We start from the raw sequence: 99,251 nt of genomic DNA, 5'->3' as shown, positions 1-99,251 counted from the left end.
GCACCCGTGACCGGGTGCCGGGCCGCCGTGCTGGGGCGCGTGCCGGGTCAGCGCACGAACACCCCCGCCTGGCTCGCCAGGTCCAGGAAGTACTGCGGCGCCACACCCAGCACCAGCGTGACCGCCACGCCGACGCCGATCGCCGTCGTCGTCAGCGGGGACGGCACGGCGACCGTCGGGCCCTCGGGCCGCGGATCGCTGAAGAACATCAGCACGATCACCCGGATGTAGAAGAACGCCGCGACCGCGGACGAGATCACACCGACCACGACCAGCGGGGCCGCCCCGCCGTCCGCCGCCGCCTTGAACACGGCGAACTTCCCGGCGAAGCCGGAGGTCAGCGGGATACCCGCGAAGGCCAGCAGGAACACCGCGAACACGGCCGCCACCAGCGGCGAGCGACGGCCGAGGCCGGCCCACTTCGACAGGTGCGTCGCCTCGCCGCCCGCGTCGCGCACCAGCGTCACCACGGCGAAGGCGCCGATGGTCACGAAGGAGTACGCGGCGAGGTAGAAGAGGACGGAGGAGACGCCGTCCGGCGTGGTCGCGATGACACCCGCGAGGATGAATCCGGCGTGCGCGATCGACGAGTACGCCAGCAGCCGCTTGATGTCGGTCTGCGTGATCGCGACGATCGCACCGCCCAGCATGGTGACGATCGCGACGCCCCACATGACCGGCCGCCAGTCCCAGCGCATGCCGGGCAGCACCACGTACAGGATGCGCAGCAGCGCGCCGAAGGCCGCCACCTTCGTCGCCGCCGCCATGAAGCCGGTCACCGGGGTCGGGGCGCCCTGGTAGACGTCCGGCGTCCACATGTGGAACGGGACGGCGCCCACCTTGAACAGCAGGCCCATGACGATCATGGCGGCGCCGACGAGCAGCAGCGCGTCGTTGCCCATGGTGCCGGCGAGCGCCGGGTCGACGCCCGTGGCCGTGCCGTCGACGACCTGCGCGATCCTGGCGTACGACACCGAGCCGGCGTAGCCGTACAGCAGGGCGATGCCGAACAGCGTGAACGCCGAGGCGAACGCGCCGAGCAGGAAGTACTTGACCGCGGCCTCCTGCGACATGAGCCGCTTGCGGCGGGCCAGGGCGCACATCAGGTACAGCGGCAGCGAGAGGACTTCCAGGGCGACGAACAGCGTCAGCAGGTCGTTGGCCGACGGGAAGACCAGCATGCCGGCGACCGCGAACAGCAGCAGCGGGAAGACCTCGGTGGTGGTGAACCCGGCCTTCACCGCCGCCTTCTCGCTGTCGCTGCCCGGCACGGACGCGGCCTGCGCGGCGAAGGAGTCGACCCGGTTGCCGTGCGCCGCCGGGTCGAGCCGGCGCTCGGCGAAGGTGAACAGGCCGACCAGGCCGGCCAGCAGGATCGTGCCCTGCAGGAACAGGGACGGTCCGTCGACGGCGATCGCGCCCATCGCCGCGATGTGCGCCTTGGTGGTGCCGTACCCGTCCGCCGCGAGCGCGACGACCGCGGCGAAGGCCGCGCACAGGGCGACGGCGGAGACGAACACCTGGGCGTAGTAGCGGGACTTGCGCGGGACGAACGCCTCGACGAGCACCCCGACGATCGCCGCGCCCAGGACGATCAGGGTAGGCGAGAGCTGCCCGTACTCGATCTTGGGTGCGTCGATCTTCGAGATCGGATCGGCCGCGGCGGCCGCGGTTGTCCACAGGCTGTGGACGGCTGATGCGCTCACTTGGCCGCCTCCACCTCAGGCTGGGGGTCCTTCTTGTGTACGTCCGACAGGGTCGACTTGACCGCCGGGTTCACGATGTCCGTGACGGGCTTCGGGTAGACGCCCAGGAAGATCAACAGCACCACCAGCGGGGCGATCACCAGGATCTCCCTCACCCGCAGGTCGGGCATCGCGGAGACCTCCGGCTTCACCGGGCCCGTCATCGTCCGCTGGTAGAGGACGAGGGTGTAGAGCGCGGCGAGGACGATGCCGAAGGTGGCGATGATGCCGATCGCCGGGTAGCGCGTGAAGGTGCCGACCAGGACCAGGAACTCGCTCACGAACGGCGCCAGTCCGGGCAGCGACAGGGTGGCGAGGGAGCCGATCAGGAACGTGCCGGCGAGCACCGGGGCGACCTTCTGCACACCGCCGTAGTCGGCGATGAGCCGCGAGCCGCGCCGCGAGATCAGGAAGCCCGCCACCAGCATCAGGGCGGCGGTCGAGATCCCGTGGTTGACCATGTAGAGGGTCGCGCCGGACTGGCCCTGGCTGGTCATCGCGAAGATGCCCATGATGATGAAGCCGAAGTGCGAGATCGACGCGTACGCCACCAGGCGCTTGATGTCGCGCTGGCCGACGGCGAGCAGCGCCCCGTAGATGACGCTGACGAGCGCCAGCACCAGGATGGCCGGCGTCGCCCACTTCGAGGCCTCCGGGAACAGCTGGAGGCAGAAGCGGAGCATCGCGAAGGTGCCGACCTTGTCGACGACCGCCGTGATGAGCACGGCGACCGGCGCGGTGGACTCCTGCATGGCGTTGGGCAGCCAGGTGTGCAGCGGCCACAGCGGCGCCTTCACCGCGAAGGCGAAGAAGAAGCCGAGGAACAGCCAGCGTTCGGTGTTCGTCGCCATGTGCAGCGAGCCGTCGGCGCGGGCCTGGGCGATCTCCTGGAGGCTGAAGTTCCCGGCGACCACGTACAGGCCGATGACCGCGGCCAGCATGATCAGACCGCCGACCAGGTTGTAGAGGAGGAACTTCACGGCCGCGTACGACCGCTGTGTGGACGCCGCCTTCTCGCCGTGCTCGTGGGCGTGGTCCCCGAAGCCGCCGATGAGGAAGTACATCGGGATGAGCATGGCTTCGAAGAAGATGTAGAAGAGGAAGACGTCGGTGGCCTCGAAGGAGAGGATCACCATCGCCTCGACGGCCAGGATCAGGGCGAAGAAGCCCTGCGTCGGCCGCCAGCGGCGGCTTCCGGTCTCCAGCGGGTCGGCGTCGTGCCAGCCCGCGAGGATGATGAACGGCATCAGCAGCGCGGTCAGCGCGATCAGCGCCACCGCGATGCCGTCCACGCCCAGTTCGTAGCGGACGCCGAACTCCGCGATCCACGCGTGGGACTCGGTGAGCTGGTAGCGCCCGCCGCCGGGGTCGAAGCGGACCAGGACGGCGATCGCGAGGGCGAGCGTGGCGAGCGAGACGAGCAGCGCCAGCCACTTGGCGGCGGTGCGCCGCGCGGCCGGTACGGCGGCCGTGGCCACCGCGCCGATCGCCGGGAGCGCCGCCGTCGCTGTCAGCAGGGGAAAGGACATCGGTATCAGACCGCCCTCATCAGCAGGGTCGCGGCGACGAGGACCGCCGCGCCGCCGAACATCGAGACCGCGTAGGAGCGCGCGAAGCCGTTCTGCAGCCTGCGCAGCCGTCCGGAGAGGCCGCCGACCGAGGCCGCCGTGCCGTTGACGACGCCGTCGACCAGGGTGTGGTCCACGTACACCAGGGAGCGCGTGAGGTGCTCGCCGCCGCGGACCAGGACGACGTGGTTGAAGTCGTCCTGCAGCAGGTCACGCCGGGCGGCCCGGGTGAGCAGCGACCCGCGCGGGGCGACGGCCGGGACCGGGCGCCGCCCGTACATGGCGTACGCGAGGCCCGCGCCGACGACCAGGCAGACCAGGGTCGCGCCGGTGACGGTCAGGGCGCTGACCGGGGAGTCGCCCTCGCTGTGCCCGGTGACCGGCTCCAGCCAGTTCAGGAAGCGGTCGCCGAGGTGGAAGAAGAAGCCGCCCGCGACCGACCCGACGGCCAGCACGATCATCGGGATCGTCATGACGTTGGGCGACTCGTGCGGGTGCGGCTCGGTGTGGTCGCCGTGGGTCTCCGCGGCCGGTTCCACGCCCGGTTCGGCCGGGGACGGGGTCGGGGCGTGACGCCAGCGCTCCTCGCCGAAGAACGTCATCAGCATCACGCGCGTCATGTAGAACGCGGTGATGGCCGCGCCCAGCAGGGCCACGCCACCGAGGATCCAGCCCTCGGTGCCGCCCTTGGCGAAGGCGGCCTCGATGATGGCGTCCTTGGAGTAGAAGCCGGACAGGAACGGGAAGCCGATGATCGCCAGGTAGCCGAGGCCGAAGGTGACGAAGGTGATCGGCATGTACTTGCGCAGGCCGCCGTACCGGCGCATGTCCACCTCGTCGTTCATGCCGTGCATGACCGAGCCGGCCCCGAGGAACAGCCCGGCCTTGAAGAAGCCGTGCGTCACCAGGTGCATGATCGCGAAGACGTAGCCGATGGGGCCGAGGCCCGCGGCGAGGACCATGTAGCCGATCTGCGACATGGTCGAGCCGGCCAGCGCCTTCTTGATGTCGTCCTTCGCGCAACCGACGATGGCACCGAACAGGAGCGTGACCGCGCCGACGACGACGACCGCCGTCTGCGCGTCCGGCGCGGCGTTGAAGATCGCGCCGGAGCGGACGATCAGGTAGACGCCCGCGGTCACCATGGTCGCGGCGTGGATGAGGGCCGAGACCGGGGTCGGGCCCTCCATCGCGTCCCCGAGCCAGGACTGCAGCGGCACCTGGGCGGACTTGCCGCAGGCGGCGAGCAGCAGCATCAGGCCGATGGCGGTGAGCTTGCCCTCGGAGGTGTCGCCGACGTGGCTCAGCACCGGCTGGAAGGCGAAGGTGCCGAACGTCGTGAACATCAGCATGATCGCGATCGACAGGCCCATGTCGCCGACGCGGTTGACCAGGAAGGCCTTCTTCGCCGCGGTCGCCGCGCTGGGCTTGTGCTGCCAGAAGCCGATCAGCAGGTAGGAGGCGAGACCGACGCCCTCCCAGCCGACGTACAGCAGCAGGTAGTTGTCGGCGAGGACGAGCACCAGCATCGCCGCGAGGAACAGGTTCAGGTAGCCGAAGAAGCGGCGGCGCCGCTCGTCGTGCTCCATGTAACCGACCGAGTAGAGGTGGATCAGCGAGCCGACGCCCGTGATGAGCAGGACGAACGTCATCGACAGCTGGTCGAGGCGGAAGGTGACGTCCGCCTGGAAGCCCGCGACCGGGATCCAGCTGAACAGGTGCTGCATCAGGGTCCGGTTCTCGGCCTCCTTGCCGAGCAGGTCGGCGAAGAGGACGAGACCGATGACGAAGGAGCAGGCCGCGAGGGCGGTGCCGATCCAGTGGCCGACGGCGTCCAGACGCCGGCCGCCGCACAGCAGTACGGCCGCTCCGAGCAGAGGCGCCGCCACCAGCAGCGCAATCAGGTTCTCCACGATTCAGCGACCCCTCAGAGCTTCATCAGGCTGGCGTCGTCGACCGAGGCCGAGTGGCGGGAACGGAACAGCGACACGATGATCGCGAGCCCGACCACGACCTCCGCGGCGGCGACGACCATCGTGAAGAAGGCGATGATCTGGCCGTCGAGATTGCCGTGCATCCGGGAGAAGGTGACGAACGCGAGGTTGCAGGCGTTCAGCATCAGCTCGATGCACATGAACACGACGATCGCGTTGCGCCTGATCAGCACGCCGGTGGCGCCGATCGTGAACAACAGGGCGGAAAGGTAGAGGTAGTTGACCGGGTTCACTTCGACGCCTCCTCCCGCTTGAAGGTGGCCGGTTCGATCGCGGTCCGCTCCAGGCGCTCCTCGGCGCGCTGTTCCAGCGCCCGCAGGTCGTTGAGCGCGTCCGCCGACACGTCGCGGATCTGGCCGCGCTCGCGCAGCGTCTTGCTGACCGTGAGGTCGGACGGGGTGCCGTCGGGCAGCAGGCCCGCGATGTCGACGGCGTTGTGCCGGGCGTACACGCCGGGCGCCGGCAGCGGCGGGATGTACTTGCCCTCCCGGACGCGCTGTTCGGACAGCTCGCGCTGCGTCTTGGCGCGCTCGGTGCGCTCCCGGTGGGTGAGCACCATGGCGCCGACGGTCGCCGTGATCAGCAGGGCGCCGGTGATCTCGAAGGCGAAGACGTACTTGGTGAAGATGAGGGCGGCCAGGCCCTGCACGTTGCCGTTGCCGTTCGCCTCGGCGAGGCCGTCGAACTCCTTCAGGGAGGCGTTGCCGATCCCGGCGAACAGCAGGATGCCGAAGCCGAGTCCGCACAGCAGGGCCAGCCAGCGCTGGCCCTTGATGGTCTCCTTCAGGGAGTCCGCCGCGGTGACGCCGACGAGCATCACCACGAACAGGAACAGCATCATGATCGCGCCGGTGTAGACGACGATCTGCACGACGCCCAGGAAGTAGGCGCCGTTGGCGAGGTAGAACACCGCCAGGACGATCATGGTGCCGGCCAGCGACAGGGCGCTGTGCACGGCCCGCTTCATGAAGACGGTGCCCAGGGCGCCGAGCACGGCGACCGTGCCGAGCACCCAGAACTGGAAGGCCTCTCCGGTGGAGGTGGAGTAGGCGGCGAGCTGTGCGGTCATCGGCCGATCACCTTCTCCGACGCCGGTTCGCTCTCGCCGGAGGCCGAGTCGGCCTCCGGCACGACCTCGCCCTTGGAGCGGGCGACCTGGCGTTCCGTGCCGGGTGCGGCCTCGGTCACCAGGCCGCGGTAGTAGTCCTGCTCGTCCATCCCCGGGTAGATCGCGTGCGGGGTGTCGACCATGCCCTCTTCCAGGCCGGCGAGCAGCTGTTCCTTGGTGTAGATGAGGTTGGCGCGGCTGGAGTCGGCCAGCTCGAACTGGTTGGTCATGGTCAGCGCGCGGGTGGGGCACGCCTCGATGCACAGGCCGCACAGGATGCAGCGGGCGTAGTTGATCTGGTACACGCGGCCGTACCGCTCGCCCGGCGAGTAGCGCTCCTCGTCGGTGTTGTCGGCGCCCTCCACGTAGATGGCGTCGGCGGGGCAGGCCCAGGCGCACAGCTCGCAGCCGACGCACTTCTCCAGGCCGTCCGGATGGCGGTTGAGCTGGTGCCGTCCGTGGAACCGCGGAGCCGTGGTCTTCTGCTGCTCCGGGTACTGCTCGGTCAGCCGCTTCTTGAACATGGCCTTGAAGGTCACGCCGAAGCCGGCCACGGGGTTCATGAAACCGGGCTTGGTCTCCTTGGGCTCCTCAGCCATCGGACGCCTCCTTTCCATCCGAAGATCCGTCACTGGGAGTATCCGGTCCGCCACTGACAATGAGCTCCCGCTCGCGGTACGGGCGGCGCCTGGGCACCGGCGGCAGCTCCTGACCCGGCAGCGGCGGTACGGGGAACCCGCCGGCCATCGGGTCGAAGGCGGCCGGTTCCTCGGCGGGCTGCTCGGCCGCCTTCGCCTTCTCGCGGAACATGTCGGCGACGAAGGACAGCAGGAGCAGGGCGAGGACGCCGCCGCCGATGTAGAGGGCGATGTCGGCGAAGTCGTAGTTCTCGTTCCGCAGCGCCCGCACGGTCGCGACCAGCATCAGCCAGACCACGGAGACGGGGATGAGGACCTTCCAGCCGAGCTTCATCAGCTGGTCGTAGCGGACCCGCGGGAGCGTGCCGCGCAGCCAGATGAAGAAGAACAGCAGCAGCTGGACCTTGATGGTGAACCACAGCATCGGCCACCAGCCGTGGTTCGCGCCCTCCCAGAAGGTGCTGATGGGCCAGGGGGCCCGCCAGCCGCCGAGGAACAGCGTGGTGGACACGGCGGAGACCGTCACCATGTTGACGTACTCGGCGAGCATGAACATCGCGAACTTGATCGACGAGTACTCGGTGTTGAAGCCGCCGACCAGGTCGCCCTCGGACTCCGGCATGTCGAAGGGGGCGCGGTTGGTCTCGCCCACCATCGTGACGACGTAGAGGATGAAGGAGACCGGCAGCAGGACGATGTACCAGCGGTCCTGCTGCTGCTCGACGATCGTCGACGTCGACATCGAGCCGGAGTAGAGGAACACGGAGGCGAAGGCGGCGCCCATGGCGATCTCGTAGGAGATCATCTGCGCGCACGAGCGCAGGCCGCCCAGCAGCGGGTAGGTGGAGCCGGAGCTCCAGCCCGCGAGGACGATGCCGTAGATGCCGACCGAGGCGACCGCGAGGATGTAGAGCATCGCGATCGGCAGGTCGGTCAGCTGCATCGTGGTGCGGTGGCCGAAGATCGAGATCTCGTTGTCGGCCGGGCCGAAGGGGATCACCGCGATCGCCATGAAGGCCGGGACGGCCGCGACGATCGGCGCGAGGAGGTAGACCACCCGGTCCGCGCGCTTGACGATGATGTCTTCCTTCAGCATCAGCTTCACGCCGTCGGCGAGCGACTGGAGCATGCCCCAGGGGCCGTGCCGGTTGGGGCCGATGCGCAGCTGCATCCAGGCGACGACCTTGCGTTCCCAGACGATGGAGAACAGCACGGTCAGCATGACGAAGGCGAAGCAGAACACCGCCTTGACGACGACCAGCCACCACGGGTCGCGGCCGAACATCGAGAGGTCTTCAGCGGCGAGGTACGGGCTCATGCCTCCACCTCCTTGGGGGCTTCGGCGGTCAGCGTCGCCGGGCCGATGCGGACGAGGGCGCCGGGCAGCGCCCCGGTGTCGGAGGCGACGCCCCCGCCCGCGGAGTTCAGCGGGAGCCAGACCACGCGGTCGGGCATCTCCGTGACCTCCAGCGGGAGTTCGACGGCTCCGGAGGGGCCGGTCACGGCGAGCAGGTCGCCGTCCTTGACGCCCGCCTCGGCGGCCGTCGCGGCCGACACGCGCGCGTGGGCGGCGTGCCGGGTCCCGGCGAGCGCCTCGTCGCCCTGCTGCAGGACGCCTCGGTCGAGCAGGAGACGGTGGCCGGCGAGCACGGCCTCCCCGGCGGCGGGCCGCGGCAGCACCGCCGCGCTGTGCTGCGGGTCGGTGGCCCGCGGCCCGTCCCAGGCGCCGAGCCGGTCCAGTTCGGCGCGCACGGTGCGCAGGTCGGGCAGGCCCAGGTGGACGTCCATGGCGTCGGCGAGCATCTGCAGCACCCGCGCGTCGGTGGGCGCGAGGCGGCGGGTCATCTGGTCGGGCTTGAGCGCGGCCTCGAAGGAGCGCGCCCGTCCCTCCCAGTTGAGGAAGGTGCCGGCCTTCTCGGCGACGGCGGCGACCGGGAGCACGACGTCCGCGTGCTCGGTGACCTCGCCGGGCCGCAGTTCCAGCGACACCACGAACCCGGCCTCCGCGAGCGCCGCACGCGCGCGTGCCGGGTCGGGCAGGTCGGCGACCTCGACGCCCGCGACCAGCAGCGCCTGCAGCTCGCCGGCGGCGGCGGCCTCGACGATCTCGCCGGTGTCGCGGCCGTAGCGGTGCGGGAGTGCGGCGACGCCCCAGAGGGCGGCGACCTCCTCACGCGCGCGCGGGTCGGTGGCCGGGCGTCCGCCCGGCAGCAGCGACGGCAGCGCGCCGGCCTCGACGGCGCCGCGCTCACCGGCCCGGCGCGGGATCCACGTCAGCCGGGCGCCGGTCGCCGAGGCGGCCCGCACCGCGGCGGTCAGGCCGCCCGCCACGGCGGCCAGCCGCTCGCCGACGACGATCACCGCGCCCTCGGCGCGCAGCGCCTCGGCCGCCGCGGCCCCGGGGCCCTCCACGCCGATCCCGCTGGCGAGGGCGTCCAGCCACTCGGTCTCGGTGCCGGGAGCCGCCGGCAGCAGCGTGCCGCCGGCCTTCTCCAGGCCGCGGGTGGCGTGCGTGGCCAGCGCGAACACCTTCTGCCCGTGCTTGCGCCAGGCCTTGCGCAGCCGCAGGAAGACGCCGGGCGCCTCCTCCTCGGACTCGAACCCGACCAGCAGGACGGCGGGCGCCTTCTCCAGCGCGGTGTACGTGACGCCCGTGCCGTCGATATCACGCCCGTGTCCGGCGATGCGGGACGCCAGGAAGTCGGCCTCCTCGGCGCTGTGCACGCGCGCGCGGAAGTCGATGTCGTTGGTGTCGAGCGCCACGCGCGCGAACTTGCTGTACGCGTAGGCGTCCTCGATGGTCAGCCGGCCGCCGGTGAGGACGCCGGTCCGGCCCCGGGAGGCGAGCAGTCCCTGCGCCGCGATCTGCAGCGCCTCCGGCCAGGATGCCGGTTCCAGCTCGCCCTCCGCGTTGCGCACCAGGGGCGTGGTGAGCCGGTCCGGCTGCTGCGCGTAGCGGAACGCGAAGCGGCCCTTGTCGCAGATCCACTCCTCGTTGACCTCGGGGTCGTTGGCGGCGAGCCGCCGCATGACCTTGCCGCGCCGGTGGTCGGTGCGGGTGGCGCAGCCGCCGGAGCAGTGCTCGCACACCGACGGCGAGGAGATCAGGTCGAAGGGGCGGGCGCGGAAGCGGTACGCCGCCGAGGTCAGCGCGCCGACCGGGCAGATCTGGATGGTGTTGCCGGAGAAGTACGACTCGAAGGGGTCGCCCTCGCCGGTGCCGACCTGCTGCAGCGCGCCCCGCTCCAGCAGCTCGATCATCGGGTCGCCCGCGATCTGGGTGGAGAAGCGGGTGCACCGGGCGCACAGCACGCACCGCTCGCGGTCGAGCAGCACCTGCGTGGAGATCGGCACCGGCTTCTCGTAGGTGCGCTTCTTCCCGTCGAAGCGGGACTCGGCGTTGCCGTGCGACATGGCCTGGTTCTGCAGCGGGCACTCGCCGCCCTTGTCGCAGACCGGGCAGTCCAGCGGGTGGTTGATCAGGAGGAACTCCATCACCCCGTGCTGGGACTTCTCGGCGACCGGCGAGGTGAGCTGGGTCTTGACCACCATGCCGTCGGTGCACGTGGTGGTGCAGGACGCCATCGGCTTGCGCTGGCCCTCGACCTCGACGATGCACTGGCGGCAGGCGCCGACCGGGTCCAGGAGGGGGTGGTCGCAGAAGCGGGGGACCTCGATGCCGAGCTGCTCGGCGGCGCGGATGACCAGGGTGCCCTTGGGCACGCTGATCTCGATGCCGTCGATCGTCACCGTGACGAGATCGGCCGGCGGGACCGCCGCTTCTCCCCCGCCCGCGGGAGTGCTGCTGGTCACGGTCATGCGTTCACCTCCGTGCGGTCGGCCCAGGCCGTCGACTTGGCCGGGTCGAAGGGGCAGCCGCGGCCCGTGATGTGCTGCTCGTACTCCTCGCGGAAGTGCTTGAGCGAGGAGAAGATCGGCGAGGCGGCACCGTCGCCGAGGGCGCAGAAGGCCTTGCCGTTGATGTTGTCGGCGATGTCGTTGAGCTTGTCGAGGTCGGACATCCGGCCCTTGCCGGCCTCGATGTCGCGCATCAGCTGCACGAGCCAGTAGGTGCCTTCGCGGCAGGGCGTGCACTTGCCGCAGGACTCGTGGGCGTAGAACTCGGTCCAGCGGGTGACGGCGCGCACGACGCAGGTCGTCTCGTCGAAGCACTGCAGGGCCTTGGTGCCGAGCATGGAGCCGGCGGCGCCCACTCCCTCGTAGTCGAGGGGGACGTCGAGGTGCTCGTCGGTGAGCAGCGGCGTCGAGGAGCCGCCCGGCGTCCAGAACTTCAGGCGGTGGCCCGGCCGCATGCCGCCGCTCAGGTCGAGCAGCTGGCGGAGCGTGACGCCGAGCGGCGCCTCGTACTGGCCGGGGTTGGCCACGTGGCCGCTGAGCGAGTAGAGCGTGAAGCCCGGGGACTTCTCGCTGCCCATCGACCTGAACCATTCCTTGCCGTTGTTCATGATGGCGGGAACCGAAGCGATCGACTCGACGTTGTTCACCACAGTCGGGCACGCGTACAGGCCCGCGACGGCGGGGAAGGGAGGACGGAGCCGCGGTTGACCCCGGCGGCCTTCGAGCGAGTCGAGCAGCGCGGTCTCCTCACCGCAGATGTACGCGCCCGCGCCCGCGTGCACGGTGACGTCGAGATCGATGCCGCTGCCGAGGATGTTCTCGCCCAGGTAGCCCGCCGCGTAGGCCTCACGCACGGCCTCGTGCAGCCGCCGCAGCACGGGGACGACTTCACCACGCAGGTAGATGAAGGCGTGCGACGACCTGATGGCGTAGCACGCGATGACGATGCCCTCGATGAGGCTGTGCGGGTTCGCGAAGAGGAGCGGGATGTCCTTGCACGTCCCGGGCTCCGATTCGTCGGCGTTGACAACGAGATAGTGCGGCTTTCCGTCCCCCTGGGGGATGAACTGCCACTTCATTCCGGTCGGGAATCCCGCGCCGCCGCGGCCGCGCAGCCCGGATTCCTTGACGTACGCGATCACGTCGTCCGGGGACATGGCCAGCGCCTTGCGCAGCCCCTCGTACCCTTCGTGCCTGCGGTAGACGTCCAGCGTCCAGGACCTGTCCTCGTCCCAGAAGGCCGACAGCACGGGTGCGAGCAGCTTCTCGGGGCTGGTGTCTGTGAGTTCGGCTGCCAAGGTCATCACTCCCCCTCCTCGGCGACTGGCCCTGCCGAATGGGAAGGGTCGGAGGCCGACGTGTTGTGCGGCGCGTCGTGCGAGCTGAGGTGCTCGGTCGGGGACGGCTCGTGCACGGCCGTGTCGTGCGGGCCGCCGTCGCGCGGATGGACCACGCGGGCGGGCGGTGTCTCCCCCTTGGCCAGGCGGAGGCCGGCCAGCGACGCCGGTCCGGCGCTGCCGCTCTCGTCGACGGCCCCGGGCCGCTCGTCGGGGAAGCCGGCCAGGATCCGGGCGGTCTCCTTGAAGGTGCACAGGCGCGCCCCGCGCGTGGGGTCGACCGGCCTGCCCGCGCGCAGGTCGTCGACGAGCCGCTTGGCGCTGTCCACGGTCTGGTTGTCGAAGAACTCCCAGTTGACCATCACGACCGGCGCGTAGTCGCAGGCCGCGTTGCACTCGATGTGCTCCAGGGTGACCTTGCCGTCGCCGGTGGTCTCGCCGTTGCCGACGCCGAGGTGCTCCTGGAGCTCCTCGAAGATCGCGTCGCCGCCCATCACCGCGCACAGCGTGTTGGTGCAGACGCCGACCTGGTAGTCGCCGCTCGGCTTGCGCCGGTACATGGTGTAGAAGGTGGCGACCGCGGTGACCTCGGCCGTGGTCAGTCCCAGCACGTCCGCGCAGAACTGCATCCCGGTGCGTGTGACGTGGCCCTCCTCCGACTGCACCAGGTGCAGCAGCGGCAGCAGCGCGGACCGGGAGTCCGGGTAGCGGGCGATGACGGCGCGGGCGTCCCGCTCCAGCCGCTCGCGTACGTCGTCCGGGTAGGCGGGCGCGGGCAGTTGCGGCATGCCCAGGCTGACGCCCTGCTCCGAAGAACTGGTGCTCACCGGTCGACGCCTCCCATCACGGGGTCGATGGACGCGACGGCGACGATGACGTCGGCGACCTGGCCGCCCTCGCACATCGCCGCCATGGCCTGCAGGTTGGTGAAGGACGGGTCGCGGAAGTGGACCCGGTAGGGGCGGGTGCCGCCGTCGGAGACGACGTGCGCGCCGAGTTCGCCCTTGGCCGACTCGACCGCCACGTACGCCTGCCCGGGCGGCACCCGGAAGCCCTCGGTGACCAGCTTGAAGTGGTGGATCAGGGCCTCCATGGAGGTGCCCATGATCTGCTTGATGTGGTCGAGGGAGTTGCCCAGTCCGTCCGGTCCCAGGGCGAGCTGGGCCGGCCAGGCGATCTTCTTGTCGGCGACCATGACCGGGCCGGGCTCCAGCCGGTCCAGGCACTGCTCGACGATCCGCAGCGACTGCCGCATCTCCTCCAGGCGGATGAGGAAGCGGCCGTAGGCGTCGCAGGTGTCGGCGGTCGGGACGTCGAAGTCGTAGGTCTCGTAACCGCTGTACGGCTGGGACTTGCGCAGGTCGTGCGGCAGGCCGGTGGAGCGCAGGATGGGGCCGGTCACCCCCAGGGCCATGCAGCCGGCCAGGTCGAGGTAGCCGATGTCCTGCATGCGGGCCTTGAAGATGGGGTTCCCGGTGGCGAGCTTGTCGTACTCCGGGAGGTTCTTCTTCATCTTCTTCACGAACTCGCGGATCTGGTCCACCGCGCCGGGCGGCAGGTCCTGGGCGAGTCCGCCGGGCCGGATGTACGCGTGGTTCATCCTCAGGCCGGTGATGAGCTCGTAGAGGTCGAGAATCATTTCACGATCACGGAATCCGTAGATCATGATCGTGGTGGCGCCGAGTTCCATGCCGCCGGTGGCGATGCACACCAGGTGCGAGGACATCCGGTTCAGCTCCATCAGGAGCACCCGGATGATCTTCGCCCGCTCGCTGATCTGGTCCTCGATGCCGAGGAGCTTCTCGACGGCCAGGCAGTACGCGGTCTCGTTGAAGAAGGACGTCAGGTAGTCCATGCGCGTCACGAACGTGGTGCCCTGCGTCCAGGTCCGGTACTCGAGGTTCTTCTCGATGCCGGTGTGGAGGTAGCCGATGCCGCAGCGGGCCTCAGTGACCGTCTCGCCCTCGATCTCCAGGATCAGGCGGAGGACTCCGTGGGTGGACGGGTGCTGGGGCCCCATGTTGACGACGATGCGCTCGTCGTCGGCGCGGGCCGCGGACTGGACGACCTCGTCCCAGTCGCCACCGGTGACCGTGTAGACGGTGCCTTCGGTGGTCTCGCGTGCGGATGCTGACTGAGTACTCACGAGTACGACCTCCGCTGGTCCGGAGCCGGGATCTGGGCGCCCTTGTACTCGACGGGGATGCCGCCGAGGGGGTAGTCCTTGCGCTGCGGGTGGCCCTGCCAGTCGTCCGGCATCATGATCCGCGTCAGGGCCGGGTGACCGTCGAAGACGATCCCGAAGAAGTCGTAGGTCTCGCGCTCGTGCCAGTCGTTCGTGGGGTACACGGGGACCAGCGACGGGATGTGCGGGTCGCTGTCGGGGACGCTGACCTCCAGGCGGATCAGCCTGTTGTGGGTGATCGAGCGCAGGTGGTAGACGGCGTGCAGCTCGCGGCCCTTGTCGTGCGGGTAGTGCACGCCGCTGACTCCGGTGCACAGCTCGAAGCGCAGGGCCGGGTCGTCGCGCAGGGTGCGGGCGACGCGGACCAGGTGCTCGCGCTCGATGTGGAAGGTCAGCTCGCCGCGGTCGACGACCGTCTTCTCGATCGCGTTGGCGGGCAGCAGGTCCTGCTCCTCCAGCGCGCCCTCGAGTTCGTCGGCGACCTCGTCGAACCAGCCTCCGTAGGGACGGCTCGCCGGTCCCGGGAGTCGGACCGAGCGGACCAGGCCGCCGTAGCCGGAGGTGTCGCCGCCGTTGTTGGCGCCGAACATGCCGCGCTGGACGCGGATCTCCTCGCCGCCCTGGCCGCGCCGGCCGGGCAGGTTCGAGGCGCTGAGGTCCTTTTCGGGGTTGACCCCGTTGCCGTTCGCGTCGCTCACCGCAGCAGCCCCTTCATCTCGATCGTGGGCAGGGCCTTGAGCGCCGCCTCCTCCGCCTCACGGGCGGCCTCCTCGGCGTTCACGCCGAGCTTGGAGGTCTGGATCTTGTGGTGGAGCTTGAGGATGGCGTCCACCAGCATCTCGGGCCGCGGCGGGCAGCCGGGCAGATAGATGTCGACCGGGACGATGTGGTCGACGCCCTGCACGATCGCGTAGTTGTTGAACATGCCGCCCGACGAGGCGCACACGCCCATGGAGATGACCCACTTGGGGTTCGGCATCTGGTCGTAGACCTGCCTGAGCACCGGCGCCATCTTCTGGCTCACCCGGCCGGCGACGATCATCAGGTCGGCCTGGCGCGGTGATCCGCGGAAGACCTCCATGCCGAAGCGCGCCAGGTCGTAGCGGCCGGCGCCGGTGGTCATCATCTCGATGGCGCAGCAGGCGAGGCCGAAGGTGGCGGGGAAGACGGACGCCTTGCGCACCCAGCCCGCGGCCTGTTCGACGGTGGTCAGCAGGAAGCCGCTCGGCAGCTTTTCTTCGAGTCCCATGTCTGTAAAGGCCCCTCAGTCCCATTCCAGGCCGCCGCGCCGCCACACGTACGCGTAGGCGACGAAGACGGTGAGCACGAAGAGCAGCATCTCCACGAGCCCGAAAATCCCCAGGGCGTCGAAGGTGACGGCCCAGGGGTAGAGGAAGACGATCTCGATGTCGAAGACGATGAAGAGCATCGCCGTCAGGTAGTACTTGATGGGGAAGCGCCCGCCGCCGGCCGGCGTGGGGGTCGGCTCGATACCGCACTCGTAGGCCTCGAGCTTGGCCCGGTTGTACCGCTTCGGACCGATCAGCGTGGCCATGACCACGGAGAAGATCGCAAAGCCTGCCCCGAGGGCTCCCAGTACGAGGATGGGCGCATACGCGTTCACCGCTCCTCGCTCCTCTCAGTCGGCACTGACTGCTGGCGATGCCGGGCCCGCGGCCGCCCCGCCTGTCCCACGAACCCCGTCCGTCCCGACGAAGATCGCGAACATGTGAAGCAGGTCACAAGCCCAACTGCCTCGCATCTTATGCCCGCCCGTCTGTGATCTGCGACACGGGGTATTACACAAGCTTTGTGATCTCCACCACCTGACGAAGGATCATGAACTTGGATCAGGCGTGATCTTCGCACGAGATGCGTCAGAGTGATCACGAGAGGTGACATTTTCGCTCGTCGGCCCAGCTCACAGGGGTCGGCCCCATATCAAGAGCATTCCCTTGCATGCAAATTGGCGTTGGACGCGAGGCACTGCTAGAGGCGACGTTCACACCCCGGAGGGAGACGGCGGGTGCGATGTGGACGCGTGCACGCGTTCACGAGCGGACCCGGGTCGTGACCCGGCCGCGATCAAGCCGTGACCCGGGCGCGGGACGCACCCGCCACCGTGATCGTTGCGTGACCTCCGCCACATCCGTGCGGGCCGCCCGAAAAGCGGGCTTGGCCATCTGCCCCAACCGATGGTAGGCGCGGGGCAATTCGGGCTTATTGGCGAAAGGCCGTGATCACGGGCCTGAAGGGTCGCGTCCGCAATGTCCGTTACGACGTCAATAAAGAGTGACGGACGGGGGATTTGGGGCGTCCGTTGAACAACTGTGGCGCAGCACACGTTCCTTGAAGGTATGGAGGAGCCCCTGATACCGGTTGTACCCATGTCCCACACCGCTCACATACGCAGCCACCGGAAACCCCGCCGCAACGCGACGACGAGTATCGCGGTGCGCGCCGGAGTCGCCGGTGGCGTCCTCAGCATGGCGGCGGCGGGCGCTTCGGCCTCGGCGAGCGCAGCCGAGACGACGCAGACCATGCAACTGCCCACCCTGACGGCCGACCTGGCCGCTCAGGTCGCCCAGTCCGCGGACGCGACGCAGCAGGCGGCCGCGAACTACCAGCTGCAGGCCGAGCGTGACGCGGCAGCCGCAAAGGCCGCGAAGCAGGCCAAGGCGGACCTCGCGGAGGCGAAGCAGAAGGCCGCGGCCAAGAAGAAGGCCGCCCAGGAGGCCGCCCGCAAGGCCGCGGCCGAGCGCGCCTCGCGCACCGCCGAGCGGCCCACGCTCACCGCCGCCACGACGAGCGCGACCAGCACGTCGACGTCCACGGCCACCGGTTCCGCCGCCGCCATCGTCAACTTCGTCAAGGCTCAGGTCGGCAAGGCCTACGTCTCCGGCGCCACCGGCCCGTCCGCCTACGACTGCTCCGGCCTGGTGCAGACGGCCTTCAAGCAGGTCGGCATCAGCCTGCCGCGGGTGTCGCAGGACCAGTCGACGGTCGGCACGCAGGTCTCGCTCGGCAACCTGCAGCCCGGGGACATCCTGTACTGGGGCAGCGCGGGCAGCGCGTACCACGTGGCGGTGTACGTCGGCGGCGGCATGTTCGTCGGCGCGCAGAACCCGTCGTCGGGCGTCGTCGAGCGGCCGCTGTCCTACGACCCGCCGACCGGTGCGGTGCGGGTGCTGTGACGGCACACCACTGACGCGAGCGCCGACGCCGGCGCTCACGCGAGCGTTGACGCAAGCGCTGACGCGACCGCGCGGCAGGACCGCGCGCGACCGCGTAGCGCGACCGACGCGCGGAAGGGCCGCGCCCGACCGCGTAGCGCGACCGACGCGCGGAAGGGCCGCAGCCGCTCGGGGGCAGCGGCCCTTCCGGCGCGCCCCGGAACACCCCGGTCGCCCCAGCGCGCCCTGGAACAGCCCGGAACGACCCTGAGCACCCCGGCGTGCCCCGGGACGGCCCTGGCGTGCCCCGGGACGGCCCTGGCGCGCCCCGAACAGCGCGGACCCGCCCCCGAGCACCCCGGATGCCCCCGCATCGCCCCCGGATGGCCCCCGCGTCGCCCTCGCATCGCCCCCGCATCGCCCCCGGCCGGTGTTCTCCTGCGCGAGCCGCGCGTCCTCTGCTGTCATGAGGTGCGGTGCACGGGAGGGGCTCCGACAGGCCGGGACCCCGTCGTCCCTCCACCGCGTTCTCGCGACAAGGAGAGACAGCGATGCCCAGTGTCTTCGTGCAGGGAAAGCCCGTCGACTCGTACCCGCCGCTCGCGCCCGAGGCGCGGCGCGGGCGGGTGCGGCGGATCACCGAGGTGGGTGAGGAGGTCCTGCACAAGCCGTGCCGGGACGTCACCGAGTTCGGGCCCGACCTCGCCGCGCTCATCGACGACATGTTCCTGACCATGTACGTCGCCGAAGGGGCCGGCCTGGCGGCGAACCAGGTCGGCGTCGGCCTGCGCCTGTTCGTGTACGACTGCCCGGACGACGACGGGGCCCGGCACGTCGGGCACCTCGTCAACCCGGTGCTGGAACCGCTCGACCCCGCCGCGCGCAGGCTGATCGACGACCACGAGGGCTGCCTCTCCGTCCCGGGCGCCGTGATGAACGTGCCGCGGCCCGACCGGGCCGTCGTGCACGGGCTGGACAAGCACGGCGAACCGGTCACCGTCGAGGGCACCGGGTACTTCGCCCGCTGCCTCGCGCACGAGACCGATCACCTCGACGGTCAGGTCTACCTGGACCGGCTGTCCCGGCGGGACCGCGCCGACGCCCTGCGGCAGGCGGCGGACCGGCGGGAGGAGGTGTTCGCCCGCCGGGCCGCCAACGTCGAGGCGCTGAGCGGCTGACTCCCGAGCGGCTGAGTCACGCCTTGGGCGCCACCTTGCTCAGGCCGTTGATGATGCGGTCCATCGCGTCGCCGCCCGTGGGGTCGGTGAGGTTCGCCAGGAGCTTGAGGGTGAACTTCATCAGCAGCGGGTGGGTCAGGCCGCGCTGGGTGGCGATCTGCATGACCTTCGGGTTGCCGATGAGCTTCACGAAGGCGCGGCCGAGCGTGTAGTAGCCGCCGTAGGTGTCCTTGAGGACGCGCGGGTAGCGCTGGAGGGCCAGTTCGCGCCCTGCCGGCGTGGCCCGCGCGTGCGCCTGGACGACGACGTCGGCGGCGAGCTGGCCGGACTCCATGGCGTAGGCGATGCCCTCGCCGTTGAAGGGGTTGACCAGGCCGCCGGCGTCGCCGACCAGCAGCAGGCCCTTGGTGTAGTGCGGCTGACGGTTGAAGGCCATCGGCAGGGCCGCGCCGCGGATCGGGCCGGTCATGTTCTCCGGCGTGTAGCCCCAGTCCTCCGGCATGGACGCGCACCACGCCTTCAGCACCTCGCGCCAGTCCAGCTCCTTGAAGGAGTCGGAGGTGTTCAGTACGCCCAGACCGACGTTGGACGTGCCGTCGCCCATGCCGAAGATCCAGCCGTAGCCGGGCAGCAGACGGTCCTGGGGGCCGCGGCGGTCCCACAGCTCCAGCCAGGACTCCAGGTAGTCGTCGTCGTGGCGCGGGGAGGTGAAGTAGGTGCGGACCGCCACGCCCATCGGGCGGTCCTCGCGGCGGTGCAGGCCCATCGCCAGGGACAGGCGGCTGGAGTTGCCGTCGGCGGCGACCACCAGCGGGGCGTGGAAGGTGACCGGGCGCTTCTCCTCACCCAGCTTGGCGTGCACGCCGGTGATGCGGCCGGTGCGGTCGTCGACGATCGGGGCGCCGACGTTGCAGCGCTCGTAGAGGCGCGCGCCCGCCTTCTGGGCGTTGCGGGCGAGCTGCTCGTCGAAGTCGTCGCGCTTGCGCACCAGGCCGTAGTCGGGGAAGGAGGCGAGGTCGGGCCAGTCCAGCTGGAGCCGGACCCCGCCGCCGATGATCCGCAGGCCCTTGTTGCGCAGCCAGCCGGCCTCCTCGGAGATGTCGATGCCCATCGCCACCAGCTGTTTGACCGCGCGCGGGGTGAGTCCGTCGCCGCACACCTTCTCGCGCGGGAACTCGGTCTTCTCCAGCAGCAGGACGTCGAGTCCGGCCTTCGCCAGGTGGTACGCCGTCGTGGAACCGGCCGGGCCCGCGCCCACGACGATCACATCGGCGGTGTTGTCGGAAAAGGGCTCGGAAACGGGCTCGGAGTGGGGCTCGGTCACGGCGGTCACGGCGGGATCTCCCCAAGTTCGAAAATCTGTGTGCCGAGGGGCACGGGACATGGGCAGTCTATTCAGCGGTATCGATCACCCGGCTGAAGGGCTGCCCCGTGAACCGTGCTCTGCCCGTCGTCAGACTGCGCGTCCCCACCGACGAGGACGCCGTCGCCTGGCACCGGATCTTCGACGATCCGGACGTCATGGAGTTCCACGGCGGCAAGCCCGCCGAGTTGTCGGTCTACGAGGAGCTGACCGCCCGCCAGCGCCGGCACGACGCCGAGCTGGGCTTCTGTCTGTGGACCATGCTCGACGCGTCCGGGCGGGTCATCGGCTTCACCGGCGCACAGCCGTGGCCGCAGGATTGGGGCCCCACGGGCGAGATCGAGATCGGGTGGCGGCTCGGACGGGAGCACTGGGGCAAGGGATACGCGACCGCGGCCGCGCAGATGACGCTGGAGCGGCTGCGCGCGACGGGCGTGCCCAGCGTGGTGGCGATGGTGCTGTCCGACAACAAGCGCTCGGTCGCGGTGATCGAACGGCTGGGCATGCGCCTCGCCGAGGTCTTCACGACGCCGGCCTCGCAGCGGGAGGGACGCTGCTACCGGCTGGATCTGTGACCGCGACCTGTCACCCTGGGTGACCGACTGTCACAGACAAACACGCAGCGCTTCCGGGTGGCACCGGGACGGAGTTACCCTGCCAGTACCGCTGGGGGTGACATCTGTGCACATGACGCCCGTAACACCCGAAGTGCGCGTACCGCGGCTTGTCGGACTGATGGCCATGGACGCCCGCGAGACCGCAGCAGCGTGCGGCCTGTTCCTGAACGCCCCGGACCGGCCCGACTTCCGCCGGACCCCCGTCGACTACGTCGTCCGGCAGTACCCGCCGCCGGGCGGCGAGGTCCCGCGGGACTCCGTGGTCTACGTGTGGTTCGACTTCGGGCCGGGAGAGGGCGGCGGAGGCGCCGGGGTGCACGAGCCGCGCGTGCCGCGGCCGCCCGGGGGCGGACTGCGACGCGAACTCGACGAGCCCGGCGATCCGTCCACCGTCGCCAGCCCTGTCTGATCAGCCCTGATCAGCCCGTGATCAGGGCTTGATCAGCCCGTGATCAGCCCTGTTTGAATCCCCGGTGCAGGGTGACCACCCCGCCCGTGAGGTTGCGCCAGGCCACCTTCGACCAGCCGGCCTTCTGCAGGTGCCCGGCCAGCGCGGCCTGGTCGGGCCAGGCGCGGATGGACTCGGCGAGGTAGACGTAGGCGTCCGGGGCCGAGGAGACCGCGCGCGCCACCGGCGGCAGGGCGCGCATCAGGTACTCGGTGTAGACGGTGCGGAAGGGCGCCCAGGTCGGATGTGAGAACTCGCAGATGACGACGCGCCCGCCGGGCCGGGTCACCCGGTGCATCTCGCGCAGGGCCGCGTCGAAGTCCCGTACGTTGCGCAGCCCGAAGGAGATCGTCACCGCGTCGAAGGTGTCGTCCCGGAACGGCAGTCTCGTGGCGTCGCCCGCCGTGAACGGCAGCCACGAGTGGTTCTTCTTGCCGACGCGGAGCATGCCCAGGGAGAAGTCGCACGGGACGACGTAGGCGCCGGTCCGCGCGAAGGGCAGCGAGGACGTCCCGGTGCCGGCCGCCAGGTCCAGGACCTTCTGAGCGGGGCGCGCGTCGACCGCCTTGGCGACCTCCTTGCGCCACCGCCGGTCCTGGCCGAGCGACAGGACGTCGTTCGTCAGGTCGTACCGTTCGGCCACGTTGTCGAACATCGAGGCAACTTCGTGCGGCTGCTTGTCCAGGGATGCGCGGGTCACGCGCCCATTGTTGCAGTACGCCGTCACGGCAGGAGCCGGGGCTTCCCGCGCGGCCGCCACGTCCTCCGCCCGGCCGCACAGCGGCGGGCACAGCGGCAGGCACAGCGGTACGGCAGCACGGTCACGACGCTCAGGACCGGGGCCGGGGCCGAGGCGGAGGCTTCTCCTCCTCCGCCCCGGCGTCGGTGGGAGCACCCGGGCGTACTCCGAGTACCCGTGCTGCGGGGTGTAGACCCGGCCGCCGGCACCGGCGGGACGCGCAGACCGGTCGGGGGGGCCGGACACCGCCGACCGGGCCGCCCGTGACTGTCGTTGGCGTCCTTTTCCGCGGAGTAGGGTGCCCGGAACAACGTCGTCGTGATGCCGGCCGCGCCCGCGAGCGCGAGCCGGGTCCGCGCCATCTCCCGGTCGCCCCGGGCATCGCCGGTAGGACAGGTCAACGTGGGGGTCGGGCTGTCGTCGAGGATCTTGCCGCGTTTGCGACGGCCCCGTTGCCGCGTTCGCGGCGGCGACCACGCTCGGACGCGCGGCTTCGGATGTGTGGCTTCGGATGTGTGGCTTCGGACGTGCGGCTTTCGACGGCAGGCACGGAATGCATTCCGCGCACATCGAAGACCATCGAAGACCATCAAAGATCACCGAAGACCACCGAAGATCACCGAAGACCTCCATATGACCGAACATCACGAGAGGGTGCGTGTCCCATGCGGAGTTTCCTGAAGCCGGCGGCCGGGTTCACTTGTCTGTTCGCCCTGGCCACGACGGGTTGCTCCGCGGCCTCCAACGGCATCACGGACTCGGCTCCCAGGCCGTCGGAACGGGCGAGCGCCCCGGCCGCGGAGTCGGCCGACGGGTACGCCCCGTACGTCGGCGCCACGGGATCCTCGGAGAACGACTCCGCCGGCTCCCCGGCGACCTACAACCTGGCCTTCGTGCTCTCCTCCGGCAGTGGCTGCACCCCGAAGTGGAACGGCACGCAGGCCATCGGCGACCCGGCCGTGAAGACCCGGATCTCGCAGCTGAAGGCGAACGGCGCCGGCGTCCGCGTCTCCTTCGGCGGAGCCGCCGGCAAGGAACTGGCGTCGGACTGCGACAGCGCCGCCGCGCTCGCCGACGCCTACGGCGAGGCGCTGGACGCGGCGGGCGCCTCGAAGGCCGACTTCGACGTCGAGGGCGACCAGCTGTCCGACGCCGGCTCGATGGCCCTGCGCTCGCAGGCGATAGCGAAGCTGCAGCAGGACCGGCCCGGCCTGGAGGTCACCTTCACCCTCCCGGTCATGCCGTCCGGCCTGGACGACCGCAGCCTGGCGGTCCTGCGGTCCGCGAACGAGCACGACGTGCAGGTGTCCACGGTGAACCTGATGACCATGAACTACGGCACCTCGTACACCGGCGACATGGGCGACTACGCCGTCGCCGCCGCCGAGGCCGCGCACGCGCAGCTGAAAGAGGTGTTCGAGCTGTCCGACGCGGCGGCCTGGCAGGGCATGGCGCTGACGTCGATGATCGGCGTCAACGACGTGGCCGGTGAGACGTTCACGCTCGCCGACGCGGCGCAGGTGCGAACGTTCGCGGAGGAGAAGAAGATCGCCTGGGTGTCGATGTGGTCGACGTTCCGGGACCAGCAGTGCCCGGGCGGCGCTGCGGCGTCCGGCAAGGCGGCCACCGACTGCAGCGGCGTGAAGCAGAGCTCAGGCGCCTTCGGCAGGGCGCTCGCACGCTGAGCGGGTCGCGAAGCCCCTGCGGTTCGGCAGCGTCAGAAGATAAAGGGGCGCGGGGAACTGCGCGACCGGCCACGACGGCGCGGCAGACGGTCGACGGCACGGCCCGGCACGGCCCGGCACGGCCCGGCACGGCCCGGCACGGCCCGGCACGGCACGGCACGGCACGGCCCTCCCGGCCCGGCACGGCGCGGCACCGCCGGCGGAGCGCTCAGCGTCGGCGGTGGACCAGGCGGCCCGCGCACACCGTGGCGAGGCACGCGCCGGTGTCGTCGAAGACGGCGAGATCGGCGCGAGCCCCCGGCTCGACGCGGGGAACCGGCGCCGGCGTCGCGGACAGTACGCGCACCTCGTTGCGCTCGGCCGCGGCCCGCAGTTCGGGCGAGGCGGCGTGCTCCTCCGTGACCGCGGTCGCGCCGAGTTTCAGCACCGCGTGGATGCGCTCGCGCGGGCTCGGGGCGTCCGGCAGCGGGCCCTCGTGGACCCGGGCCGGCCCGAGGACGCCGGGCCAGCGCCGTACCCGCGCGTCCGGGTGGCGTTCGAGGAGGGCGGCGAACGGCCCCACCGCCTCGACGCGCGTGCCCGACACCACGACGGCGCCGTCCTCGACGGGCTCGGCGCCCTCGTCCCAGCTGGGGCGGACGTCGTCCGCCGCGTGAATGGTCAGCACGGTTACGTCAGTTGGAGGCGAGGATCTTCAGCTCGGGGTGCGCGGTGCCGCCCTCGATCGCCGTCGAGGAGATGTGCGAGACGACCCGCTCGTCGACCGGGTCGTTCGCCGGGTCGTCGTGCACGACGAGGTGCTCGTAGGTGGTGGACCGCTGGGCGGGGACGCGCCCGGCCTTGCGGATCAGGTCGATGATCTCCAGCCGGTTGGAGCGGTGCTTGGCGCCGGCCGAGGAGACGACGTTCTCCTCCAGCATGATCGAGCCGAGGTCGTCCGCGCCGTAGTGCAGCGACAGTTGCCCGACCTCCTTGCCCGTCGTCAGCCAAGAGCCCTGGATGTGCTGGACGTTGTCCAGGAACAGCCGGGCGATGGCGATCATCCGCAGGTACTCGAAGATCGTGGCCTGGGTGCGGCCCTTGAGGTGGTTGTTCTCGGGCTGGTAGGTGTACGGGATGAACGCCCGGAAGCCCCCGGTGCGGTCCTGCACGTCCCGGATCATCCGCAGGTGCTCGATGCGCTCGGCGTTGGTCTCGCCGGTGCCCATCAGCATCGTCGACGTCGACTCCACGCCCAGCCGGTGCGCCGCCTCCATGATCTCCAGCCAGCGCTCGCCGCTCTCCTTCAGCGGGGCGATGGCCTTGCGCGGCCGCTCGGGCAGCAGTTCGGCGCCGGCGCCCGCGAACGAGTCCAGGCCCGCCTCGTGGATGCGGGTGATGGCCTCCTCCACCGAGACCCCGCTGATGCGGGCCATGTGCTCCACCTCGGATGCGCCCAGGCTGTGGATGACCAGCTCCGGGAACTCCTTCTTGATGGCGGCGAAGTGCTTCTCGTAGTACTCGACGCCGTAGTCCGGGTGGTGCCCGCCCTGGAACATGATCTGCGTACCGCCGAGTTCGACGGTCTCCGCGCACCGGCGCAGGATGTCGTCGAGGTCGCGCGTCCAGCCCTTCTCGGTGTCCTTGGGCGCGGCGTAGAAGGCGCAGAACCGGCACGCGGTGACGCACACGTTCGTGTAGTTGATGTTGCGCTCGATGATGTACGTCGCGATGTGCTCGATGCCCGCGTACTTCCGGCGGCGTACGGCGTCGGCGGCCGCGCCGAGCGCGTGCAGCGGGGCGTCCCGGTAGAGGGCGAGCGCCTCCTCGGGGGTGATCCGCCCACCGGCGGCGGCACGGTCGAGGACGGACTGAAGGTCGGCCTTCTCGGTCACCGGCGTCCCTTTCGCAGAGTCGTCAGGGGTGTGGACGGACCGGACCAGCCTACGTCAGCGGTGTCGGGCGGCCGACGTCAGGCCGTGTACGCCCCGATCAGCAGGCCCAGGAAGGCTCCCGTGATCAGGAACGGGCCGAACGGGATCGCCGTCTTGCGCCCGGCCCGCCGCAGGGCCACCAGCGCGCCGCCGTACAGGGCGCCCAGCAGGAAGGCGGCGAACGTGCCGAGCATCAGCGTCGGCCAGCCGTACCAGCCGAGGGCCGCGCCCAGGCCGACCGCCAGCTTCACGTCGCCGAAGCCCATGCCGCCGGGGTTGACGAGGAACAGCACGAAGAACGCGCCGCCGAGCGCCAGGGCGCCGTACAGCGCGGTGAGCCAGTCGCCGGCGTGCTCCGGCACGAGCGCGGCGGCGCCGAGCAGGGCGAGCGCGGCGCCCGCGAGCGGGAGGGTGAGCGGGTCGGGCAGCCGCTGCACCCGCACGTCGACCACCGCCAGCAGCACCGCGACGGGCGCGAGCAGCAGCCAGACGGCGAGTTCGGGCCGGGTGCCGGTGACGGCGGCGAGCGCGGCGCAGACGAGGGCGGTGACGGGGACCGGGGTACGGGAGCCGTAGGACGCGTTGGCGCCTTCGCACGCCCCGCAGCGGGCCGGTCCGGCCCACCCGCCGACCGGATGCGTGCCGGGGCACTCCGACCGCCACGGCTCCCCCGCCGGCACCGAGAACCGGTACGCGGCCCGGGGCAGCAGCGCCCCCGCCGCCGCACCCCACAGCGCGGCGACGGCGACCAGCGCGACCGTGCTCATCGCAGCCGCGCTCATCCCGGCCGTGCTCATCCCACCGCGGCGGTGCCGGTGCGCCACGACGGCAGCAGCTCGTCGAGCAGCGCCTCGGTGCGCGGCGGCAGGCCCCGCGCACCGCTGCGGCCCACCAGGTCGGCGGCGACGGCGCGCAGCCTTTCCGGGTCGCCGGTGGCGTGGGTGGCGCGCAGCAGCTCGTGCCACAGCCGCTCGTCACCCGGCGCGGAGTTCAGGGCCGCGTCGAGCGCCTCGATGGCCCGCTCCGCGCGGTCCTTCTCCAGGTGGAACGCGGACAGGGCGAGCCCGATGTCCGCCACCAGCAGCGGCAGTTGGGCATCGACGATCTCGTGCGTGAGCCAGCGGTAGCGGCCCTCGGGCCGGTCGGCGAGCAGCGGCCCGCGCACCAGCACCAGCGCGTCGGTGAGCAGCCGGCCGCGCACGACCCGGCTGTCGACGCCCTTGCCCTGCGTGGCCTCGTGGTACAGCGAGCGCAGCACGTCCAGGTCCGAGACGACGGACTTGGCGAGCGTGAGCCGCCCGGTCTCGTCGGTGCGCAGCCGGGGGCTGCCGTCCGGGTCGGTGCCGAGCCAGGCGCCCAGCCGCTCCAGCAGCGCGTCCCGCACGTCCGGGGTGACTCCGCGCGGCCACAGCGCGGACGACAGCACGCGCGGGTGCACGCCCTCGCGGTGCAGCAGCAGCAGCGCGAGGGCTTCGTGCAGCAGGGCGCTGCGCTCGCCGTCCGGGGTGTCGAGGCCGATGATCTCGTACGGCCCGACCAGACGCGCGTACACCGCGGGCCGCCCCTGCTCGCTGATGTCGACGAGGAACGGCGGGGTGGTGGTGGGCCCGTCGGGGTCGTGCTCCGGGTCGGCCTCGACGAACAGTTCGACGACGGCGCGCTGTTGGGCGACCGGCAGGAGCTGCGCCTCCAGTTCGAGGCCGAGCAGCGGCGCGAGGAGCTTGCCCTCGCCGGTGATCTCCATCTCCCAGGCGGCGCCGGGCAGCTCGCCGGTCTCGGTGCCGACGAGGTAGCCGATGCCCAAGCGGCTCGCGTCGGCGGCGAGTTCGGCGAGCTTGACGGCGTCCTCGGCGGACGGCTGGGCGGCGAGCAGGACCAGGTGCGGGGCCCAACGGGTGTGCTGCGCGGGCCCGGTGCGGCCGGTCAGCACCGAGTCGTGCCCGGCCGCGCCCAGCGCACCGCGCCGCTGAGGCGTCTCCGCTTCCATCGTCTCTATGAGGGCGTCGACGCCGTCGAGGTGCCGCAGCCGGTTGGGCGCGAGCGGGGTGAGGTCCTCGCCGAACCCGACGAGGGTGATCGTCATGCGGTCCGACCAGCCGTTGGTGGCGAGTTCGGCGGCGACGGACGCGAACACGGCGGCCCGGTCGGCCTCGCGCCCGCTGAGGGAGACGATGCCGGGCACGGACTCCAGGTTGAGCAACAGCCGCGAGTCGTCCATGGTGCCCAGGCTGACAAGGCCGGGGTACGGGGCGGCGGTGTCGGCGTCCTCGTACCGCTCGGCGTCGGCGCGGGCCAGCATCCAGAACGTCTGGTCCTGCCCGAGCTGCCAGGGCGCGGGCGGCTTCCCGGCGGGCTGGGCGAGCTGAAGGTGAAGGTCGCCGCCCGTCAGCCAGGCCGCGTAGACGGTCGGCAACGGCCTTGACTCTGCCGCGAGTTGGGCGGCGAGCCCGCGCAGGGACCGGTCGAGGAGCCGTACGGCCTCGGGGTCGGCGCCGACGAGGAGGGCGTCCTGGGCGTCGGCGGCGTCACCGGTGGGCGTGGGCGGCTCCATGCCGCGCCGGCCGCCGGCCGAGCCGAGCGCCGACTGCCACAGCGCCTGCCGGCGACGGCGTCCGAGGGCGCCGAGAAGACCGGCGGCGAGGAGAGGTGCGGTGAGGAGGGCTTCGGGAAGCCCGAAGGAGTGGTCGGACTCCTGAGTCGCCCGGTCGGCGGCCGGGGCGGCGTGCTCGCGGGGCTGCGCGTCGGCGGCGGGCCGCTGCTCGGGCACGGACACCTGCCGGCCGTGCTGCCCGGCGGGCTGGGCGTGATCCCCGCTCTTGGCGTAGTCGTGGATCTGCTGCTGAACTTCCGGCGACACGTCGGCGCCCGGGTCGGGCATCTCGACGAGTTCGCCGCCGTGCGCGTCGCCGGGCATCTCCATGATCCAGCCGGGCCGAATCAGGCTGGCCTCGGAGAGCCTGGAGCCGTCGGGCTGGACGCGGTCCTTGTTGAGCTCGTAGATCTCCTTGTACCGGCGCCCGTCGCCGAGGTGGCGCTGGGCGATCTCCCAGAGGGAGTCGTGGTGACGCCCTTCCGGCGGCTGGATCCGGTAGTACTTCGTGTCGCCGTGCTGCCGGGCGCCGCTGCCGCCGTCGGCCTGCGCGGCGGCGTGCGAGGCCTGTTCGGCGAGGGCCGCGGCGGTGTCGGCGGCCTGCTCCTGCTGCTGCGCGAACAGTCCCGGGGTCGCCTGGGCGGCGGCGACGGCGGGCTGGTGGCCGCCCTCCAGGCCGTGCCCGAGCTGCGAGAGCCCCGGCGTGAGGCCGGCGGCGGTGGCCCCGACGAGCAGCAGGGCGGCGACGAGCTGGCGGGCGAGCAACTGGCTGGGGCCCGCGCCGGGCACCCGCCCCGGGACGCCGATGCCGGACAGCGCGGCCTTGACCTCCACCAGCACGCACGCGGTGAACTGCGCCCAGGCCAGCCACACCACGACCGTCAGGATGTGCAGGAACGTCGTGACGGTGATCTCCTGCTGGAGCCACTCCAGCTTCGGCGCCCCGTGCGGCAACGGCCACCCCACGAACACGGCCAGCGCACCCGGCACTCCGACGACCAGGACCACCAACGCGACGAACGCGAGGAACGCCTTGACGAAGTCCCCGAAGCTGCGCCGCCGCACGCGCACGGGCTGCGGGGTGCGGTTCCTCGGGACCGTCGAGGAGCCCGTCGGACTTGAGGTGCGGCGTCGCGGCATGGCGGGTTTCCTGGGTTTGGTGTGGGAGGAGTTGACGGCGGTGTGGGGGTGTACCGAGCCTACCGAGATCTTATGGATTCCGAACGGGGCCTACGCCGCGACGAGGTCACACCACACGTACTTCCCACGATTCCCGTCCCTGGCCAACGGCTGCCACCCCCACAGGTCGGAGCAGGCCCGGACCAGAGCGAGCCCCCGCCCCTCCTCCGCCCCGGCGAGCTGCTCCAACGACCCCGACGGCTGCGGCGGTTCAGGGCTCGCGTCCCACGCTCCGATCCGCAGCACACCGGCCGACCAGCGCACCCGCAGCGCCGCGGGCCCCTTGGTGTGGCGTACGGAGTTGGAGACCAGCTCTGTAGCGAGCAGCTCCGCGGTGTCGACCAGCCGGATGAGGCCGTGCATGGTCAGGATCAGGCGGAGGGTACGGCGGCAGACGGTGACGGCGCGGGGGTCGTTCGGGATGTAGAGGGAGTACTCCCACGGCTCGTTTTCAGGCATGACGGAACTCCTGCGAGAGAAAGGGATGTTCGGCGGGCCACACCACGGCGGCGGACGGTGGCAGTGCCGCAGCCGTCACGGCACGACGGAGCGGTGCGCTTCCGGCCCCGGGGTTTCTCAGCGTGTGCGGCGCGTCACCGACAGTAGGGCCACAATTTGGGACCCCGCAAGTCGCTGCCATAGTGTTCCACCCCAACGAGGTGCCGCATCAGGGAAGTCAGGGCCGCCGGGAAGGAAACCATGGCGCGCAGGAAAGAACCCACCGCCCGCCAGCAACGTCTGGGCGCTGAGCTGCGGAAACTGCGAGAGGCTGCCGGGCTCAAGGGGCGCGAGGCCGCCGCGTTGCTCGGTACGGACTCGGCGCAGGTGAGCCAGATCGAGTTCGGTACGGCAGGCGTGAGCGAGGAACGCGTCCGACGGCTCGCCGCCCACTACGCCTGTTCAGACGTCGACTTGGTCGAGGCGCTGGCAGCGATGGCCTCCGATCGCACCACCGGCTGGTGGGAGGAGTACCGGGGCCACCTGCCTACGTCGTTCCTGGACCTGTCCGAGCTGGAGCACCACGCGGCCTACCGATGGGATGTGGACTTCCTGCACATCCCTGGCCTCCTCCAGACCGAGGACTACGCACGGGCGCTCTTCTCCTACATGAACCCGGACTTTCCCGAGACCGAGTTGGAGCGCCGGGTGGAACACCGCATGAGGCGGAAGGTCATCATCGAGCGCCCCAGCGCCACGCCGTACAGGACAGTGATCCACGAAGCGGCACTGCGCATCATGGTCGGCAGCCGCGCTGCCGCACGGGCTCAACTCACCCGCGTCCTGGAGCTTTCCGAAGCGGACCACATCACCGTGCGCGTCATCCCCTTCGGTCTGACCGGCTTCGCCGGAGCCGGAAGCGCCATGGTGTACGCGGGCGGGCCGGTCCCCCAACTGGACACCGTGGTACGCGACGGACCCCACGGAACCGTATTCGTCGACGCCGAAGCCCAACTCGGCCGCTTCCGAACACTCTTCCGTAGAGTGGAGGCAGTGTCACTGGAGCCCGGGCGCTCACGTGACTTCATCGAGCGGCTGGCGAAGGAGCTGTGAGGCACACCATGGCCACCCCCGACACCTGGCGGAAGTCTTCCTACTCCGGCGGCGGCGAAGGCAACGCCTGCGTGGAGATAGCGAACCGCCATACCCACATAGCCATACGCGACTCGAAGGACCCGGCCAAGGGCACCCTCTCCCTGCCTTCCCCTTCCTTCACTGCGTTCGTCGACGCCCTGAAGGAAGGCGTCTTCCGGGACGCGGTCACTCACGTCCCGCGCTGAGGCGGACCGGCCGTCCCGGACAACTCCACGAAGTCGTCCACGACGGCCCTGAAGAACCGCGTGCGCGGTGGCGGACCGACAGCGCACCCGCGCCAGGGCGACCTGGCGCGACATCGCGGTCGGCGCCCTGCGACTGAACGGCGCGAAGAACATCGCCTCCGGCCGTCGCCGTAATGCTCGTGACGCCCGCCGGCCCCTCACGCTCCTGGGCCTCGCCTGAGCACGAAGCGGGCGTCACTCGACTACGCCGAAGCCCTGAGAGCTGTCGCAGAACAGCTTCAGGGTTCGATCTCGGTCAGGCGGACTGCCTCACGAGGTCATCGAGTGGAACTTCTCAGCGCTCCCTCGGACCAGGACCGAGAGGTAACGCCGCCTCAAATGGTCGGGGTGTCGTCAACAATCGGCCTGTGAATCTCAACGACCGGCTTCCACCCCGCGGAGAACTCGATGAAGTCCGCACGGGTGGGGTAGGTGTCGATCGCGCGACGGTCACGCTTGGGGCTGTCGCCTCCCTTGCGCCCCCGGGGAATCTGCTCCTCGAAGATGTCGACCTTCACGTCGGGAACCTCCTTGAGGCTCTGGCGCCAGATCTGCACGATGTCGGCGCCGAACGCCTGCCGAGCCGCAGCGTAAAGGGCCGTGAGGGCCCCCTTGTCCCCACCAGGGACGAAAAGCGCCAGGTCCAGTACGACACCGGCGGACTGGAGTACCTCGATGGTCACCGAGCCACTCTCGTCAGCCACGTAGATTCCGGCTTCATTCTCGTCGTCGGGAAGGCAGGAGACCTCTTCCTGGAATACGGTCCTCGCCGTGATCGAGCCGCCCTCGAAAAGCTCACCGGACTTGGTCAGAAAAGCAGGGACATAACAGTCGGGAAGTTTGAGTTCTGCCGTGTCGGCGGAAACGAAGATCCTGTCCTTCACGTCGAGCTTCGTCACCTCTTCCAGCGAGAGGCGGCGAGCGGCGATCTTCTCCGTGTTCACGATTTCCCTTTCAGGTTGCACTGTCCCTCCGGACAAGGACGCTACCACGAAACCCTGAGGTCAACTGCCCAGTAATCTTTGAGCAGATGACCTCCGATGACGTGCACGGGGGGATACCGAGGCGAGTGCCGGCGATTGCATTTCGACTCGCTGGGCAGCACGAAGGAACTAAAAGAGAGTTTACGGTAAATATCGCCCATATCCCCTTCAGGGAGGTGGCGGCCGCGTGGAAGGCGGCGGCCAGGCGGGCCAGGAAACGGTCGGCCACCGAATACACGGGAGCCGTTATCGTCTCGCGTATGTGAGGTGCGACCCGCGCCGGCCGTCACCGCGCTCAGTCGTCCCAAGGGGCATGCACGGGGCGGCGTTTCCACCACTCGCCGAGTTCCGGTTCAGGCTTGTCGGTCGTCGGGCGGACCCAGGGGCTCAGTGTGCGCTCCGGGTCAGGGACGGTGACCGCGCGGAACCGGGCGTCCAGGCGCGCCAGGAGTTGCCCGAGAACACCGTCGCGGGCTTCCGCCGGCATGGCACGCATCAACTCCTCCAACGCGTCACGGGAGTCCAGGTCGTTGCCGTAGGCGCTGATGGGGTAGAAGTCGTCGCTCGACCAGTCCCGTTCCGTCCGGCGTACCAGGCGCTCCCAGGACGCGAAACGGTCGGCCACCGAATACACGGGAGTCGTCATCTTCTCGCGTATGTGGGGTGCGACCCGCGCCCTCTCGACCTCCAGCCGGTCCGCGTCGCATTCCGCGATCGCATCGAGTACCGGCCGCGTCAGTTCACCCCACGCCGCTCTGGTTTCCGGGGCGCCCCGGAACACGTCGTACGGTGCCCGCTTCCGGCCCCGCCCCGTCATACCGCTCACTCCTTCAACTGTTTCAGGAAGTACTCGTAACCACCGTCGGGCTGCATGAAGGTTCCCTTGTCGCCTTCGCGGATCAGCATCGTCCCGGTGGCATCGTCCCACCAGGCGAAACGAGGGATACCCGACGGGGTGCTGCGCATACGGAACCCTGGTGAGCCGGTCATCATGTCTTCCAGGTATTCCGGCACGTCCAGGTCATCGACTCCCGGAATCCCACGCGCCTTGATGTCGCCGTGAGCAGCAATCTTGTCTGCTATGAGAGGCAGATTGCCCGCCTGGCTGGCGGCGTCCGGTTTGCCGATCTCGTAGAGCCCGAACGGATCCGAGGAGAGCCACGGATCGAGGCAGTAGAGGTAGGGGTTGGGCGAGGGGCCCAGACCGAGCGGGTCGGCGGTGACGTAGCGGGCCGTCTCGGGGTCGTAGTAGCGGTGGAAGTTGTAGTGCAGACCGCTTTCGGGGTCGTAGTACTGGCCCGGGAAACGCAGGGGTGTGTACGCGCTGTTCCCTCCGTGCCAGGCGGTCACTCCCCACGCTGTACTCCGGGCCTGCCAGGCCACATCGCCGTCCCGGCCGATCAGTTCGGTGGGCGCGCCCGACAGGTCGGTGACAATGGCGAAGAAGCGTGCGTCGATCTCCTCACGCGTGGCGGTGAGGATCCGTTCGGTCTGGGTGATCGGGCGCACGCCGTCGTGCTCCCAGGACAGTGCCACGGCATGCGGTTGCCCGGTGCTGCGGGTGAGCTGTTCGCAGAGCGAGGTCCCGTCCCAGGTGAAGTCGGTCTGCTCCGCCACCGCGCCGTCCGCGTCCAGGCGCTGTTTGGCGATGCGCCGGCCCATCGGGTCGTACTGGTACCGCCACAGCGTGCCGTCAGGGGTACGGACCGCGGTGAGCCGGTCTTCGGCGTCCCACGTGTACGTCCACGTTTCCGGCTTGCGAGAGAGACGCGCGCGGTGTTTGCGGACGACACGTCCCTGATCGTCGTAGTGGTAGCGGGTGTTCCCCGCCCGTATCAGCCGGGTGCCCGCCAGGTCACGGCCGCCGACCGCCGCCTGGCCAGGGTGCCGGGTCGGCCAGACGGCTGCTGTCTGGGATCCGTCGGCGCCATAGCCGTAGGACTCCGTCCAGTCCTCGGCCCGGACGGCGATGGTGCGACCGGCTTCGTCCAGTTCGAGCGTCCGGCTGAGGCCGTCCGGCTCCACGGTCCCGATCAGGTGCCCGTCGGCACGGTAGCGGTACGAACGATCACGTACGCTCCGTCCGTCTCCGGTGACCACCGCCTGTTCTGTGATTCTTCCGAGGTCGTCGTACACACGCGTCAACGACATCGCCTCGTCCACACCAAGAGACAGCAGTCGCCCGGCCGTGTCGTAACCGAAGTCGAGGGTGTGGCCCGCCGTGCGGGTTCGTGCCAGGTCACCCCGGTCGTCGTGGAGCCATGTGCTGGTCACGCCGGTGGGCGTGGTGCGGCTCAGGGGCCGGCCGGCAGCATCGTAGGAGAAGGTGCTGGTTCTGCCGTTGACGGTCTCGGAGATCACCCGGCCTTCCGCATCGCGCACGAGTGCCACGGTCGCGTGCGGGCCCTCGGCCCGGTACAGCCGGTCGTTCAGGTCGTAGGCGTAGGTGCTGACCGCCCCCTCCGCGTCCTTGGCGACCATGCGCCCGAAGACGTCCCTGGTGATGCGGGCAGTCTGCCCGAGTGCGTTGGTCCGGACGACGACCTGGCCCTTGGCGTCACGGCGGTAGGCCTGGGTGCGGCCGTCGAAGTCGGTCTCCGAGGTGAGCCGTCCCGCGACGTCGTACTCGTAGCTCCAGCACCGCCCGTCCGAGCGGCTCACCCTGACCAGCCGCAGCGAGGCGTCGTACTCGAACCCGTGACGGACGCCGTCCGGGGATGTCCGCGCGGCGAGCAGGTTGAAGTGGGTGTACTCGAACCGGGTCACCGCGCCGAGGGGGCCCGTGTGGCTGATCCGGTTGCCCTCGCCGTCGTACGTCCACACCTCCGCCGATCCGTCCGGTGCCGTCCGACGCAGCAGTTCGCCGTCCGGGCTCCAATCCGTGCGGGTCGTGCGGCCTTGCGGATCGGTGACGCTCACGACCCGGCCGAAGGCGTCGTGGGTGTAGCGGGTGGCACCCCCCGACGGGTCGGTGACGCACTCGGCCCGGCCCGCGGCGTCGCACCGCACGCGTGTGGTCCGTCCCGTGGGATCGGTGACCGAGGACAGGTGACCGGCGTCGTCATAGGTGTACCGAGTCGTGGCGCCTCCGGGTTTGGTGATCGCGACGCAGTTGCCGCGAGCGTCGTACCGACGGTGCTGGGTCAGCCCGTCCGGGCGGGTGATGCCGACCAGGTTGCCCTGAGCGTCGTACTCGGCCCGGATCGTCGTACCGTCCGGACGCTGCACGCTCAGAAGACGGCCGAGGCCGTCGTATGCCCTCCGGGTGGTGTGCCCCAGCTCGTCCGTCGTGGACAGTGGGTGATGGTGCTCGTCCCAGGTGTGGTGGACGGTGCCACCGAGCGGGTCGATCTCCGCGACGACCTGGCTGCTCTCGTTGACGACGTACTTGCTGACGGCGCCTTCGGCGGTGGTGACCGTGGTGATCCTCGTACCGGGCCAGGCCGGGTCCCTGCCGTCGTGGTCGAGAGTGAGGGCGAGGTGTCCCGCCTCGCCTCCCTCGGCCACGCAGCGATCCGCGCCGTCGTACGCATATGAGTAACTGCGGCCGTTGCGGTCGGTCCAGGACGTGATGCGGTGCCGGTCGTCGTAGGTGAGCCTCATCTCGGCACCGGCGGCGTTGCGGACCGCGGTGAGGCAACCGTCCGTGTACGCGTATCCGCGCACGGTCACATCGTCTCCGTCCGCACCCGCCCCGATCAGACGCAGGGCCGTGACCCGTCCGTCGGCGACCGAAAACGCGAGCTGATAGCCGCCCGAGTGGCGGATGGAGAGCGGTGTGCCGTCGGCGTCGTACTCGAAGTCGACGGCTGCACCGATGCGGTTCTGCACCCGCTTCAGCAGGGCGATGCCGGCGAAGGGGGCGTCGAAAGTACGGCTGACCCCGCTGGTGAGGTCATCGATGCGGTAGCCGCCGTCGGGCAGGCGGATCAGGAGTTGGCGAGGACCGGCTTCGGGAAGCACCGGGTCGTCCAGCCCTGTGGGGTGGGGGTAGGCAAGGAGCAGCCCGTCTTCGGTGACGAACACGATGCCCTGTTCATCGATCTCGAGCCGCTGGTCGATGGTGGAAGACCACGAGGGTCCGAACCACCAGCCACAGCGGTAATCCGAGGCGGCCCGGCGGAGGAAGGCGAACGGCAGGTTCCCGGGCAGAGCGACATCGGTCTCCGGCAGATACATCACGCCGGTGGCCATGTCGATCGGGTCGCTGCCCTTTGACTTGACAACGCTCCTCACGCGGTTGTACGCGCCCTTGGCCCCGTCCGCGAGCATGCCTCGGGCGTTCTTGCCGAGGCCGCGCAGGGCGAGCCCCATGGTCTTGAGGTCCTTCATCGCCGCAAGGCCGCCCTTGAGCCCCTTGGCGAGCCCGCCCAGAGTCGTGAGGCCCTTCATGCCGGGTATGCAGTCCAGTGCTGCGAATCCCACGTCCCACAAGGACGCCTGGCCCTTGGAGTATTTGTAGAGCGTGTCGGCGAGCACCACCAGCGCCGCGATCAGCACGATCGCGCCCAGGATCGGGCCGCCGATGATCATCGCGATGATGCCGACCACCGCGACGACGACCTTGCAGACCGTGACGATGGTGTCCCAGTTGTCCTCGAACCAGTCGCCGACCTCCTCCCACCACGACCGGTTCTGGATCCCCGCGTCGGAGGCCTCGTCGATCTTCTGCTTGGCCTCCCGCGCCGCCTCCTCGCGCATCTTGCGGGCGTCCTCGGCCATCTTCTTCGCCGCGGACAGGGCATCCTGCGCGTCGGAGACGTCCGACTGGGCCTTCGTATGGGCGGACTTGGCGTGCTGCACGTCCCGCGTCGCGGCGCGGACCTTCGACTCGTCCGGCTTGTCGGCGTCCGACTTGCTGCCGGTCGGGTCGTCCTTGTACTTGTCGGCCTCCTTGGTGGCCCGGGTCACCCAGGAGTCGGCGGACGCCAGCCGCGACTGCGCCGACGACAGGTTGTCCCGCGCCTCGCGCGCCTTCGCCAGCGCCTTGTCCGCCAGCGCCTGCGCCCGCTCCAGCTTCGGCCAGTACGCGGCCAGCGCGTCGCCGCACAGGTCGTACGACTTCTTCAGCTTCTTGAGGTTCTTCGGGACGCCGGAGAACTCCTCCTTGAACACCTCGGCGGACTTCCCGGCCCACCGCAGGGCCGCGTCCTCCTCCGCCATCCCCTTCACGACCCGCAACGCCTCGGACACGTCGTCCGCGAAGTCGTGAAGCGTCCGGGCCAGCGTCCGTACGCGCTCGGGGTCGCCCGGCGTCGGATCCTTCTCCAGGTCCAGGACATGCCAGTCGTGCGGCCGGTGCCCCGCCATCTGCAACCCCCGTCACATGCGCACCATCAACACCCGTATGCACACGTGAACTTACACGGCACGACAGTTCGACGAGGAGAAGATCAGACCGAGCCCGGCGTGGAACGCCCACGCACGGCCTGCCGGGCTTCCTCGACCGCATCTCGGGCGCGGAGCCACCAGCCCTGCAGCGTGTTCCGCACCGATGCCAGCAGCCATCGCCACTTGAACCACGGCGGCAGCTTCCGGAACCACACATACGTCAGCGTGTCCCTGATCGCGTTCTCGGCGACACCACCGGCACCTTCGTCACGCAGTGCGGCGTACAGATCCGGCGTGAGCTCGCCGTGGAGGCGCGCGACGACGCCCGCCGCAGTGAATGCCGGTTCTCTCCGAGAGGCGTCCAGCACGCGCATCGCCCGCACGATCCGCGGCGACGCCACCGCCGGCGGACAGGTGAACGCCAACCCGATCACCGCCGTGCCGAGATGCTGCTCACCACGCGCGAACGCGGCGTCGACCGCGGCTGGATCGTCGATGCCCGACAGGCCCTCGCCCGTCTCCCAGTCGTAGTCGGATGTCATCGCTCATCAGCGCCTTCCGGCCGAGCGCGGCCGAATCAGATGCCCCAGGGATCGGAGTGCGGATTCGCCGCCGGGTCCTGGGACCAGATCAGGTCGCGTCACCGTCCGCGCCTTGCTCGCGGAAGTCCGCTTCGAGGATCCAGTACTCGTCTCCTTCAGCACTCGCCGCACAGACGCGATGTCCGCTCAGCGACCGAGCGATGAAGAGCAACTCCCCCTGCGGATCCACCAAGGCCGTCACATCGGCGTCATCGGTCATCCTCACGCGCAACCAGCCGTGGTCCATGCCGACGGCAACCAGAAACGAACGGTCGTCAGACAGCACGTCGCCACGGCGCGCATGGTCCCTCCATGCTTCGTCGACACGCTGAGCGGCGCCGGCCGCACGCCGTGGAATGCGCTCGACGGGCTCGGCATCGATGTGGACGACCTTGTGGAACGCTTCCGTGACCGATGGCCCGCCACTCCCGGTGAACCAGCCGACCACGTCCAGGCCGGCACTGCGGAACCGCGATTCGATGTCCGCTTCCATCATTCTCCCCGCCGTATCCCGCTTCGGCCTCCGGCAGCGGAAGAGATCCGCCCCCAGCTCAGCCCGTGAACCGGAACGTCGAGGTGATCGCGTCGAAGATGTCGAAGAACGAGTCCGCCAGGTCCAGGACCTGGCTGCTGCCCGCCACCAGCGCGACCTTGCCCTCCTGGCCGGGGACCGGGATGAACGTCTGCATCAGCACCGCGCGGATCGTGCGGCCCAGGCTGTCGTCCGGTACGGCGACGTCCTCGATGCCGTAGGTACGCGCCGCCGCGCCCACGCCGGGGATGTCGACCGTCGTCACCTTGCGCCAGGAGTCGCCGTCCTTCTTGGCCTCCTTGGGCGCCAGGCCGGCGGCGATCGCGGACGGGTCGGTCGACAGGGGCGCCCCGTCGCGGGTGCGGCCGCCGACCAGGGACACCGTCACCGAGCCGGTGATCGGCGTGTCCCCGCCGAAGTTCTCCGCCATGCAACCGCAGTACAGCGCGCCCGACTTCCACGCGTCCGCGGCCGCCTTCCGCAGGAAGGTGACGTAGGTGTCGCGGTACGACGCCAACTCCGGCTGCTGGGCGACCCGTTCGTCGACCATGCGGCGGATCGAGTCGTCACGCGACTCCGGCCGTACGTCGAACTCCCACCACGACTCCGGCACCTTGATCCGGAAGCCTCCGCGCTCGACCGTGAGCGTCTCCATGTAGCGGGCCATGACGTGTCCGGTTCTCCCCGTGTGTGGACGTGGTTTCGTTGTACGGTGCCGCCCAGACTACGAGACCGGGGGATGTGCGGATGGGCCAGGGCAAGAGCGACCTCGCGCTGCCGCTGAGCGAGCTCGAGGACTACGGCAAGCGGCTGCGCTCCCTCAAGACGCGGCTGAACCACACCAAGAGACTCTTCGAGTCCTACAAGGACGACATCGGCGACAGCAGCGTCAACCACGCCCTCGACGACTTCGAGTCCAACTGGGAGGACGGCCGCGAGGACATCACCCAGCAGCTCGACGCGCTCGCCGACATGTCCGACGCCGTGGTCCGCGAGTTCAAGAAGCTCGACGTCGACCTCGCCAAGAAGGTCCGCGACGGGGTCAAGGAGGAGGAGCGGAAGGTCGGCGGCGGGGGCAAGGGGCACAGTCAGGCCGATTGAGCGGCTGACCGGCCGCGCGGGGTCAGCCGACCTCGTTCTCGGCCACCGCCTGCCCGTGCACGACCACGTCCCCGCCGTAGAACATCCCGGTGAACACCGGCGCGTACGTCAACTGCACCTCGACCTGGACCCGTTGGGCGTCGGCCGCCACGCAGTGGGTCGCGGCGACGTCCGGACCGGACATGTCCATCTCGCGGGCGAACGCCTTGACGCGGGCGTCGCAGTTCTCGTAGTTGATCGGCGCCGGGCCGCCCTGGTTGTCGTAAAGGGCCTCCCGGTCTATGTCCTGGGCGGCGTAACGGGCGGCCTGTTCCGCTATGTCGGCGGCGCGTTCCCGCTTCGAGATGGACATGCCGCCGTCGATGACGAAGGCCGACAGCGACAGGAAGACGAGCGCGAAGATGATGACCGCGCCGGCGCCCGAGCCGCGGTCGTCCAGGCGGGCGTAGCGGGAGGACAGCCAGCCACGCACCCGTTCCCAGCGGTCCCTCACGCCGTCCTCCGGTACGGGTCCAGCGGCGAGCTGAAGCTCGCCGTCAGCGTCGTGGGCACGTCCAGGCCCAGCATCGCCAGGCCGCGCACCCGGCAGCTCACCTCGACCGTGAAGATGGTGTCCGACTCGAAGCCCTGGCTGGTCTGCACCACGGTCACCGGGCCCGAGCAGACATCCGTGAGGTCGGCCTCGGCCGCCTTCCTCGCCTCCGCCATCGCGGTCGCGTGATCCTTCTGGATCGAGCCCGCGCGGGCCGCGTCGCGCGCCGCGCCGTCGAGCGCGCCGCGGCCGTCGACCAGCTGGCCGAACGCCACCAGCACCAGAATGAACAGGATCATCACCGGGGCGAGGATCACCACCTCCACGGTGGACAGCCCACGGTCGTCGACGAGTTCGTCACCGGGCCGCTGCCGACGGCGCGTCTCCGGGCAGGACGACGGCATCAGTTCCCGTCCTCCCGTACGAATCGTTCCACCGGCCCCTCCGACTGCGCGTGCACCGTCAGGTCCAGCCCGGGGAACACGGTCGGCACCCGGGCGGAGATCTCCACGCCCACCGTGTTCTGGTCCGGCTGGAGCATGGTCACGTCCGGCGACAGCACGAGTTGCGGGCCGAGCTGGCCGATGTAGCTGTCGACCACGGTCCGCGCCTCGCCGCGCCACGCCCCCGGCTGGTCGTGCGCCGTGGCACGGGCCTTGCGGGCGCCGGCCTGGGCCGCCGCCTGCGCCACGTGGTCGGCGAAGAAGTACAGGGCGAACTGCACCGTGGCGAAGATCATGAAGAACAGCACCGGCGTGAGCAGCACGAACTCGATCGCGGTCATGCCGGAGTCACCGCGGGCGGAGGCGGCCTCCACCCGGCGGCGTGTCCATCGAGCTACGCGCACCGAGAACCCCGTTGAGTAGATGGGACGTTCAGCAGGTCTTGCTCGCGCTGGCGCCCTTGATGCAGTCGCCGACCTTGGTCGCTCCGTCGCTCAGCGCCTGGTTGATGATCGCCGCGACCACTCCCACGATCGCCACGACGACCGCCGAGATGATGACCCACTCGACCGCGGAGGCGCCGCGGTCCAGTTCGCCCGAGCGGGCCCGCTCGACACGGCCGCGCAGGAACGTGACCAGGAAGTCCACGGCCGGGACGCCGGTGTGGAAGTTACGTGCGTTCATGACGCGTTGTCCTCTCGAAATCGTCCGAAGTCCGAAGAAGGCTGCGGAACGGCTCTGCGGAACGGGTACGGCTCTGCGGATCGGGAACGGCTCTGCGGATCGGGAACGGCTCTGCGACCGGCTCATGACACCTGGAACACCCGCATCGCCGCCGGGAAGATCAGGAAGACCAGGAACCCGGCGCACAGCAGCAGCTGCGCCACCAGCATCGACTGCGACTTCTCGCCCGCGCTGCCCTCGATCTCGGCGAGTTCGCGGTGCCGCATGGTCTCGGCGCGGGAGGCGAGGGACTCGCGGACCTTCGCGCCGTCGTCGGCCACCAGGGCCAGCGACGCGGACAGGTCCTTCAGTTCCTCGACGCCGATCTCCTCGCCCAGCTGCCCCAGCGCCTGCCACTGGCTGATGCCGGTGATGCGGGCGTCGGCGAGGGCGTTGCGGATGCGCCGCGTCGCCCAGCCGTCGGAGACCTCCGCGGCGGCCATGAGCGCCTCCGGCAGGCCCCGCCCGCCGGCCAGGCTCATCGACACCAGGTCCAGGTACGCCCCGATCACGCGCCGCAGGTCACGCCGCTTGTCGGCCGCGTCCCGCCGTACCTCCAGGTCGGGCAGGAAGAAGAACAGCAGGGCGCAGACCAGCGCCAGCCAGACCGGGATGACCGGGCTCTTGCTGAAGCCCATGGTCCAGACGACGGCGAACAGGAACGGGCCGAAGAACAGCCCGGCCACCGCCAGCAACACCTTCGTCGCCAGGAAGTTCTCCCAGCTGCGGTCCAGGACGGCCAAGTCCGCGCGCAACGACCGCTGTTCCCAGCCCTGTTGCAGATAGAACTCGGACACCCGGGCGCCGACCTCGGCCCGCAGCGAACCGAGGCGGCCCCGGTCGGACGTCGTGCGTGCCGACTCGTAGGCCGCGCCCCGCGCCCGCATCGCGTCGATCCGCGCCACCTGCGCGACCGCGCTGCGCCTGGACGGCAGCAGGGCGCGGATCAGGACGTAGACGCCCAGGCCGAGGACCGCGCCGACCACGACCGGCATCGTCAGGTTCACCGTCGTACCCCCTCGTCGGACTGGGCAGGCTGGGCGGGCGTCCGCGGGCGGACGAACTGCACGGCCGACTCGTCGCGGACCAGGAAGCGTTCGGGCGTCTCGATGGTCGACAGCTTGCGCAGCCACCAGAAGCCGAGCGCGAACAGTCCGCAGACGCAGGCGAGGACGAGCTGGCCGAGCGCCGTGCCGTACGGCTCCACGAAGTCGCGGTTGAAGATGGACAGGCCGAGCACGAACGCGATGGAGACGGCGACCACGATCTGCACGGACCTGCGCGTGGAGGCGCGCTGCGCCATCACGCGCTGGCGCATGTCGACCTCCTCGCGCGCCGACTTCGCGAGCGCGCCCAGCACCTGCCGCAGACCGGGGCCGCGCAGGCGGGCGTTGAGGATGAGCGCCGCGACGATGATGTCGGCGGAGGCGTCGTCGATCTCGTCGCCGAGCTGCTGGAGCGCGTCGGGCAGCGGGGTGCGCGAGCGCAGCCGGTCGACCAGGGCGTCCAGGTGCGGGCGCAGCACCGGGGCGGCGGCGCGGGCCGACGCCGGGATGGCCTGTTCCAGGCCCACCGCGCCGGCGATCGTGTCGCGCAGCGACTCCGTCCAGGAGGCGAGGGCCTCCACGCGGCGCATGGCGGAGCGTTCCTCCGCGGCGCCGCCGAAGAGGCGGTCCCAGAAGAAGACGAGCACGCCGGCCGCGATGCCGGCCACCGCCCAGCGGGTCAGCAGCAGCACGACGAGCCCGACGATGGCCGCGATCGAGCCGCGCTGCCCGGCGAACCGGACCAGCTCGCTCGCCCGCTCGGCCGCCTTCTGCTTCTCGTGGTCGGGCTTGGCGGGCAGTCCGCGTACGGCGACCACGAACAGCGCGAGTCCGCCGCCGACGGCGACGCCGCTCGCGATCGAGTACAGGACGGTCGTGGAGAACAGGCCGCCCATGGTGCCGAGCGAGCCGAGAGCCTCGTACGTCATGTCAACCCCACGTCCCGGTCGGCCGGTAGCCCTGCGCGATCAGGTCCTCCAGGCACGCTATGGGCGCGTGCGGGACGATCCGCCCGTCGGGGGCCTCGGTGAACACCTCGCTGGACAGCACGCGGCCGTCGACGCCGTTGACCTCGCGGACGGAGGTGACCACGCGCTGCAGGCGGCCGCCCGTCTGGTAGCCGTTGCGCCGCTGGATGAAGACGACGAAGTTGACCGCGCCCGCGATCAGCATCTGGCTGGCCTCGATGGGCAGCCGCTCGGACGCCTGCAGCGCGTAGGTCGAGATGCGGTTGAAGACCTCGCTGGAGCTGTTGGCGTGGATCGTGGACAGCGAGCCGTCGTTGCCCTGCGACATCGCGTTCAGCATGGTGACGATCTCGTCGCCGAGGACCTCGCCGACGATGACCCGGGACGGGTTCATGCGCAGCGACCTGCGCACCAGCTCGGCCATCGAAATAGCGCCCTGGCCTTCGGAGTTGGGCAGCCGTTCCTCGAAGGCGACGACGTTGGGGTGCAGGTCGGGGAAGGTGTCGAGCCCCAGCTCCAGCGCCCGTTCCACGGTGATGAGCCGCTCGTGCGGCGGGATCTCGTTGGCGAGGGCGCGCAGCAGCGTGGTCTTTCCGGCGTTGGTGGCGCCCGCGATCATGATGTTCTTGCGGGCGCGGACCGCGCAGGCGAGGAAGTGCGCGACCTCGGGGGCCAGGGTGCCGTTGCCGACGAGGTCGGAGATGAACACCTTGCCCATGCGGGCGCGGCGGATGGACAGCGCCGGGCGGCGGGCGACGTCCATGACGGCCGACAGCCGCGAGCCGTCGGGCAGCCGCAGGTCGAGCTGCGGGTTCGCGGAGTCGAAGGGCCGCGAGGACAGGCCCGAGTAGGCGCCCAGCACCTGGATGAGCTCGATCAGCTCCTCGTCGGTGTCGGCGACCGGCTCGCCCCTGATCTCGCGGCCGTCCGCGAACCCGACGAAGACCTGGTCGCACCCGTTGATGTCGATGTTCTCGACCTCGGGGTTGTCGAGGAGGGGCTGCAACCGGCCGACGCCGAAGAGGGCGGCGTGCACGGCGGCCGCGTACTGCTCCTCGGTCTCCGCGTCCAGCGGCGTGCGCCCGGCGGTGATCTCGGAGCGGGCGTACTCCTCCAGGATCTGGGCGATGACGGCGCGCGCGTACTGCCGTTCGTCCTCGGTGGACATCGGCGTGACGCCGTTCGCCTGGTCCAGGCGGCGCTGTTCGGCGATACGGTCGCCGGCCTCCTGCCGGAACCGCTTGACCAGCTGGTGGTCGACAGCGGTCATGCCCCGGCCCCCGCATGCCCGCCCACGTGCCCGCCCACGGGGCCGTGCGCGGGTACGGACCAGGCGGCGCCGTACTGCTGGTAGAGGTCCGCGGTGACCTTGCGGGCGGAGCGGATGAGCAGCGACTTGTCGAGGCGTCCGCGTTTGCGTCCGGCCAACTGGTCCGCGCCGGCGGGGTCGTCGGCGATGGTGCCGACGACCCGGGCACCGGTCTGGGCGTGTACGAGCATGTCGTTGACCTGGCTCGCGAGCTTGCCCGCGCTGGCGGGGTCGGCGACCAGGACGACGCCGATCAGCGGGGTGCCGAGGCTCGCGGCGCCGCGCGGACCGCCGTGCAGCTTCGCGTTCAGGGCGGCGGCGCGGTCGCGGACGCGGGCGATGGCCTCCGGCTCGGTGCGGGAGACCAGCAGCACGAGCGCGGCGTGCGGGAACAGTTCGACGGCCGGGGTGTCGCCGCTGACGCGTCCGCAGTCGGCGATGACGTCGGCGGGCGCGTTCGGGGAGTCGCCGAGGGAGGCGAAGGCGTGGCCGAGAGTGGGCCACAGCCCGGCCAGACCGGCGGCCTGCTCGGCGATGCCGAGCCCGACGAGCACCTCGAGGCCGCCGCTCAACGGCTGTACGTGGTCCCAGAGTTGGTCGGGGACAAGGCCGCGCCGGGCGGTCGCCGCTATGGACAGCATGCCGGTGTTGGGGTTGAGCGGGCCGCCGTGCGCGGCGGCGCTGCGGTAGACGAGGTCGCCGCCGGCCGGGTCGGTCTCGGCGAGCAGGACGCGGCGCGGCCAGACCGCCGCGAGGGCGACGGCCGCGGTGGTGACGCCGGGGGAACCCTTGTCGGCGGCCAGTGCGATGAGGGCCATGGTGTGCGGGAGCCGCCTTCTAGTTGCCGGAGACGAGCACGAGGGCCACTTCGCCGTCGGAGGCGGCCTGGGCCAGCGCGGCGGCCTTGTCGCTGTCGACGGTCAGCGTGACCGGCAGGTTCGTGCTGCTGACGAGGTCGCTGCTCTTCTGCGGCTGCACGTAGCTGACGCGGGCCTGTTCCACGATCACGGAGCCGCCGCCGGCCGAGGCCGAGGAGTTGCCGGTGCCGCTGTTGCTGTTGCTGTTGCTTGAGTTGGTGTCGGACCCGACCCGATAGGCGGCGACGGTGTCCCCGGCCTCCAGCCCGCTCGGGTACTGGCCCGCCTTGAGGGACAGGCCGACGGTGGCCTTGCCCGCCTGGACGCCGGCGTCGTCGCCGAACATCTCCCCGACGGCGACGACGCCGGCCGGGATGGTGTTGACGGCCTTCAGCTTCTTCAGGGTCGCCAGCTGGGACCACTCGACGTAGTGGATACCGCTGTCGTGGGCGACCATCACGGAGGTCACGTTGTCGTTGGTGACCGATCCGCCGGCCGGGATCTCCTTGGTCACCTTGACGACCTCGATCCGGTCACCGGCCTGCAGCACCAGCGTCGTCGCGCCCAGCGCGCCGACCAGGATCAACAGGACGGCCAGCGCGGCCAGGGCGGGTTTGCGCTCGCGAGGGGGTGTGGGGAGCCGCTCACCGACCGACGGCTGAGCCGGAGCGGCGGAACGGCCCGCGCCCGCACCCGTACGCTCTTGGATCTTCACGCAACCGCTCCCCGTACGTCCAAGACGTCGTCTGCCACGTCTGACAAATCCCGTGCACAATCGGACCCTTCACCCCGCGCCCGCCCGCACACAGACGCGCCGGACGTGCCGGACGTACCGCCCGGGCTGGGCGAATAGCCATCGCTGGGGTGACTGTCAAGCCATGGCACCGTATCAGCCGCACATAAGCCCCTCAAGGCACGTCCCGCCCCATGCGTCGCACACCACTTCGTCCCGTCTCATCTGCAACTAAATTCGGTACCGGCCCAGTTACACCGGGCACCCGCGCGAAGAGCCAACTATGCTCCCGCGAAACCCGATTGTTCCCGCGCACACGTCGGCAGGGCCACCGCCACCCGACCGCACAGCACCCCCCGTCTCCACACCGGCGCCCTCCAACTCCCCCTCACGAAAACGCCACGATGCCTGCACGGACGACTCACAGGGGACACGCCGAGAGGGACCGAGGAGCCCGGCGGGAACCTTAGATTCCGGGAGCACCGCCGACGGGGATGGCGGCGAGCGGCGACTTCACCACATCGAGCGACACCGTCAGCTCATCCCACGAGACGACGCAATACCGACAGCACTACGACCCCTTGGCATGCTGGGGGTCGTGCTGGGCAGCCCCTTGATGCTCATCGTCATGCTGCTGAGCCTCCTGGCCTCGGTCAAGGAGGCTCTCCAACGGCTGCTGGCGACAGAGAAGGAGCGAGATCGCGCCCGCGCCGCGGAACTGGAGAACGAACGGCGCGATGCGGCCATCGTCGAGCTCGGCCTCGACAAGACCTTTCGACGGTGACTGGAACGGGGCAGCCGCGCGGTTCCTGCTGCGCTGATTCAGCCATCCCCCCCACCACCACCAGCGCTTCGTGATGCTGCCCGACGGCCGCATCGCGCTGGCCGCTCCCCCAGACGAGTCAGCATCTGCAGGGACGCGCACGGGCATCGTCGTCGAGATTCCCGCTGGAGAGGCCGTCCTCGAGGACCGCTCCCCGCATACGAGAGCAACAAGCTGCGCATCCGCTTCTCGGACGGATCCTGGCTGGTCCTGACCACCGAGGATCAGCCCAGCGAGTTGCACAAGCACCTGATGCGCCAGCCGGAGTCCGGCGACGCCGAGCCCGCCGAGGAGTGAGGCCGCGAGGCTCTATTCGGACTCACCGCACTCGCCCTCGAAAGGCAGCCCGGCCGCTGAGACCGGCTGCGGCACACCACCACACCTTCACGTGCTCCGCTACGTCTGAACACACGTCGCTGACAGACTCGTTCGCTGTGGCGAAAGCCGGAAGCCCACCGATAACGTCTGTGCCCTTGACGAACTTCAGTCTCACGGGGAGTCCACTGTGAAGCGCCGCACTCTACCCGCTGCCGCCGCGCTCGCCGCGACCGCAGCCCTCCTGCTGACAGCCTGCGGGGGCGGGGACGACAGCGCCAAGGCCAACGACAAGATTCCGGGAGCGGACGCGGGAGGAGCGGCGACGCCGTCGACGAGCGCGTCGCCTTCCGACGTGGCAGGCCGGCCGCCGATCAAGTTGCCGTCCGACGTCACGGACAAGTACGAGGGCTGGAAAGCCGGCGATGCAACACAGGACGCGGTTCTGGCAGACACCATGCGACGCATCGACGCAACGAACGACGCCATCCTGCGCGGCGATGCCAATGCACCTGGTCTCTCCTTCTACTACCGGGACAAGGCTTTGAGCGACGCAGTGGCCTGGGTGCAGGCTTACGTGAAGGCCAACCTCTCCTTCACGGGCACCACACGCTATTACGCACCCAAGGTGACGCTCACGGGCGACGGCTCCGCGTCCGTCGTCTACTGCTCCGACGAAAGCAAGGGGTTCAACAAGAACCGCAAGACGAAAAAGGTCGACAGAACGCCTTCGGACGAGAGCCCGTACGTGCTCTACAACACGCGCCTCGAGAAGAACAAGCAGGGCGTGTGGCAGACCAGCAGCTTGATTTCGAAGCGAGGAGCCAAGACGTGCGCCGAGTGACCGGCCGGGCACGCATCCTGGCCCTCAGCGTGTTCGTGAGCGCGTGTGGCCTGGGCCTTCCAGGCACGGCCTCGGCATACGGGCCGGGCGAAGGACAAGGCGCCCAGCAGCCCACTGGCCCATCCGGTGCCGCGGACGGCAAAGGCACGATCTCCGCGACCGCGGGAGCCGTCGTCTACGACCGCTCCAACAACGGCTCCGGGCAGTCGGCCGGCCCTGTCACCTCGACGACCACCTGGAGCCCGCCGGCTTGTTATTACGCACCCAAATACACGCCTGCGCAGCTCAAGGCTTACCTGGAACCGATCTGGGCAGCCAGTTCGACCGGTGACGAGTGGGACGCACAGCAGCGCGACCACTATGTCAACGGGCATCCGTACAAGGACTTCAATCAGGACAAGACCGGCAAGGGTTATTGGTGGGACTTCTACGTCACACCGGGACGCGAAGGAGATCCGGCCGCCCTCGACTGCACGAAGCCCGCCTTCTGGGTGGATTCCAACACCAACCCTCCGGCCGACATACCTCAGGCCGTCACCCCGAAGGTGCTCGCCGAACTCGCCTACAACGAGATCCGCGTCCCCAGTACCAAAGTGACTCTCGCCCCGGCAGATACGACCAAGGTCAACCTGCCAACCTGGGCGTGGTTGGACGGCGCGGCTTTCAAGCCGGTCTCCGTAACCGCCTCCGTGCCCGTCTTGGGAATCTCCGCGACGACGACCGCTGAGCCCGTCTCCCTGAAGATCGACCCGGGCACCGCAGATGCGGAGACCTACCCGGCCTCCGGCGTCTGCCGGATCAGGGACGGTCTGATCGGCGAGCCGTACGCCACAGGCAAGGCGGACGAAACCCCCCCATGTGGGGTTAAGTACCTCCGCTCCTCGGGCGACGGCTCCTACCCGCTCAAGGGCACCCTCACCTGGAAGATCCACTGGACAGGATCGGACGGTACGGGCGACGAACTACCCGACGGCACATTCGGCGCCACACAGAATGTCGCCGTACAGGAAATCCAGGCCATCAACCGCTGACCAGGGTCAATGCAACATCTGAATAGGCCGCCGCTCCGTTTCTCTTGGACTTCAGTCTCACGGGGATCCACCACTGTGAACAGTCGCACCTTGCCCGCTGCCGCTCTCGGATGTCAGCCGTGGAGCAGGACTTGCCGGCCGCGCTCCATAGGGAAAGATCGAACGGGCACTTACTCCTGGAACAGAACCTGACGAGGGATAGGACAGCGCAATATGGCGGACCGGCTCGCTGTAGACGGCGGTGAACTCGCACACTTCATGAAACTTCTGAAAAAATCCAGCACCTCCCTGAATGGCCTGCGCAAGGCGCTGAGCGATGCAACCGTTACAGGCCTGGGGACGGACGACCTGGACTCGGCGTGCGAAGATTTTCAGGAGGACTGGAAATACGGAACCGAAGAGATCGGTAGACAAACCGAAGACCTTGCCGAGATTATCGGTAAGAGCAAGGAAAGCTACGAAGAAGTCGACAAGGCGTTGGAAGAAGCTCTGAAGAAGTCCAGGCACCACGCTGCAGGGGGCAAGAAGTGACCTATACGCCGGGCCTGGAACAGTCCCCGTCTGCCAACTCCCCTGCAGCCCGGGATGGCAACCTTCCCCAGGGGCTCAAGTCCTCTCCTTCCATCCCGAACCCAAATTATCCACACTTGGGCTTCAATCCCACCCCCGGGGACACCGAAACGGTCCGCAACCTTTACAACAAGCTCAGCAGTTGTGCGAAGGTCCTGGAAGAGACGCATGGGCTCGTTACGGCGTTGATGGACGGAAGCTATTGGAAGGGCGACGCGGCCGTAGCGTTTCGCGAACAACTCGATGGCGGCCCCCTTCCACTGAATCTGAAGAACGCCGCACATTCCATTCGCAAAGCCGCTCGGCAGCTAAACGGCTGGGAGGGCGAACTGGAAGATTTTCAACGTCGAGCAAAGAAGCTCGAGCAGGAGGCCAAGGATGCACAGGAGGCCATAGACGCAGCAAAAGGCCACGCTACAAAAGCAAAAGACAACCCCGACCTCGATGGAAAAGGCAGCCGACACGGCAGTGCACAGAAGGCACTCTCCAGTGCCAACACTGCGGTGGAAGAGGCTCAAGCGGAGCTTGACAAGATCCTCGGCAAGGCGAAGAAACTTGCCGAGGAACACGAGGAGAAAGCCCGATACCGCTCCAGCAAGATCCGCGATGCCACGGAGAAGTTGGCACCTCATGAACCAGGCTGGCTTGAGGAATTCAGCGACTGGTTCACTGAAAATTTGCCCGACATTTTGAGTTTCACCGCCGGCGTCATCGGCCTCGTCGCCCTTTTCGTGGCCACAGGCGGCACGGCCGCGGCTGTGCTGTTGCTGGCAGCGGCCGCATTGAGCGCATCCGCGCTTGCAATGCGGATTTCTGATACTGAAGTTCTCGCCTCCTTGGAGGACGGCTTCACGAAGGGCGAGTTCGATTCCGACTTCTGGGGGAATGCCGTCAGTCTTGGCGGCGATATCCTCGGAGTGGTTCCGGGTGTTGCTGCTGTAGGCATGGGCGTCCGCGGAACTATGTACGCTCTACGCACGGGCGAAGAAGCTGTTACTCTCGGAAAAATAGTGACAACATTGGGCAGCAAGACGATGAGTGAAGCGAAGGCCATTTCAGATCTCGGCAATCCGGCCCTGGATTTCGTGGTGCGCGGAGCTCGCGACTCCGCCAAGGCCGGGGAAATCGTGGAGATCACCTCGGCTTCACTCGGCGTAGTGACGGCCGGCTATGGATTGGCCTCGAGTGCTGTAGACGAGCTGGAGAATGACGGAGCAGGGGACAGTGCGACCGGAATTGACGGAATTAGGAGCATCCTCGACGGTGGCACCCTGATCGACCTCGCCCAGCACGCGTTCTGACACAGAGGAAAAGAGACGCCCATGAACCCGTCAGACCACCCCGCGGCATGGGATCATCCGCCGACCAGGCGCGCATGGTTCAAATATCTGACAGCGAGCCTGACCGCTTTTTTCGGCTGGATCGCCCTCTGGTTTGCCCTGCTGGCATTCCTAGCGGTCTTCGTGACTCCCGGCTACACAGTACTGTTTGTGCCATTTCTGGTGTACAGCTTCTATCGAGCTTTCATTCAAGTTTTCTCCATTCTTTTCGCTTTCCGAACAAAGCGGGTTTTGCAAATTTACCCATGGCGTCTGTTCAGTGACATCCCCCACGGAATCGCTGACCGGACAGACGTCGTCGGCAGGCAGTACGGATGGTTCGAGTTCCCAAACCCTGCGCGTCCTGACGAGCAACTACCCATGGTGTTCCCTCGACACTGGGGAGTCGGCTGGTGGGGCCGACGTATGGCTCCTAAGGCAGCGCCTAATCTAAAGGAACAGATCAGCGTGGTGTGGCTTGCGGGAGACCCGCGTTTCATCGGAGTGATCGCTGCGCCCTCACCGGACGGGAGGATGCCGCGACGCTTCCGATTCCTGCATCAGCAGATGAGGGCGAACGGAACTGTATCCTCTGTCACCGACTGGGGAGCTACCCCTGAAGACATCGAGCGCAGTCGCCGCGCAGGGATCCGGCCTACCAACTTTGACCCTCCGACAACGATGAAACCCTGAAGACATGGAACCTCGCGTCGTCATCGACGATTCCGTCAACGACCCCAGCGCCGGAATCTGGTTCGCCGTCCCTGGCGGCTTCACCGAACTCCCACTTGACGTCTTGCTCGCCCCTCCCGCATCCGCCGAGGCGAAGAAGCTCAGGGAGGCACTCGCCCCACTGGTCCAAGCCATCACCGACGGAGTGACCCGCCAGCGGTTCATCGCTCAGTTGGCGTCAGGCCAGCAACTTCTCCTCGCCCTCCGCGAAGTGGACACGGTCCACTGCTCCATCGGTGTGCACCGGGACGACGTCGCTGGCAGCGGCGAAGAGACCCTGCACTCCCTCTTCACGGTGTCATGGCGCGACATCGCCTGGTCGCCGCGGTCCGTAAGTGCGGCACGGGCCGTGGCAACTGCGGATCAGCATGCCCATATCGAATACCTGGACCTGCCGTGCGGACCCGCCTCGATGGGTGAGATTGTACGAACCCCTTCCGCAGCATCCGGTCTTCCTCGCACCCCGCTGCTCCAGGTCTACGCCTACCTTCCACACCCGGACTGCAGGCGCATGGCAGTACTCATGCTCAGCACCACCGCAGTGGAACGGCGGGACCAGTACCGAGCGATCCTCCGGAATATTGCCGAGCTCACGAGCTTCGAGTCCCCTCTGGCCGAATCTCAGAAGTGATCGGCGAGACGGCGTTGCCGCATCCGCGGCCCGCTGCGTGGTCGAGGACAACTGGCCCCTCAGAGCAGCCACGGAACGCTTCCAGGTCTCGCCGACCACGGCCCAGCGCTGGGCCGACCGCTACCGGCAGTTCGGCGAGGCCGGGATGTGCGACCGGTCCTCCCGCCCGCACGCCAGCCCGCGCCGGACCCCGACCCGCACCGAGCGCCGGATCATCAAGGTCCGGCTCCTGCGCCGCTGGGGACCGGCCCGCATCGCACACCTGCTGCGGCCGGTGCCCTCGACCGTGCACCGCTTGCTGACCCGTTACGGCCTGGCCCGCCTCGCCCACCTGGACCGGGCCACCGGCCGTGTCGTACGCCGCTACGAACGCGACAGGCCCGACGAGCTGGTGCATGTCGACATCAAGAAGCTCGGCAACATCCCTGACGGCGGCGGCCACAAGGTCCTCGGCCGGGCCGCAGGCCGCAAGACCCGATCCGGCGCCGGCTACAGCTACCTGCACACCGTCGTCGACGACCACTCCCGCCTGGCCTACAGCGAGATCCTCACCGACGAGAAGAAGGAGACCGCCACCGGCTTCTGGCAACGGGCCCACGCCTTCTTCACCGAGTACGGAATCACGGTCGAGCGGGTGCTGGCCGACAACGGATCCTGCTACCGCTCACGCGACTGGCGAGATGCGCTGGCAGCGGCCGGGATCGCCCACAAGCGCACCCGGCCCTACCGGCCCCAGACCAACGGCAAGGTCGAACGCTTCAACCGCACCCTGCTCGACGAGTGGGCCTACGCCCGCCCCTACCGCACGGAGACCGAACGACGCGACGCGTTCCCCGGCTGGCTGCACACCTACAATCACCACCGCGGACACACCGCGCTGAAAGGCCAAGCACCAGCCAGCCGCGTCCCCAACCTCACAGGGCAATACAGCTAGGTGAACTGCTCCGCCGTCTTCACGCGGTTCCTCCGTCGGCCGGGGCGGTGCGGTCCCCGGTGGGGAGCGCATTGATCCGCATGGTCCGCACGGCCTCGTCGGCCAGTTCTGTGATCTCGGTGCTGAGTGCGATCTTCTCCCAGGTCACCGTGACGACGATGAGCGTCTGCACATGCGGTGGGAAGACGGCGTACCGGATGAACTCCGTAAGCTTCCGGCCGAGCCCGAGCATGCGCTTGACCTTCAGCAGTGACTGCACCCGCACCGCGGGTCCGGCGGCCAGTTCGAGACGGGTGATCTGCGGCTCCCCGATGGCCTCGGCGTTCCCCCATTCGAGCAGCAATGGGGTGACCTCCTCGGCACTCGGCCGGGGCACCCCCTCGTCGCTGTAGCCGTCGACCGAGAGATTGGCGAGTGTCTTCCCCGCCTCCGTGTAGGACGCCGCCGCAAGGGTCGGAAATTCCTCGTTGAGGTCGACGGCCCTTGCGACCATGTCGTCGAAGACCGCGCTCTTCTCAATTTCCAGGCCGAGCGGGTTGAGCCGGTTCACCACCTCCTTGGCCAGCGCCTTCGCCTCGGCCTTGGTGCCGGCCTGAAGGGTCAGGTCGATCCAGCCGGGCTGGAACTCGAAGGTGCACTCGTAGTGCCCGGCCCGCAAGGCGCCCTCGTTCGGTGAGGTCACGTCTCTTTCCTTTGGGCAGGGCGTCGTCGTCCGCTCAGCCGAGGAGCGGGTCGCGGCTCGATGACGTCGAGATCAAGCCGTTGGTAATCGCTACGTCGATCCGCCGGCCGGGGCCGACTGCTCAGAACACGTGCGGTGCGGCGGGACGTGGCGGTCCCGCCGCACCGGTACGACCTGGAAGCGTCGGTCAGCCCTTGGCTGACTTGGCGAGCTGGTCGTCCAGCTGTTCGTAGGCTTCCTTGGCCTTCTTCAGGAAGTCCGACAGGCCGTGCAGGCCCTGGATGGTCTTCGTCGCGCCCTTGGTGAAGTCCTTCATCGAGTCGTCGTAGGCGCCGGAGGCCTTCTGGGTGGTGAAGCCGTTCTCCACCAGCTGGCTGACCCGCTTCTCGACCGACTTGATCTTGTCTTCCAGGTCGTGCATGTCCTTGATCAGGTCACCCGCGACCTTCTCCATCTCTGCATAAGTAAGGTCTGCGTCTTTGCCCTTGCCCATGGCGGCTCTCCTCCCGTTCGTGCGGCCGCAGGGCCTGCCCCCGTGGCGCTGTCGTTCAACGCGGCTGGCGTGGACGCCCGTTGAGCGTCCGTGCGCGGTCGCGTCCGCATGAGCAAAGATCTTACGGGTGTGGCCCGTGGGGCCGCAGAGCTCTCTTGCGAGGGAATCGTGAACCGGCGTGTATTCCGTTGCTATCGGCAAAGGCGAGGCGGATATGGTCACTTGCACGGTGAGTGGGCCCGGTGGCCCGAGCGTAGTGGGGGACTGACGTGCGTCTGAGTCTGACCGTCGTCGATCCGGTCGGCGGTGCCAGCGCCGACGTGGTGCTCGACGCCGATCCGGAGTCCACGGTCGGCGACATCGCCCGGGAACTGGCGCGTCACGTCGGCCTCGGCGACAGTGCGCAGGTCATTCCGATCGGGGCGTCCCGTGCTCAGGCCGGTGCCCAGGCCGGCGGCGGCTCCGGTGCTCCCCTCGCCTACGTCGACGGGTACGCGCTCGACCCCGCCGCCACCGTCGTCGGGTCGCCGCTGCGCGACGGTGTCGTCGTCAGCCTGCACGATCCGGCCGGCTGCGTCCTCGGCGAGCCCACCGGGGTCGTGGAGTTCCGGGTGGTGGGCGGGCCGGGGGCGGGTGCCGTGCACCGGCTGGGGGTCGGGAAGTACGACATCGGCAGCGGGGGCGCAGCGCAGTTGCGTATCGATGATCCCGAACTCCCGGGACGGGCGGCTGCTTTGTCCATCGCTATCGACGGGACCTGCCAACTCCTGTTGCACACGGGCAAAGAGGAGGCCGCCCGGCTGGACGGGGAGGACTTCGAGGGTGGGGAGTGGCCTCTGCGGTCACAACTTGCGCTCGGGAACACCCTTCTGGAGCTGGCCCCGTACGCCCCGCCGAACGCCGCTCTGAAGTGGTCCGACGACGGAGCCGGCCTCGACTACAACCGGCCCCCGCGGCTGCGCCCCGCCGAGCGCACCACGCACTTCATGCTGCCGAACCCGCCCGGTGACTACGAGGCCCGCCCGCTGCCGTGGCTGATGGCGCTGCTGCCGCTGGTCGGGGCCGTGGTCTCGGTGCTGATCTTCGGGCGCTGGTACTACATGGTCATGGCGCTGATGAGCCCGGTCATGCTCTTCGGCAACTACTTCATGGACAAGAAGCACGGCCGCAAGTCGCACGCCAAGCAGGTCAAGGAGTACAAGGAGCACAAGGCGCGGATCGAGAAGGACGCCCAGGACGCGCTGGTCACCGAGCGCGGCGACCGGCGGCAGGCCGTGCCCGACCCGGCCGCCGTGCTGACCTTCGGCACCGGGCCCCGTACCCGGCTGTGGGAACGCCGGCGCACCGACGCCGACCATCTGCTGCTGCGCTTCGGCACCGGGCGGCTGCCCTCCGAGGTGGAGCTGGACGACCCGCAGCAGGACGAGCACAAGCGCAAGGTCCGCTGGTACATCGAGGACGCGCCCGTCGCGCTGCCGCTGCGCGAGCTCGGGGTCATCGGCGTCGCCGGCCCCGGCGACTCGGCGGCCGCGCTCGGACGGTGGGCGGTCGCGCAGACCGCCGTGCTGCACAGCCCGATGGACGTGCAGTTCTACGTGCTCACCGACAACGACGCCCGCGACCGTTGGGACTGGGTGCGCTGGCTGCCGCACGCCCGCCCCAGCGGCGGCCAGGACGCGAACGTCCTGATCGGCACGGACTCCGAGACCGTCGGCGCGCGCGTCGGCGAGCTGACCCAGCTGCTCGACGCCCGGCAGAAGGCCCTCCAGCAGGGCGGGCGAAACAAGAACGACGGGCCCGCCTTCACGGACCCCGACATCGTCGTCGTGTGGGACGGCTCGCGGCGGCTGCGGTCGATGCCGGGCGTCGTACGGCTGCTGCGGGAGGGGCCAGCGGTCGCGATCTACGCGATCTGCCTGGACGAGGAGGAGCGGTTCCTGCCCGGTGAGTGCCAGGCGTTCGTGGTCGCCGAGCCGCGCCGGGCCGACGACCGAGAGAGCACAGGCGCCGTCGCCGTGGCCCAGCAGTCCGCCGGGGGGTTCCCGTCGTTCCAGGCCTGGCACCAGGGCGCGCAGCATGCCGAGCAACAGGCCGAAGAGGAGCTGGAGTTCCGGCTGCGGGTGGAGCAGACGGGGGCGCTGCGCAAGAAGGACGTACGGCCGGACTTCGTGTCCGCCGCGTGGTGCGCCCGGCTGGCCCGCTCCCTCGCGCCGCTGCGCGACATCAGCGGGGAGACCGAGGACTCCGCGCTGCCGGCCGCCAGCCGCCTGCTGGACGTGCTGCAGCTGGAGCCGCCGACGCGTGACGCGATCGCCGCGCGCTGGCGGATGGGCAGGCAGTCGACGATGGCCGTGATCGGTGAGTCGTACGACGGGCCGTTCGGCATCGACCTGCGCCGGGACGGGCCGCACGGCCTGATCGCCGGTACGACCGGTTCCGGAAAGTCGGAGCTGCTGCAGACGATCGTGGCGGCGCTGGCGGTGGCGAACACGCCGGAGAACATGACCTTCGTCCTCGTCGACTACAAGGGCGGTTCGGCGTTCAAGGACTGTGTGAAACTGCCGCACACCGTCGGCATGGTGACCGACCTGGACGCGCATCTCGTGGAACGCGCGCTCGAATCGCTGGGCGCGGAGCTGAAGCGGCGCGAGCACATCCTCGCCGCCGCCGACGCCAAGGACATCGAGGACTACCAGGACCTGGTGCGCCGGGACCCGAGCCATGCGCCGGTGCCGCGGCTGCTCATCGTCATCGACGAGTTCGCGTCCATGGTGCGCGACCTGCCGGACTTCGTCACGGGCCTGGTGAACATCGCCCAGCGGGGCCGTTCGCTGGGCATCCACCTGCTGCTGGCCACCCAGCGGCCGAGCGGTGTCGTGTCGCCGGAGATCCGTGCCAACACCAACCTGCGCATCGCCCTGCGCGTGACCGACGCGGGCGAGTCCACCGACGTCATCGACGCGCCGGACGCCGGGCACATCTCCAAGAGCACGCCGGGCCGGGCGTACGTCCGGCTCGGCCACGCGTCCCTGATCCCGTTCCAGTCCGGCCGCGTGGGCGGCCGCCGTCCCGGCGCGGCCGATCCGGCGGTCCTCGCGCCGTGGGCGGGCGAGCTGACCTGGCAGGATCTGGGCCGGGCGGCGCTGCGCAAGCCGAAGACGGAGGCGCGCGAGGACGACGAGATCACCGATCTGAAGGTGCTGGTGGACGCCGTGCGGGAGGCCAACCAGGCGCTCGGCATCCCCGCCCAGCACTCCCCGTGGCTGCCCGCGCTGGACGAGACGCTGCTGCTCGACGACGTGCCGGCGGTGCGCGCGCAGGGTGCGCTGCCCGCCGCCCCGTTCGGTGTCGAGGACCTGCCGGCCGACCAGGCCCGGCGTCCGGTCGCGGTGGACTTCGCGACGTTCGGGCACCTCATCGTGGCGGGCGCCCCGCGCTCGGGTCGTTCGCAGGTGCTGCGCACCATCGCCGGTTCGCTGGCCCGCACCAACTCCTGCGCCGACGTCCACCTGTACGGCATCGACTGCGGCAACGGCGCGCTGAACGCGCTGACCCGGCTGCCGCACTGCGGCGCGGTCGTCGGCCGCAACCAGCTGGAGCGGGTCGAGCGGCTGATGAACCGGCTGAGCGGCGAGCTGAGCCGACGTCAGGACCTGCTGGCCGACAAGAGGTTCGCCGACGTCGGGGAGCAGCGGGCCGCCGTCGCCGAGGAGGAGCGGCTGCCGCACATCGTGCTGCTGCTGGACCGCTGGGAGGGCTGGCTGCCCACGCTGGGTGAGCACAACCACGGTGACCTGACCGACCAGATCATGGCGATGATGCGGGAGGGCGCGAGCGTCGGCATCCACGTCGTCATCACCGGTGACCGGCAGCTGCTGGCGGGCCGCATCTCCTCCCTCACCGAGGACAAGTACGGTCTGCGGCTCGCCGACCGCGCCGACTTCTCGATGCTGGACATCAACTCCCGCAAGGTGCCGGAGGAGATCCCGCCGGGCCGCGCCTTCCGCAGCGAGTCCGCCACCGCGACGCAGTTCGCGCTGCTGTCGGAGGACACCACCGGCCAGGGCCAGAACGCCGCGCTGCTCGCGATCGGCGAGGCGGCCGCCGCCCGGGACGCCGAAGTGCCGCGCGCCCGGCGGCCGTTCCGGGTCGACGTGCTGCCCAGCCGGATCTCCTTCGAGGACGCGTGGGCGATGCGCGACCCGGCGACGACGTCGTCCCCGCTGTGGGCGCTGGCCGGCGTCGGCGGCGACGAACTCACCGCGTACGGGCCCGACCTGGCCGAGGGCGTCCCTGCGTTCGTGATCGGCGGTCCGGCGAAGTCCGGCCGCAGCACGATGCTGCTCGCCTTCGCCCGTTCCTTCCTCGGCAAGGGCGTCCGCATCGTCGTCGCGGCGCCGCGGCCCTCACCGCTGCGTGAACTGGACGGGCAGGAGGGCGTGTTGCGGGTCTTCACCGGCCGGGACGTCGACGAGGACGAGCTGGAGGAGGTCATCGGGTCGGCAAAGCCCGAGGAGCCGGTCGTCGTCCTGGTCGACGACGCGGAGGTGCTGGACGACTGCGACGCCGAGGACGTCCTCAAGCGCATCATCGAGCGCGGCGCCGAGGAGGGGCTGGCCGTGGTGATCGCCGGTGACGAGGACGAGATCTGCGACGGGTTCTCCGGCTGGCAGGTGGACGCGAAGAAGGCCCGCCGCGGCATCCTGCTCTCCCCGCAGGAGTCCGGCTCCGGCGAGCTGATCGGCATCCGCACCACCCGCAGCATGGTCGGCGGCCCGATCACCCCCGGCAAGGGCATGCTGCACCTGGGCAGCGGGGAGCACCTGACCGTGACGACGCCGCTGTGACCGTGAGGTGGGGATGAGTACGGGGTCGGCCAGGCCGAGGCGCAGGAGAGCGGCGCCTGGCGGGCTGCGGTACGAGCACCGGCCGGGCCTCCCGCGGCCGGAGAAGCCGAGGGAGGGCGAGTTCGGTTGCGGTGCCGCCGTACTGGTCCTGCTCGCCGCGCTGGCCGTCGTCGTACCGCCGGCCATGGCCCGTCAGGAGTGGGGCGAGGACGTCTGGGGTGACCTCGCGCCTTCCTGGCCGGGGGGCGGTTACGCGTTCGCCGCCTGCGTCGGGGTGCTGGTGCCGGTCGCCTTCGGCGCGCTGATGACTCCGCTGTTCCGGATGGACTGGAAGAAGCGCAAGGCGCGTTCCCTCGGCTGGGCGGTCGCCGCGCTGCCCGGGCTGGCCGCCTGCGAGGCGCTCATGAGCGTGATCACGGGGGTGGCCCGTCCGAAGCACGAGCGGGACTGGGACGGCGCGTGCTACAGCGAGGGCAATCCCTGCTGGGTCCATGTGCACTACCCGTTCGTGTGGGCTGTCGGCCTGGCCGCCACCGTCGCGGCGTCCGCGCTGCTGATCGCCTTGCTCGTCAGACGCGCCCGTCCGGCCGGCGCTTCGGCTACCCCGCCCGGGACATCCGGGCCGTAGGGTTCCCTTCCGCCTCGCTGTCCGAGGCGTACGTCAGGTCGTCGCCCACCCGGGTCAGCCGTACCGTGTGCGCGGCCGGGTTGCAGCCGTCGTGGTTGGACGCGGCGCCTACCGAGGTGGCGACGATCTGCTGCCTCGTGACCGACTTCAGGGTGAGTACGTCGTTGCAGACGCCGCCCAGCGGGTCGGTCTGGCGCAGCTTGCCCAGTTCCTCGCCGACGCCCGCCCGGTGGACGGTGAGCCGGAAGGTGCCCATCGGCAGGGTGCCGTCGAGGCCGAGGCCCTGTCCCTCCCAGGTGCCGAGGTAGGCGTCGGGGACGGTGGACGGGGCTCTGTCGGTGGCGCTGGGGTCGCCGGTCGGGGTCGTGCCGGGCGGGTCGGACGTGGCGGACGTGGCGGACGTGGCGGACGTGGCGGGCGTGGCGCCGACGGAAGGTGCACGGGTGCCGGGGCCGCTCGCGGTGTCGTCGCCGTCCTTGGGCAGCAGGTCGAGGACGAACACCGATCCGACGGTCACCGCCGCGAGCGCTCCGGCAACCGCGAGCGCCACCGTGCAGCTCAGCCGGCGTCCCCGTCCGCCGTCCCCCGGCACGGAGGTCGCGGCGACGGAGACGGACAGCTTCCCGGGAGCCGCACCGGGGTTTTCGCCGGGGCCCTCAACGGGACGCTGTTCAGCGGCGGGTGCGTCACGCGGCTCGGGCACCGGGGACAGCGGCATCGCCGGGGCGGGCCCGAACTCCCCCAGCGTCGGCTGCCCGGCCCCCTCTCCGCCGACCGTGGGGGGCACGGCCGTCGGAGACTCCCGCACCGACGGGCTGCTGAACCCCACCGGCCCCGAGGCGGTCTCCGCCGCCTCCAGGTTCAGCAGCCGTACGGCGCTGCGGCTGACCTGTTCCACCAGCGTCCCCGGCAGCCAGCCGCCCGCGATCAGCCGGGCCGCCCCCTCGGGGGCGAGCCGTCGGGCCACTTCGGCGGGGGCGGGCCGGGCGTCCGGATCCTTGGCCAGGCAGCTCTCCACCAGCTCCCGCAGCTCGCCGCCCGGCAGGCCGAGTTCGGGCGGCTCGTGGACGACCTTGTACAGCAGCGCGGCGGACGAGTCCCCGGGGAACGGGGGCCGTCCGGTCGCGGCGAAGGCCAGCACCGCGCCCAGGGAGAAGACGTCGGCCGCCGCGCCGGCCGGCTTGCCGAGGATCTGCTCGGGGGACATGTAGCCGGGCGAGCCGACCGACACGCCGGTCGAGGTGAGGGAGGCCGTGCCGTCCGTGGCGCGGGCGATGCCGAAGTCGATCAGCAGGGGTCCGTCGAGGGTCAGCAGCACGTTGGACGGCTTCACGTCCCGGTGCACCAGTCCCAGTTCGTGCACCGCCGTCAGCGCCTCGGCGAGGCCCGCTCCCAGCGCCCGTACGGAGGGCGCCGGCAGCGCTCCGCCGTCCGCGACCGCCGAGGCCAGCGACGGGCCGGCCGCGTAGGCCGTGGCGACCCAGGGCACGGCCGCCTCGGTGTCGGCGTCCAGGACCGGCGCGGTCCAGGCGCCGCCGACCCGGCGCGCGGCGTCGACCTCGCGCCGGAAGCGGGCGCGGAACTCCTCGTCCAGCGCGAAGTGCGGGTGCACGATCTTGACCGCGACCGTGCGGCCGCCGGCGCTGCGGCCCAGGTAGACCCGGCCCATGCCGCCGGCGCCGAGCCGGCCGAGCAGCCGGTAGGGCCCCACGGCGGTGGGCTCGTCGACTCCGAGTGGCTGCATGGCGTCCACCCTCCCCCGTGATGACCCCGTACGCCTCGTGTCCGGCAGCGTAGTGACTACGGCTGGAGCAGCTCCACCTTCACGTCCGCCGGGAAGCCGGTGGTCGGCCCGACCCGCCGGGCGAACTCGGCGACGGCCTCCAGCTGCGGGGGCCCGAACCTGAAGTCGAGGGTGGTGAAGTACTGCTCCAGGACGCGTTCGTCGAAGGCCTCCCAGCGGGCCGCCTGTTCGGCGACCTTGCCCACCTCCTCCAGGGAGAGGTTGCGGGAGGCGAGGAACGCCTCGTGGACCTTGCGGGTAATGACCGGCTCGCGCTCCAGGTAGTCGCGGCGGGCCGCCCACACGGCGAAGACGAACGGCAGGCCGGTCCACTCCTTCCAGAGCCGGCCGAGGTCGTGCACGGCGAGGCCGTAGCGCGGGCCGTCGTGGAGGTTGGCGCGCAGGGCGGCGTCACCGATGAGCACGGCGGCCTCGGCCTCCTGCATCATCACGCTGAGGTCCGGCGGGCAGGTGTAGTACTCGGGCGTCACGCCGAAGCGGTCGGCCAGCAGCAGCTGGGCGAGGCGGACGGAGGTGCGCGAGGTCGACCCGAGGGCGACCCGGGCGCCGTCCAGCCGCTCCAGCGGGACCTGCGAGACGATGACGCAGGACATCACCGGGCCGTCGCAGCCGACGGCGATGTCGGGGAAGGCGACCAGGTCGTCCGCGTGGCGCAGGAACTCGACCAGGGTGACGGGCCCGATGTCGAGGTCGCCCCGCACCAGCTGCTCGCTGAGCTTCTCCGGGGTGTCCTTGGTCAGCTCGAAGTCGAGGAGCGTGCCCGTTCTCGCGAGCCCCCAGTACAGGGGCAGGCAGTTGAGGAACTGGATGTGGCCGACGCGCGGCCGGGTGCGAGAATTGTCCACATCGCGAGGCTAGCCCCTATGGGGTACGCTCCAGACTCCGCCCCAGTAGTCAACCCCTACGCGATCTTCAAACATCCGGGTGACGTGATCTTGACCTCTGTTGCGTTCGGCTGCCCGCATGCTAGGCTCGCCGCAAGTTGCAGTTTGGTTTCCCTTGCAGTACAGAGCCTGCGGAGCATGTGACCGCGGGCTCTAGTCGTTTTCAGACGTATGCAGTTGTGCGGCATTCTTGTTTTCACACTTGCAGGGTTCTGGAGCAGGGCAACCCTTTGGGCCCAAGGAGGGCTTATGGCTACCGGAACCGTGAAGTGGTTCAACGCCGAAAAGGGCTTTGGTTTCATCGCCCAGGAAGGCGGCGGCCCCGATGTCTTCGTCCACTACTCCGCGATCAACGCGAACGGCTTCCGTTCGCTCGAGGAGAACCAGCAGGTGACCTTCGACGTGACCCAGGGCCCCAAGGGTCCCCAGGCCGAGAACGTCACCGCCATCTGAGTTGACGAGCCCAAAGCTCTGATCCGGAACAGATAGCAGTACCAAGGAGCCCCGCGCCGCACGGCGACGGGGCTCCTGCCTTTCCTCACACGCCCCACAGGCCCCATAGTCCCCACAGGCCCCACGCGCCCCGCGCGACGCGCCCGCACGCCCTCCCGCCCGCCGGGCCGGTCGGGCGGGGGTGGTGCGGGTGAGTGGGGACGTCGTGCTCGCGGTCGGCGCCTACGCCCTGCGACTGGCCGGGCCGATGCTGCGGCACGGGCGCGCCGAGACATCGGATCGTGTGCGGAGGCTGGTGTCGGCGGGGGCCGTGGGCCGGGTCCCCGGCCCTGACCGACGCCGGCTTCGCGAACCCACCAGCCCCTCCACGGCACCCGCGCCTTCCACGACGTGATCGCCGAGGGCCGATCCGCGTACGCGGAACCGGGCCGGGCGGGCAGGTCGCCGGGCCCGGGAGTGGCGGCCCAGGCCGGGCGCCCCAGGCCGGGCGCCCCAGGCCGGGCGGCCGCATGCCGGGCGACCGCATGCCCGGCACCTCGCCGGGCCGGGTGTGCGCCCCGCCCGGCCCGGCCCGGGCGGTGTCGGGGCCGGTGATCGCCCGGAGGGAGGAGCGGGTTACTTCAGGCCGATGGCCGCGCAGTCCGCCGCGTAGGCCGAGGTGCAGATGTCGTCGACGGTGTAGACGCCGTCCGCGATCACCGTCTCCTTGATGTTGTCCTTGGTGAGCGCGACCACCGGCACCAGCATCGAGGGGATGTCCTTCTGGGTCGGGCTGTCGACCTTCTCCTGGGTCAGCGCGTCGAACTCGATGTCGTGGCCCTGGACCTTGGTCACCGCCATCCTCGCGGCGTTCGTCGCCTCCAGCAGGAACGACTTGTACACGGACATGTACTGCTGCCCCGCCACGATGCGCTGCACCGCGTCCAGGTTCGCGTCCTGCCCGGTCACCGGCGGGATGTCGGTGGCGCCCGCCTCCTTCAGCGTGTCGATGACGGCGCCCGCCATGCCGTCGTTGGCCGAGTAGACGGCGGCTATGTGGCTCAGCCCGATGGCCTGGATGGCCTGCTTCATGTTCGCCGCGGCGGCCTCGGGCTTCCACTCCTTGGTGTCGTACTCCTCGGCGATCTGCACCTTGCCCTTGAGCTCGCTGAGCGCGCCCGACTTGAACCGGCCGGTGTTCGGGTCGGCCGGGTCGCCGTTCATCATGACGATCTTGCTGGTCGCCGCCTTCGCGCCGAGCGCGTCGAGGATGGCGCGGCCCTGCACCTCGCCGACGAGTTCGTTGTCGTGCGAGACGTAGGCGTCGATCGGGCCCTGCGCGAGCCGGTCGTAGGCGATGACCGGTATGCCGGCGTCCTTGGCCTTCTGCACGTCCGGGGCGATGGCCTCGGCGTCCACCGCGTCGACCAGGACGACGTCCACCTTGTCGTCGATCATGTCCTGGAACTGCGAGCTCTGGGTGGTCTTGCTCGCCTCGGCGTTGGCGTAGCGAACCGTGCCCTTGCCGTGGGTGAGCGAGGAGACCTCCTTCTTGATGATCGGATAGTCGAACTTCTCGAAGCGCGCCGTGTCCTTGTCGGGGAGCAGGAGGCCCACCGTGAGGTCGTCGCCCTTCGTCGGCCCACTGGAACTGCCGCTTGCGCCGACATCATTGATGACGCCGCACGCGGCGAGGGAGAGCGCGGCGGAGAAGCCGGTCAGGGCTGTAGCGGTGCGACGCGCTACGGCCTTTCGGGTGGTGCGAGGGTTCACGTCAGGGGGGCCTTCCGAACCAGGGAGCAACATCGGTGCCAGACCGCCGACAGCAAAGCGTCACCTGCCTGACACGTCAAGATGTTGTCGTAACAAGCGCGCAACTGATGTTTACCGGTCGGTATTCTGGACATTGCCCACGGCAGTCAGCGCCTGGCTGTCCGGGAGCCCTTCTCCTGCGCGTACAGCGCCTCCACCTCGGCCGCGAATTCCCGCATGATCGCCTCCCGGCGGAGCTTCATCGACGGCGTCAGATGGCCCTCCCGCTCGGTGAGGTCACGGGGCAGGACGGCGAAGCGGCGGATGGACTCGGGGCGGGAGACCAGTTTGTTGGCCTCGTCGACCGCGCGCTGCAGCACCGCCCGCAACGCCTCGTCGTCCACGAGCCGTTCCACCGGGACGGCGGGCCGGCCGTTCATCCGGCACCAGTGGGCGATGCCGTCGTGGTCCAGGGTGAGGAGCGCGGAGATGTAGGGGCGGCCGTCGCCCAGGACCATGCACTGGGAGATGAGGGGATGCTGGCGGAGCCAGTTCTCCAGCGGGGCGGGCGCCATGTTCTTGCCGCCCGCGGTGATCAGGATCTCCTTCTTGCGGCCGGTGATCGTCAGGTAGCCCTCGTCGTCCAGGCGGCCCAGGTCGCCCGTCGCGAACCAGCCGTCCGCCGACGCGGGGGCCACCCCGCCGCCGTGCGGGTCCCAGTAACCGCGGAACACCTGGCCGCCGCTGAGCAGGATCTCGCCGTCGGCCGCTATGCGCACCTTCGTGCCGGGCAGCGGCCAGCCGACCGTGCCCAGACGGGGTTTGAGGGGCGGCGTCACCGTCGCCGCGCCCGTCGACTCGGTCAGGCCGTAGCCCTCGTAGATCTCCATGCCGGCGCCCGCGTAGAAGGCGGCGAGGCGGCGGCCCAGCGGTGAGCCGCCGCAGATGATGTGCCGGACGCGGCCGCCCATGGCGTTGCGGATACGGCGGTAGACGAGGGGGTCGTAGAAGGCGCGGGCCGCCTTCAGGGCCGCGCCCGGACCGGGGCCGGTGCCGGCGTGGCCGGCCTCGGTCGCCTCTCCGTGGCGGACGGCCACCTTCGCCGCGCGGTCGAAGGCCGTCACCCGGCCGCCGCTCTCCGCCTTGGCCCGCGCGTTGTTGTAGACCTTCTCCAGCATGTACGGGATGGCGAGGAGGAAGGTGGGCCGGAACGCGGCCAGGTCCGCCAGCAGGTCCTCCGCCGCCATGCTCGGCGCATGGCCCAGCCGGACCCGGGCGCGCACGCAGGCGATGGCCACCATGCGGCCGAAGACGTGCGACATCGGCAGGAACAGCAGGGTCGCGGCGTCCTCGGCCGACTTCGACTTGAAGACCGGGTAGAGGAGTTCGATCGCGTTGTCGACCTCCGTCAGGAAGTTGCCGTGCGTGAGGACGCAGCCCTTGGGGCGGCCGGTGGTGCCCGAGGTGTAGATGACGGTGGCGAGGGTGTCGGGGACCAGCATCCCGCGGCGTACGGAGACCTCCTGGTCGGAGACGTGCCGGCCGAGCTCGGCCAGCCGCTCCAGGTGCTGCTTGTCGACGACCCACAGGTGGCGCAGGTCGGGCAGGCGGCTGAGCTCCGGGCCCAGGGCCGCGGCCTGCCCGGCGGTCTCCGTCACCAGGGCCACCGCGCCGGAGTCCTGGAGGATCCAGCGGGCCTGGAAGACGGAGGAGGTGGGGTAGATCGGGACGGTGACCAGGCCGGCCGCCCACGCGGCGAAGTCCAGCAGCGTCCACTCGTAGACCGTCCGCGCCATGACCGCGATCCGGTCGCCCGGCGCCAGCCCCTCGTTGATCAGGCCCTTGGCGAGGTCCAGCACCTGCCGCGCGAACTCGGCCGCCGTCACGTCCGCCCAACGGCCGTCCGCCGTACGGCGGCTGAGGACGCGGTCGCCGGGAGCCGCCTCGGCGTTGTCGAACGGCAGGTCGGCCAGCGAGCCGTGGGTGGCCGGCGGGACGAGCGGGGGCACCGACACCTCCCGGACCTCCCCGTCCAGCTTCCGTACCTCCGGCTCCACCAGCCGGGGAACTCCGTCGTAGTCGTACGCGGACGGGTAGGACACGGACATGGCAGCTCCTGAAGGCGTGCGGCTCGGTTCCGCTGTGCAACCGGGGGTACGGGACGCGCGTGCCGAGACGTTCACCGCCGGTGCGCGGCCGACGGGGCACCGCTGTTCGGGACGGTGATCGTACGGGGCTGAGATGGGGAGTTGGTGCGGGTTCGGGGAGGGTCCGGAGCCGGCCGTGTGCAACCTCGGGGTTACGTGGGTTACGTGGGTTACGTGATGACCCTTCAGTTTCGTTCCAGGATCGCCGTCACGCCCTGGCCGCCCGCCGCGCAGACCGAGATCAGGCCGCGGCCGGGGGCGTCCCGTTCGGCGAGCAGCCCGGCCAGCGTCGCCACGATCCGCGCGCCGGTCGCGGCGAACGGGTGACCGGTGGCGAGGGAGGAGCCGGCGACGTTCAGCCGGGCGCGGTCCACGGGCGTGAGGCCCCGCTTCTCCCAGGCCGCGAGCGTGGCCAGCACCTGGGAGGCGAACGCCTCGTGGATCTCGACCAGGTCGAAGTCCTCGATGCCCAGGCCCGCCCGCTCCAGCATGCGCGGGACCGCGTACGCGGGCGCCATCAGCAGTCCGTCCTCGCCGCCGGCGACGTCGCCCGCCACGAAGTCCACGGCCGCCGTCTCGTACGCCGTCAGATACGCGAGGGGCTCAAGTCCGCGGGCCTCGGCCCACTCCTCGGAGGCGAGCAGTACGGTCGCGGCGCCGTCCGTCAGCGGCGTCGAATTGCCCGCGGTCATGGTCGGGTTCGGCGCGTCCAGGCCGAACACCGGCTTCAACGCGGCGAGTTTGGCGGTCGTCGAGCCGGGGCGCAGGTTCTGGTCGCGGGCCAGGTCGCGGAAGGGGATCACCAGGTCCCGGAAGAAGCCGCGTTCGTAGGCCGCCGCGAGCTTCTGGTGGCTGGCCGCCGCCAGTTCGTCCTGCGCCTCGCGGGTGATGCCCCAGGCGCGGGCGGTGACCGCCGCGTGCTCGCCCATCGACAGGCCGGTGCGCGGCTCGGCGTTACGCGGGATGTCGGGGATCAGGTGGGACGGGCGGACGCGGGCGAGCGCCTTGAGCCGGCCGCCGGCCGACTTCGCCCGCCGGGCCTCCAGCAGGATGCGGCGCAGCCGGTCGTTGACACCGAGGGGCGCGTCGCTCGCCGTGTCCGCGCCGCCCGCGACCGCCGACTCGGTCTGCCCGAGGGCGATCTTGTTGGCGGCGGCGATCACGGCCTGCAGCCCCGTGCCGCACGCCTGCTGGATGTCGTAGGCCGGGGTGCGGGCGTCCAGCTTCGAGCCGAGGACCGTCTCGCGGGCGAGGTTGAAGTCGCGGGCGTGCTTGAGGACCGCTCCGGCGACGAACTCGCCGACGGCGCCCGGCTCCTGGAGGCCGTACCGCTCGACGAGGCCGTCCAGCGCGGCGGTCAGCATCTCCTGGTTCGACGCGGTGGCGTACGGGCCGTCGGAGCGCGCGAACGGGATGCGGGCGCCGCCGATGATCGCGACCCGCCGTGCCGCCGGCGGCTTCAGGGGGCTCATCTCGACCTGCTCCTCACCTGTGACATAGGATTACCTCCGGTAACCTTACTCCAGAGTAACCAAAGATCCGCGTGGGGAGAAGGACTGTGGCCGACCGATATCTCCGTTTCACCGGCACCGCGCCCGGCCGGTTCCTGACCCGGCGGCTCGGGCTGCCGCAGCCGGAGCCGCTGCGGCGCTGGTCGCCGGAGCACCCCGCCCTGCCCGGTCCCCTGCTGCACCTCACCGCCGGGAAGTCCGGGCTGGACCTCGCGCCCATCCTCGCCCGCACGGGGCTCCCGGCGGGAACCGGCTCCCCCGCCGCCGTCGTCCTCGACGCCACCGGCGTGCGGGACGTCGGCGCGCTCGCCGAGGTGCACGCCGCCCTCCACCCCGTCGTACGGTCCGTCGCGGGCAGCGGCCGGGTCGTGGTGCTGGGCACGCCCCTCGACGCCGACGACCACCACCAGGCCGCCGCCCAGCAGGCGTTGGAGGGGTTCACGCGCTCGCTCGGCAAGGAGATCGGGCGCGGGCGGACGGTGAACCTGGTGCGGCTCACGGACCCGGCCGCCGCCGAGTCGACCCTGCGCTTCCTGCTCTCCCCCAGGTCGGCGTACGTCAGCGGCCAGGTGATCGAGGTGGGCCCCGCAGCCCCGGACGCCGCCGCCCCGGAGGTCGCCGATGCCTTGGACGTCACCGACGGCCCGGACCGCCCCCTCGCCGGGCGCACCGCCCTGGTCACCGGCGCCGCCCGCGGCATCGGCGAGGCGGTCGCCGAGACGCTGGCCAGGGACGGCGCCCGGGTCGTCGTACTCGACGTGCCGCAGGCCGAGGCGGACGCGCGGCGGGTCGCCGAACGGCTCGGCGGCACGGCCCTCGCGCTCGACATCACGGCCGCGGACGCCGGCCGGCGGATGGCCGAGGCGCTGCCCGACGGCCTGGACGTCCTCGTCCACAACGCGGGCGTCACCCGCGACCGCAGGCTGGTCAACATGCCCGCGGAGCGCTGGAGTTCGGTGCTGGAGGTGAATCTGGCGAGCGTGCTGCGCAGCACGGACGAACTGCTGGCCGCCGGGACGCTGAAGCGCGGCGGGCGGATCGTGGCGACGGCCTCGATCGCGGGGATCGCCGGCAACGCGGGCCAGACGAACTACGGCGCGAGCAAGGCGGGCGTCGTCGGGCTGGTGCGCTCGCTCGCGCCGCGCGCGCTCGCCGAGCACGGGGTGACGGTCAACGCGGTCGCGCCCGGGTTCATCGAGACGAAGATGACGGCCGCGGTACCGCTGTTCATCCGGGAGGCGGGCCGCCGTATGAACTCCCTCGCCCAGGGCGGGCTGCCCGCCGACGTCGCCGAGACCACCGCCTGGCTCGCGCACCCGGCCTCGGCCTCGGTCAACGGGCAGGTCGTGCGGGTCTGCGGCCAGAGCCTGCTGGGGGCCTAGTGTCCGTGTCCGTCGTCCTCACCGGCTCCCCCGCGCTCGCGCCCCTGCTCGCCCGCGGCGCCCTGCGGTCCCCCTTCAAGCGCCCCCGCCCGGACGCCGGCTTCCCGCACGACCGGCTCGTGCTGCCAGGGCTGCGCGTCGACCCCGCCCGGCTGGCGGCCTACGAGCGGGTCTGCGGCTTCGCCGCCGGCGACGGCCGGCTGCCGCTCACCTATCCGCACGTGCTGGGCTTCCCGCTGGCCATGCGGCTGATGAGCGGCCGGGACTTCCCGCTGCCGCTGCTCGGTCTCGTCCACACGTCGATCGACATCACCCGGCACCGGGCACTGCCGGCCACCGGTGCGTACGAGGTCGCCGTGCGGGTCGCCGGCCTGGCGCCGCACCGGCGCGGGACCGAGGCCACGGTGGTCACCGAGGTCCGGGACGGCTCCGCCGTGGTGTGGGAGTCGACGAGCACCTACCTCGCCCGGCACCGGCACCGGCACCGTACGACGGCCGGAGCGGGCGCCGGGGCCGGAGCGGGGACCGGTCCCGGAGCGAGTGCCGCCGCCGAACGGGAGGAGCCGGGGCCGCTGCCGGCGGTGGCGGAGTGGCACCTGGCCGGGGACCTCGGCCGGCGCTACGGCGCCGCGTCCGGCGACCGCAACCCCATCCACCTGCACCCGCTCACCGCCCGCCTGTTCGGCTTCCCGCGCGCCATCGCACACGGCATGTGGACCGTGGCCCGCTGCCTCGCCGCCCACGGCACGCCCGAGTCGGTGCGCGTACGGGCCGGCTTCCGGGCACCCGTGCTGCTGCCGGGGACGGTGACCTACGCGGCGGACGGCGCCCGATTCGAACTGCGCAGCGGCGACCGCGTCCACGTGAGCGGCCGAGTAGAGGCAACAGCACCCCCTGCCGGACGCTGACCGCGCTCCGGTGACCCCGGAGCGGCGGCTCGATCCCCCGCGCCGGGGCCCGAGCGGGGGCGCGAACCCCGCGCCGGACACGCCCCGAGCACCGACGCGACCCCCTTCGCCAAGGGTGCTTCTGACAGCGCCGCGAACCACCGGGCCACCCGGCGCACCGGGGCCGACACCCCGCACGCCGCCCGGACGCTAGCCGTCAGCCCCTGCGGACCTGCGCACGGGCGCAGGGGAGCAGGGGCGACCTCCGGGGCTCAGGCCGCCGGGCGGGCGCGGCGCGACGTCAGCGGTACGGCGCGGTGGCGCGAATTCCGGGCCGGACACGCCCCGAGCGTCCACGCGGGCCGCCGGACCGCCCGGCGCACCGGGGCCGACACCCCGAACGCCGCCCGAACGCTACCCGGTCGGCCCGCGGACCTGCGCACGGGCGCAGGGGAGCAGGGGCGACCTCGGGGGCTCACGCCCCCTGGCGGGCGCGACGCGGTGCTGCGCGGCGCGGCACCGCGGTCCAGCGCCGCAGGCCGCCGGGCCGCCCAGCGCACCGGGACCCGACGCCCCGGATGCCGCCCGCGGACCTGCGCACGGAGGCCGGGCGACCTCGGAGCTCACGCCGCCTGGCAGGCGTAGCGCGGCGCGGTGCTGCGCGACACGGTGCTGCGCGGCGCGGTGCTAGGCGGCGCGGTGCTGCGCGGCTCGGCGCGATGGCGCGAAGCGCGGCGCACGGTGCGGGCCCGGGCCCAGCGCGTTGAAGCCCGGCACGGTGGCGACGCGTCCCAGCGCGTGGCGCGGTGGCACGGAACGCGGCGTCGCGCGGTGCGGCGCGGCAGCGCGGGGGTCGGCGTCGGTGTCGGCGGTGGGGGTGGTGAGGAGGACCGGGTGGGGCTCGGGGATCAGGGCTCGGGGGTGGTTGGGGGGGACCAGGGGTGTCCGGTCATCAGGTTGCTCAGGCCTGCCCAGGCGAAGTTCATCAGGGTGGCCGCCGCCTGCCGCGCGGTGACGCCGGGGGTGGCGTTGGCCCAGGCGGCGAGGGACTCGGCGGCGCCGACCAGGGCCTCGGCGAGGCCGGCGACCTCGTGCTCGGGCAGGTCGGGGTCGCGGTGCGCCTCCCGGGCGGCGACGGCGATCAGCTGCGTGACGAACGCGACGAGCTCCTCGCGCATCGCGGCGACCTCGGCGGCGAACCGCTCGCCGTGGGTGCGGGCCTGCAGGTGCAGCACCGACCAGCCGTCCGGGTTCTGCGCGGTGTGCGTGAAGAACGCCCGCAGCCCCTCCCAGAGTTGGCGGTCGGCGGGCAGATCGCGCCGGACGCCGGCGCGTACCGCCTCGGTCAGCGCCTTCGCCTCGCGGCGGATGCAGGCCGTGAACAGGTCTTCCTTGGAATTCAGGTACAGGTAGACCAACGGCTTGGAGACACCGGCGAGTTCGGCGATCTCGTCCATGGATGCGGCCATGTAGCCACGCTGGCCGAAGGTCCGCACGGCGGCGTCCAGCATCTGCTGTTCGCGGACCGCGCGCGGCATCCGCTTGGTCTTCACGGCACCCATGGGGCAAGGGTAGGGCCTGTCCGGCGGATCGGTCCGGCTCCGGGGCGCGGCGGCCCGGAGCGCGGGGCCTCCCGGTCAGGTCGCTACGAGGTTCTACCGGAGGTTCTCCCGGAGGGTCTCCCCAAGGTTTTCGACGAGGTTCTCCACGAGGTTCTCCACGAGGTTCTCTACGAGGTCTGTTCCTGCGTGCGTCCGGCCGCCTCGTCGGCCGCCTCGTCCTCCTGGGAGCGGCTGGCGGCCAGGTTCGCCTTCATCCGGTCCACCCGCTGCACGACCTGCTCGGAGGCCCGGTCCCGCTCCCCGCGCAGCACGACGAAGCTGATCGGAGCGGAGATCACCAGCGACAGCAGCACGATCCACATGCCGTTGGAGTCGCCGAGCCCGCGCGGGACGACACCCGCGTACACGAGGCCCCAGACGACCACGAGGCAGCCCACGAAGATCCCGAGGCGCATCAGCGTGTAGCGGAGCATCTCAATCCACTCTTCCGATTCCAGAAAGGAGCAAACAGCACTGTCCAGTGAAGCACGCTCACCCCGCGATCTTCCGGCCGGGGCTCAGCCCAGCGGCAGCAGCATGATCACGTCGTCGCGGTCGTCGCCGGGCGCGACGCGGATGGCGCCGGGGACGCGGCCGACCTCCTTGTAACCGCAGGAACCGTAGAAGCGCTCCAGGCCGAGTCCGCCGCGGCAGGTGAGGCGGATCGCCTCCACGCCCTCCAGACCGCGGGCGGCCTCCGCGGCGGCCGCGAGCAGGTCCCGGCCGTACCCCCGGCCCTGGTGGCGGGGGTGCACCATCACGGTGTAGAGCCACACCCAGTGCTTCATCAGCCGGTGGGTGTTGTGCGTGAGGAACGCCGCGGCCGCCACCCGTCCCTCCTCGTCGTGCCCGCAGAGCAGGCGGGCGCGCCCCTCGCTCATCGCCACGAAGTGCTTCAGCAGCTCGGGCCGGATCTCCTCCCGCGTCACCGGGGGCACGAACCCGACGGCGCCGCCCGCGTCGGTGACGTCGGCCCACAGGTCGAGCAGGCCGTCGCGCAGGTCGGGCGTGACGGACGGGTCCAGGGTGAAGGTAAGGGGCATACGCGAATCGTATCCCTTACGGCGCTGACGACGCTCACGACAGCACGCGCGCCGCCACCTCCAGGTCCCCCACCAGCCCCCGGTACGCCGTCTCCCGGTCGTCCGCCCGCAGCACCGACGACGGGTGCACGGTCGGCACCAGCCGCCGCGGACGCCCGTGGATCTCCTCCTCCAGCACCGTCCCGCGCACCCGGCCGACCCGGAACGACGAGCCGAGCAGCGCCTTGCCCGCGGTGGCGCCCAGCACCACGACCAGCTCCGGCTCGACGACCGCCAGCTCGGCCGCCAGCCACGGCCCGCACGCCGTCATCTCGCGCAGGCTCGGCGCCTTGTGGATCCGGCGCTTGCCCGGCCCGGCCCGCGCGAACTTGAAGTGCTTGACGGCGTTGGTGACGTAAGCCTCGCCGGGATCGATGCCGGCCTCGGCGAGCGCCCGGTCCAGCAGCCTGCCCGCGGGCCCGACGAAGGGCCTGCCCTGCCGGTCCTCCTGGTCGCCGGGCTGCTCGCCGACGAGCATCACACGGGCGTCCTCGGCACCCGCGCCGAAGACGGTCTGCGTGGCGTCCCGGTGCAGGGGGCAGCCCCGGCAGCCGGCGGCGGCCTCCCGCAGCCCGCCGAGCGTGAGCCGCGCGGGCAGGAACGGCTCGGCGGTGTAGGCGTCCTCGGGAGCCTCGGTGCGCACCATGCCGGGCGGGTACCCGCCCTGCACCGGGCATCACGCCTCACCTGGGCGTCAGGCGGGCGTAAACGTCACACGCGCATCGGCTGCGGGGTGTCCCGGCGCGCCGGGTCCGGGCCGTCGAACTCACGGATGATCTCGTAGCGGGTGTTGCGCTCCACCGGGCGGAAGCCGGCGTCGCGGATGAGGTCCAGCAGGTCGTCGCGGGTCAGCTTGTTCGGCGTGCCGAAGTTGTCCGCGTCGTGCGTGATCTTGTACTCGACGACCGAGCCGTCCATGTCGTCGGCGCCGTGCTGGAGGGCGAGCTGGGCGGTCTGGACGCCGTGCATCACCCAGAAGACCTTCACGTGCGGGACGTTGTCGAACAGCAGCCGGGAGACCGCGAAGGTCTTCAGCGCCTCCGCGCCGGTCGCCATCTGGGTGCGCGCCTGAAGGCGGTTGCGGATCTTGCCGTCCTTCATGTCCACGAAGTCGTGCTGGTAGCGCAGCGGGATGAAGACCTGGAAGCCGTTCGTCTCGTCCTGCAGCTCACGCAGGCGCAGCACGTGGTCGACGCGGTGGCGGGGCTCCTCGATGTGGCCGTAGAGCATGGTGCACGGGGTCTTGAGACCCTTCTCGTGCGCCAGGCGGTGGATGCGGGACCAGTCCTCCCAGTGGGTGCGGTGGTCCACGATGTGCTGCCGGACCTCCCAGTCGAAGATCTCCGCGCCGCCGCCGGTGAGGGACTCCAGCCCGGCGTCGATGAGCTCGTCGAGGATCTCGGAGGCGCTGAGCCCCGAGATCGTCTCGAAGTGGTGGATCTCGGTGGCGGTGAAGGCCTTCAGGGAGACGTCCGGCAGGACCGCCTTCAGCTCCCGCAGCGACCGCGGGTAGTAGCGCCACGGCAGGTTGGGGTGCAGGCCGTTGACGATGTGCAGCTCGGTGAGGTTCTCCGACTCCATCGCCTTGGCGAGCCTGACGGCCTCCTCGATGCGCATCGTGTACGCGTCCTTCTCGCCCGGCTTGCGCTGGAAGGAGCAGTAGGCGCAGGACGCCGTGCACACGTTGGTCATGTTGAGGTGGCGGTTGACGTTGAAGTGGACGACGTCGCCGTTCTTCCGGGTGCGCACCTCGTGCGCCAGGCCGCCCAGCCACGCCAGGTCGTCCGACTCGTACAGCGCGATGCCGTCCTCCCGGGACAGCCGCTCACCGGAGCGGACCTTCTCCTCCAGCTCGCGCTTGAGCCCGACGTCCATGCCGTTACCTCTTTCTGAGAAGACTCCGTCAACCGTACGCTGTGCCCGTCAGACCTCTTCCGGCAGCTCACCAACCCGGTTCTCCCACTTCGTGGACAGCACGATGGTGGTACGGGTCCGGGAGACGCCCTTGGTCCCGGACAGCCGCCGGATGATCCTCTCCAGACCGTCCACGTCCGCCGCCCGGACCTTGAGCATGAACGAGTCGTCGCCGGCGATGAACCAGCAGTCCTCGATCTCCCCGAGGTCCTTCAGCCGCATCGCCACGTCCTCGTGGTCGGCGGCGTCGGAGAGCGAGATGCCGATCAGCGCGGTGACGCCGAGGCCGAGGGAGGCGGCGTCGACGGTGGCGCGGTAGCCGGTGATGACGCCGGCCGCCTCCAGCCGGTTGATGCGGTCGGTGACGCTGGGTCCCGACAGGCCGACGAGGCGCCCCAGCTCCGCGTACGAGGCCCGGCCGTTCTCCCTCAGGGCCTGGATGAGCTGCCTGTCCACCGCGTCCATGCGATCGAAGCCTTCCGCTTGAAGAGTCCTGAAGTCCTGAAGTCCTGAAATGCAGATGTGCTGAGGTGCTGGTGCTGAGGTGCTGGTGCTGAGGTGCTGGTGCTGAAGTGCCGTGGCGCTCGCCCGGAGCGCACCGCGACGTGCGGCGCTCTACCGGCCCGCCGCCGTGCCACCGCCGCCCAGACCGCCCTTCCACCGCCGGTACAGGCCGTGCTCGACGCCCGCCGCGTCCAGCACCCGCCCGGCGACGAAGTCCACCAGGTCCTGGATGTGGGTGGCGCCCGCGTAGAAGCCCGGCGAGGCCGGCACCACGCTCGCGCCGGCGTCGTCCAGGGCGACCAGGTGCCGCAGGGTCTGACCGCCCAGCGGGGTCTCGCGCACGGCCACGACCAGCCTGCGGCGCTCCTTGAGGGTGACGCTCGCCGCCCGCTGCAGCAGGTCCTTGGACAGCCCGAGCGCGACGCCCGCGACGCAGGCCGTGGAAGCGGGCACGATCAGCATGCCCTTGCTCGGGTACGACCCCGAGGACGGCCCAGCCGCGAGGTCCCCGGCGCTCCAGTGCCGTACGCCCGCGAGGTCCACCTGGAAGCGGTCCGGCTTGCCGTCGGCCCCCCGCGACAGCCATTCCCGCAGGTCGTCCTGCCAGTGGCCGTCCCGGAAGGAGATCCCCGTCTCGTCGAGCAGCGTGAGCCGCGAAGCCCGGCTGACGACCAGGTCGACGCTCTCACCGGCCTCCAGCAGCGCGCGCAGCACCGCGGCGGCATACGGCGTGCCGGATGCCCCGGACACCCCCACGATCCAAGGCGTGCGCTGCTTTTCTCCTGCGTTCACATCTTGAGCGTACCGGTGGGGCGGGGGGTGTTCAGGACCGCGCTGCCCGGGCGCCGCGCAGGCAGCGCTGCCGGCCCGGCAGCCACTGGTTGATATAAGGTTGTTGGCGATATATACGCCCGGTCGTGGGAGGCCTCATGTCCAAGACCCTGGTCGACATCGACGACGACAAGCTGGCCTTCGCTCAGCGCCAGCTCGGCACCAGGACCAAGCGGGAGACCATCGACCGCGCGTTGACCATAGCGTCCGCCATCAGCGCCGACGACCGGGCACGCGCGCTGGGCTGGCTCCAGGAGAACGCCGACGCGTTCCTGGACTTCGACGTCCTCGCGGAACGGGAACGGACGGGACTGTGACGTACCTGGCCGACACCTCCGCCGTGTGGCGGCTTCTGCGCCGGCAGCTCGGCCCACCGTGGCCCGACCGTGTGGCACGGGGGCTGGTCGCCATCTGTCCGCCTGTCGAGGCGGAACTGATGCCCGGCCTCCGGTCCGACCGGGACTGCGAGCCCTTCTTCACCGTTCTCGGCCAGACCTTCGGCTGGGTTCCCGCACTCGACGACCCGTGGCCGAAGATCGTGGAGGTACAGCGGGACCTGGTGAGGATCGGGCACCATCACGGACCCTCCCCCATGGACATCCTGATCGCTCTCACCGCCGAGCGGCACGGCCTGACCGTCCTGCACGTCGACGACGATTTCGAGGCCATCGCCAAGGTGAGACCAGGCATCCCCATGACCCGGGGCGAGGCACGCGGCAACTGATCCCGCAACACCCCGCCGCCCGTCACGGCGTCACAGCGTCAGCCCCCGCACCAGCAGGTCCAGCAGGGCGCAGCCGAACAGGGCGATGCCGATGAAGCCGTTGACGCTGAAGAAGGCCCTGTTCAGGCGGGAGAGGTCGTGCGGGCGGACGATCGAGTGCTCGTACACGAACGCGCCCGCCACGATCAGCAGGCCCAGCCAGAAGAAGGCGCCCGCGCCGGTGGCGAGGGCGTACCAGACGAACAGCGCCGTCGTCACCGCGTGGCAGACCCGCGCGCCCCAGATCGCCGCGGGGATGCCGAAGCGGGCCGGGACCGACATGACGCCGATCTCGCGGTCGGTCTCGACGTCCTGGCAGGCGTAGATCAGGTCGAAGCCGCCGATCCAGACGCCGACCGCGAGGCCCAGGATCACCGCGTCCCAGGACCACTCGCCGGTGATGGCGAGCCAGCCGCCGACCGGGCCCATCGCCTGGGCGAGGCCCAGGATGGCCTGCGGGAAGTTGGTGAACCGCTTGCCGTACGGATAGACCACCATCGGGATCACCGCGACGGGGGCCAGGGCCAGGCAGAGCGGGTTCAGCAGGGCGGCGGAACCGAGGAAGACGACCACCGCGATCAGGGCGCCCGTCCAGGCGTGCTTCACCGACATCGCGCCGGTCACCAGCTCGCGGTGCGCGGTGCGCGGGTTGCGGGCGTCGATCTCCCGGTCGATGATCCGGTTCACCGCCATGGCGAAGGTGCGCAGGCCCACCATGCAGACGGTGACCAGCAGCAGCTTGGCCCAGTGGATGTTCCTGTCCCACTCGTACATCGCGGTGAGCGCGGCGATGTACGCGAACGGCAGGGCGAAGACGGAGTGCTCGATCATCACCAGGCGGAGGAAGGCCTTGGTGCGTCCTGGCTGCGGGATCGCGGCGGAGGCGCTGGTCACAGGCCGTACTCCTTCCAGCGGCGGTCCACCTTCGCCGCCGTCTCCGGGTCGGACAGGACCATGTCGGGCCAGCCGCCGTCGCGGGTGTAGCCCTCCTCGGGCCACTTCTTCGTCGCGTCGATGCCCGCCTTGCCGCCCCAGAACTGCTGGTAGGAGGCGTGGTCGAGGTGGTCGACGGGGCCTTCGACGACGGTGAGGTCGCGGGCGTAGTCCGTGTTGCCCAGTGCCCGCCACGCGACCTCGTGCAGATCGTGCACGTCGCAGTCGGAGTCGACCACCACGATCAGCTTCGTCAGGGACATCATGTGGGCCCCCCAGATCGCGTGCATGACCTTCTGCGCGTGCTTGGGGTACTTCTTGTCGATCGAGACGATCGCGCAGTTGTGGAAGCCGCCCGCCTCGGGGAGGTGATAGTCGACGATGTCCGGGACGATGATCTTCAGCAGCGGGAGGAAGAACCGCTCCGTCGCCCGGCCGAGCGGGCCGTCCTCCGTCGGCGGCCTGCCGACCACGATCGACTGCAGCAGGGGCCGCTTGCGCATCGTCACGCAGTCGATCGTCAGGGCGGGGAAGGGCTCCTGCGGGGTGTAGAAGCCGGTGTGGTCGCCGAAGGGGCCCTCGGGCAGCATCTCGCCGGGCTCCAGCCACCCCTCCAGCACGACCTCCGCGTTCGCCGGCACCTGCAGCGGGACGGTCTTGCAGTCGACCATCTCGATCCGCCGGCCCGCGACGAACCCGGCGAAGAGATACTCGTCGATGTCGCCGGGGAGCGGGGCGGTGGAGGCGTAGGTGACGGCCGGGGGGCAGCCGAAGGCGATGGCGACCGGCAGGCGCTCGCCGCGCCTGGCCGCCACCTGGTAGTGGTTGCGGCTGTCCTTGTGGATCTGCCAGTGCATGCCGATCGTGCGCCGGTCGTGGCGCTGGAGGCGGTACAGGCCGAGGTTGCGGATCCCGGTCTCCGGGTCCTTGGTGTGGGTCAGCCCGAGGTTGAAGAAGGAGCCGCCGTCCTTGGGCCAGGTGAACAGCGCCGGCAACCGCTCCAGGTCGACGTCGTCGCCGGTGAGCACGACCTCCTGCACCGGCGCGTCCTTCACCTTCTTCGGCGGTACGTGCGTCATCGCGCCGAGCTTGCCGAAGGCCTCGCGGACGCCGACGAACCCGTGCGGCAGCTCCGGCCTCAGCAGCCCGCCGATCTTGTCGCTGATGTCGCCGTACGCCTTCAGGCCCAGGGCCTTGAGCAGGCGGCGGTCGGTGCCGAAGACGTTCATCGCGAGGGGCATCGAGGAGCCCTTCACGTTCTCGAACAGCAGCGCCGGACCGCCCGCCTTCTGCACCCGGTCGACGATCTCCCCGACCTCCAGGTACGGGTCCACCTCGGCCTTGACACGTTTGAGGTCGCCCTCGCGTTCCAGTGCCCTGAGCAGGGAGCGAAGATCGTCGTATGCCATGCGTCCCAGTATCTGCCACCCGATACGCTGGCTCGGTCACCGGGGCCCGCTCACTCGTCTGGGGGATCGCACGACGATGCTCAGGTATCTGCCCTTCCTGCTGGTCCTGGCGCTGTGGATCTACGCGTTCGTGGACTGCCTGAACACGCCCGAGGACGAGGTGCGCGGGCTGCCCAAGGTGGCCTGGGTGTTCGTCATCCTGCTGTTCGGCGAGGTACTCGTCGGCCCGGTGGCGTGGCTGGTCGCCGGCCGGAAGCGCACCGCGCCGGCCGCCGGGCAGGCCCGCTGGGTCGCGCCCGACGACAACCCCGAGTTCCTGAAGTCGCTGCGCGAGGAGAACCGGCGCGGCGAGGACAACGACGGCGCCTGAGACCGCGCACCCCTGCCGGGGATGACAGCACCCGGCACCAGGCACCCGGTGCCCGCCACCCGGCACCCGGCACCCGGCACCCGGCACCCGGCAAGGTGCAGGCCGCCCGCTCGCGGACGTCATGCCTCCCGGGGCGGGGCGTCCGGTCGCAGGACGAGTTCCAGCCGGCCCGGGAAGCGGGCGTCGAACTCCCTTCTGCGCAGGCGGTTGACCCGCCGGGGGCCCTCGTCGCGCTGCTCCACCAGACCCGCCCCGCGCAGTACGGCGAAGTGGTGGCTGAGCGCCGCCTTGCCGGGCTACCGGGTCACGGACCTGCCCTTCCGGCCGGGCCTCGAGGTGTCCGGCCGCGTCCGGGCGGTGGGCGAGGGCGTCACCGGTCTGACCACGGGGCAGGAGGTGACGGCCCTGACCGGCGGCGGGGCGTACGCGGACGTGGTCCTCGCCGACGCCGTGACCGTCTTCCCGCTCCCGGCGGGTGTGGACCTGCGCACGGCGGCGGCACTGCCGACCGTGCTGCCCACGGCTTACGCGCTCGTCCACTCCGTGGGCCGGCTGCAGCCCGGCGAGACGGTGCTCGTGCAGGGCGCGGCGGGCGGGGTCGGCACCGTGGCGGGGCAGCTGGCGAAGGCGGCGGGCGCCGGGGCGGTGTACGGCGTGGTGTCGGGCGCGGCGAAGGCGGCGTACGCGCGCGAACAGGGCTACGACGAGGTGTTCGTCGGGGAGTTCGCGGAGCCGGTGCGGGCGGCGACCGGCGGCCGCGGGGTCGACCTCGTGCTCGACCCCGTCGGCGGCGAGACCCTCCGGGCCGGCCTGGCCTCGCTCGCGGTCTTCGGGCGGCTGGTCTCCTTCGGCAACGCGAGCTCGGCGCCGGCCTGGAGCGTGGGGCAGCCCGAACTGTATCCACGGGGCGTGTCGGTGGGCGGCTTCTCGATCCTCACGCTGGCGCGGACCGCACCGGGCGAGCTGCGGTCACTCGCCGAGCGGGCCTTCGCGAAGGCGGGCGACGGGACGGTGTCCCTGCCGGTGACGGCCGAGTTCGCCCTGGAGGATGCAGCGGAGGCGCACCGCCTGATGGGGCCCGGACCAGCACCGGCAAGCTGCTGCTGCGGGTGGGCGGCGCGCACTGAGGACCAGCTGGTCGGCGCCCCGGGGCTCGGGCGGCGCCGCTCACTCCTCCGGGTTGGTCTCCAGCCAGGTCAGCTGCATGTCGTCCAGGAGGGACTCCAGGGGGCGGCCGGAGGCGTGGGCGTTGATCTCCACCTGGACCGTGGCCCAGCAGGTGAGGCTCATGACGAGGACGCGCAGGCCGTCCGTGCCGTAGCGGTCGAGGATGTCGTCGGCACAGTCCAGGGCCTCCCGGGCGATCTCCTCGGCGGGGTAGGTGCCGGCCGCTCTGCGCAGGAGGTCGATGGAGAGACGGGAGACCTCAGGGGTGAGGGCGGCCAGACGCTTGTCCTCTTCTTCGTCCACGCGCTCACCGTAGGGGATGGGGCGCCTTCTGTGCCGTTTCCCAGCGGAAACCGCCCGTAAGGGAAGAACGCGTGAAGATCCCGGCGGGCGCCCGCCCGGCCGCCGCCGGCCGCCGCCGGCACGGCGGTTGCCCTCCTGCTTCCGCCACAGGAGAGTGGGACGCATGGATCCGGCACAGGCACGCGCCTGGCTCAGCACCGCCGTCGCGGAGGCGCGCGCCGGCCTCGCCGAGGGCGGCATCCCGATCGGGGCCGCGCTGTACGGCGCCGACGGCACCCTCCTCGGGCGGGGCCACAACCGGCGCGTCCAGGACGGCGACCCCTCGACGCACGCGGAGACGGCCGCGTTCCGGGCGGCGGGACGGCAGCGCTCGTACCGCGGCACGACGATGGTGACGACCCTGTCGCCGTGCTGGTACTGCTCCGGCCTGGTCCGGCAGTTCGGCATCTCCCGGGTCGTGATCGGCGAGGCGGAGACCTTCCACGGCGGGCACGACTGGCTGGCGGAGCACGGCGTGGAGATCGTGCTGCTGGACGACCCCGAGTGCGCCGGGATGATGCGCGACTTCATCGGCGAACGCCCGGCCCTGTGGAACGAGGACATCGGTGAGTGAACCGGTGAGCGAACCAGTTAATTTGGTGAGCGAACCGGTGAGTGATTCGGCGAGCGACTGTGAGTGACTTTGAGTGACCGGCCCTAGGAGCGGGACTCCAGGACGTCGATCAGGCGCTCGAAGCGGGCGCGCCAGCGGGCCTCGGACTCGTGCTCGCCCTGGAACTCGTGGGTGAAGCGGAGCAGGCAGCCGTCCCCACCGGCCCGTTCCAGGTGGAACCTGACCCGCCCGCCGCCCCGCAGCGTGTACTCGGCGACCCGGTCCACGTCCCACGCCGTGACCTGCCCGTCGCCCAGGCCGTGCAGGGAGACCTCGCCGCCGAGCCGGGGCTCGAGGACGTCGACGGCGGTGAACCACTCCGAGAGACCCTCCGGGGTGGCCAGTGCCGGCCATGCCTGCTCCATGGGCCGCGGGAGCCGCACCAGGAAGTGCAGGATATGCGTGTTCCCGTGGGTCTGGCTGGTGCCCTGTTCGATGGAACCGGTCATGACACCAGCCTGACGCGCACGGGAACGTCGCGCACCCGATGGGGTGAAGACTCCGTCCTACACGCCCGCGTAGGAGTGCTTGCCGGAGACGAAGATGTTCACACCGTAGTAGTTGAACAGCCAGCAGCCGAACGCGAGCAGGGCGAGGTAGGCGGCCTTGCGGCCCTTCCAGCCGGCCGTGGCGCGGGCGTGCAGGTAACCGGCGTAGGCGACCCAGGTGATGAACGACCAGGTCTCCTTGGGGTCCCAGCCCCAGTAGCGGCCCCACGCGTCGCCCGCCCAGATCGCGCCCGCGATGATCGTGAACGTCCACAGCGGGAAGACGGCCGCGTTGACGCGGTAGGAGAACTTGTCGAGGCTCGCCGAGGCGGGCAGCCGCTCCAGGAAGGACGTCGCGAAGCGGCCGGGCTTTCCGCCGGTGGCGAGCTTGTTCTCGTAGCTGTCCTTGAACAGGTACAGCAGCGTGGCGACCGCGCCGACGTAGAAGACCGCGCCGCACAGGATCGCCGTGGAGACGTGGATGTACAGCCAGTACGAGTGCAGGGCGGGCACGAGCTGGGCGCTGGCGGTGTACAGGACGGTGACGGCGAGACCGAGGTCGAGCAGGACCGTGGTGATCAGGAACAGCCCGAGCCAGCGGATGTTCTTCTTCAGCGCGAGCAGCGTGAGGTACACGCCGACGGCGACCGTCGAGAAGGTGATGTTGAACTCGTACATGTTGCCCCACGGCGCCCGCTGCACCGACAGGGCCCGCGCGAGCACGCCGCCGAGCTCGACGAGGAAGGCGAGCGCGGTGAGGGAGACGGCGATCCGCCCGTAGAGGTCGCCCTGCGCGTCCCCGCCGTGCGCCCCCGGCCCGTCCGGCACGTCACGGGAGCCGGCGGCGGACCGCACGACGACCTTCGGCCGCTCCAGCACGGCGGTGCCGCCGGCCTTCTTGACGGTGACGGCGGGAGCCGCCGCCTTCTTGGACGTCTTGGGCTCGGTGAGCGCGGCGGCCGTGCGGCCCACCTTGCTGCGGCTGCCGAAGAGCCATTCGGTGATGTAGGCGAAGAAGGCCAGGGTGTAGACGGCCATCGCGGAGTAGATCAGCGTGTTGCTGATGTTCGCGAGGTGTTCGTTGGTGGCGGCGGCGAGAGTCACTGCTTCTCAGCCCCTTCGGCAGGAACGACTTCGGGGTCGGGGGAATCGGAGGGATCGGCGGAGTCGGAGGAGTCGGAGGAGTCGGAGGAATCGGCGGGGGCCGGGACGGAGGGGGCGGATGCGTCGTCGGCGTCGGGGCCGGAGTCGGCGTCGGCGTCGGGGGCGCCCGGGGCCTGGTCGTAGAGGATTCCGGCGAGGTCGCCGAGTTCCTCGGGCACCTTGGCGGACTCGCTGCGGCCGAGTCCGGCCATCTCGACGACCGTGACGCCGTCGGCGCCCCGCGTCGCCCGCACCCAGACGCGGCGCCGCTGGACGAACAGCGACGCGGCGAGACCGAAGATCGCCACCAGGGCGCCGCCCAGCGCCCACCCGCTGCCGGGCTGCTGGGTGATCTGGAACTGCGCCCACTCCCTGACGTGCTTCTCCAGGGTGATCGAGCCGGCGCCGCCGGGGAGGGTCATGGTCTGGCCGGGGTGCAGGTTCTTGCGCAGCACCTGGCCGTCGGCCTTCTTGAACGGCTTCATGTTCTTCAGGTCGAGCTGGTACACGCTCTGCGGGATGCCCGAGTCGACGCCGAGGTCGCCGTGGTAGCCCACCAGGTTCAGCGTCGGGTTGCGCAGCGCCGGGAAGGTGGAGGCCGTCTCGCTGCCCACCGTGTAGGTCGGCAGGAAGAACGCCTGGAAGCCGAGCTGCTCCCGGACGCCCTTGGCGTTGCGGTAGCCGTCCATCACCTTGATCGCACCGGAGGAGGTGGCGAAGGAGTCCAGCGGCAGCAGCGGTACGGCGTCGCGGTAGACGACGTTGCCCTTGCCGTCGCGGACGGTCACGACGGGCGCGTAGCCGTGGCTGGCGAGGTAGACCTTGGAGTCGCCGACGGCCAGCGGCTCGTTGACCCGGATCGTGGTGCTCTTCTCCTTGCCGTACGCGCCCACGCTGTAGTTGATCCTGGCCTGGTAGGTGCGCGGCGTGCCCCGGTTGGGGCCGGTCTCCTCGTAGGTGCCCCGGAAGTCCTTCAGGTCGAAGCTGAAGGGGGTGAGGTCGTCGGTGGTGAAGAGGTTGCCGGACTTGAAGTTGTCGTACTGCGTGATGGTGTTGGCGAAGCCGTCGCCCTCGACCACCAGCTTGTAGCCCTCGGACTTGAACAGCTGGCCCCAGGCGAAGGCGACCAGCATCACGATCAGCGCGACGTGGAAGGCGAGGTTGCCGACCTCGCGCAGATAGCCCTTCTCGGCGGCGACCGCGTCACCGGTGGCGTGCGCCCGAAAGCGGCGCTTCTTCAGCAGGGTGAGCGCGGCCTGGCGGACCTGTTCGGGCTCGGCGGTGGTGCGCCAGGTGGTGTAGGCGGGCAGCCGGGTCAGCCGGCGCGGGGCGGCCGGCGGGCGGCCGCGCAGCTGGCCCACGAACTGCCAGGTGCGGGGCACGATGCAGCCGATGAGCGAGATGAACAGCAGGATGTAGATCGCGGAGAACCACACCGAGCTGTAGACGTGGAAGAGGCCGAGCTTGTCGTAGACCGGCCCGAGGATGCTGTGGTCCTTGCGGAACTGGGCGACCTTCGTCGCGTCGATGCCGGTCTGCGGGATCAGCGAGCCCGGGATCGCGCCGAGCGACAGCAGCAGGAGCAGCAGCAGCGCCACCCGCATCGAGGTGAGCTGGCGCCAGAACCAGCGCGCCCAGCCGATCACGCCCAGGGCGGGCACGTTCGGCAGCTCCTCCTTGGGCGCGGTGGACAGCTGGGAGCCGGCGGCGCCCAGGTCCTGGTCCTCGCCGGTGGCGGGGGCGTTGTCGGCGGTGGTCTTGCTCATCGATCAGATCCCCACAGTGAAGCCGGCGGACCAGGACTGCATGTCCTGCACGAGGCGGTCCCAGGCGCCGGTCAGCAGCAGCAGACCGGTCACGATCATCATCGTGCCGCCGATCCGCATCACCCAGACATAGTGGCGCTTGACCCAGCCGAAGGCGCCGAGCGCCTTGCGGAAGGCGACCGCGGCGAGCACGAAGGGCACGCCGAGGCCGAGGCAGTAGGCGACGGTCAGGACGGCCCCGCGGCCCGCGCTGGACTGCTGGGAGGACAGGGCCAGCACGGAGGCGAGCGTCGGCCCGATGCACGGCGTCCAGCCGATGCCGAACAGCGCGCCCAGGACGGGGGCGCCGGCCAGGCCGGCCACCGGCCGCTTGTGGAGGCGGAACTCACGCTGGGTCATCCACGGCATCAGGCCCATGAAGAAGAGACCCATGAGGATCATGAACGCGCCGAGCACCTTCGACAGGACGCCCTTGTTGTCCTGGAGGCTGTCGCCGAAGTATCCGAACAGCGCGCCGCTGGAGACGAACACGGCGGTGAAGCCGAGCACGAACAGGGAGGCGCCCGCCACCATCCGCCCGCGCCGGGCCTCGGCCAGGTCGGTGCCGGTGACCCCGGTGACGTAGCTGAGGTAGCCGGGGACGAGGGGCAGGACGCACGGGGAGAAGAAGGAGACGAGTCCGCCGAGCAGCGCGACGGGCAGGGCGACCAGCAGGGCGCCGTTGAGCACCGTGCCGTTGTAGCCCGTCGCGGCGAGCGTGGTGACCGCGCTCACGTCACTTCTCCGCGAGGACCGGGGCGACCATCTTGCGCAGCTTCTCCTCGCTGAGCGCGGCCAGCGAGCGGGCGGCGATCTTCCCGTCCCGGTCCAGTACGAGGGTGGAGGGGACGGCCTGCGGGTTGAGCGTGCCCTTCTTGAAGCGGAGCATCAGCTTGCCGGTCGGGTCGTACAGGCTGGGGTAGGTGATGCCCTGCTGCTTCTCGAAGGCGACCGCGTTCTGGATGCTGGTGTCGCGGGTGTTGATGCCGACGAACTGCACGCCCTTGCCCTTGAGGTCCTGGTAGACCGTCTCGAAGTTGCGCGCCTCGGCCCGGCAGGGGGCGCACCAGGAGCCCCACATGTTCAGGACGACGACCTTGCCCTTGAAGGAGGCGACGTCGACCTGCCCCCCGTCGACGGTCTTGCCCGACAGGTCGGGCGCGGCGGCGCGCTCCCCCTTCTTGGCGGTGGAGATGCCGTCCTTGCCCATGACGAAGTTGGTGTCACCGCCCCCGCCCGAGGTGCCTCCCGAACCGCACGCGGACACGGTCAACGCGGCAGCCGCGGCCAGGGCGGCGAGGGCGGCACGGCTTCGTCGGTTCGAGCGCAGGGGGGCGCGGCTGGCGGCGGTCATGTGAAAAGTTTCGCATGTCCGTTCCGAGGATCTTGCGCACCCCCCTCGCGGTCGCCCGGAGGCCGGGAACGCGCACGTCAGGCGGTGTTCGCGGAGGCCGTGGAGGCCGTGGAAGCCGTGGAAGCCGTGGAGGCCGTGGAGGCCGTGGAAGCCGTGGAGACGTCCTTGAAGAAATCCTTCCAGCCACCGGCGGGCTGCTGCCCGACGTCGAGGGTGCGCAGCTTCGCGAGCACCTCGGGCTTCTGTACGTCCATCCAGTCGGCGAACTGCCGGAACGAGACGAGGCGCACGTCCGCGCCCTTCTCCTTCTCCCGCGCGATGTGCTTCAGCGCCTGCTCGACGGCGTCCATGTAGATGCCGCCGTTCCACTGCTCGAAGTGGTTGCCGATGAAGAAGGGCGCGCGGTTGCTGCCGAAGGCCCGCTCGAAGCCCGATATGTACGCCTGGGCGGCCTGCTCGCGCCAGGCCGGGTAGTTGTAGGCGGGCGCGTTGGTGGAGTTGACCGACTGGTTGGCGAGCATGTTGTAGTCCATCGACAGGACCTCGAAGCTGCGTCCGGGGAAAGGTATCTGCTGTAGGGGCAGGTCCCACAGGCCCTGCTTCTTGTCGGGCCAGACCTGCCGGCCGCCGGGCGAGGAGGCGTCGTAGCGCCAGCCGAGCTCGCGGGCGGTGGGCAGCAGGTTGTCCTGGCCGAGCAGGCAGGGGGTGCGGCCGCCGACGAGTTCCTTGTCGTAGTCGAAGGGCAGGGCGGGCAGGTCGGTCCAGCCGGTGTTGGTGCGCCACTCCTTGACGAAGGCCTTGGCCTGCTGGATCTCGCTCTTCCACTGCTGGGGCGTCCAGTTGCCGACCGTGCCGGAGCCGGAGCAGAAGTGGCCGTTGAAGTGGGTGCCTATCTCGTGCCCTTCGAGCCAGGCGCGGCGGACGTTCTTCAGGGTGGCCTTGACGTGGTCGTCGGTGAGGTAGCCGATGTCGGAGGCGCCGCGCGGGTTGTTGGGCGGGTCGTACAGCCGCTTCTTCGACTCCGGCAGCAGGTAGAGGCCGGAGAGGAAGAAGGTCATGTGCGCGCCGTGTTCCTTGGCGAGGTCGAGGAAACGCGGGAAGAGGCCGTTGCCGACCTCGCCGGCGCCGTCCCAGGAGAAGACGACGAACTGCGGCGGGGTCTGGCCGGGCTCCAGCGGCTCGGGCTTCTCCGGCTGCCCCGGCTGACTGCCGGTGAAGGAGGTCGAGCCGTCGCCGAGCGGACGGGCGGGATGCCCCGTGGGCTTCTTGCCGTGCCCTGAGGAGCCTCCGGCGCCTTGGCCGCGGGTCGACCCGTGCGACGGCTTGAGGCTGCCGCAGCCCGCGAGTCCCACGGTGGCCGCGGCTCCCGCACCGAGACCGAGCATTCCTCTCCGAGAGAGCGCGCGCATTACAACCCCGTTCGTCATGTCCTCTGGCAGTCACACAGTCAGATGACATGACGAACGGGGAGGTTCCGGCCGAGCTCACCGGTTCCGCAACGAATGTCACGAGCGCGTCATGACGTTTCGGGTGTCTCAGGCGCCGAACGCCTTGTCCTTCCCCTTCACCGGCCTGGCTCCGGCGAGGAGATGGGCCGGGACGAGGTCGCGGGCCGGCTCGGAGTAGCCGACGGACACGATCCGGTCGCCCTGGTAGGTGAAGGTCGTCAGCGAGGCGAGCGTGCACTGCCGCTTGCGCGGATCGTGCCACAGCCGCCGCCGCTCGACGTACGAGCGCACGATCCAGATCGGCAGCTGGTGGCTGACGAGCACCGCCTCGTGGCCGCGGGCGGCGTCCTTGGCCGCGTCCAGCGCCCGCATCATCCGTACGACGATGTCGAGGTACGGCTCGCCCCAGGACGGCTTGAACGGGTTGACCAGGTACTTCCAGTTCTCCGGCCGGCGCAGCGCCCCGTCCCCGACGCCGAAGGTCTTGCCCTGGAAGATGTTGTCGGCCTCGATGAGCCGTTCGTCGGTGGCCAGGTCGAGGCCGTGCGCCTTGGCGATCGGGGTGGCCGTCTCCTGGGCCCGCTCCAGCGGGGAGGAGACGGCGTGGGTGATGTCGCGGCCGGCGAGGTGCTCGGCGACCCGGTCGGCCATCTGCCGGCCGAGCTCGGACAGGTGGTAGCCGGGCAGCCGCCCGTACAGGATCCCGTCCGGGTTGGCGACCTCGCCGTGCCGCATGAGGTGGACGACCGTGATGTCGCTCGGGGTGCTCACGCCGTCGCCTCCGCAGCGGCTCGGGCCGCCGCCGGGAGGGCGTCGGCGATCTTCTGGACGGCCCGCTCGTCGTGGGCCGTGGACACGAACCAGGACTCGAAGGACGAGGGCGGCAGGTAGACGCCCTGCGCCAGCATCGAGTGGAAGAACGCGGTGAAGCGGAAGGACTCCTGCTTCTTGGCGTCCTCGTAGTCACGGACCTCACGGTCGGTGAAGAAGACGGAGAACATGTTGGAGGCATTCTGCACCCGGTGCGCGACGCCCTCCTTGCTCAGCGCCTCGGTGACCAGCCCGCGGATCTGCTCCGACACGGCGTCCACCCTGTCGTACGCGGCCTCGTCGAGGAGGCGCAGCTGGGCGAGGCCGGCCGCGGTGGCGACCGGGTTCCCGGAGAGGGTGCCGGCCTGGTAGACGGGCCCGGCGGGCGCGAGGTGCGCCATGACGTCCCCGCGGCCGCCGAACGCGGCCGCGGGGAAGCCGCCGCCCATCACCTTGCCGAAGGTCATCAGGTCGGGCCGGACGCCGTCGACGCCGTACCAGCCGGCGCGGCTGGTGCGGAAGCCGGTCATGACCTCGTCGGAGATGTAGAGGGCGCCGTTCTCCCGGCACGCGTCCTTCAGGCCCTGGTTGAACCCGGGCCGCGGCGGCACGACGCCCATGTTGCCCGGCGAGGCCTCGGTGATCACGCAGGCGATTTCGCCCGGGTGCCGGTGGAAGGCCTCCTGCACGGCCTCCAGGTCGTTGTACGGCAGCACGATGGTGTCGCCGGCCTGGGCGCCGGTGACGCCCGGGGTGTCGGGCAGCGCGAAGGTGGCGACGCCGGACCCGGCGGAGGCGAGCAGCGCGTCCACGTGCCCGTGGTAGCACCCGGCGAACTTGATCACCTTGGACCGCTGGGTGAACCCGCGCGCGAGCCGGATGGCCGACATGGTCGCCTCGGTCCCGCTGCTGACCAGCCGCACCTGCTCCACGGGCTCGACCCGGGCGACGATCTCCTCGGCGAGCGCGACCTCGCCCTCACCGGGCGTGCCGAAGGAGGTGCCGCGGGAGACGGCCTCCTGCACGGCGGCGATCACCTCGGGGTGGGAGTGCCCGAGGATCATGGGCCCCCACGAGCACACGAGGTCGACGTACTCGCGCCCGTCCGCGTCGGTGAGGTACGGCCCCCTGCCGGACACCATGAACCGGGGCGTGCCGCCCACGGCGCCGAAGGCGCGCACCGGGGAGTTCACGCCGCCGGGGGTGACGGCGGCCGCTCGGTCGAACAGGGCCTGCGAGACAGGCGCGTCGTATGAATAGGGCAATTCGCTCATGACCTGCGACTTCTCCGACCTTCTCCGACTTGGCTCGGGATCCGGTTGCCAGTGACCTCATCAGGGTAGGCCAGCAGCCGTCGGCGGCAGCGGGCGCACGAGCGAGCACGCGGACCCGGCCCCTCTGCCCGGCCCGCGCCCGGCACCGTGCCTGCCCCCTGCCCGGCCTCCTGGCCCGGCAACCCCTCCCCGAGCCCCGTGATCTGCGAGACTGGGACCTGATACACACAGCTCACGGGCCCCATGACGCACACGGGCGTGGTCGGGGGCTCCGAAGATCCCGCGGAGAGGTATTTCAGCGCACGTTTCGGCGTGCGGCCGTGGGGGAGGTCACTGACACGATGATCGGGTTGCGCGGCGGGGGCCACGCGTCCTAGAAAAGCAGTCGGGTGGAGATATGCATCGCGGTGGCGGACTGGGCGAGGGGACTGACGACCTGGGTCCTCGACGTGCCCGGCGGGGAAGGCACCGACGCGAAGCGGAGGAATCTGCGGAAGCACTCAAAGGACACGGCGTACCGGGTGAGTCGGAGCGCGACGAACGACGTATGGAACGTCGGATCGATCAGCTCAGTACGGGAAGCAGGAATGGTGGTCGGGTGGGGGTGACGTACAAGTACTTCGGCGCGCCCGACGGCGCGACCGCGGCCCGCGTCCCGATCTCGATGCGCCCCGAGGAACTCGGCGGCGACGAGCTCGGCATGGGCGGCATGTTCACCAAGATCAAGCCGGAGACGATGGCGGCGATGGTCCTCACGGGCATCGAGGGCGTCCCGCTGCACAAGGTGCCGCCGCTCGAACTGGTCGTCCTGCACCCGGACTACGCGGTCGTGAAGCTGCCCATGACGGTCGTCGACCCGCTGCGCGGCATAGGCGAGGAGGCGGTCGGCGCGGCCGCGTTCATCTGGTCCACGGTCCCCGACCGCGGCGGCCCGCGGGACGCGTTCAACGTCTACCAACTCCTGCACGAATGGCAGGACTTCAGCCACCGCCTGCACGAGGCGGGACACCAGCCGTACTGCCTGGTCTGGCCCTGACCCGAGGTTTCCGCGGGGGTGGTGGGGGCGGGGCTTCGGGCTCCGCCCTTGCCTGGGCCCGCTGGCCGGCCCAGGCGGGGCCTGCGCCGACGACCGGCGGGCGATGACGTCAGGGCTGGTCGTACCAAGCGAATGCGGTGATCCGCCAGCCGTCCGAGGTGCGGACGAACTGGATGGTCTTGGTCCCGCCGCCCTCGTACGGCTCACCGTCCAGGATGCCGGACTTGCGATACCCGCTGAAACGCGACGCGATATCGCCCGCGATCTCGGTCCGCTCGGAGACCTCCCACTCGGAGAACTCGACAAGCCGACCGTCCGTCAGCAGCCGCCGACGAGGCTCGATGAACTCGTCCACGGTATGGACCGTGAACTCCGGACCGGACTTGACGATCACACCGTTCGGAAGAACCAGCCGGCGGATCCGGGCCACATCGGCGGCCTTGCCACCCCGGTTGTCGAAGGCGCCGAAGAACTCGGCGGTCACCGCGTCGATCTCGGTCTTGGACACGGCGCGACAGTAACACCCAAGGGGCGCCCCGGGCCGCCGCCGGCGTTCCACCGGGCGGGCGGCGAGGGCAGGGCGGGCCGCGGTCTCGTCCCGACGGCGACCGGACGGCCGCTCTCCTGCCGCGGCCGCCCCGTCCGAAGGTTTCCGAGAAGACCGACCGCCACCGCACCCGGCCGCACCCGGCCCGCTGCTGCCTGCATCCTGCCCCGACCGGCGAACGGCGTTCTTCAGAAGCCGACGGTCTCGGCGGTGAGGATGACGGTGGAGCGGTCGGGAGCCCCTCCCGCTCGATGATCAGGATCTTGCCGATGAGGCTGCCCAGGCCCCTCAGTTCCTGCTGACGGTCGTTCACCAGCGGCAGGGAGTGGGCCCGGACCCGGCGGAGTGCGGTTTCCAGGTCCGGTACGACTTTCTGCGCGCCGACGACCCAGACGGCTTTGCGGGCGCCGCTGGCGTAGGGGGCGAGCCGGCTGCCGCCGGCCGACGCGATTGCGGGCATCAGCCACACCTGGGGCAATGTTCCCGCAATGAGCGTCCGCGATGTCGGCGGCGGCCACCGTACGGGGGGCGGCGCCGGCCTCTCCCGGCCGGCACCGCCCCCCGTCCCGGCTCAGGCCGCCTGCAGGGCAGGGTCGTCCTGGTCCTCCAGCAGGTCCATCAGGGCCGCCCGGGCGCGGGCCACGCGGGAGCGGACCGTGCCGACCGGGCAGTGGCTGACCTCGGCCGCCTCCGCATACGGCAGGCCGACCAGCTGCGTGAGGACGAAGGCCTCCCGGCGCTCGTCGGGCAGCGACGCCAGCAGGTCGAGCAGGGCGACGCCGTCGTCGAAGCCCGGCAGATCCTGCGGCTGGACGTTCTCGACGGCCAGCTGCCAGTCCGGCACGTCGCACAGCCGGGGCCTCGCGGATGCGTACCGGTAGCTGTCGATCACCGCGCGCCGGGCGATGGACAGCAGCCACGCCCGGGCCGACGAACGGCCCTCGAAACGGTGCAGGCTGCCCAGCGCGCGCAGGAACGTGTCCTGCGCGAGGTCGTCGACGGCCTGCGGGTCGCCGCACAGGTGGGCGACGTACCGCCGCACGTCCCGGTGCAGCGCGCGCACGAAGCGCTCGACGGCGTCCGCGTCTCCGCCGCGGGCGGCCAGCGCCCAGGCGGTGATCGAGTCGTCGCGCGACGCCGTCGCGTCACCCGCTCCGCCGCCGCCGTCGTCGCTCGCGCCGCGTTCGCCGCCGTTGTCTCTCGTGCCGCGCGGGGCGGGCAGGACAGGAGTGATCACGTGGTGTCCTTCTCGTCGTCCGTGATCCGGACCGGGGCGCGCGGGCAGCGCGGGACGGTCCGGTGAAGTGGGGAGACGGCCGTACGGCGCCACGCAGCGGCGGGCGTACGACCGGTACCCGGGGCACGGCACAGGGGCCGCCCCGGCAGACCGGCTGTCGTCAGGCGACAGCGGTCCCCACGGGCGGACCCCGGTGAGTGATCGCGTGGACGAGGAGAAGGCGCGGCGCCCGGTCGGGGGCGTGGCGGCGCACGCGGGGGCGCGGGCGGTCGGGGACCGCGGGCAGTACGACGAGCAGCAGCCGCAGCGGCGCCGCGAGCCATCCGGCCACGGCGCGCAGGATGCGGAAGGCGGCCCTCTCGCCGTACGCCAGCCACAGTCCGCACAGCAGCGCGGCAAGCAGGTGGGCGGCGAGCATGCCGAACGACGACGAGTCGCCCGGGGAGGGAGCCAGGTGAGCCCCGTGATCCATGTGGCTCATGCCCATGTGGCTCATGCCCATGTGGCTCATGTGGCTCATGTTCATGGAGCCCATGTCCGTCGCGCCCATGTCCATGGCGGCAGTGCCGTCGGCGCCCGCGGAGGACGTGCGCCCGCTCGCCGGCTGGGCGAGCGAGAACGCGGTGTGCAGACCCGTCTGAGCGGCGACCACGACCGCCACGATCAGCGGCAGCCCGCGCTCACGGCCCGCCAGGGCCCAGCCCGCGGCGCCGGTCACGGCCGTACCGGCGACGAGCGTCCAGACGGGCACGCGGTGGCCGGACATCATGACGTGGCCCAGGGAGGCGAGCAGCACGCACACGGCCGCGAACACCGCGGCCCGTATCGTGCGAGACCACCACCCTGCTGTCATGGCGTCTCTCATCCTCGCATCCGCACGTCACCCATCATCAGTGGGTACGGGCGGGGTGCGGGTGACGCACTCAGCACGCCGGGTGTGATCCTGCCCACGAGCGCGTTCTCCCCGCTCACGCCTCGCCGCGGACGACGGCGACCGGGCAGGCCGCGTGGTGCAGCAGCGCCTGGCTGACGGAGCCCAGCAGCAGGCCCGTGAAGCCGCCGTGCCCGCGGGCGCCGACGACCACCAGTTGCGCCTCCTGGCTGGCCTCGATCAGGGTCGAGCGGACCCGGGCGCGCACCAGGCGCCGGTCGACGGCGACGTGGGGCCAGCGCTTCTCCCACGGCTCCAGCGTCTCGTCCAGCAGCCGCTGCTCCGCCTCACGGAGGTGTTCGAGGTCGACCATCACGTTGAGCGGGTCGCCGGGGCCCTGGTAGGCGCCGTCGGTCCAGGTGTTCCAGACGTGCACGGCCAGCAGGCCCACCCCGCGCAGCGACGCCTCGGCGAAGGCGAACTCGACGGCCCTCTCGCCCGCCGGCGAGCCGTCGACCGCGAGCAGCACGGGAGCGGCCGGGTCGGGCCTGCCGCGGACCACGAGCACCGGGCAGCGTGCGTGGGCCGCCAGGTGCACGGCCGTGGAGCCGAGCAGCAGAGTGCCGAACGCCCCCAGTCCACGGCTGCCGACGACGACCAGCGAGGCGGTGCGCGACTCGATCTCCAGCACCATCAGCGGCTCGCCGACGGTGACCTCGCGGGCGATCTCCAGGTGCGGCGCGACCTCGCGCGCCCGCTCCTCGGCGCGGGTCAGCGTGCCGTCGACCATCTCACGCACGCCCGCCGCGGCCGGGTTCCACGGCGGTACGCCGGGCGGCACCCGGCCCGAGGGCCAGCCGAAGGCGTGCACGAGCCGCAGCCCGGTCCCGCACCGCTCCGCCTCCCGCGCCGCCGCCTCGACCGCCTCCATGCTGGACGGCGAGCCGTCCACGCCCACCACGACCGGTTTCGTCATGTCGCACCTCCGGCGATCGGGTCCGTCGCCGGCGTCGTCGCCCGCGTTCGCTGCTCCCTCCCAGCCTCCGCCAACGCGTCGCGCACCGCATGGGCCGGACGGCCCCTGCGGGCGGGCCGGCTCACTTCTGCCGGGACGGTCACGTCACGTCGTCGTCCCCCAGGCACTCGGCGCGCTGGCGGATGGGCCGGACCGTGCGGCTCAGCTCGACCAGCACCGCGTCGATGCCCGTGACCCGGCCGGCGACGGAGATCTCCACCGCGGGGTCGCGACCGTAGGTGACCAGGACCCTGCGGCCGTCGCGGGAGGCGGACTGGTCCCACACCCAGTCCACCCCGTCCACGTCGACGCAGGGGTCGACGGTCGCCGGCGGCGGCCGGAGTCCGCAGCGCAGGGTCACCGCGCCGTCGCCCCAGACGGCGACCCCCGGCCGGCCCGAGCCGGACAGCCGCCGGCCGTCGAGGACCGCCGGGTAGTCCCCGGCGATGCGCGCGCACTCCGGGGCGTCACCCCGCGCCGGGACACCGGGCCCGGCCGGGTGCCCCGCGGATACGGCGAGCACGGCGAGCACGACGCCGACGGCCAGACCGGCGCCGGTCAAGGCGACAACGGGCGGGGCGACCGTCCTGGGCCTCCCCCGTAACAGCATGATCACGTCACTGCTCCTTCCGCCGCCGGGCAGTCTGCCACCGGCCACGCCCCCTCGGTCGCTGGCCCCTGGCCCCCTCGGTCGCTGGCCTCTGGGCCCTGGCCCCCTCGGCCCTGCTCTTTCTGGCGCGCCCGCCCCCCGCGTCCCTCTCCCTCGCCACGGCGGCCACGGCGGGCACGGCGGGCACAGCGCTCGGGTGCCGACGACTGCCGCGCCGGACGCACGGCCTCGGCCCGCACGAGATAGCCCGGATGTACGCAGATATACGCAGATGTACGCGGATGTACGCGGATGTACGGCCACCACGACGCGGTGCTGCACGCCGTCCGCGAGGGCGTGCTGATCGTCGGCGACGAGGGCCGGCTGCTGCTGGCCGACGACGAGGCGCACCGGCTGCTCGCCCTGCCCGCGGACGCCGAAGGCCCGCCCTCGACTGGGCCCTACGCCGGACCACGCGCCGGACACGCCGGGGCCCCACGCCGGGCACGCACTGGGCCCCGCTCGGCACCCCAAGCCGGACCCCACGCCCAGCCGTCCCAAGCCCAGCCGCGCCGTGTCAGCCCGGTCCCCCCGCCCACACGCCCGCCGTCGGTGCGCCGCCGACCGTGAAGCCGATCACCGAGCCGCCCCCGGCCCGCCGGTAGGCGAACGGGGCGCCGCCGTGGGCCAGGGCCACCTCCCGCACGATGGACAGGCCGAGGCCGGAGCCGGGCAGGGCGCGGGCGTCGGCGGCGCGGTAGAAGCGGTCGAAGATGCGCATCAGGTCGGCGTCGGCGACACCGGGACCGCGGTCGAGGACCTCGATGCGGACGGGACCGGTGGGGGCCTCCCCGCCGGAGCGGGGCCCGGTGCGCGGGAGGGCCGGGCCGGTGACGTCGATCTCGATGGGCCCGGTGCACTCGGGATCGAACTTGGCCGCGTTCTCGACGAGGTTGGAGATCGCCCGGGTCAGCATGCCCGGCCGCCCGTCCGTGCCGGTGTCGCCGGCCGCCCGTACGACGATGTCCCGTCCGGTGCGCCGCCGGGCCAGCCCCGCGACGTCCTCGGCGAGGTCGGCGAGGTCGACGCGCTGCGGCGGCTCGGTGTCGGACTGGCCGGCCGCGAGGTCGACCAGCTCGTTGACCAGGTCGGTCAGCTCGCGGGCCTCCTGGGACAGATCGGCCACCAGTTCCTCGCGGGTGGCGGGCGGGAGTTCGTCGATGCGTCGGAGCAGCGAGATGTTCGTCCGCAGCGACGTCAGCGGCGTCCGCAGCTCGTGCCCGGCATCCTGGACCAGGCGCCGCTGGTCCTCCTCGGACTGGGCGAGCCGCCCCAGCATCCGGTCGAAGGCCCGGCCGAGGCGCCCGACCTCGTCGTACCCGGTGACGGGCACCTGGACGTCGAGCTGCCGGGTCCGCGCGACGTCCTCCGCTGCGGAGGTGAGCACGACGAGCCGGCGGGTGATGCGCCGGGCCAGCCACCAGCCGACCAGGCCCGCGGCCGTCACGATCGCGGCCATCAGGGTGAGCGTGCGCTGCTGCAGCGCCCGCAGCAGGTCCTCGGTGTCGCTGAACTCCTGCGCCACCTGCACCGCGCCCCGCCCCTGGCCGAGCGCGACGGTGGCCACGCGGTAGACGTCCGCGCCGACGTCGACGTCCCGGTGCTCGGCCAGGGCCCCGGCGTCCGCCGCCGCGGCCACGGCGCGGTCCGCGGCGGTCACCGGCAGCCCCGGCCGGCCCGGGTCGACGACCGAGCCGTCCGGCCCGAGCACCTGCACGTCCGTACGGGCGGGCCGCACCACGTCGTGGCCCGGCGCCGAGGAGGAGAAGTCCTCGGTCGTCATCCGGTGCTGCCGCACCTCGTCCCGCACGTCCTGCACGACCTGGTCGAACACGGACTCCTGGTCGACGCGCACCAGCCGGGCGGCGGCGCTGTACGACAGGACGCCGACGAGGACGGTGACGGCGGCGGTGACGGCCGCGAACGACACCGCGAACGTGGTCCGCAGCGACACCAGCCCGGGCCGTCTGATCGCGGGCAGCCGCCCGAGGCGGCCCACTCAGTCCTCCCGCAGCACGTAACCCACGCCGCGCACCGTGTGGATCAGCGCGGGCGCGCCCGGCTCGTCGAGCTTGCGGCGCAGGTAGCCGACGTACACGGCGAGGTTCTTGGAGCCGGGCCCGAAGTCGTAGCCCCAGATGCGGTCGTAGATGGTGGAGTGGTCGAGGACGATCCCGGCGTTGCGCACCAGCAGTTCCAGCAGCTCGAACTCGGTGCGGGTGAGCTCCAGCTCGCGCTCGCCGCGCCAGGCGCGCCGCGCCTGCACGTCCATGCGCAGTCCGGCCGCCTCGATCTGCCGGTCGGGGACCGCCGGCTCCTTCGGCACGCCGGCCACCGGGCCGGCCGCCGCGGAGCCGGCCGCCACCGGCCCGGGATCAGGGCTGGTGCGGCGCAGCAGCGCCCGCAGCCGGGCGAAGACCTCCTCCACGTCGAACGGCTTGACGACGTAGTCGTCGGCGCCCGCGTCCAGGCCCGCGATGCGGTCGGCGGTCTCGACCAGGGCGGTCAGCATCAGGATCGGGGTGCGGTCGCCCTCGGCGCGCAGCACCCGGCACACCTGGAGTCCGTCGATGCCGGGCATCATCACGTCCAGGACGAGCACGTCCGGCGGCGCCTTGTGGGCCTGGGCCAGTGCCTCGACGCCGTCGACGACCGCGGTGACCCGGTAGCCCTCCAGGGTCAGGGCGCGCTCCAGGGCATGGCGGATGGCGCGGTCGTCTTCGGCGAGCAGCACGGTGTGGGACACGGCTTCAGTGTGCCAAGGCCCGCGGCACCTCAGCGGGGGCGGGCCTGCCAGCGACCACCCTTTTTACCGGGCTCTCACCGTCGCGCCCGTGTCGTTCCCGCGCCGGGCGCGACGGGCACGTCGGGCGCGTCGGCCGCGCCGGTGGGCGACAGCGCCGCGAGCTGCTCCGCGAACGGCACCACCGCAAGGCCACCCCCGGCCGACCGGGCAGCCCGAGGTCCGTCCCCGGCCGACCGGGCGGCCCGAAGACCGTCCCCGGCCGACCGGGCGGCCCGAAGACCGTCCCCGGCCGACCGGGCGGCCCGAGGACCATCCCCGGCCGACCGGGCGGAGTCGATCCCGGCGGCGCGGTTCGGCGGCGAGGTGCTCTTAGATCG

Annotated in this window: 94 protein-coding genes and 4 pseudogenes; 29 read left to right on the top strand and 69 right to left on the bottom strand. The window is 70.8% G+C overall.

All coding sequences use genetic code 11. The features are described from left to right. Positions 1–47: 47 nt before the first annotated feature. The 14 genes from nuoN to AB0G63_RS19565 are packed head-to-tail and all read right to left on the bottom strand — an operon-like array spanning position 48 to position 16,057. Positions 48–1,706 (bottom strand): NADH-quinone oxidoreductase subunit NuoN, encoded by a 1,659-nt coding sequence (nuoN, locus tag AB0G63_RS19630; RefSeq protein ID WP_360751613.1) that lies wholly within the window; start codon positions 1,704–1,706, stop codon positions 48–50. Continuing rightward, entirely contained in the window at positions 1,703–3,274 is a 1,572-nt protein-coding gene (locus AB0G63_RS19625; protein WP_360751610.1) for an NADH-quinone oxidoreductase subunit M, read from the bottom strand. The genes nuoN and AB0G63_RS19625 overlap by 4 nt, the downstream gene beginning before the upstream one ends. A gap of 5 nt (positions 3,275–3,279) precedes the next feature. After that, complete coding sequence (nuoL, locus tag AB0G63_RS19620) at positions 3,280–5,226, bottom strand: NADH-quinone oxidoreductase subunit L (protein ID WP_360751607.1); 1,947 nt, start codon at positions 5,224–5,226, stop codon at positions 3,280–3,282. Positions 5,227–5,240: 14 nt separating this feature from the next. Continuing rightward, positions 5,241–5,540: an NADH-quinone oxidoreductase subunit NuoK gene (gene nuoK, locus AB0G63_RS19615; protein ID WP_242779136.1), complete on the bottom strand. Its 300-nt coding sequence runs from the start codon at positions 5,538–5,540 to the stop codon at positions 5,241–5,243. Beyond that, a complete protein-coding gene (locus tag AB0G63_RS19610) occupies positions 5,537–6,376 on the bottom strand; it encodes an NADH-quinone oxidoreductase subunit J (RefSeq protein ID WP_360751604.1) in 840 nt (279 codons plus the stop codon). Before AB0G63_RS19610 ends, nuoK begins: the two co-directional genes overlap by 4 nt. Next, positions 6,373–7,014 (bottom strand): NADH-quinone oxidoreductase subunit NuoI, encoded by a 642-nt coding sequence (gene nuoI, locus AB0G63_RS19605; RefSeq protein ID WP_360751602.1) that lies wholly within the window; start codon positions 7,012–7,014, stop codon positions 6,373–6,375. Before nuoI ends, AB0G63_RS19610 begins: the two co-directional genes overlap by 4 nt. Continuing rightward, the gene (gene nuoH / locus AB0G63_RS19600) at positions 7,007–8,371 is read right to left on the bottom strand and encodes an NADH-quinone oxidoreductase subunit NuoH (RefSeq protein WP_360751599.1); all 1,365 of its coding nucleotides are present in this window, start codon (positions 8,369–8,371) and stop codon (positions 7,007–7,009) included. The genes nuoI and nuoH overlap by 8 nt, the downstream gene beginning before the upstream one ends. Further along, the gene (locus AB0G63_RS19595; RefSeq protein ID WP_360751597.1) at positions 8,368–10,872 is read right to left on the bottom strand and encodes an NADH-quinone oxidoreductase subunit G; all 2,505 of its coding nucleotides are present in this window, start codon (positions 10,870–10,872) and stop codon (positions 8,368–8,370) included. Before AB0G63_RS19595 ends, nuoH begins: the two co-directional genes overlap by 4 nt. Next, on the bottom strand, positions 10,869–12,218 hold the full coding sequence (gene nuoF / locus AB0G63_RS19590; protein ID WP_324786308.1) for an NADH-quinone oxidoreductase subunit NuoF: 1,350 nt from the start codon (positions 12,216–12,218) through the stop codon (positions 10,869–10,871). Before nuoF ends, AB0G63_RS19595 begins: the two co-directional genes overlap by 4 nt. Further along, a complete protein-coding gene (nuoE, locus tag AB0G63_RS19585) occupies positions 12,215–13,075 on the bottom strand; it encodes an NADH-quinone oxidoreductase subunit NuoE (RefSeq protein ID WP_360751594.1) in 861 nt (286 codons plus the stop codon). Before nuoE ends, nuoF begins: the two co-directional genes overlap by 4 nt. After that, positions 13,072–14,394 (bottom strand): NADH-quinone oxidoreductase subunit D, encoded by a 1,323-nt coding sequence (locus AB0G63_RS19580; protein ID WP_360751592.1) that lies wholly within the window; start codon positions 14,392–14,394, stop codon positions 13,072–13,074. Before AB0G63_RS19580 ends, nuoE begins: the two co-directional genes overlap by 4 nt. Next, entirely contained in the window at positions 14,391–15,131 is a 741-nt protein-coding gene (locus tag AB0G63_RS19575; RefSeq protein ID WP_360751589.1) for an NADH-quinone oxidoreductase subunit C, read from the bottom strand. Before AB0G63_RS19575 ends, AB0G63_RS19580 begins: the two co-directional genes overlap by 4 nt. Continuing rightward, positions 15,128–15,682, bottom strand: a complete 555-nt coding sequence (locus AB0G63_RS19570; protein WP_324786313.1) for an NADH-quinone oxidoreductase subunit B family protein — start codon at positions 15,680–15,682, stop codon at positions 15,128–15,130. The genes AB0G63_RS19575 and AB0G63_RS19570 overlap by 4 nt, the downstream gene beginning before the upstream one ends. 15 nt (positions 15,683–15,697) lie before the next feature. Continuing rightward, positions 15,698–16,057 carry an NADH-quinone oxidoreductase subunit A gene (locus AB0G63_RS19565; RefSeq protein WP_003992243.1) on the bottom strand — a complete coding sequence of 120 codons (360 nt, stop codon included), beginning with the start codon at positions 16,055–16,057 and terminating at the stop codon, positions 15,698–15,700. A 763-nt stretch (positions 16,058–16,820) separates the two neighbouring features. Here AB0G63_RS19565 and AB0G63_RS19560 point away from each other — a divergent pair. Both AB0G63_RS19560 and def read left to right on the top strand, forming a co-directional pair. Beyond that, positions 16,821–17,627, top strand: coding sequence for a C40 family peptidase (locus AB0G63_RS19560; protein WP_360751586.1), 807 nt, complete (start codon positions 16,821–16,823; stop codon positions 17,625–17,627). Between the two features lie 530 nt (positions 17,628–18,157). Beyond that, positions 18,158–18,784, top strand: coding sequence for a peptide deformylase (gene def / locus AB0G63_RS19555; protein WP_360751584.1), 627 nt, complete (start codon positions 18,158–18,160; stop codon positions 18,782–18,784). Between the two features lie 16 nt (positions 18,785–18,800). Here the strand turns inward: def and AB0G63_RS19550 are convergent, their stop codons facing one another. After that, a complete protein-coding gene (locus AB0G63_RS19550; protein WP_360751582.1) occupies positions 18,801–20,117 on the bottom strand; it encodes a geranylgeranyl reductase family protein in 1,317 nt (438 codons plus the stop codon). A gap of 98 nt (positions 20,118–20,215) precedes the next feature. On the opposite strand from AB0G63_RS19550, the gene AB0G63_RS19545 reads away from it, so the two are divergent. Together AB0G63_RS19545 and AB0G63_RS19540 are read left to right on the top strand one after the other, a co-directional pair. Then, positions 20,216–20,722, top strand: a complete 507-nt coding sequence (locus AB0G63_RS19545) for a GNAT family N-acetyltransferase (RefSeq protein WP_360751580.1) — start codon at positions 20,216–20,218, stop codon at positions 20,720–20,722. Between the two features lie 112 nt (positions 20,723–20,834). Next, a complete protein-coding gene (locus AB0G63_RS19540) occupies positions 20,835–21,173 on the top strand; it encodes a PASTA domain-containing protein (RefSeq protein WP_360751578.1) in 339 nt (112 codons plus the stop codon). A gap of 43 nt (positions 21,174–21,216) precedes the next feature. Here AB0G63_RS19540 and AB0G63_RS19535 read toward each other — a convergent pair whose 3' ends face one another. After that, positions 21,217–21,912, bottom strand: a complete 696-nt coding sequence (locus AB0G63_RS19535) for a demethylmenaquinone methyltransferase (protein WP_360751575.1) — start codon at positions 21,910–21,912, stop codon at positions 21,217–21,219. 704 nt (positions 21,913–22,616) lie between these two features. Here AB0G63_RS19535 and AB0G63_RS19530 point away from each other — a divergent pair. Further along, the gene (locus AB0G63_RS19530) at positions 22,617–23,636 is read left to right on the top strand and encodes a chitinase (RefSeq protein WP_360751573.1); all 1,020 of its coding nucleotides are present in this window, start codon (positions 22,617–22,619) and stop codon (positions 23,634–23,636) included. Between the two features lie 208 nt (positions 23,637–23,844). Here AB0G63_RS19530 and AB0G63_RS19525 read toward each other — a convergent pair whose 3' ends face one another. From AB0G63_RS19525 to AB0G63_RS19505, 5 genes are all read right to left on the bottom strand, one after another. Then, a complete protein-coding gene (locus tag AB0G63_RS19525) occupies positions 23,845–24,303 on the bottom strand; it encodes a hypothetical protein (RefSeq protein ID WP_360751570.1) in 459 nt (152 codons plus the stop codon). Between the two features lie 7 nt (positions 24,304–24,310). After that, the gene (mqnC, locus tag AB0G63_RS19520; RefSeq protein ID WP_324786338.1) at positions 24,311–25,510 is read right to left on the bottom strand and encodes a cyclic dehypoxanthinyl futalosine synthase; all 1,200 of its coding nucleotides are present in this window, start codon (positions 25,508–25,510) and stop codon (positions 24,311–24,313) included. A 77-nt stretch (positions 25,511–25,587) separates the two neighbouring features. Then, positions 25,588–26,316, bottom strand: a complete 729-nt coding sequence (locus AB0G63_RS19515) for an A24 family peptidase (RefSeq protein ID WP_360751568.1) — start codon at positions 26,314–26,316, stop codon at positions 25,588–25,590. A gap of 26 nt (positions 26,317–26,342) precedes the next feature. After that, positions 26,343–29,279, bottom strand: coding sequence for a BTAD domain-containing putative transcriptional regulator (locus AB0G63_RS19510; protein WP_360751565.1), 2,937 nt, complete (start codon positions 29,277–29,279; stop codon positions 26,343–26,345). A gap of 90 nt (positions 29,280–29,369) precedes the next feature. Then, positions 29,370–29,777, bottom strand: a complete 408-nt coding sequence (locus AB0G63_RS19505) for an ATP-binding protein (RefSeq protein WP_360751563.1) — start codon at positions 29,775–29,777, stop codon at positions 29,370–29,372. Between the two features lie 240 nt (positions 29,778–30,017). Here AB0G63_RS19505 and AB0G63_RS19500 point away from each other — a divergent pair, with 240 nt between their 5' ends. The 3 genes from AB0G63_RS19500 (at position 30,018) to AB0G63_RS19490 (ending at position 31,316) form a co-directional block, all read left to right on the top strand. Beyond that, complete coding sequence (locus AB0G63_RS19500) at positions 30,018–30,869, top strand: helix-turn-helix transcriptional regulator (protein WP_360751560.1); 852 nt, start codon at positions 30,018–30,020, stop codon at positions 30,867–30,869. Between the two features lie 8 nt (positions 30,870–30,877). Continuing rightward, positions 30,878–31,096, top strand: a complete 219-nt coding sequence (locus AB0G63_RS19495) for a DUF397 domain-containing protein (protein ID WP_360751557.1) — start codon at positions 30,878–30,880, stop codon at positions 31,094–31,096. A 67-nt stretch (positions 31,097–31,163) separates the two neighbouring features. Continuing rightward, positions 31,164–31,316, top strand: a complete 153-nt coding sequence (locus tag AB0G63_RS19490; protein ID WP_360751554.1) for a hypothetical protein — start codon at positions 31,164–31,166, stop codon at positions 31,314–31,316. A gap of 154 nt (positions 31,317–31,470) precedes the next feature. Here the strand turns inward: AB0G63_RS19490 and AB0G63_RS19485 are convergent, their stop codons facing one another. The 6 genes from AB0G63_RS19485 to AB0G63_RS19460 form a co-directional block, all read right to left on the bottom strand. Then, positions 31,471–32,079: a hypothetical protein gene (locus tag AB0G63_RS19485; RefSeq protein WP_360751551.1), complete on the bottom strand. Its 609-nt coding sequence runs from the start codon at positions 32,077–32,079 to the stop codon at positions 31,471–31,473. Between the two features lie 334 nt (positions 32,080–32,413). Beyond that, complete coding sequence (locus AB0G63_RS19480) at positions 32,414–32,764, bottom strand: hypothetical protein (RefSeq protein WP_360751548.1); 351 nt, start codon at positions 32,762–32,764, stop codon at positions 32,414–32,416. Positions 32,765–32,940: 176 nt separating this feature from the next. Then, a complete protein-coding gene (locus tag AB0G63_RS19475; RefSeq protein WP_360751545.1) occupies positions 32,941–37,428 on the bottom strand; it encodes an RHS repeat-associated core domain-containing protein in 4,488 nt (1,495 codons plus the stop codon). An 83-nt stretch (positions 37,429–37,511) separates the two neighbouring features. Continuing rightward, positions 37,512–37,991 carry a hypothetical protein gene (locus AB0G63_RS19470; protein WP_360751543.1) on the bottom strand — a complete coding sequence of 160 codons (480 nt, stop codon included), beginning with the start codon at positions 37,989–37,991 and terminating at the stop codon, positions 37,512–37,514. 88 nt (positions 37,992–38,079) lie between these two features. Continuing rightward, positions 38,080–38,526: a hypothetical protein gene (locus AB0G63_RS19465; RefSeq protein WP_360751540.1), complete on the bottom strand. Its 447-nt coding sequence runs from the start codon at positions 38,524–38,526 to the stop codon at positions 38,080–38,082. A 55-nt stretch (positions 38,527–38,581) separates the two neighbouring features. Continuing rightward, on the bottom strand, positions 38,582–39,229 hold the full coding sequence (locus AB0G63_RS19460; protein ID WP_360751538.1) for a hypothetical protein: 648 nt from the start codon (positions 39,227–39,229) through the stop codon (positions 38,582–38,584). Between the two features lie 80 nt (positions 39,230–39,309). Here AB0G63_RS19460 and AB0G63_RS19455 point away from each other — a divergent pair, with 80 nt between their 5' ends. Further along, a complete protein-coding gene (locus AB0G63_RS19455; RefSeq protein WP_360751536.1) occupies positions 39,310–39,663 on the top strand; it encodes a hypothetical protein in 354 nt (117 codons plus the stop codon). A gap of 22 nt (positions 39,664–39,685) precedes the next feature. On the opposite strand, the gene AB0G63_RS19450 is transcribed toward AB0G63_RS19455, so the two are convergent. From AB0G63_RS19450 to AB0G63_RS19410, 9 genes are all read right to left on the bottom strand, one after another. After that, entirely contained in the window at positions 39,686–40,156 is a 471-nt protein-coding gene (locus AB0G63_RS19450) for a pilus assembly protein TadG-related protein (RefSeq protein ID WP_360751533.1), read from the bottom strand. Next, positions 40,153–40,599, bottom strand: coding sequence for a TadE/TadG family type IV pilus assembly protein (locus tag AB0G63_RS19445; RefSeq protein ID WP_360751531.1), 447 nt, complete (start codon positions 40,597–40,599; stop codon positions 40,153–40,155). Before AB0G63_RS19445 ends, AB0G63_RS19450 begins: the two co-directional genes overlap by 4 nt. Beyond that, positions 40,599–40,979, bottom strand: coding sequence for a TadE family protein (locus tag AB0G63_RS19440; protein ID WP_360751529.1), 381 nt, complete (start codon positions 40,977–40,979; stop codon positions 40,599–40,601). The genes AB0G63_RS19445 and AB0G63_RS19440 overlap by 1 nt, the downstream gene beginning before the upstream one ends. Before the next feature lie 91 nt (positions 40,980–41,070). Then, on the bottom strand, positions 41,071–41,322 hold the full coding sequence (locus AB0G63_RS19435; protein WP_324786362.1) for a hypothetical protein: 252 nt from the start codon (positions 41,320–41,322) through the stop codon (positions 41,071–41,073). A gap of 122 nt (positions 41,323–41,444) precedes the next feature. Beyond that, entirely contained in the window at positions 41,445–42,368 is a 924-nt protein-coding gene (locus tag AB0G63_RS19430) for a type II secretion system F family protein (RefSeq protein WP_360751527.1), read from the bottom strand. After that, complete coding sequence (locus AB0G63_RS19425; protein ID WP_360751525.1) at positions 42,365–43,336, bottom strand: type II secretion system F family protein; 972 nt, start codon at positions 43,334–43,336, stop codon at positions 42,365–42,367. Before AB0G63_RS19425 ends, AB0G63_RS19430 begins: the two co-directional genes overlap by 4 nt. Before the next feature lies 1 nt (position 43,337). Continuing rightward, positions 43,338–44,645 (bottom strand): ATPase, T2SS/T4P/T4SS family, encoded by a 1,308-nt coding sequence (locus AB0G63_RS19420; RefSeq protein ID WP_360751523.1) that lies wholly within the window; start codon positions 44,643–44,645, stop codon positions 43,338–43,340. After that, positions 44,642–45,502 (bottom strand): hypothetical protein, encoded by an 861-nt coding sequence (locus AB0G63_RS19415; RefSeq protein ID WP_360751521.1) that lies wholly within the window; start codon positions 45,500–45,502, stop codon positions 44,642–44,644. The genes AB0G63_RS19420 and AB0G63_RS19415 overlap by 4 nt, the downstream gene beginning before the upstream one ends. A 19-nt stretch (positions 45,503–45,521) precedes the next feature. After that, complete coding sequence (locus AB0G63_RS19410) at positions 45,522–46,256, bottom strand: hypothetical protein (protein ID WP_360751518.1); 735 nt, start codon at positions 46,254–46,256, stop codon at positions 45,522–45,524. 604 nt (positions 46,257–46,860) lie between these two features. On the opposite strand from AB0G63_RS19410, the gene AB0G63_RS19405 reads away from it, so the two are divergent. The 8 genes from AB0G63_RS19405 to AB0G63_RS19370 all read left to right on the top strand — a co-directional run bounded on the left by AB0G63_RS19405 (position 46,861) and on the right by AB0G63_RS19370 (position 53,473). After that, positions 46,861–47,058: a hypothetical protein gene (locus AB0G63_RS19405; RefSeq protein WP_360751516.1), complete on the top strand. Its 198-nt coding sequence runs from the start codon at positions 46,861–46,863 to the stop codon at positions 47,056–47,058. A 544-nt stretch (positions 47,059–47,602) separates the two neighbouring features. Next, entirely contained in the window at positions 47,603–48,256 is a 654-nt protein-coding gene (locus AB0G63_RS19400; protein ID WP_360751514.1) for a hypothetical protein, read from the top strand. Next, entirely contained in the window at positions 48,202–49,287 is a 1,086-nt protein-coding gene (locus AB0G63_RS19395) for a hypothetical protein (protein ID WP_360751511.1), read from the top strand. The genes AB0G63_RS19400 and AB0G63_RS19395 overlap by 55 nt, the downstream gene beginning before the upstream one ends. A 213-nt stretch (positions 49,288–49,500) precedes the next feature. After that, entirely contained in the window at positions 49,501–49,818 is a 318-nt protein-coding gene (locus tag AB0G63_RS19390) for a hypothetical protein (protein ID WP_360751508.1), read from the top strand. Continuing rightward, on the top strand, positions 49,815–51,158 hold the full coding sequence (locus tag AB0G63_RS19385; RefSeq protein ID WP_360751506.1) for a putative T7SS-secreted protein: 1,344 nt from the start codon (positions 49,815–49,817) through the stop codon (positions 51,156–51,158). The genes AB0G63_RS19390 and AB0G63_RS19385 overlap by 4 nt, the downstream gene beginning before the upstream one ends. A gap of 21 nt (positions 51,159–51,179) precedes the next feature. Then, complete coding sequence (locus tag AB0G63_RS19380; protein ID WP_360751504.1) at positions 51,180–51,869, top strand: hypothetical protein; 690 nt, start codon at positions 51,180–51,182, stop codon at positions 51,867–51,869. Between the two features lie 4 nt (positions 51,870–51,873). Beyond that, on the top strand, positions 51,874–52,539 hold the full coding sequence (locus tag AB0G63_RS19375; RefSeq protein WP_360751502.1) for a hypothetical protein: 666 nt from the start codon (positions 51,874–51,876) through the stop codon (positions 52,537–52,539). Positions 52,540–52,576: 37 nt separating this feature from the next. Next, a complete protein-coding gene (locus AB0G63_RS19370; RefSeq protein WP_360751499.1) occupies positions 52,577–53,473 on the top strand; it encodes an IS481 family transposase in 897 nt (298 codons plus the stop codon). A gap of 19 nt (positions 53,474–53,492) precedes the next feature. Here AB0G63_RS19370 and AB0G63_RS19365 read toward each other — a convergent pair whose 3' ends face one another. Continuing rightward, positions 53,493–54,155: a hypothetical protein gene (locus tag AB0G63_RS19365; RefSeq protein ID WP_360751498.1), complete on the bottom strand. Its 663-nt coding sequence runs from the start codon at positions 54,153–54,155 to the stop codon at positions 53,493–53,495. A 187-nt stretch (positions 54,156–54,342) separates the two neighbouring features. Next, entirely contained in the window at positions 54,343–54,648 is a 306-nt protein-coding gene (locus AB0G63_RS19360; RefSeq protein ID WP_360751496.1) for a WXG100 family type VII secretion target, read from the bottom strand. 269 nt (positions 54,649–54,917) lie between these two features. Here AB0G63_RS19360 and AB0G63_RS19355 point away from each other — a divergent pair, with 269 nt between their 5' ends. Further along, positions 54,918–59,495, top strand: a complete 4,578-nt coding sequence (locus tag AB0G63_RS19355) for an FtsK/SpoIIIE domain-containing protein (protein ID WP_360751493.1) — start codon at positions 54,918–54,920, stop codon at positions 59,493–59,495. Between the two features lie 13 nt (positions 59,496–59,508). Then, positions 59,509–60,123 carry a hypothetical protein gene (locus AB0G63_RS19350; protein ID WP_360751490.1) on the top strand — a complete coding sequence of 205 codons (615 nt, stop codon included), beginning with the start codon at positions 59,509–59,511 and terminating at the stop codon, positions 60,121–60,123. Here AB0G63_RS19350 and AB0G63_RS19345 read toward each other — a convergent pair. Together AB0G63_RS19345 and AB0G63_RS19340 are read right to left on the bottom strand one after the other, a co-directional pair. Further along, complete coding sequence (locus AB0G63_RS19345) at positions 60,095–61,867, bottom strand: protein kinase (protein WP_360751488.1); 1,773 nt, start codon at positions 61,865–61,867, stop codon at positions 60,095–60,097. The genes AB0G63_RS19350 and AB0G63_RS19345 overlap by 29 nt on opposite strands. A 56-nt stretch (positions 61,868–61,923) precedes the next feature. After that, positions 61,924–62,772: a menaquinone biosynthesis protein gene (locus tag AB0G63_RS19340; protein WP_360751486.1), complete on the bottom strand. Its 849-nt coding sequence runs from the start codon at positions 62,770–62,772 to the stop codon at positions 61,924–61,926. A gap of 288 nt (positions 62,773–63,060) precedes the next feature. On the opposite strand from AB0G63_RS19340, the gene AB0G63_RS19335 reads away from it, so the two are divergent. After that, positions 63,061–63,264, top strand: a complete 204-nt coding sequence (locus AB0G63_RS19335; RefSeq protein ID WP_324786388.1) for a cold-shock protein — start codon at positions 63,061–63,063, stop codon at positions 63,262–63,264. A gap of 615 nt (positions 63,265–63,879) precedes the next feature. On the opposite strand, the gene AB0G63_RS19330 is transcribed toward AB0G63_RS19335, so the two are convergent. From AB0G63_RS19330 to AB0G63_RS19320, 3 genes are all read right to left on the bottom strand, one after another. Further along, the gene (locus AB0G63_RS19330) at positions 63,880–65,016 is read right to left on the bottom strand and encodes a substrate-binding domain-containing protein (RefSeq protein ID WP_360751483.1); all 1,137 of its coding nucleotides are present in this window, start codon (positions 65,014–65,016) and stop codon (positions 63,880–63,882) included. Positions 65,017–65,162: 146 nt separating this feature from the next. Continuing rightward, complete coding sequence (locus AB0G63_RS19325) at positions 65,163–67,103, bottom strand: long-chain fatty acid--CoA ligase (protein WP_360751481.1); 1,941 nt, start codon at positions 67,101–67,103, stop codon at positions 65,163–65,165. Positions 67,104–67,327: 224 nt separating this feature from the next. Then, positions 67,328–68,614: an acetyl-CoA C-acetyltransferase gene (locus AB0G63_RS19320; protein WP_360751479.1), complete on the bottom strand. Its 1,287-nt coding sequence runs from the start codon at positions 68,612–68,614 to the stop codon at positions 67,328–67,330. 86 nt (positions 68,615–68,700) lie between these two features. Here AB0G63_RS19320 and AB0G63_RS19315 point away from each other — a divergent pair, with 86 nt between their 5' ends. Both AB0G63_RS19315 and AB0G63_RS19310 read left to right on the top strand, forming a co-directional pair. Then, on the top strand, positions 68,701–70,035 hold the full coding sequence (locus AB0G63_RS19315; protein ID WP_360751476.1) for a 3-oxoacyl-ACP reductase: 1,335 nt from the start codon (positions 68,701–68,703) through the stop codon (positions 70,033–70,035). A 5-nt stretch (positions 70,036–70,040) separates the two neighbouring features. Continuing rightward, entirely contained in the window at positions 70,041–70,943 is a 903-nt protein-coding gene (locus AB0G63_RS19310) for a MaoC family dehydratase (protein WP_360751473.1), read from the top strand. An 887-nt stretch (positions 70,944–71,830) separates the two neighbouring features. On the opposite strand, the gene AB0G63_RS19305 is transcribed toward AB0G63_RS19310, so the two are convergent. The 7 genes from AB0G63_RS19305 to AB0G63_RS19275 form a co-directional block, all read right to left on the bottom strand. After that, positions 71,831–72,484 (bottom strand): TetR/AcrR family transcriptional regulator, encoded by a 654-nt coding sequence (locus AB0G63_RS19305; RefSeq protein WP_360751471.1) that lies wholly within the window; start codon positions 72,482–72,484, stop codon positions 71,831–71,833. Between the two features lie 167 nt (positions 72,485–72,651). After that, a complete protein-coding gene (locus tag AB0G63_RS19300) occupies positions 72,652–72,957 on the bottom strand; it encodes a DUF4229 domain-containing protein (RefSeq protein ID WP_360751468.1) in 306 nt (101 codons plus the stop codon). 84 nt (positions 72,958–73,041) lie between these two features. Continuing rightward, positions 73,042–73,566, bottom strand: a complete 525-nt coding sequence (locus tag AB0G63_RS19295; protein WP_360751465.1) for a GNAT family N-acetyltransferase — start codon at positions 73,564–73,566, stop codon at positions 73,042–73,044. A gap of 34 nt (positions 73,567–73,600) precedes the next feature. Next, positions 73,601–74,251, bottom strand: a complete 651-nt coding sequence (locus tag AB0G63_RS19290; protein WP_360751462.1) for a UdgX family uracil-DNA binding protein — start codon at positions 74,249–74,251, stop codon at positions 73,601–73,603. A gap of 65 nt (positions 74,252–74,316) precedes the next feature. Next, positions 74,317–75,480, bottom strand: a complete 1,164-nt coding sequence (mqnE, locus tag AB0G63_RS19285; RefSeq protein ID WP_360751459.1) for an aminofutalosine synthase MqnE — start codon at positions 75,478–75,480, stop codon at positions 74,317–74,319. Positions 75,481–75,528: 48 nt separating this feature from the next. Then, a complete protein-coding gene (locus AB0G63_RS19280) occupies positions 75,529–75,984 on the bottom strand; it encodes an Lrp/AsnC family transcriptional regulator (protein ID WP_324786400.1) in 456 nt (151 codons plus the stop codon). 150 nt (positions 75,985–76,134) lie between these two features. After that, a complete protein-coding gene (locus AB0G63_RS19275) occupies positions 76,135–76,815 on the bottom strand; it encodes a UbiX family flavin prenyltransferase (protein WP_360751456.1) in 681 nt (226 codons plus the stop codon). A 137-nt stretch (positions 76,816–76,952) separates the two neighbouring features. Here AB0G63_RS19275 and AB0G63_RS19270 point away from each other — a divergent pair, with 137 nt between their 5' ends. Together AB0G63_RS19270 and AB0G63_RS19265 are read left to right on the top strand one after the other, a co-directional pair. Then, positions 76,953–77,171 (top strand): type II toxin-antitoxin system VapB family antitoxin, encoded by a 219-nt coding sequence (locus AB0G63_RS19270; RefSeq protein WP_360751453.1) that lies wholly within the window; start codon positions 76,953–76,955, stop codon positions 77,169–77,171. After that, positions 77,168–77,578: a PIN domain nuclease gene (locus tag AB0G63_RS19265; RefSeq protein ID WP_360751450.1), complete on the top strand. Its 411-nt coding sequence runs from the start codon at positions 77,168–77,170 to the stop codon at positions 77,576–77,578. The genes AB0G63_RS19270 and AB0G63_RS19265 overlap by 4 nt, the downstream gene beginning before the upstream one ends. A gap of 30 nt (positions 77,579–77,608) precedes the next feature. Here AB0G63_RS19265 and mqnP read toward each other — a convergent pair whose 3' ends face one another. Next, entirely contained in the window at positions 77,609–78,511 is a 903-nt protein-coding gene (gene mqnP / locus AB0G63_RS19260) for a menaquinone biosynthesis prenyltransferase MqnP (RefSeq protein WP_360751449.1), read from the bottom strand. Further along, a complete protein-coding gene (locus tag AB0G63_RS19255) occupies positions 78,508–79,959 on the bottom strand; it encodes a menaquinone biosynthesis decarboxylase (protein ID WP_360751447.1) in 1,452 nt (483 codons plus the stop codon). The genes mqnP and AB0G63_RS19255 overlap by 4 nt, the downstream gene beginning before the upstream one ends. Before the next feature lie 76 nt (positions 79,960–80,035). Between AB0G63_RS19255 and AB0G63_RS19250 the strand changes: the two are divergent. Further along, positions 80,036–80,305 (top strand): annotated as a pseudogene (locus tag AB0G63_RS19250) (PLD nuclease N-terminal domain-containing protein); the annotation flags it as partial. 143 nt (positions 80,306–80,448) lie between these two features. On the opposite strand, the pseudogene AB0G63_RS19245 reads toward AB0G63_RS19250, so the two are convergent. Then, positions 80,449–80,622, bottom strand: a pseudogene (locus AB0G63_RS19245) (helix-turn-helix domain-containing protein); the annotation flags it as partial. A 1-nt stretch (position 80,623) separates the two neighbouring features. Here AB0G63_RS19245 and AB0G63_RS19240 point away from each other — a divergent pair. Continuing rightward, positions 80,624–81,456, top strand: a pseudogene (locus tag AB0G63_RS19240) (zinc-binding dehydrogenase); the annotation flags it as partial. 40 nt (positions 81,457–81,496) lie between these two features. On the opposite strand, the gene AB0G63_RS19235 reads toward AB0G63_RS19240, so the two are convergent. Further along, on the bottom strand, positions 81,497–81,799 hold the full coding sequence (locus tag AB0G63_RS19235; protein ID WP_360751445.1) for a hypothetical protein: 303 nt from the start codon (positions 81,797–81,799) through the stop codon (positions 81,497–81,499). Between the two features lie 163 nt (positions 81,800–81,962). On the opposite strand from AB0G63_RS19235, the gene AB0G63_RS19230 reads away from it, so the two are divergent. Beyond that, positions 81,963–82,412, top strand: coding sequence for a nucleoside deaminase (locus AB0G63_RS19230; protein WP_360751442.1), 450 nt, complete (start codon positions 81,963–81,965; stop codon positions 82,410–82,412). Positions 82,413–82,495: 83 nt separating this feature from the next. Here AB0G63_RS19230 and AB0G63_RS19225 read toward each other — a convergent pair whose 3' ends face one another. The 8 genes from AB0G63_RS19225 to hemL form a co-directional block, all read right to left on the bottom strand. After that, positions 82,496–82,900 carry an SRPBCC family protein gene (locus AB0G63_RS19225; protein WP_360751439.1) on the bottom strand — a complete coding sequence of 135 codons (405 nt, stop codon included), beginning with the start codon at positions 82,898–82,900 and terminating at the stop codon, positions 82,496–82,498. A gap of 57 nt (positions 82,901–82,957) precedes the next feature. Next, entirely contained in the window at positions 82,958–84,043 is a 1,086-nt protein-coding gene (gene ccsB / locus AB0G63_RS19220; RefSeq protein ID WP_360751436.1) for a c-type cytochrome biogenesis protein CcsB, read from the bottom strand. Further along, entirely contained in the window at positions 84,040–85,848 is a 1,809-nt protein-coding gene (locus AB0G63_RS19215) for a cytochrome c biogenesis protein ResB (RefSeq protein WP_360751434.1), read from the bottom strand. Before AB0G63_RS19215 ends, ccsB begins: the two co-directional genes overlap by 4 nt. A gap of 3 nt (positions 85,849–85,851) precedes the next feature. After that, entirely contained in the window at positions 85,852–86,622 is a 771-nt protein-coding gene (locus AB0G63_RS19210) for a cytochrome c biogenesis protein CcdA (RefSeq protein WP_360751432.1), read from the bottom strand. 1 nt (position 86,623) lies between these two features. Continuing rightward, positions 86,624–87,241, bottom strand: a complete 618-nt coding sequence (locus tag AB0G63_RS19205) for a TlpA disulfide reductase family protein (protein ID WP_360751429.1) — start codon at positions 87,239–87,241, stop codon at positions 86,624–86,626. A gap of 77 nt (positions 87,242–87,318) precedes the next feature. Continuing rightward, on the bottom strand, positions 87,319–88,650 hold the full coding sequence (locus tag AB0G63_RS19200; protein WP_360751427.1) for a polysaccharide deacetylase family protein: 1,332 nt from the start codon (positions 88,648–88,650) through the stop codon (positions 87,319–87,321). A gap of 126 nt (positions 88,651–88,776) precedes the next feature. Further along, positions 88,777–89,424 carry a histidine phosphatase family protein gene (locus tag AB0G63_RS19195; protein WP_360751624.1) on the bottom strand — a complete coding sequence of 216 codons (648 nt, stop codon included), beginning with the start codon at positions 89,422–89,424 and terminating at the stop codon, positions 88,777–88,779. A gap of 32 nt (positions 89,425–89,456) precedes the next feature. Next, positions 89,457–90,773, bottom strand: a complete 1,317-nt coding sequence (hemL, locus tag AB0G63_RS19190; protein ID WP_360751424.1) for a glutamate-1-semialdehyde 2,1-aminomutase — start codon at positions 90,771–90,773, stop codon at positions 89,457–89,459. A gap of 397 nt (positions 90,774–91,170) precedes the next feature. Here hemL and AB0G63_RS19185 point away from each other — a divergent pair, with 397 nt between their 5' ends. Continuing rightward, complete coding sequence (locus tag AB0G63_RS19185; protein WP_324786420.1) at positions 91,171–91,809, top strand: hypothetical protein; 639 nt, start codon at positions 91,171–91,173, stop codon at positions 91,807–91,809. A gap of 109 nt (positions 91,810–91,918) precedes the next feature. On the opposite strand, the gene AB0G63_RS19180 is transcribed toward AB0G63_RS19185, so the two are convergent. From AB0G63_RS19180 to AB0G63_RS19160, 5 genes are all read right to left on the bottom strand, one after another. Further along, positions 91,919–92,317: a DUF4440 domain-containing protein gene (locus AB0G63_RS19180; RefSeq protein WP_360751422.1), complete on the bottom strand. Its 399-nt coding sequence runs from the start codon at positions 92,315–92,317 to the stop codon at positions 91,919–91,921. Positions 92,318–92,927: 610 nt separating this feature from the next. Next, positions 92,928–93,476 (bottom strand): sigma-70 family RNA polymerase sigma factor, encoded by a 549-nt coding sequence (locus tag AB0G63_RS19175; RefSeq protein ID WP_360751621.1) that lies wholly within the window; start codon positions 93,474–93,476, stop codon positions 92,928–92,930. Between the two features lie 277 nt (positions 93,477–93,753). After that, a complete protein-coding gene (locus AB0G63_RS19170) occupies positions 93,754–94,446 on the bottom strand; it encodes a hypothetical protein (RefSeq protein WP_360751419.1) in 693 nt (230 codons plus the stop codon). Positions 94,447–94,561: 115 nt separating this feature from the next. Further along, positions 94,562–95,440 carry a universal stress protein gene (locus AB0G63_RS19165; RefSeq protein WP_360751416.1) on the bottom strand — a complete coding sequence of 293 codons (879 nt, stop codon included), beginning with the start codon at positions 95,438–95,440 and terminating at the stop codon, positions 94,562–94,564. A 139-nt stretch (positions 95,441–95,579) separates the two neighbouring features. Continuing rightward, complete coding sequence (locus AB0G63_RS19160; protein ID WP_360751618.1) at positions 95,580–96,089, bottom strand: DUF3515 family protein; 510 nt, start codon at positions 96,087–96,089, stop codon at positions 95,580–95,582. 176 nt (positions 96,090–96,265) lie between these two features. Here AB0G63_RS19160 and AB0G63_RS19155 point away from each other — a divergent pair. Then, positions 96,266–96,512, top strand: a pseudogene (locus AB0G63_RS19155) (hypothetical protein); the annotation flags it as partial. A 133-nt stretch (positions 96,513–96,645) separates the two neighbouring features. Here AB0G63_RS19155 and AB0G63_RS19150 read toward each other — a convergent pair. Both AB0G63_RS19150 and AB0G63_RS19145 read right to left on the bottom strand, forming a co-directional pair. Further along, complete coding sequence (locus AB0G63_RS19150) at positions 96,646–98,127, bottom strand: HAMP domain-containing sensor histidine kinase (protein WP_360751413.1); 1,482 nt, start codon at positions 98,125–98,127, stop codon at positions 96,646–96,648. Continuing rightward, entirely contained in the window at positions 98,128–98,862 is a 735-nt protein-coding gene (locus tag AB0G63_RS19145) for a response regulator transcription factor (protein ID WP_360751616.1), read from the bottom strand. It abuts the gene before it with no gap. Positions 98,863–99,251: the final 389 nt, after the last annotated feature.

The sequence above is a fragment of the Streptomyces sp. NPDC020996 genome, from assembly GCF_040641355.1.
Taxonomy (GTDB): domain Bacteria; phylum Actinomycetota; class Actinomycetes; order Streptomycetales; family Streptomycetaceae; genus Streptomyces.
This window is presented reverse-complemented; position numbering and strand designations above follow the sequence as displayed.

Coding starts and splice junctions, on each gene's coding strand:
- AB0G63_RS19185 (WP_324786420.1), top strand. CDS start 91,171: ATGCATCGCGGTGGCGGACTGGGCGAGGGGACTGACGACCTGGGTCCT.
- AB0G63_RS19255 (WP_360751447.1), bottom strand. CDS start 79,959: ATGGCATACGACGATCTTCGCTCCCTGCTCAGGGCACTGGAACGCGAG.
- AB0G63_RS19195 (WP_360751624.1), bottom strand. CDS start 89,424: ATGCGGCACGGCGAGGTCGCCAACCCGGACGGGATCCTGTACGGGCGG.
- AB0G63_RS19380 (WP_360751504.1), top strand. CDS start 51,180: ATGAACCCGTCAGACCACCCCGCGGCATGGGATCATCCGCCGACCAGG.
- nuoI (WP_360751602.1), bottom strand. CDS start 7,014: ATGGCTGAGGAGCCCAAGGAGACCAAGCCCGGTTTCATGAACCCCGTG.
- AB0G63_RS19215 (WP_360751434.1), bottom strand. CDS start 85,848: ATGAGCAAGACCACCGCCGACAACGCCCCCGCCACCGGCGAGGACCAG.
- AB0G63_RS19455 (WP_360751536.1), top strand. CDS start 39,310: ATGGGCCAGGGCAAGAGCGACCTCGCGCTGCCGCTGAGCGAGCTCGAG.
- AB0G63_RS19390 (WP_360751508.1), top strand. CDS start 49,501: ATGGCGGACCGGCTCGCTGTAGACGGCGGTGAACTCGCACACTTCATG.
- AB0G63_RS19515 (WP_360751568.1), bottom strand. CDS start 26,316: ATGAGCACGGTCGCGCTGGTCGCCGTCGCCGCGCTGTGGGGTGCGGCG.
- AB0G63_RS19495 (WP_360751557.1), top strand. CDS start 30,878: ATGGCCACCCCCGACACCTGGCGGAAGTCTTCCTACTCCGGCGGCGGC.
- nuoH (WP_360751599.1), bottom strand. CDS start 8,371: ATGAGCCCGTACCTCGCCGCTGAAGACCTCTCGATGTTCGGCCGCGAC.
- AB0G63_RS19160 (WP_360751618.1), bottom strand. CDS start 96,089: ATGCTGTTACGGGGGAGGCCCAGGACGGTCGCCCCGCCCGTTGTCGCC.
- AB0G63_RS19505 (WP_360751563.1), bottom strand. CDS start 29,777: ATGCCTGAAAACGAGCCGTGGGAGTACTCCCTCTACATCCCGAACGAC.
- AB0G63_RS19335 (WP_324786388.1), top strand. CDS start 63,061: ATGGCTACCGGAACCGTGAAGTGGTTCAACGCCGAAAAGGGCTTTGGT.
- AB0G63_RS19460 (WP_360751538.1), bottom strand. CDS start 39,229: ATGGCCCGCTACATGGAGACGCTCACGGTCGAGCGCGGAGGCTTCCGG.
- AB0G63_RS19305 (WP_360751471.1), bottom strand. CDS start 72,484: ATGGGTGCCGTGAAGACCAAGCGGATGCCGCGCGCGGTCCGCGAACAG.
- AB0G63_RS19300 (WP_360751468.1), bottom strand. CDS start 72,957: ATGCTCCGCTACACGCTGATGCGCCTCGGGATCTTCGTGGGCTGCCTC.
- hemL (WP_360751424.1), bottom strand. CDS start 90,773: ATGAGCGAATTGCCCTATTCATACGACGCGCCTGTCTCGCAGGCCCTG.
- AB0G63_RS19295 (WP_360751465.1), bottom strand. CDS start 73,566: ATGCCCCTTACCTTCACCCTGGACCCGTCCGTCACGCCCGACCTGCGC.
- AB0G63_RS19465 (WP_360751540.1), bottom strand. CDS start 38,526: ATGATGGAAGCGGACATCGAATCGCGGTTCCGCAGTGCCGGCCTGGAC.
- AB0G63_RS19225 (WP_360751439.1), bottom strand. CDS start 82,900: ATGACCGGTTCCATCGAACAGGGCACCAGCCAGACCCACGGGAACACG.
- AB0G63_RS19570 (WP_324786313.1), bottom strand. CDS start 15,682: ATGGGACTCGAAGAAAAGCTGCCGAGCGGCTTCCTGCTGACCACCGTC.
- AB0G63_RS19375 (WP_360751502.1), top strand. CDS start 51,874: ATGGAACCTCGCGTCGTCATCGACGATTCCGTCAACGACCCCAGCGCC.
- def (WP_360751584.1), top strand. CDS start 18,158: ATGCCCAGTGTCTTCGTGCAGGGAAAGCCCGTCGACTCGTACCCGCCG.
- AB0G63_RS19445 (WP_360751531.1), bottom strand. CDS start 40,599: ATGCCGTCGTCCTGCCCGGAGACGCGCCGTCGGCAGCGGCCCGGTGAC.
- AB0G63_RS19625 (WP_360751610.1), bottom strand. CDS start 3,274: ATGTCCTTTCCCCTGCTGACAGCGACGGCGGCGCTCCCGGCGATCGGC.
- AB0G63_RS19470 (WP_360751543.1), bottom strand. CDS start 37,991: ATGACATCCGACTACGACTGGGAGACGGGCGAGGGCCTGTCGGGCATC.
- AB0G63_RS19425 (WP_360751525.1), bottom strand. CDS start 43,336: ATGACGTACGAGGCTCTCGGCTCGCTCGGCACCATGGGCGGCCTGTTC.
- AB0G63_RS19510 (WP_360751565.1), bottom strand. CDS start 29,279: ATGCCGCGACGCCGCACCTCAAGTCCGACGGGCTCCTCGACGGTCCCG.
- AB0G63_RS19440 (WP_360751529.1), bottom strand. CDS start 40,979: ATGACCGCGATCGAGTTCGTGCTGCTCACGCCGGTGCTGTTCTTCATG.
- AB0G63_RS19435 (WP_324786362.1), bottom strand. CDS start 41,322: ATGAACGCACGTAACTTCCACACCGGCGTCCCGGCCGTGGACTTCCTG.
- AB0G63_RS19270 (WP_360751453.1), top strand. CDS start 76,953: ATGTCCAAGACCCTGGTCGACATCGACGACGACAAGCTGGCCTTCGCT.
- AB0G63_RS19560 (WP_360751586.1), top strand. CDS start 16,821: ATGTCCCACACCGCTCACATACGCAGCCACCGGAAACCCCGCCGCAAC.
- AB0G63_RS19290 (WP_360751462.1), bottom strand. CDS start 74,251: ATGGTGCGCACCGAGGCTCCCGAGGACGCCTACACCGCCGAGCCGTTC.
- AB0G63_RS19405 (WP_360751516.1), top strand. CDS start 46,861: ATGCTGGGGGTCGTGCTGGGCAGCCCCTTGATGCTCATCGTCATGCTG.
- AB0G63_RS19230 (WP_360751442.1), top strand. CDS start 81,963: ATGGATCCGGCACAGGCACGCGCCTGGCTCAGCACCGCCGTCGCGGAG.
- AB0G63_RS19475 (WP_360751545.1), bottom strand. CDS start 37,428: ATGGCGGGGCACCGGCCGCACGACTGGCATGTCCTGGACCTGGAGAAG.
- AB0G63_RS19200 (WP_360751427.1), bottom strand. CDS start 88,650: ATGCGCGCGCTCTCTCGGAGAGGAATGCTCGGTCTCGGTGCGGGAGCC.
- AB0G63_RS19420 (WP_360751523.1), bottom strand. CDS start 44,645: ATGACCGCTGTCGACCACCAGCTGGTCAAGCGGTTCCGGCAGGAGGCC.
- AB0G63_RS19595 (WP_360751597.1), bottom strand. CDS start 10,872: ATGACCGTGACCAGCAGCACTCCCGCGGGCGGGGGAGAAGCGGCGGTC.
- AB0G63_RS19480 (WP_360751548.1), bottom strand. CDS start 32,764: ATGACGACTCCCGTGTATTCGGTGGCCGACCGTTTCGCGTCCTGGGAG.
- AB0G63_RS19165 (WP_360751416.1), bottom strand. CDS start 95,440: ATGACGAAACCGGTCGTGGTGGGCGTGGACGGCTCGCCGTCCAGCATG.
- mqnE (WP_360751459.1), bottom strand. CDS start 75,480: ATGGACGTCGGGCTCAAGCGCGAGCTGGAGGAGAAGGTCCGCTCCGGT.
- AB0G63_RS19360 (WP_360751496.1), bottom strand. CDS start 54,648: ATGGGCAAGGGCAAAGACGCAGACCTTACTTATGCAGAGATGGAGAAG.
- AB0G63_RS19345 (WP_360751488.1), bottom strand. CDS start 61,867: ATGCAGCCACTCGGAGTCGACGAGCCCACCGCCGTGGGGCCCTACCGG.
- AB0G63_RS19325 (WP_360751481.1), bottom strand. CDS start 67,103: ATGTCCGTGTCCTACCCGTCCGCGTACGACTACGACGGAGTTCCCCGG.
- AB0G63_RS19170 (WP_360751419.1), bottom strand. CDS start 94,446: ATGACAGCAGGGTGGTGGTCTCGCACGATACGGGCCGCGGTGTTCGCG.
- AB0G63_RS19280 (WP_324786400.1), bottom strand. CDS start 75,984: ATGGACGCGGTGGACAGGCAGCTCATCCAGGCCCTGAGGGAGAACGGC.
- AB0G63_RS19540 (WP_360751578.1), top strand. CDS start 20,835: ATGACGCCCGTAACACCCGAAGTGCGCGTACCGCGGCTTGTCGGACTG.
- AB0G63_RS19530 (WP_360751573.1), top strand. CDS start 22,617: ATGCGGAGTTTCCTGAAGCCGGCGGCCGGGTTCACTTGTCTGTTCGCC.
- AB0G63_RS19415 (WP_360751521.1), bottom strand. CDS start 45,502: ATGGCCCTCATCGCACTGGCCGCCGACAAGGGTTCCCCCGGCGTCACC.
- AB0G63_RS19350 (WP_360751490.1), top strand. CDS start 59,509: ATGAGTACGGGGTCGGCCAGGCCGAGGCGCAGGAGAGCGGCGCCTGGC.
- AB0G63_RS19205 (WP_360751429.1), bottom strand. CDS start 87,241: ATGACCGCCGCCAGCCGCGCCCCCCTGCGCTCGAACCGACGAAGCCGT.
- AB0G63_RS19500 (WP_360751560.1), top strand. CDS start 30,018: ATGGCGCGCAGGAAAGAACCCACCGCCCGCCAGCAACGTCTGGGCGCT.
- AB0G63_RS19610 (WP_360751604.1), bottom strand. CDS start 6,376: ATGACCGCACAGCTCGCCGCCTACTCCACCTCCACCGGAGAGGCCTTC.
- AB0G63_RS19320 (WP_360751479.1), bottom strand. CDS start 68,614: ATGAGCCCCCTGAAGCCGCCGGCGGCACGGCGGGTCGCGATCATCGGC.